The following is a 115,343-nucleotide window of genomic DNA, read 5'->3' as shown; positions in this document are numbered from 1 at the left end:
GAATATGGCAACACGATCATAGTTAGTAAATTGAATCTGCTTTTTCTTAAGGCCCCAAAAGCTGCGTAGCGTCTCGGTTTTTTGCGATTCGCCGCGACGGTAAAAGACCACTTCTGCAAAGTCATCAAACTCAACGGCTAAACGCACTTTAAATAAAGACTCTTCATTGAGCGCATCTTGTAAGTCTTGATTGGTAATGGTTTCAAAATTGGCAGCATTGAGTACGGTGGCAAAATCTTTTGCGAAGGCTGACTGGTAGCTGGCACGTTGCTCGTTAGTAATCGGTGATAGAGTGCGGGTGTCGCTATTTGGGTCAAATGGCGCATAGTTGTTTTTTAATGACTCCAGCAGCTCGTGATATTGATAATGAGTCACGCTTTGCAAAAGTGTAGCAAACTCCAAAAACGAACCTGATTGCGGCTCACCTAAATAGGCTTGGCAAAGGTTGATGATGTCGTGTTTTCGAAATGGAATAAATCGTGCGTCGCTCATTGATTCTTGCTGTGTCATTTAAATTGTCAGCGATGATAAAAAAAACACAGCAGAATTGCGACCGTTAGTGGCAAATAGCATGAACTTAGACTTTTTTACTGACTAAAACGGCTTATTTTTAGACTTTTTACTCCAGTAAAAACGCTGGTTTTTGCCCTTTAAAGCGGCTTTATCATGCACTTTTAAATTTGCTTTGCTAATGTTTAAGTCATTGCAGTATGTTGTCGTGATTAGTTATGAATAAACAGTCTTCTCCTCCAGAAATAAAGGCTGAGTTAAACTCAGTGCCACTCATAATAAAGCAGTTCTTTATTAGTTTTTTTATTGTCTTTTTGTTGCTGATAGTGATCACCTATCTGTATTACTTTAATCGACTCGAAAATGATATCTACTTAAATGGTGTGCTAAGTGATGCCATCAATTTGCTTATTTTGATTTGTATTTTTGCCTTTGTGCAAACCTCAGTGGTTGCTAAGCGCAGTTACTTATTTTTAAGTGTGGGTATCTTCCTTTGGAGCGTTGGGCTGACTTTTGATTTTTTAGACGAGCTGGTATTTCAACCAATTTGGGTTGGTATTTATATCGAAGATATTACCCGCACCTTAGGGATGCTAGTAACGGGGTTTGGTCTTTATCTTGCCCTGACTGATTTAGCGAAAACCCGCGAGCAGCTTGAAGAAGAGCTAAAAACAGATGTATTAACAAAGGCGTACAACCGTCGTTATTTTTATCATTATGTGCAGCAAAACCAAGATAAGCCGCACAGTATAGTGATTGCAGATATTGATCACTTTAAAGCGATTAATGATGAATATGGCCATGATGTTGGCGATCAGGTATTGATAGATTTTGTATATCAATGTCATCAAGCGTTAGATGAAAGCATTCTATTTGCGCGAATTGGTGGTGAAGAGTTTGCACTGTATGTTGCCACCGACGACGCTGATAAGTTACGTACTACCTGTGAGCAACTGCTAAGCCTTGCCAATAATGTGATGGTGACACCGAGTAAAACGCTCAGCGTGAGTGTTGGTTCGGCGATAAAACGCGCCACAGAGACATTTAGCAACACCATGAAACGTGCCGACCAAGCGCTTTATTTGGCAAAAAACCAAGGCCGTAGCCGTTATATTCATAAACCGTAAGGGACGGTTAAGGGTTTTTGTTGTAACCTATATCGCAACAAAAATCCAAGGGATGAATAATGGCAATTGCTAAAAAGATAAAGCAAAAAACACGGCAGTTTATCGACTCTAAACATATGCTTAAATCGATTACGGTGGCATCATTTTTAGAGTCAACCATCGTGCCCATCCCCCTTGAAGCTGTGCTTATACCGTTAATGCAAGCACGCCGCGAAAAGCTCTGGTTAATTGCATTAATGGCGACCATTGGCTGTATTATCGGTGCTATTTTTGGCTATGCCCTCGGCTATTATCTGTTTGATGTAGTGGGGGACTGGGTGATTAATACCTTCTCGAACCCTGAGCAATTCGAGCAAGTTAAACAAAACATGCAAGCACAAGGCTTTTGGTTTGTATTGACGCTCGGTATTGTGCCCATTCCATTTCAAATTGCCATGCTGGCCGCTGGGGCAACTAAGTATTCAATTTTTCTCTTTTTGCTGGCTACGGTCATTGCTCGCTCAATTCGGTACTTTGCCCTTGCTGCCGTTGTTTATTACGCGGGTAATCAGGCTGAGCGAATTATTCAAAAGCACAAAACCAAAGCCTTAGTGGCTATTTCTGTGTTAGTACTGCTTCTTTGGTGGCTCAGTACACTCATTTAATACACTCATTTAACAAATAAAAAATACTGATTATGGTTATCCTGTCTATACTTTGAATTAAGGAAAGCGCTTAATAAAAACAACAGGATGACCCATGAATACCCTAGTGGCTGCACTACCTATTTTGGTGCTGATCTGGATGATGGTAAAACGCAGCCCCATCGCTTCTTATATTGCCTTACCCATAACAGCGCTACTCGCAGCCTTATTGCAACTGTTTTACTTTCAAGCTGATTTAAGGCTGTTGCTTGCTAATTCGTTTGCTGGTGTGTTGTCAGTCATGACCCCCATTTCGATTATTGCTGGGGCTATTTTACTTAACCGCATGTTGGCAATATCAGGGGCCGAAACCACGATTAAACACTGGCTCGAATCTATTAGCAGTAATCAGGTTGCGCAATTGATGATCATAGGTTGGGCATTTGCATTTATGCTCGAAGGCGCATCGGGCTTTGGCACGCCAGCGGCTATTGCTGCGCCTATTTTAGTCGGGCTTGGTTTCTCGCCTTTTAAAGTGATTGTTTTCACTCTTATTTTAAACTCAATTCCCGTTTCTTTTGGGGCTGTTGGCACACCAACATGGTTTGGTTTTTCGGCGCTACAGTTAGATGACCAGCAAGTGCTGGCTATCTCAAAATGGACGGCACTGTGCCATGTTATTGCTGCTTTGGTTATTCCTATGATTGCGCTGTGTCTTGTGCTGCCACTAAAAAAGGTGCGTCAAAATAGCGTATTCATTTATCTAAGCGTGTTTTCATGTGTCTTGCCTTATTGGTTGTTTGCTCAGTGGAACTATGAGTTTCCATCACTGATTGGTGGGGCGGTGGGGCTATTAGTCACTATTTATTTGGCAAGCCGGGGAGTGGGTTTAGATAAATCAGCTGCAAATACACAAAGCTCGAAAAACAAGGCTGAGTTCACACCTAAAACGCTGTTTGTAGCGTTATTCCCGCTATTACTCTTGATTGTTGTGCTGGTCATAACCCGTATTCATCAGCTAGGTATTAAAGCACTGCTTAACGACGAAACGCTCTGGCTGAGTGTCAATTTGGGCTTTGCGCAATTTGAATTAAGTAAAGCGCTGATCTTATCTTTACATGAGATATTCGGCACCTCAGTGGGGTGGTCATATAAAACCTTGTTTGTTCCAGCGCTGATCCCGTTTGTATTGGTGGTGTTGATCTGCGTGCCGTTACTTAATATGAGTAAGCCACAAGTAAAGAAAATGTGCTCAGACACCTTAGGCCGTATTGCTATGCCATGTATTGCTTTAATCGGTGCATTGGTGATGGTGAATGTTTTAATGCAAGGCGGCCATAATGCGCCCATATTTTATATGGCGAGTACCTTTGCTGATTTAAGCGGTGAGCACTGGGTGTTATTTGCCTCGTACTTGGGGGCACTCGGCACTTTCTTTTCAGGCTCGGCAACGGTGTCTAATCTTACCTTTGGCGGTATTCAATATGGTATTGCAGAGCAAGTGGGCTTATCAGAAACTTTAGTGCTTGCGTTGCAATCAACGGGAGCGGCGATGGGTAATATGATCTGCATTAGCAATATTATTGCTGTAGCCAGTATTGTTGGAGTGAATAATCAAGAAGGGCCCGTGCTTAAGAAAACCTTTTTGCCGATGCTGATTTACGGTGCAATTGTAGGATGTTTTAGTTATCTATTTTACTGATTAAATATGTGCAGATAAAAAAGGTGCCCAGGTAAACCGAGCACCTTTACGGAGTAATTTATTGAATGGCTTTTTTTACTTCGCGCCAGTCAATAATCTTAAAGTTTTGCGGTGCTTGTGGCATACGGTTGTAACCATCTTGCACAATTAGCACCCCTTCAGGGTAGCCCGGTAGTGCAGCCGGCGTTACCGTTAGGCCATCGGTTTCTGATACGCCATCTATTGCTAACTCTAGGTTATTACTGATTGCAAACTTACCCGCAAACTCAAGGCTAGGGGTATTGCCATCAATAATTTTATAAAGCACATAGCTGTAATCACCTTGGCTAGAAACCACTAAATATCGAGCATCTTTTGCGTGGTAGATTTCCATGCCTTCTACATCATCAACGAGCATATCGTTCACGGTTTGTAGCATTACAGGTTTATTTCCTGCTGTTGGCTCAGCGCCAATAAACCAAATACCTTCGTCTTCTTCACCTAAAAATAGCTGTGCGCTTTTATCATCGGCACTACAACCTTCTGGTTGGCTAGGAACACTAAATTCGCGTACTAGCTGTGCTGATACGCTCTCATTATCACCAGTTAGTTTGTATTGCTGAAACAGGCCTGATTTATCATTCATAAACACATAGTTGCCTGTATTTGATGAATACATACACATACCGTAAATTTCGTTTAAAGTCGTTGGTAACTCAGCAAGATATTGCACTTGATTGTGAGTATCGACACTGTAAACACTGATACTGTTATGAGTACGATTACTTGCGGTGATCCACGTATTGCTTGCGTTGTTGATACTTGCATGTTGGCGCACATCAACATTATTTAAACGGCCTGTTTCTAGCGCTTGTAGCTCTTTGCCTGCAAGGTCATACACCATTAAACCGCGGCGTTTGTCGGTACCTAAGATCAAGCTTTTTGCTGCATTGTGAGGGTTTACCCAAATAGCAGGGTCATCGGCAGCATCACCAAAAGCACGTACCGCATCGCTTTGCGCTTGTGCATTGATATAAGTAACAGCCGCTGTTTTAGCGCTATTTTGCTGCTTGGCTTGTGCTTTAATTTGCCCCTCGATTTGACCTTTTAGGTAATGACCTGATTCATCATCGTATAGCACAATATCAGCTTGATTATTGTTAAAGCGCACTGCGGCAGATTCAATTGCTAGTTCTCCTGCAAATTGCCAGCTACTAAAACGCTTTGTGTTATTTTCGTAGCGATGTAATTGGTTATCTTCAGAGGTGGTAAACCATAAGCTGCCATCATTTGTTGTGCTTAAGCCGCCAACTTCAGGTGCTAAGCTGCCAAATGGCGACATCATAGCAAGGGGCTTTTTATCAGCGCGCGATTCAGCGTCGGCGTTAATTTGCCAAATACCCACTTCGCCTTCGCTTAGGTAAAGGGTTTTACTGTTATCATCAACCGCACAGCCCGATGTTTCACTCACACCGGCAAACTCGCGTAATTCAAGGTTTAACGCGCGCTTATTTGCCATATCAAACACCAGTGTTTCGCGGATAAGACCACGAGCGTCTGCCACAAATGCCGACACAGCCTGAGTGGTCGGGTTGGCAAATAAGCACACTGCCTCAGGCTTTGCTTTTGGTGGGCTAATACGGCTAATTTCAGTTAACTGCCATTTAGCTGCTTTTTGTAAGCTAAAAATCACCGCTTGGTCGGCTTCGTTGTCGATGCTAGCAACAAGGTAACTGTTTTTGTTGATAGCCTTAACAGATAACGCTTCGAAGTTACCTTTTTGTAATGCGTGCTGTTTACCTGTGGCATCAATAAGTTGCAGACCTTGGCTTTGTGAGCTTAAGAGCCAAGCGTCATCAGCAAGGGCTGCTGCTTGTGAGCCTTGCATATTTTCAGTTGTGCCAAAGGCTGTTAATTGGTTTTTACTTGGTGCCTCGGTTGCCGTTGTTTGGCTACACGCTGCTAGGGTGCTTAGTATCACTGCACTGGCAACAAGATTAAGTGGTTTTTTAAAATTCATGGGATCCCCAAATATACAACAAGGCAGCAATTCGCTGCCTTAATAACTCTTTTGTGTATTAAAACGCGTAGCGCAGCATTAACTGAATAACAGGGCCTGCTTCTTCAGACTCTAATTCATACTCGTCAAAGTCGCGGTTGATTTGGTCATCAACCGTGTCGAACTTGTTAAAGGTTTCGTCTTTACTTGCATCTAATAGGTTTGAGCCCACTAAACGAAGCGTGACGTCTTGCCAGCGTTTTTCTACGAATACTTCAAGGTCCGCGCCATAGTGTGTGGTCACTTCTTCACCCACGATACGGCCATAGGCATCACCTTGTTTACGGTAAGTTGCACCGAACGAAGCGCCTAAATCAGGTAGGTCTTGAATAAAACCCACGTTAAACACATAGTCAGATTGGTCGTTGAATTTACGACTACCGAAAGTGTCATCTACTTCTGAATCAAGCCATGAGTAGTTAAAGAATACCCCGGTGTTTGGCATGCTAATGGCGCTTAGCGGCGTTGATAAATCAAGCTCGATACCTTTTACATTGCCATCACCGGTGTTACGCGGTTGCAAAATGTAAGTACCATCACCTTCTGAGCCTTGTTGGCCTGTATTAGCTATTTCGATAAGGTCAGTGACATCACGGTAGAACACGTTGAGTCCTACTACGCCGCTTTTACCTAAGCGATACTCATAGCCTAAGTCCATACCCCACGATGATTCTGGTTGTAAGTCTGGGTTACCTAAAAAGTCGTTATCGCCTAATTCTTTTTCAAGTAGAGCTGGGGTGATGTAATCAAAATCAGGGCGACGTAAGCTACGTGCAACCGAGGCACTAACACGGCCATTTTCAGAGACGTTGTAGCGTAAATGTGCCGATGGTAAGAAGAAGTCATAATCGCTTTTAGCGCTCACACCTTCTACTTTGTCAGTAATGGTTGAATCAGTTGTTTCGTAGCGCACACCTAACTCCCACGAGAAGTCTTGGTCTTCGTGCTTCACTAGTGCAAATACATCTAGGCGGTCTTCTTCGAGTTTATTTACGCCACCGGCGGCTGCTTCAAACTCGTTGTTAAAGCCTGCCAGTGACATTGGTGTTTGGTTAAACTGATCCCAGCTTGTAAAGCTTTGTTCGCTTTCACCTTCGGCTTGATAAACCGCAGTATCGCGCTCTTTACCTTGTACAAAGGCACCGAATTGAATCGTTTTGTTCTCGCCTGCAAATAAGCTATGTTGCCATTGTAATGACCATTCTTTGTCATCAAGGTCTACAGTTTCTTCTTCTTCCTCAAACACCATAGGTAGCTCAGAGGTATCAATTTCTACTTCTTGCTCGTAAACAGACTCTTCAAAGCTTGCAAAACCAAGCTTAAATTTACTTGTGCCACCAAAAAGGGGTAACTCATAACCCGAGTTGATGTTGTAGTTGGTTTGATCAATGTAAGACACATTGGCGTTGTCGGTTTCAAGGTTACCGCCTTCAACAATTGAGTTATTGATTGCTGTTGGGTCGTCATATTCAAATGAACGCTCATCTTCAGTACGGTCGGTATCAACCCAAATTGCGCTGATATCAAACTTGCTGCCATTATCAAAAGCAATTTCGTAGCTGGCATTTAGTGAGGTGTCGTCACCATCGCGGGTGTCTGTTTGGTCTTCACGGTTATCGAATTCTTCGCTTTTGTAATTGGCGTTATTCTCTGGGCTGTCGCCATAGCGTAGGCTTGATTTTTGTTTTGGGTTATAACGGCCTTGTAAGTTAGCGCCAAGTAATAAACGGCCGCCAGCAAACTCAGTGCCGTAAACACCGGCAAAGCTTTCTTTTAATTCGCCATCATCATAACGCAGGCCACCCGCACGAAGGTAACCACCATCTAGGCTGTAACCGTCACGCAATACAATGTTTAGCGTACCGGCAATGGCATCGGCAGAGCGGTTTGCACTTGAAGCACGAATAATTTCTACACGCTCAATTAGCTCAGCAGGAATACGGTCAACAAAGAATGAGCGGTCAGCGCCTGCACCAGGTACTTCTTCACCGTTAATAAGAACCTTTGTGTAAGCCGGGCTTAAGCCACGCATACGCGCGCCATCAGACTCTAAAACATCCGATAAAAACGTCACACTCGGTACGCGTTTTAATGCATCACCAGCAGTAAGTGGTTCAAAACGTTGAAAGTACTCTTGTGAGTATTCAAGCGTCGGTGCCAGCTCTTGTGAGCGGTTGCGATAACCGATTTCGCCATAGACAACAAGCTCTTCAGAGACTTTTACTTTTTTCTCATCACTGTTTTGTTCGTCTTGTGCGTAAGCGGCAAATTGGCATAAGGCGAGGGCGCTTACTAACGCCTTCGTTTTAAATTGTTTCATGGGGTTGCTCCTGGTTGTCCTTGGTTTGACGAGCAAAGTACGCAGCTTAAATGACGCAAATGTGACAGAAAATCGTTAACAGCCTGTAAAAACAAGTGATTAGCGGATTTTAAAAGTACTTTTGAGCTGCAATAACCCCATCTTGTTAAGGTAAATACAGTGCTTAAGGGGTTTAACAAGGTTTGACTGTCGTTTTGCTGTCACATCATTGAGCTAATATGACCCTGCTGCTTTAAACGCTAACGAGTTAGCATGGCAGCGTGAATTATTGTTAGGTACTGAGAATGCGATATAACCCTTTTACTCATCATCGATTTTTAACCAATGCCGTTATTGCTCTGTTTGTAATTGCGTTTTTGCTAAGCGCGCAAGCAGGAGAATTAAAGCCTTTTGCTGATATCGCATGGTTAGATATTTTAGGCGAGGGTGGCATTGTGCTTATGACACTTACTTGGATAGCTGCGCTGCTTATTTCGAGGCCGCCCGGCAAAGTCACCAGCTTTTTAGTGCTTGGGCTTGGGCTTTTTATGTTTTCAGCTTCCCTTGATTTATTTGATGAGTGGTTACATCAACCAACCAATACTTGGCTTACTTGGATAGAATCATTGCCTGCGCCGATAGGCATGATTTTCACAAGCCTTGGGCTGTATCAATGGCATCAAGAGCAATACGTACTGAATAGGCAATTAAAACGCCGTGAAGCCCAGCATCGGGAGCATGAGTTAGTGTGTTCAATAACAGGACTTTACAAGGCTGATTACTTACAAGCAGTGCTAAAAGAGCAATTAAGTGAGCCACAGCCTCTGCAACTGGCCGCTATTGATATTCGTGGTTTTGCTGATTTTAACGCTGAATTTGGCTTTATCGAAGGCGACCGCTTACTAGGTGAAGTAAGCGAGCTTTTATTGATGAATTGCCGTCTTAGCGATGTGGTGTGCCGCTATGCAGGAGACTGCTTTATGGTGCTAATGCCAAACACCAGCGCAGTACAAGCGAAAGAGCTGGTGGCGCAAATTACCTCGGCGCTGAGTCATTGTGCTTTTAAGGTCGAAGGTGCAAAACACGCAAAGTTTCAAGATGTAACAGCGGCCTTAGTTGGCAGTATACAAGGCGATACACCACAAAGTTTAAGCTCGCGTTTACACGCTAAGTTACAACAACAAAAACAACAAAGAGTCAGCCATTGTGAAGCCGTATCTTAATCAAGATGACAAATACCTCACCGCACAGGGACTGATCACCACGCTGGTGGAGCTGGCCTTAAGTCGCGGCATTGCACTGCATAAGTTACTCAGAGGCACAGGGGTGTTTGAGCAAGACTTAATGAGTGTGCAGCATCAGTTTAGTATTTCGCAGCAAGTACGCTTATTGACGCAGTTTAAGCAGTTGATGAAATCTGCCGACAGCGGCTTTTTATTAGGCAGTCAGCTGGCGAACGATACCTCTGTTGCTGCTCAAGGCGTGCTACATGCAGCGCACATCGGCCAAGCTTTAAAGCAGTTACACAATTTGCGCATGCAACTAGCTCCTTTGTTATTTAGTTATAGTTATGTACATAACGAGCAGTATTACATTGTGCTGCAAAATGCAGTGGGCTTGGATGATGAAATAAGCCAGTACGTTATGGAAATTTACAGCGCTGCGTTTTATCAAGTTATTAAAAAAGTGGCGGGTGAGCGAGTCCCTTGTCAGTTTGAGTTTGCCTATAAACGCGCCAGACATAGCCAAGAATACGAGCAGCATTTGGGCCTTAAAGTCGCTTTTGAAAAACCTATAACCCGCTGGGTATTAAATAAACACGCGCTTAGGCTGACTAACCCCGCGTTTAGTAGTTTTAGGTTCTCACAAATTAACTCGCAACTAGCGGCATTAAATTCTGCAAATAGCACTTTTGTGGAAGCCGTAAGCCGATTAATTTATCAAAATCCAGCGTTAAATTTAGACCAAGTCGCCAGCCAATTTGCCATGAGCCCTGCAACCTTCAAGCGCAAACTAAAAGCTCATGGCGTACGTTTTTCTACCTTGTATGATGAGCAAAGTAAGCGCAAAGCGATTTACCTACTTGCCATGCGCGAGCAATGCAATGAGCAAGTCGCCATGCGCTTATCATTTTATGATATTGCTAATTTCAGACGAGCATTCAAACGCTGGACAGGGCTTACGCCAAGTCAATTGAAGGGGTAAGAGAGCCCATGCTATTGCATGGGCTATGCGTGTTATTCACCAATAGGTGTGATGTCATTTTCATCTAAAATGCCATCATTATCAGCATCATCATCAGCCGTTAGACCAGACTCTAAAATTGCTTGTTCAGTTACATTAGGCAAAAAGAAGTTGGGTTTGCCGTCATGATCTGTATCAATACTGGCAATTGCTTGACCAGAAAAGTCATCCCTTTGAGCTTTAAGAGTTGCATGTAACGTGAGTAAAGGTAATTTATCCGCTTCAGCATTAACTGAAAGGTTGATTAGCTGGTTTACAGATTCATCATCACCTAATTGTGCGTACACAGCCACAAGGGTTTCTAGGTTATCCTGAATTACTTTATCTGATTGAGTTAATACATAAGCTTTTGCTTTGTCGATAGATGTTGTCAGTGCTGAAATTGTATTTGTATATACTTCAGTATATTGCTGGTTATTTGCTTGAAAACGAGACAGTGCCGTTATAAGTGTATATTGTTCAAAAGCCCCAGTGGTAAGCAACTCATTACTTAAAGCAGACTCAAAAACTGACTCTAATAAAGCAGTATAGTCTTCAATATCTATATTTTCTTTTTCGCTATCAATAATGGCTAAGCTGGTCTCTAACCACGAAACAGCTGTGTCTAATAAGCCGGCTCTCACTAAATAACCAAGTACCTTCAAGCGTTTTTCTGCTTGTTCATGTTTATTACTTAATAAGCTAATTTGTGTATCCAGTTTTGAAGCGAGACTACTTATACCTTCGTTGTTTTCAATAAAACCATACGTTGCAATAAGATACGTTAAAGCACTGATACTGCTATTTGTTGAAAAGTTGTTTTGATTTTCTAAAAAGTACTCATCAAGCATTGCGGCGCAACTTGTTGCGTAAAGTTTTGCTTTTTCAGGGCTGTTTAGGTTAAGGGCTAACTGAACTAAGCCACCACATCCAAATTGACCCATAATGTAATATTCAGATACAGATAAAACATATTCAGGCGATGCTAGGATGCTTTGGGCATAATCAGTGACTTCTAATGCGAGTTCATTTTCGCCACGAGTTTGTAAAATGGCTGCAGCACCTGGCTGTGCAGATGCATTTGTTAAGGTTTGATAAAAACTTTTAGCATTGGTAGTTTCACCTTCCATAAAGTAGCTCTTAGCGTTACTGACCGCGTCAGATAAAGTTTGCCCTGCTTGCAATTTATTTGCGATTTCATACGCATAAGAGTATTCAAGCGCGTCATCTTTATCGGCCTGCTTAGTCAGCAATTGATAGGCTGGGTTATTTACCAGCTCCACATCATAGAGGGCTTTAATCGTTGCGGTAAGTGCTTCAAGTGGATAAGTATAGGTTGCGAGGGTTGCTTCTGCGTAAGGGCTTGCTGAAAAACTATAGCTATTATCAAAGCCAACTACACCATAGTATGACAATGACAAATTTGTATAATATTTAGCAGATTCAGTATCATTGAGTCTTAAATAATAGTCTGCAGCCCAACTCATGTACAATGCACGCATACGCTCTGTGCTTTGGCCTTTGTAATCTCCTGACGGTTGAGTATAAGACCCAATATTTTCGGCAAGATCTGCCATGGTTTTTATTACAGCAAGGCCTGCATTTCTAACTGCTTCGGTATGGCTCGTACTATATTGTTCTACAGAAGCGAGTGCTGTTTTTTTTACCGCTGAAACAAATCTAGCGTAAGTTGTATTGTAGTCTTCAGTCCATACCTTATTGGCGTAAAGCGAAATAGTATCTAATATGGCTTGTGCGTGTTCAGTTTGACCAGCGCTATTGTATTGATCTGAAATAGTTAGATAAAAGCTCGGATCGCTACTGCTAATGTTTTCTAACCCTTTTTCAGCAATATATTGATTGTATGTCGTAAAAGCTAATTCTCTGTACTCAATAGCTGCATCACTTTGTTGTAATTCATCTAATTTAGCTGCTGCATCAAGATATGCCGATGCTTTTTCATGAGACGTTGTGATTTTTTCAAAATGTAAATGAGCCTTGTCAGTAAAACCAGCAATTAAATAACCCACAGCTAATTGTGCATTTACTTCATTTAAGTAATTGTCGTCATTAATTTCACTACCGATTGCCTCTGCTTGCTTTAGGTGTGATTTATGTGAGCTGTAGTAAAAATTGCGTTTATCTTCATTTGTCACATATGAAGGTGTTAGTTCAATAGTAGCTGTAATCGCTTCGCTTATTTTGTTATCGGTGAAAGCGATTTCAAAACTGTCGTTTATTTCTGAGAGTGTTTCTGCCTCATAAGTAAACTGACCTGTGTCGCTATCTAGCTGCAATGTGCCATTAGCGGGTGCTGTTACTAACTCAACAGTAATTACGTCTCCATCAGCATCATTAAATACTAATGAACCTTGTGTTGTCGTTGACGTTGTCACCGTCACTGTTTGACTAACTAATACAGGAGCGTCATTTACATTATTGATTGTGAAGGTTAAAACAGCATCCGTATTTAAGTTACCATCACTGGCTGTGACCGTCACTGTGTCTTGACCAGCAAAGTCAGCGTTTGGGGTATAAGTGAAACTGCCATTGGCATTAAGAGCAAATAAACCATGGCTTGCAGCAGATGCGAGTGTGAAGCTTAATGAGTCATCGTCAGTTGCCTCAAGTTGACCTGAGAATGTTGTATCTTCCTCTAATGTAAATGCTGTGCTGCTTGTAAATTCTGGCGCTTTGTTACTCTGCGAACCGCCACAGCCTGCTAAAGCGAGCGCAATAACTAGCGGTGCGTATTTGATCTTATTATTCATCTTATATCCCGTGTTAATCATATAATATTAAAAACGGAACGGATTTTATCACTCAAACAAAAATAATAATAGATCTCATTTGCATTTGTCTGTTGTATTTTTTGGAATTACAGCTAACTAAGAATTGATAATTATGTGGATGAGAGCGTCGTCACTCTCATCCATTTTTTTAAAGTATTTCTAAGAAGGCGACAAGCGCTTCGCGCTCATGCTTTTCTAACTCTAACTTATGGAGTAAGTCAGTGGTTGTAGGGAAGTTTGGGTCGTCTTTATACTTTCCCTTAGGCGTTGGTCTTGCACCGCCAGCATTATAAAAGTTAACAACACCAGCTAGTCCTTGAAATAAGCCAGTATGCATCCAAGGGGTACTTTGCTTTAAAGCAAGCAAAGAAGGTGTTCTAAACTTGCCAATATCAGCTGGGTCATGGGTGGCATCAAAACGTCCTAAATCTTGAAGTTTTCGACCATAAAAATGCAGCCCCGTAACATGAAATTCATTGTCACTGAGTAAAGCACCTTCATGACAAGTCATACATTTTGCTTTGGTTCTAAATAAATGTAAGCCTTCAAGTTGTTGATCGTTTAAAAGTGCAACAGCTTCACTTGGATTGGTTTGCGCTTTATCGATAAACCGCGTGAATAATGACTCTGGAATATCAAACGTGCGTTCAAAGGCAACAATGGCTATTGCCATTTGCTCTTTGCTCATTGTTTGATTACCAAATGCTGCGAAAATAGGGACTCGGTAATCTGCAGCAGCGTTTACTTTGTCAAGCGATTGCTGAATAGATGAGTCCATTTCTTTGGGGTTTTCGATAGGCATTAAAGCTTGCTCTGTCGCTGTTTTAGCTCGGCCATCCCAAAAAAATGTTTGCCAATGATCAATGCCAATAATAGCTTGGGTATTACGAGTACCGACTTGGCCATCAATACCAACAGCTAGTTTACGCCGATCTGTAAACGCTAAACGAGACTCATGACAGCTTGCGCAGCTTACCGTGTTATCTCGTGACAAACGGGTATCGTTAAATAGCTTTTCACCTAACGCAATGATCTCATCACTTTGGTTAAAAGGTTTGGCTTTTAACGGTTTCAGTGGCGCAGCAGGGGTCTCTTTAGCTGTCATTATTGCTGGCCATTGACTTTGCTCCATAGAATAAAGTTCTCGCAGAATTGTGTCTGCATGAACTACGGAAGCAAAGAGAAAACAAGCGACTGAAATAAACCCTTTATTCATAGTTATAGGTCACTCCTAGCCAAAACATTCTGCCAGGTTCAACACCTGATTTTCCTTCAATAATAGAGTAGGTACGAGCATTAAATAAGTTGCTTATATCAACACGTAATTGTAATGACTGTTTTTGCGTAATTTGATACTCCCAACTGGTATTTAACGAGACCATCACGCGAGCTTTATATTCATAGTCTTTGTAAATTGGAATAGCAGTATTTATGCTTTCACAGCCACTACATTCACTTTCGACACCAATAACTCTAGAACCAGAGCCGAGCACAGCTGTGGTGTAGCTACCAGAATACGTTGCTGTTAAGCCAGTCGATAAGTTGTCTGTCCAAAAAGTATTCCAACCAAAGTTTGCAGCAACAGGACGACCAAAGTTAGCTTTAATAGTATTGAGTTCAGATAGACTAATGATTTGATCTTTATAATAAACCAATGATTCAATAGGGGTGTTGTCAGGTGTCGCTGTGTAATCAGTATTACTTTCTGAGTTTTCACTGTAGCTGATATTAGCCCACAAAGAGTGATCGCCAAATTTGGCATCCCAAGACACTGAGTAACGTTCGCTTTCACCTGTACCAGTATTTTCCATAGTAATGTATTTATAACCATCATTATGTAAGTTGGTTTCTTCATTACGGGCAAGCTGATCATGTTTAAATCTTTTCACATATTTCAGTGATAGGTTGCCAAAGTTTTCTGTGGCATGGCGAATACCCAGTGCAACTTCATCATCATAAGGGCTTTTCACGTCATCATAGATATAGCGGAAATTACCCGTGTATGAAGATGGCAGCCAAGCCTGTAAATAACCGTTTTGAATAGGGCGGTACTCACGGTAGGCAAATTTTTGTTGTTCCTTGATTTTGTATGCTAATAGCCCTGCATCATAGTAGCGATTTAAGCCCGCGGTAAGCAGTGTATTGCCATCGTTAAATACGTCATAACCCATTGATAAACGAGGTGCGATATTGTGATTTTTGAAAAAATCATCGTAGTCATATCTAACGCCTAAGTGAAAATCAAACTGCTTCCAGGTGATCACATCGGTAGCATACAGTGCTGCTTTATTTAAGCTTACGTCTATTTGCTCACTGGGTGTGACCAAACGTGAATTAAAATACTGAGCCGTACTTGCTACATTATTTGAGTAGGCAAGTAAGTGCTCTGGGTTATTAAAGTCGATACTACCGCCTAATTGCTCGGCAAGAGTGTCTAAATCCACATAAAAGCTTTCTTCAATGCAATCAATAGTATAACCGCTACAGTTTAATGAGTTTTGGCTTGAAGAGTACTGCACAGGTGAATCATATTTGTAATAGTTTTGTGCGCGATTACGTTCTACGTTTTGATGATTCAATTCAGCACCAATACGGATGGCATGCTCTGTTTTACCCCAGTTTTTGCGGTTTAGGGTTAGTGAATTACGCCAGTTAAAGGTTGTTTGAGTGTTCTCTAAGTTGCCATAGCCACCTATTTCAGAAAGCAAAATTACTGAACCGTCTTCACCACCTGTTTCTTGGTCTGCATACTGGCCCCATTCTTTGCCTTTAGCTTGTAACCATTGGTAAAAATGTGCTGGAGCGCTGCGGTTATTATCGCTTTGGCTTGCATTAAACTCACTGCGCCAAAAGCCTAAACTGGTTTCTTCACTTAGATTGGCAATAAAGCCCGTATTACCGCCATCAATTTCATAGTCACTGTCTAGTACGTCATCGAGGAAGCTTTGTGATTTGTATGGGGCGTATAAGAACGTTAGATCAAGCGCATCAACCCAACCATCACGATAACTATATTTTAGTAAGCCATTGATATTTTCTCTGTGCTCGGTTTTCATTTCTTGTAATGAAATAGAAGAGATATCACTTTTTAAGTAACTTAAATTGAACAATAGGGCGTGTTTATCATTGATACGCTTTTGCAGCATCAAATCGATATCTGTTTTTTCAAATACTGGCGGCTCAAGTGCTTCTTGCTCTGCGAGCGGATTATCATTATCGTTATCTTCACCTCTGATAATGTGATATTCCCCCCAATCACTTTGGTTAGTACGTACACCTAAGCTTATCTTTGTATCTTTAGAAAAAGGTGAAATAGTTTCGGCATCAATAACACCACCAGAAAAGTCACCATAATCAGCTGGAATGTTGTGATCATACACTGTAATTGATTCAACCAATTGGCTGTTAACATTCATGCTTTGCACACCACCATAGACATCATTTTCTGATGCACTGATCCTTGAAGAACTAGCAGGATCTAACCGATTGTTGTAGTTCATGCCATCAATCATAAAACCTGTTTGCCAAGGCTTAGCACCCGATATGCTTATTTCTGGGGCACTGACTTCTGCCAAACTATCAATTGAGAAATGACTTTCACTTAATAACACGCCAGGCAGTAAGCCAATTAGCTCGTTAATATCGCCATTTCCTTTTGGAGTTGCTTCAATAAAGTTGCGATCAAGATAGGCGCGACCAATTACTTCAGGAACCTCAATCCCTATGTACTGACCTTTTACAGTAATGCGTTCAATATCGTCGGTATTACAGTGTTGATCTTTACTTGGTTCACATAGAGGCTTAATTGTTTGCTCTTTTACTTCGTTAGCATGTAATGGGGCATTAAGTAAAAGCATCAAACACGCTGATAAATAGCGTATTTGCATTGTGACAACTCCTGATTGTTGATCTGGTAAAAAGCTTGGGTAATAACTGCAGCTGCATGATGTTTAATCACGACTAGCAGCAAGCTAGCGTGTTATGTGGGCTGATTTTACCACTAAAATACGAATGAAAATAGATCTCAATTGTATTTGTGGTTGTTATTTATGCAGAAAATTTAAATAATTAATGGGCGTTTATCAGCTAGAGGCTCGCTGTTTCTATGTTTGGGATTTTATTAGATGAAATTCATTGTCTTTTTGCAAAGAGTAGGCAAGTACATGTAAACATGTACTTGCCAATAATTTACTCACCTAATGGCGTAGTATCTAAACTATCTTCAATACCATCATTGTCAGCATCGGTATCAGCAGTGAGTCCTGAGTCGCTAATAGCGTCAGGTGTTGCCGATGATAAGAAGAAGTTTGGTTTACCATCGTTATCAGTATCAACACTTGCAACTGTGCTACCCGGAAAATCATCTTTAGTTGCTACAAGAGATGCTTGTAAAGCATACAGTGCTAATTTGTCTGCCTCTGCATTTATATCTAAGTTAATCAATTGCTCGGCTTTGCTGTATTGCCCTAAACGAGTATACAAAGATACATAGGTTTCTACGTTATCCTGAATAACTTTATCTTCTTGAGTTAATAAATACTCGGTTGACTCATCTAACATGCTAATAAGCTGGCTGTGAATCGATTGATAAATGTCAGCATACTGTTCGTTATTTGACTGGTATTTAGCTAGAGATACAAAGAATGAATCACGAATAAAATAATAATTATCTATTTCTTCTGTACTAACTAAGGTCAAATAAAGCGTTTCAAATAGGTCAGTAAAGTCGTCAAATTCAAGTAATTGTGCATTGCTTGAAACAAGGGTAATGGCTTCTTGCACCCATTCTACTGCAAGCTCAGTTAGGTTATTTTCGTTTAGGTAACCTAAGTAAGAAACTAAATGGGGGATTTTGCTTTCAGGATTTTCCAGCTTGTCAATTTCAGCCTTCATTTTAGTTGCTAATTCAGGTATTTTGTCATTAATCCCTGCCATGTTGTAGGTGCGAATTAATTCGCTATAACCTTTAATATCAAGCTCTGTAGATAGCTTTCCTGAATTTGCTTCCATCCACTGAGTACATTGCAGGGCATGGCTTTTTGCTTGCTCTTCGCTGCCCATTAATAAATCCAGTGAAATATGGCGAGCACAGCCCTGCCAACCTGTTCTACGGTGTGAGGTTATTAAGGACTGTTGATCAAAATAGGCTTCGGTAAACATAACTTTACTTGCTTCGTCTAAAAGCGCTAAACCAAGCTCAGGGTAGCCATAACTATAAACAATAGAGGCAGCACCCGATGAGGTTGTACCATCAGCCATAGCCCAATATAAGCTAGTTACGTTATTATTATCTTGTTCAATAAAGTAATTTTTAGCATCTGCAATTGCATCTGCAACGCTAAATCCAGCAATAACTTTGTTTGCAATTTGATAAGCATAAGACTTCTCTCGTGCATCAGTTTGGTCTTTTTCAGTCGAAATTAAATTAAAAGCAGGATTCTGTGCAAAATCGATATCGTACAAACTGCCAATATAGGCTGTTAATTGTTCTAAAGGTGATTGATAAGTAGCAAGTGTTACCGCAGAGTTTGTTGCTGCACTAAATGAATAGTTGCTGTCAAAATCAGTATGACCAAATAGTGATAATGCATAGTTAGCGTAATATTTAGCAGTCTCAATATCATTAACTTGCATCGACAGTTCAATAACACCTTGAACATAATAAGACTTCAATCTGTCGGTTTTTTCACCTTTATATTCACCACTGCTAACGTACTGGTAGCCTGTTTTGGTAATAGCTTCACCGTACGTTTTAATTATCTCAGAAGCGAGCGCTTTATTTGTTTCGTTTGGCTCTGCTAAATACCTTTCTACAGCAGAACTAGAAGCGTTGCTAAATGCTGTTAATAAACGACCATAAACTGTTGTGTAGTTCTCTTGTCTAACACTATCGGCGTACAACTCTAATGTTTTATAAAGCTCTGCGGCGCGAGTAAATTCACCAGAATCTTTATATTCATTAGCAATATACGAATAAAATGCGGCATCGCTAGATGTTAGGTTCTCAACACCTATGCTTGCAATATATTGATTATAAGTGGTTACTGCGAGGTCTCGGTAAGAGGTTGCTTGTTCTGCAACACCTAGAGCATCAAACTTTTGTGCGGTTAATCGGTATGCGTTTGCTTTGTCGCTTAAGGTTATGATTTTATCAAAGTATTCTATCGCTTTTTGGTCGAAACCAGCTAATAGATAACCAATGGCCAAAGATGCATTAACGTCACTCATATAAGCATCATCGTTAATGTTTTCACCGATTGTCTCAGCTTGTTTTAGATGCGATTTATTTGAGCTGTAGTAATAATTGAGTTTATCTTCGTTAGTGACATACGAAGGTTTTAATTCAATCGTCGCGCTAATAGGCGAGCTAATAATGCCATCGGTAAATTCAATGACAAAACTGTCGTTAATTTCTGACAGCGTTTCTGCGGTAAATGTAAATGCCCCCGTTTGTTCATCTAGGGTTAGGGTACCGTTGGCTGGAGGAGTCACTAAAGACACAGTTACAGTATCGCCGTCAACATCATTAAAAGTTAATGCACCTTCTGTTGTAGTCGAGGTAGTTACAGAAATTGATTGACTCACAAGTACTGGGGCATCGTTAACGTTATTAACCGTAAAAGTAAGCACTGCATCTGTGCTTAAGCTGCCGTCTGTGGCAGTAACAGTTACCGTGTCTTGGCCTGCAAAGTTTTCTTTTGGGGTATAACTAAAGCTGCCATCAGCATTTAATGAAAATAGTCCGTTACTTGCTGCAGAGCCAAGTGAATAGCTTACTGAATCGTCATCGCTAGTAGTTAGTTGACCTGTAAGACTGCTATCTTCGCTTAAGGTAAAGGCGCTACTGCTTGTAAACTCTGGAGCCTTGTTGCCATCTGAACTACCGCACCCCGTGAGTGCTAGCGCCACTGCTAATGATAAATACTTTATTTTGTTACCCATATGGAAACTCGCATTAATTATTTTTGGAAATTGGCGAGATAGTAGCATCAAAATACGAATGAGAATAGATCTTAATTGTATTTTGTTTGTTCAGCCATAGTGTACATAGAATTTTTACTTGTTTACTCGCTTTAAAAAGTTGCCTTGGTTTCATGTTAAGAAAAATATACCTTTTCAGAGCAGTTATTTTTTGCCAGCTGCGTTAGACTATTGTTATTGATGTAATTAACCGAGGTCTCAAATGATTGAGTATCCAGTTGACCAACTTCCCCAGTTAATTGATGACTTGCTTCAGTGTGACACCACAACACGCAAAAATAAGTTACTTGCTGATGCTAAAGAAAAGCTTTCTACTGAACATTTATCGTTATTGTTCGAAGCGTTACCTAAAGAGCAGCGTTTAGAAATATGGCAATTACTTGATGAAGATACACAACATGAAATCTTCATTAACCTAGGTGGCGATAGCTGTCGTTGGTTATTGCAAAGTCTAGATGAAACCGAAGGCTTTAAGTTACTTGACGAAGTGAGCGTAGAAGAGTTACTTGAACTTGAAGAAATTATTCCTGAGCGCTTTGTTGATTATGCACGCAGACAACTCGATGAAGTTCAAACAAAACAGTACGACCTTGCACAGCAATATAATCCAGAGCAGTTAGGTCACTGGCTCGATTTTGATGCGCTAAAAGTGTCAGAAAAACTCACAGTGGCAGGCGCGCGTAAAATTTTTCAAAAAGGCTTACCGCAATATACCGAGGTGATTTATCTAGTCAGCCGTAAGGGCACTCTCATTGGTGAAGTGGCTATCAATGCTTTATTTAAAGCCAATGATAACGACAGCCTGCTGGATTACGCGAACCTTGATGTATCGGCTTTACATGCTGATGACGACCTATACGAAGCCGCTGAAGTGGTTATTCACAGTGAACAAATGGCAATGCCTGTTGTGAATGCCGACAACAAACTATTAGGCCGATTGTCAGTGTCATCAGCTTATGAATTGCGTCAAGAAGTGACCGACGAAGCCGCTGCAAAAGCCGGTGGTCTACGTGAAGACGAGGATCTGTTCTCAAGCGTCACTAAATCGGCAAAAAACCGCGGTATTTGGCTTGGTATTAATCTAGCAACGGCGTTTTTGGCCTCTTGGTTTATCGGTTTGTTTGGTGCAACTATCGAGCAAGTGGTTGCGCTGGCGGTATTAATGCCGGTTGTCGCTTCTATGGGCGGTATTGCAGGTAGTCAGACGTTAACGGTTATTGTACGCGGTTTGGCACTCGGTCAGGTTACCGACTCTAACCGCAAAGCGCTGCTGAAAAAAGAGCTTAGAGTAGGGGCGTTAAACGGCTGTGTTTGGGCCTTTGTGATTGGTGTGCTTACTTATTTTTGGTTCAACGATGGCATGTTAAGTTTAACCATCACTATCGCTATCTTACTTAACTTAGTGGCTGCTTCATTATCTGGGGTGGTGATCCCATCGATTTTAGATAAGCTTAAAATCGATCCAGCCCTTTCAGGCTCAGTTATTCTGACCACAGTCACCGATATCGTCGGTTTTGTTACCTTCCTAGGTTTAGGTAGTTTACTCCTTCTTTAAGGGATCGGATGCTGGCTAAAGTAGTGTTTAGCCAGCTCAACAAATGATTTCACCCGATTTGACAGTGCATACCTATGCGGATAAACCGCAGCAATCGTTAATGGTTTTAGGGTGTGCTCTGCTAACACCTCGACTAATTCGCCTGACTTTATAAACGGGGCGACTGAATAACGAGGCGCTTGAATTATCCCATCACCCGCTGCCGCTGCTTCATTTAAAAATCGGCCATTATTAGAGGTCATTGCCCAGTTAAATTTGCGGCAAACATGCTGACCATCTAGCAAAAATATCCATTGGTCATGACGAATATGATGACTGAAAAACAGTAATCTATGTTCAGATAAAGCCGCAATATCTGTTGGCGTGCCATGTTTTTTTAAGTAGGCAGGACTGGCCCATAAAGATAATGATGAATGGCAAACCGTCTGCGCTATGTGGCTGGCATCAGGTAATGAAGGAGCAACTCTAAATGCCAGATCAATTTGGCTATCAAATAAATCAACAGGCGTATTAGACAATACAATATCTAATTTCACATCAGGGAAATCATGCTGATATTGACTAACCAAAGGTGCTAAATATTGGCAACCAAATTCAATACTGGCTGAAATAGCTAGCTTACCACTAGGCGTTTGACTAAGCCCGCTAAGCTCAGCATCAACTTCATTAAATTTATTCAGCAATGGCTTCATTTGCAGAACATAGTTTTGGCCTGCATCGGTTAAGCAAACTTTGCGGGTGTTTCGTTTTAGCAGCAAGCAGCCTAAGTTTTGCTCTAACTGTTTAACGTAGCGGCTAACCATGGTGGTAGACAGCTGCATCTGCTTAGATGCCTGAGTAAAGCTTTGATATTCAGCAACTAAGCATATTGCCCTGACGGCTTCTAGTTTGTTCATTGTTATTATTTTTAAACTATAAGTTCATACACTATAAACTTTTGTGAGATGTAAAACCAAGCAATTCAGGTGTAAGTTGGGGGTTAAAACAAGAATAAGAGGTTATTATGAAATCGGGCATCAACAGATTACTTGCTAGCATTGCATTGGCATTATCGTCGTCGGTGATGGCACAAACCATTGCATTACAAAATGTGAACCTAATCGACGTCGAAGCCTTGTCGGTTAATAAAGCACAAACCATCATCATAGAAGATGACAAAATCAAACAAATTGTTCCTGCAAACTCTCGTCGCTTTGCCGATGATGTCATTAAAATCGATTTAGCAGGAAAGTATGTCATACCCGGTTTAATCGATACTCATGTGCACCATGCTACTTCGCCTGACGATTCAGATAACGATGAAATCACACGCACTCGCTTGCGTCAGCTTTTACAGGGTGGTGTAACAAGTGTGCGCGATATGGGCGGCGATACCCGTGCTTTGAGCTCACTTAAAAGACGAGCCGATAACGATATTATTCAATCACCGGATATTTATTATTCTGTGATTATTGGTGGTAAAGCGTTCTTTTCTGACCCTCGCACAGTCGCCTCTGCAAAAGGTGAAATCCCCGGTGCTGTGGACTGGATGCGTGCCGTTGATGAACACAGTGACTTTGATGCCATTATGCTGCGTAGCAAAGGGCTGGGGGCAACCGGCATCAAAATTTATGCAAATGTGCCAGGAGCAATGGTAGCAAAGTTATCTCAAGCTGCTAAAAATCATGACCTCAAGGTGTGGTCGCATGCTTTTATTGGCCCAGCAACACCGCTTGAAGCGGTTAATGGTGGGGTTGAAACAATTTCACATGCTGCCGATTTTGCCGCGCAAGTAATTGAAAACTTCTATGATATGCGCCGTAAAAATGTCGCCTTAACAGAGCAGCAAAAAAGCGATGCAAAGCAACTAGAAGCTTATCAATCACTTATAAAACAGATGAAAAATAAGGGCACAATTCTAGACTCAACTTTAACGGTCTTTGATAAAACCAAAGCCTCTCGTGGTGAAAAAGGATTATTGCTCAATGAGTGGGGCGGGCTGTTTACGCAATTGGCTCATCAAGCCGGTGTAACTATTGCTGCAGGTACCGATGTGACCAGTGATAGGTTTAATACAGTGATGCCTATGGTACACCATGAAATGCAATTATTAGTTGAACGGGCAGGTTTAACACCTTTAGAAGCTTTACAGGCTGCAACCATTAATGGTGCAAAAGTGATTGGCATTGAGAAGCAAACTGGTTCAATAAAGGCAGGTAAAACGGCGAATCTTGTGGTACTTAACAGTGACCCAAGTATTAAAATCAGCAATAGCCAAAACATTGTTCATGTAATTAAAAATGGCCAATTTATCCACTTAGGTGATAATGAAAAATTACCGTTTGTGATGGCGCGTGAAGCGGCTGGGTTATTATTTTTATCGGGGCAATTAGGCAACTTGCCAACCACCATGGCGTTGGCAGGCAATGACATCAGCACCCAAATGACGCAGGCAATGAAAAACATTGGCTTTGTTTTGCAAGATCACAATTTAGATTTTAACGATGTTGTTAAATGCACCCTTATGTTGGCAGATATAAAAGACTGGCCTTTAGCCAATCAAGCCTACACGCCATTTTTTACTAAGTTACCCGCCAGAAGTGCTTTTGCAGCTAGCGGCTTGGCACTTGGCGCAAAGGTTGAAGTGGAGTGTATTGCTGCGTTGTAGCTAAAATTGTAAGCGAACATAAAATAAACACTTTTATTTACCTAATACACAGTTATTATGAATTGTGACTCAGTCAAACTAAAAGGACGTTAATATGGTATTAGGTAAAAAAGCAGCACTGGCTGCTTTATCGGTAATTTCAGTGTTTAGCGCATCAGCAGCACAAACCGCTTCGGGTGAACAAACTAAACTGAGTGAAGATCCCACCAAGGTCGTTACTCAGTTTGGTGCAAGTTATTCAGATGAATTAAGGATCACCGGTTCGCTAAGTTTGGGAGCAGTAAAAAAGCTTAATGCCAGTGTGAGTGCCAATGGTGATGAATGGCGTGTTGGTGGCTCGTGGCTATTTGATATTGGCATTGTTAATTTTAACTTTGGTAAGCAAAGTTATGATCAAGGAGCTGAGCGCACAACCTATAGTGTTGGCACTTTTATGCCACTGAGTTACTTTGATATTGCGCCCTATGGTTGGCAAATTTTCGCTATGGGTGGTTATAGCCATGTTGATGGTGAAATTGCGTGTTTAGCAGGGCAAGGGGCGTGTTTAACAACAGAAATACCTGGCCCTGAAGGTTGGGTGCTTATTCCAAACAGTAGTGATGGTGGTTATTTGGGGGCGTTTGCTTTAAAGCCATTATCCGAAAAATGGACATTAATGACTGCAGCAGCGTATTCGGTAGGTTCTAACGATTATTCAGGTTATTTCGCAGCCATTGGTGCAAGTTATCAATTTGATAAACAACAAAGTTTCAAGCTTTTTGCTGCAACAGAAGACAGTGATTATGGCTCAGATCAAAACTTAGTACTGGGTTACACTTATCAATTTAATTAAAAAATACTGTTACAAAGCATTAAATTTTGTTAGTTTTCTGAGTGAGTTATCACTGAGAAAATAGTGAATGAAAAAAAAGTTAGCCTTGTTATTACTAGGATTATCTTGCCTTAATGTCAGCGCCTCTGAAAACTTTAGTGATCATGAGATGTTTTGTGAGCAACAACCACAAATTAGTTGCTTAGATTACATTAATCAGAGCTTGCAAGTAGTGAGTTGGGCTCTGCGCGTTGGTATGAGATTAAATCTTATCAGTTTGATTATTTCTACGACAAAATGGAATTTCAGACCTTGAAAGATAGCACTGAGCCCTTCATTTCAAGTGAAGAATTGCCTGTTGTCTTTCAAGTGCAAGTTTACTTTTATTACGCTAAATCAATGCATTATTTAGGCGACTTTGAAACAGGTCGTAAATATGCCACTAAAGCATTTGAAAAACTGCAAGCAATCTTTGACTCTTTTGGTAACCCTATGCGCATGGTTGAATTGGCTAATTTGCAATACGTGTTTGGCAACAAAGAAACGGCACTGCATATACTTGATAGGGCAGAGCGTCGCTTTGGAAAAAGCAAAGATCCCATTTTTCACTTTGAACTGGCTTCGAATAAAGCCAGTGTTTTTCATTCATTAGGTGATGTAGATGGCGCACTTGCAAGCCGACAAATCGCCGCTGATTGGATTTTAAAAACCAACCATAATCGCAAAATCTCTGTCGCTTTAGGTAATTTAGCGCGTACCCACCAACTGCTGGCAAATTATGAGCAAGCTGACGCTGTTTATACTCAGTCTCTTAAGTACATGGACTCAGACTCAGATCGCCATGTGATTGCCATTTATACATTACGGCTAGCTGAAATTAATTGGCAAGCAGGCAAGCCAGAGCAGGCTCTAAAATGGTATAAGCAAGTGCATAAAGAAGACATTCGTCAATCACATGCGAAACTTTATGCACATCTTGGCAACGTACTTTAGATAGTGTAAAAACACCCAGGTTTTTCCTCTTCACCCGGCGCTAAAATTTGTAGATGGGTTGACTCACCTTGTTCCATCAAAGGCTTCATAGTTTTATCAAACTGCTTAGCGGCATGTTCAATTAACTTTGCTTGCTGTTCCAGTGCTTTAAAATCGGCATCATGAGCAGCCATAAGTTTATTGAGCTCTTTAGCCAACTTATCTTGCTCTTTTAATAAGCTTTTATTAATTCGCAGATGGTTTTCGTCTTCAATTACTGCTTCTTCAGTGATTGCTTCTATTTGCTTAGAGTACTCAGTAACTTGTAGCTCAATGTCACTAATAGGTTGCTCAAGTGCTTCTAGTTTTACCTGCTCACGTTCAAGCTCTAGGTATGCAGCAATCTGTTCGTTATTGAGGGTACTTTCGCTTATCTTTTTACAGTCTTTAAAAGTGATAACACGATAATCACCTTGGTTGTGTGCTGTACTGGCATTTGAGAGGCCGATACACGCTGTAGTGGCTGTGATTAAGAGTGCACTTGCGCTGATGCGTACTAAATTCATAATGATGTCCTAATGGGTTATGTTATTTAGTTAGTCGTCGCAAGTGTGAAAAAGGTTGTTTAAATTTTAAATTTATATCCCACGCCATAAATTGACTCAATGTAATGGCTATCAGGGTCGGCTTGAATCAGCTTTTTACGCAAGTTTTTAATGTGTGAATCAATACTGCGCTCGTAACTCTCAAAGTACTTCCCTTGGGTCATGGTCAGTAAATCTTGGCGTGAAAAAACTTTATTAGGTGAGGCAATTAATATTTTTAATAAACTAAATTCATTAATTGTAAGTTTCAGTTCTTCATTTTTTACCAGTACTTTGTATTCGCTCGGATCAACAATAATATTGCCTGCTGTGAATGTACTCGGTTTGTTAGTTGGCATTCGGCGTCGTTTTAAAATGGCTTTCACACGCGCCATTAACTCTTTTGGTTTGAATGGTTTAGTAACATAGTCATCGGCACCCACATCAAAACCAATTAAGTGATCAATTTCTTCGACCCGTGCTGTAAGCATAATAATAGGCACATCACTGTATTGTCTTATCTTGCTGCACAACTCGATGCCATTTGTGCCTGGCAGCATGATATCGAGAATAATCAAATCAGGGTTTAGCTCATTAACAGCATCCAGTGCGCAGTTGCCTTCGTGAATTAGGCTTGTTTTAAACCCTTCAAGATATAAATACTTTTCTATTAATTCGGCAATTTTAACTTCATCTTCAATAACGAGAATATGCTGTTTAGCTAAGGTTTCTGACATATTAGTGCGCCTCTGCAAGCGGGAGTTTTAACGTTATACACAGACCGCCTAAACGGCTTTTAGTTGCATTTATTTTTCCTTGGTGGGCTTCAACAATTGTTTGGCAAATTGCCAAGCCTAAGCCAAAACCGCCGGTTTTTCTGTTACGAGAACTATCGGTGCGATATAAACGATCAAATAGTTTTTCAAGGGCCTCATCAGGAACACCGGGGCCTGAATCTTCTATCGACAAAAATACATGATGGTTAGACACCGTTAAATCTAACCAGACTTTTTGCTGTTCATCTGTATAGCGTAAATTATTTTCTAATATGTTTTGTAATACTTGCGTAATACGATTTTGGTCAGCCAAAACCATTACCGTTTGCTCTGGTAAGGTGGCATTAAGCGTGATGTTTTTGGATTGAAATTTAAACGCATACTTATGCGCTTGTAGGGCTACCAAGGCATTAAAATCAATGGCTTCCATGTGATAGTTAAAGCTGTGTCTGTCGAGTGAGCTGACTTTATGTAAGTCGTTGACAAGTCGGCTTAACAGCGCCACTTCTTCTTGCAGTGAGATTATTGCTTTTTGATTTGGTTCAATAATGCCATCGTTAATAGCCTCTAGTTCACCCTCTAAAATAGTTAAAGGCGTGCGCAACTCATGAGAAATATCCATGAGCCATTGGCTTTGCTGCGATTCAAAGCGTCTGAGCTCTGTGGCAATACGATTAAAATCATCCGCTAAGGTCGCAAATTCATCACTACTGTTGACGGTTATTTTTGTCTCAAACTCTCGTTCTGCAAGGGCTTTTGCGCCTTTTTTCAGCTGCGAAATTGGGTTAGTAAAATGACGTGCGAGTAAGTAACTAAACAATAACGCAATTAATAAACCAATCCCTGCTGTCCACAAACTGATATTAATTTGGGTATTAAGGTAATGCTGAGTCAGTGCGCTAACATGACTGCGGTTAGCATGCAGCTGAAGCACTGCAACAACGTCACCATTGTGAGTGATTTCTTGCTCGTTCACGACCTCAGTTTCGGTATTGCCAGCAATCAGTATTTCGCCTTTTGCATCAAGTAAACTTAGGCGTTTTTCAAAGGGTATAAAGTCATCAGCCATGGGTTTATTACGAGGCGGTGGCTCACGCATGTCAGCAAAGTTTGCAAGCTCGTTAAACTCAGTTGATGGGTCAAATTCAGGTGCTTGATCGAACGATGGTGGCACACCAAAATCATCAGGGGGTGGCATAGCCTCATTTTGCATATGCTTTTCGGGAGGGCCATCTTGTGTAAAAGGGCCGGGCTCTATTGGTTTTGGGCTATTGGGAGAAAATAATAAACGGCTTGAATGAAAATTGCGGTTAATTAGCTCATACCACAGGGCTTTAGAATCGATAAACATGCCAATCGAACCCGTTTGCTGATACTGCTGGCTAATTTCAGTGGCTATACGGTTAAATGCTTCGTTATCTATATCTTCAAACACATTATTGAGCATACGCTTATTGGTAATTGCGTTCAGACCAAACATGGTCAGTACCAGCAATAACGTAATAATAAGATTAGTAATTAAGAGTTTGTGAATTAACTTCATAGATGTAATAGTAAAATGTAATAGCCAATAATGAATATACTATAAATGTCTATTTTTTGGCATGCGCATCCTAGTCACTCTATAAAAGCACCACTTTTTCTACACAAAGTCTCTACATTTGTTCTTTATACTCGATGCTAATTACTCATGTTAGCGAAGGGGCACAATATGACTTTAAAACCTGAACTTTATACTCGTAGAAAAATGCTAAAAACATTAGGTGTTTCAGTTGCTGCTGTGCCTATGTTGGCATTTTTAGGCTGTAACTCAGATACAGTCTCATCAACGGATACAACATCAGATACAGACACTTCAACAGGCACAGACACCAGCACTGATACAGGCGATACAACAACCACGAACGACAGTGATTATGTATCGGGCACAACAGCACTTATTACTGATGACTTTCCTGATGACAGTATTTTTGAAACATCAACAGCATGTGTGTTAGCACTTACTCAAGCAACAACCGAAGGCCCATGTTACTTCCAAGCTGATTCAGACGAAGATATTTCGGATGGTTTAACCTGTTTACCTATGATGCTGTGCTTACAGTTAATTGATAGCGACTGTAACCCATTAGCAAATTACGAAATCTCGGTTTGGCACTGTGATACCAGCGGTATTTACTCGGGCGATACTAGCAGTAGTTCTGATAGCTCACGTTTTGCCGGTGACTTCTGTACTGACGGCGATGCCGAAGCTGAGGCAAGTACTTGGTACCGTGGTTCATTGATCACAGATAGCAGTGGCCGTGTGAACTTTAAAACGCATTTCCCTGGTTGGTATTCTGGCCGTACTATTCATATTCACTTTAAAGTAGCAAACAACAATAACGACTATGTAATTAGCCAGTTCTGTTTTACTGATGCGTTTGCAAAAGAAATTTGTACCACTCACAGCGATTACAAATCACGCGGTGAACAAGATACAACTCTTGCTAGCATCGATAACGTGTTTGGTAGTGATTATGAGCAGTTTATTTTAAACACAGCACAAAATAGTGATGGCACTTTATTGGCGTATCACACTATTCAAATTAGTTAATTTATTCACTCATCATTGTAGGTTAGGGCGTGTTAGCAATTACTGCTTTCACGCCCTATTTTTTTAGAAGCTATAAGTGATGTTACCGTAAATAAAACGACCATCTAAGCTGTATGGTGCAAAGCCACTATAAGGGAAAATTTGGTTGAAATCGCTATAACCTATATTACTTACAGTATCTTGAGGGTACTGATCGAATAGGTTATTGGCGCCTAATGCAAACTTCCACTGCTCATCAGGGCGGTAAGCCACTTCTAAGTCAGCAATCCATTTAGCATCAAGTACTTCATCACCATCTTCACTGCTTGCAGTATCAACTACTTCACCATAACGAGTTGCTCGTAATGTTGTTTGGAAGTTTTCATAATCCCATGTTGCAGATAGGTTCCATTTATCGGCTGGAGTACCTTTTTCAAAGCGTGTGATTTCGCGACGAGAGAAATACTCGTAGCTATCGCCAAGCGCCTCTAATTCAGGTGGATTTTCTTTAACGTGTGTTACTTCAGTGTCGTTAAAGTTAACCGCTGCACTTAAGCGTAAATCACCATAGTTTTCTAAGCCTAGTGAGTAGGTCGCAACAATATCAACACCTTGCGTACGTGAATCAATGGCATTAGTAAAGTAACGAACGCGCTGCGTATTTACTTCGCCCGCTTCGGCTAAAATCGCTTCAACTTCTGAGCCACTTAAGTTTTCAGACAAAACGATACGGTCGTCAATTTCAATGCGATACGCATCTAGGGTTAAGCTAAAACCGCCTTGCGTAAAGATGAAACCCGCTGTCATATTTACTGATTCTTCTGCTTCAAGTTCACGAGCACCTAAAGCTTGCGCTGCTGGCTCATCAACTGGGAATAAGCCCACTTCATTTGGCACACCATTTTCAAAGACAGTGCTTACTGATTTATATGATGTTTGTGCAAGTGATGGCGCTCTAAAACCTGTGCTAATTGCACCACGTAGCGACAGCGACTCGTTAATGCTGTAGCGCGAAGCAAGTTTAGAGGTAAAAGTACTACCAAAATCACTGTAATCTTCAAAACGACCTGCTAAAACAAGGTTCCAATCTGTCGTTATGTAAGTATCAAACTCTGCAAACACCGCAATGTTATGACGGCTTTTATCTGTTGCACTTTCTGGTGAGAAACCAGGTAACACTTGCGCGCCACCGGCAGCAACAGGGTTACCATCGTCATCTAATACAGTGAGGTAAGAGGCTGTTTCACCTGCTTTTATTTGGTAGTTTTCGTGACGATACTCAGCACCAATCGTAACAAACACATCATCAGGTAAACCTAAATCTAGTGTGTTGCTAGCATCCATATTCACTAGGTATTGTTCATAAACAAGCGAGCCATCATCAAATTCTGTTGGGCTGCTAACACCCATCGAGGTATTTAAGCTGTTGCTTACGCCAATACCAAAGTCATTGCGACCATAATTGGTGCTTACATCCCAAGCCCAATCATTAGTTTCGCCATTTAGACCAATCGCAAATGAGTAGTCATCAACATCGGTATCAATTTGCGGTAAGAAACCATCAGGATACACTTCAGTTAAGTTACGTGAATCTTTAGCGCGACGATAAAAACCACCTGAGTTACCTTTACGGTTTGAGTAACTTGCAAATGAGTAAAGCGACAGCGAGTTATCAAACTCATAACCTAGGTTATAAAAAAGCGCGAAGTCTTCGATATCGGCTTTACCAAAACGGTGGTTATAGCGGTCAAAGTCAAATTCACGCGAATCTAAATCGCCATTCTCATCACGGCTATATTGCTCACGTGCATCAAAGCCAGAGCGATTTGTTGGCTCGTTATTACGTGACTCAATCGACACGTTAATAAAGCCATTATCGCCTAGTGCGAAACCTGCATTAGCACTTGCTGTGCGCGTAATGCCGTCGTTTACTTCACGGTCGCTGCCAGTTTCAAAGCTTAAGTTGCCTTCGCTATCTGTTGAAGTGTTTAGTAGCTGAGGAGAGCCTGCCATTTGTGTGTCGTATTCACCGTATGTGTAGCTCACACTACCGCCTTCATCGGCATCTTTTAATACAATATTGATCACACCGGCAATCGCGTCAGAACCGTATTGAGCTGCAGCGCCATCACGCAGAATTTCAACACGTTTAATCGCAGAAGTCGGAATATTATTTAAATCTACGGCCGTTGAACCACGGCCAACCGTACCATTTAAGTTTAATAATGCACCGGCATGGCGGCGTTTACCATTAATCAGCACTAATGTGTGATCAGGAGCAAGGCCACGTAAAACAGCTGGTTTTGCGTGGTCAGTACCATCAGCAATGGTGGCACTTGGGTAGTTAAAGCTTGGTAACTGTGATGCTAATACTTGGCTCATATCAAGCTGACCTGTGCTTGATAAATCGCGGCTTGTTAATAAATCGACAGGCACGGTACTTTCAGAAATACTACGAAGGCTTCGGCGAGTACCAGTAACAGAAATAACTTCAACATCTTGAGCGGCGTTGTCAGTTGTTTGCTCAGCAGCGATTGCAGTCACTGATGTAGCGAGTGTACTTGCAATTGCGAGTTGCAAAGGTACTTTTTTAAAAAATGTCATTGTTGATCCCTTCTGACGTTGATTTCGCTTCGCAGTTTATCAATAAAAAAGGAACAAACAAATAACATAAAAGTATACTATATGATTATCTAAACAAGCTATTTAGCTCACTGTGTTTACATTATATTAACTTGGTTAAGCGCTAATGCTTATTTTATTTCTACCCTCTGTTTTTGCTCGGTATAAAGCAGTATCTGCTGCACAAATTAATGCCTCTGAAGTACGATATTGATTATTAAACTCACAGGCAATTCCTTGGCTTACACTTATTCTAAAATCACTTGGTAAACCTATATCAGTAAATGGCATGTTATTTACTTTTATTTGAATATGTTTAGCAATGGCAGCGGCCGTGTCTTTTTGACAGCGGGGTAATATAATGGCAAATTCTTCACCGCCATAACGCGCTGCTAAACAATCACGAGAAGGGAGTGATTCTGCGATTATAGTTGCTACTTTTTGTAAGCATTTATCGCCTTTTACATGACCGAATCGGTCATTGAATAATTTAAAGTAATCGATGTCGATTAATATAGTGCTAATAGCTTGATTAGTTTGTACGCTTTCTTGCCAATGCTCTTTTAATGATTCTTCAAGGGTTAATCTATTTGCAAGGCCGGTTAAATGGTCAGTGGTGGCCTGTTTAATTAAGCGGTTATACTGTTCTTTGTGTGATGATAAATCATGTAATACACAAATAAATAAATTTTCTGCAACGGCAATGTTTTTTGGCAGGCTCGATATACATAAATCTGCCTCAAGGGTTTTACTGTCGGCACGGTTTATTTTAACTTCGTTTGGCCCAAGGCTTATCGGCGAGTCTTTATGGTCTAACCAGCTAAGTAGGGTATACATGTATTTATCACGGTCGGTGTCGTGTAGGTAATGTAAAATGTTTTGCCCGATTAACGCTTCTTGGTTGTCACCTAAAAGCTGTGCCGCCATCGGGTTTGCAAATTCAAACGTGCCTTGGCCATTAATGATAAACACTCCCTCAGGAATGTTCTGAAACATTTGGGCAATCAGCGCAAGTTGCTCTGAATTGATAGACTGCGGTAGTGCGTTTTTCGCTTCTGATTTATTAGTGCTTGGTTGTTCATTTTTATTAGTAGACACGTTCGTTTCCTTTTTGCCGATGCAAACGATTTTGGTGTCTATAAAGTTACTTAAAAAAGTGCAAATTAACCTTCTGGTAATCTTCTGATTTTAAGTTGTTGTTTTTGAACTTAAAAAGACTCCTTGGTGGAGCCTTGTGTTGGTGTTATTTCTAGATTTTATACTTCTTCTTTATTTTCAAACTGTGGATCTTCGCTTTGATATTCCTCACCATTGCAGCTAACCGTGAAGATCATACATGCTGTACCGCTGTTTTCATCGGTATCTGAAATATTGATTACCGTACCAGCGTTTGTAACCTCGTAACTGAAATCTTTAGCACAGTCACCCTCATGATTACTAAAAGTAGCGGCAGAAAATAAGAACCCTCTTTTTTGAGTTTCTTCATTTAGGGTGTAAATCCCAAGACTATTTCTTTCTGTAACAACCCCACCTCCAGATACTTGCTGACCATCTTGGAAGTATGTAAATACGGCTTTTTTGTTGCTATCTAATTCAATATTCACTGTGAAATTGTATACTTTACCTTCACTCATGTTTTTTCCTTTACTTTATAGTTGAAAATTAATTATTCCCAGTTCTCTTACCGGAACAATGGTCGCTTCTATTTCGTGTGATTTATTTAGGCAGGTATATGCCTGAATTAATGGGTAAGTAAATTTTATACTTTTAGTTTTTTTACTTATTTTATTTAGAGTGGTTGCTGCGTCTTCACATAAAGAATTTTTTTCTTGTTGTGATTTAGCTAAACGAGCTTTAATTAACAAGATTCTTGTATGAAGTCGTGCATTGTCTATATCCAGTGCGCTGGATAACATGTTATTTTCATCCAGGCTTTTTAAAAGATTTAAAGCCCTTTTAATATTATTTCTATTAATGAAATATTCTATCAAGCTAATTTTTGTACCAATAACTTGTCTATTCGATGACTTGTTGGTACCTAAAAACTCTATTATTTCACTAACTCTATTATCTATATTTGGGTTATCAGAGAGAGAGAGTTGATAAGCTAGAAACTGATAGTATGTTCTTTCAATAGTTTTATTTTGAACATCTTGCAATCTCGCTTTGTTAATTGTTTCTGTTGCTTGCTTTGCTTTTTCGTAAGATTTTGATTTATCAGGGAAGTAACTTAATAAGTAGCTTTGCTGGATATGTTTATATGCTAACGATGTTAATACACTAGCATCGGCCGGATACTTAGTTAACATTTTATTTGTTTCATTTTCTGCATGTTCAAAAATCTTGAGAGCTTCATTGAAATGCCCTAAGTTTTCTTCAGTACTTGCAATCCAACTGATGGTATCTGTCTTATCGCGTAATAGATTTTTGTTATTAGGTTTTAGCTCAAGGGCTTGGTTTTTAAGTTTTAAAGATTCAGTAAAGTTCTGTTTTGCGAGAGCGTAGTCAAATTGCTTTAAGTACAATGAACCTAACGAGTTATAAGAATAAGATAACTCCATAATTGAGTTAAAATCGTTGGGTGCTAATGTGTACATTTGTTTGCTGTGCTCTTGGTAGCGTTTTATCCAAGGTTCGGCGCCTGTATAGTCACTGTTATCAAAGTTTAATTGCCCAAGCCAGAAAGCATTAGCCCCTGCAAGCATTAAAACATCAAGGTTGTTGGGTTGAATTTTTAGTAATGATTCTAGGCGCGTTCGTGCATTATCAAAGGCGGTGAAGGCCTCGTCGGTTTTGCCGCGAGAGTAGGCGACTTCGCCCATGGCCTCTAAGGTTTGAGCGTATTGAAAACGGTTATTAAACTCGGCTTGTTTATCGCTAAAGTCAAACAACGAGGCTGCTTCTTCGTCTTGATTGGTAAAATACTCAAGGGCTTTGTTGCTAATACCATCCAGTAAATCCATGCGCTTAACGCTTCTGAGTTTATCGGCAAATTCACCGACCATAAAACCCAATAAACTTTCGGCCTCTTGGCGTTTTTGTTTTGCTATTTGTTCGGCGTGATAGCTGCGCACGCTCATAAATGTGGCAATAAAGGTTAAGCACACAAGTGCAGCCGCCGTTATTTGTAACATGCGTTTTTTACGTTTCGCTTTATTGTTAGAAGCTTTAATTAACGCTTGTTCGTCACTCGATAAGCTAAACATAGGGTTACTCACAAGGCTTTGTGCTTCTTGCAGCGGTTTGCCTTGCGCTAATAAAAAGTCGCTGTGTTTATGTTCTAGCAGCCATCGCTCGGTGGCAAGTTGCACACGGCTTTGAATTGCTAAGCTTTGTTGATGCTCTTGCACCCAATCTATGGCGCGTTGCCAATGGCGCAGCAGCGCTTCGTGGGCAAGGCTAAAGCAGGCTTGCTCATTTTTAAGGTGCGACACAAACAAACGGCTGTCGACCATGGCCTGAACAAGCTTGGTCGCAGCAGGGCTGGTTAATTCGCTCCAATGTGCTGCACGGCTGGTGAGCGTTTCGCCATCTGGGTTTAAGGTGATCAGTTTAGAAAGGACTGCGGCAAGTTCAGTTTGTTGGTCTTTGGGTAATTGGCAAAATACCTGTTCGGCTTTTTGGCCGATGGCTCCTTCGATGGTGCCAAGCGCTTGGTATTCAGAAAACAATAATTCGTTGTCTGGGCTGCGCTGCAAGTAAAGCTGCTGCAAGGTGTATTGCAGCATCGGCAATGCATCAGGGTTATTGGCAGTATCGTTACAAAGTTGTTCATCAAGCGGTGTGTGATGCTCTGGGTGATGTTGCCAACTTAAGCCTGCTGCAAGTGCTGGCAAACGGATCATTTGCTTAAGCTCAGAGCGAGTTGGCGCTAATAAATCAAAGTGTGCGCCATTGGCTTTGCCCGCCATTAAACTTGGTTGACTCACTACTTGCGGGTAAAAGTCATTACGACAGGCACTAAAAATGATCATGCAGCCACTTGTTGCTAAGCGCTCAATAAGAGCTAAAAGCTGGTTGCGCTCGTCATCGCTAAATAACGGCGATGACAATAGCACTTCGAGCCTGTCGATAAATAAAAATAAATAGGGCGTAGTGCGCTCTTTATTTAGCGCTGCAAGTGCTGCTTTACAGCGGGAAATAACCTGTTCTGGGTCTTTTAATAACAATTCAGCCAACGCATCGGCGCTTATATCGCTAAGTACAGGTGCGTCGTTTATTTCTAAATCGAGCAAGGTTGAGGCTAAATCAAGCAGTAAGCGCTCTTTGCTGACATCGGCAAAGTCGAGTTGGCAGTAACTGTGTACTCTAATGCCATCGTAGCCATTACTCGACATTAAAGCGGGCAATACACCTGCGTTAACTAACGACGATTTACCCGAACCACTGGCTCCCAAAATTAAGCAAAATGCGCGACCAAACTCAATTTGAGCCGATACCCGCTGTAGCAAAGTGGCAATTTGTTTGTTACGACCAAAAAATACATCGGCTTGCTCTGGTGAAAATGCACTTAAGCCAACAAAGGGCGAGTCACCTTGCCAACTGGTTTGGCTGGCTTTTTGTTCTTCGTTGAGTGGAAAGTTGATTTCGGCAATTACTCGATAACCGCGTTTACGAATGGTTTCTATGTAATGCGGATCGCTTGCTTTATCGTCAAAGGCTTTACGTAATTGGGTGATCACTTTATGCAGGGGATTGTCACCCAGCGCTACATTTGGCCAGCAATGGCTGATAATTTCTTCGCTCGTTAGTAGCTCACCTTGTTTTTCGCATAGCAGCAGTAATACATCCATCGCCTTGGGTTCAAGATGCTTTGTTTGTTCACCGCGCCTGATTGAATTAGTGGCCGGGGTAACTTGCCATTCGCCAACGAAAAACAGTGCCGTATTCATAGTGTTATCTTCATTGTTATTGTTAGAAACGCAGTCCGATTGGACCGATTTTTTATAAGACTACGCGATACTTTGATTAATACAATATTATGAGATTAACAGCAAGCGCCTTGCCTTTTCTGACATTAAAAAATCATATTGATGTCGTGTATATAAAACTTTTTGTAAAGTTTGTTTGACTTTTTGTGTTGCTAGGTTAATCTTTAGTCAAGTTTACTTTACTTTTAAGGTGAGAATAATGAATCAAACAGGATTAACCTTTAAACAACGTAATAAGCAGAACACACTAAACCTCGCTAAATGGACATCAGCATGGGTTATTACATTAGCAATTGCCTCATTTGGGCCGCATTTTTTATGGCAAGAGCAGGCTGTTTTTAGTGTTGTGGCAATCTTAATTAATGTAGTAGTTGGCATCATGATGATTTTATCTAACAAACGACAACTTCAAGGAATGGATGAGCTGCAGCAGCGTATGCACCTTAATGCAATGGCGATTACCTTGGGTGCAAGCTTAGTATTTGGTTTAGCTTATTCGGTGGTGCAATCAAGCGGTTTAATAAGCTTTAAAGAAGATATATCGCACCTCGTACTCTTTATGGGCTTAACCTATTTAGTGAGTCTTTTAATGATGAATAAGCAGTTAAACGACGAGGGCGAAGAATGAAAAACCGCTTGAAAGTGCTTCGTGCTGAGCACAATTACACCCAAGCAAAATTAGCCGAATTACTCGATGTATCAAGGCAAACCGTGAATGCTATCGAAAAAGGTAAATTTGATCCAAGTTTGCCATTAGCATTTAAAGCCGCGCGTTTATTCAACCTGAGTATCGAAGAGATATTTCAGGATGAGTAAGTCTGATAGCCTTCAGCCTTCAGCCTTCAGCCTTCAGCCTTCAGCGATCAGACTGACAGCTGAGAGCTTAAGGCTTATAGCTTTGTCTTTTCATCTGCATCGCACTTAACGACCACATTAAAAAACCACCTAAGAATAGTGCCGCAGAAACATAGCCTGTTTGACTAGGGAGTGCGCCTTCGGCAATAGCCATGCCGCCAAGCCAGGGGCCAATAGCATTGGCTGTATTAAACGCACACTGTACTAACGCACCAATCATGGCATGCCCTTGTGGTGACACATCCATTAATAGCGATTGGATCACGGTACCTAAACCAACACTAAAACCAATAAAGAAAATCACTGCGTATAACAGCCAAATATTATGACTTGCGCTTACATAACTGGCTGCAAATACTACAGCACCAATTAGCGCTGCGCCTGTGGTTTTCAGCGGTGAGTGGTCAGCGGCTTTACCTAATACATAGTTACCTAAAGTACAGCCAATACCAAACATGATCATAGCAATAGAGATAGTGTAAGCAGGGGTATGGGTGACTTCTAAAATAGTGTCGGCAATGTAAGTGTAAACACAAAATACGCCACCAAAACCAATAATGATGATACCCAGAATAGTCCATACGAGCTTGTTCTTTAATACACTTAACTCATCGAGAATCGATGTTGGCGCGGTATTTTTTACGTTAGGTACGTATTTCACAATCAATACCAAGGCAACTAATGCAAGTACAGCGGTACCTGCCAAACAATAACGCCAGCTAAAGTTTTGCCCCACTAGGGTGACCATGGGCACACCAACGATAGTAGCAATGGTTAAACCCATAAATACTTTTGACATAAAGCTTGCGCGTTTATCGGCAGGGGCAATGTCGGCAGCCAATAAAATAGCAGCGGCGAAGTAGGCACCGTGTGGTAAACCACTTAAAAAGCGAAATAAAATAAGTTGCTCAAGCGAGTTTGCAAAAGCACTTAAGCCATTGAATAAAAACATCATACTGACAAACATCAACAGTGCATTGCGCTTACGCATGTTGGCGGTTGTGATCATAAATAGCGGTGCACCGACAACTACGCCAATCGCGTAAGCACTGATTGCATAACCACTTTGCGCTGGCGTAGACGAAAATGTTTCGCTGATCAGGGGCAACATTGGCATCATAGAAAATTCTGATAGGCCTAAAATGAATGTGCCTAAAGCCAATACTATCAGAATGGTAAACGTGCTTGCGTTGCCTTGGGAGTTGGCTACGTTAGTCATGTAATTCCTTTAAAATAAATTTAAAAACAAAATAGATTTTTGATAATTGAAAGTGCCAGCAACAAATACTTTGTTCTGGAGTAGAGATGTGTGCCCAGCACTATTGTAATACAAATTAATAGGGTTGATACAGTACTTTTTGGAACGTTCTATATTTGTTTGCTATAAGAAAATAACCTGAACTTCTTAAGTCTTTGCTGTTCAAAATAAATACAGAGAAAAAGCCAACTATACTTGGTGAATTAAATTGGTTTAAAGGAGAGTGTAATGAAAAAGATATTTGCTTGTATCGACGGTTCATGCATGACCGATGCGGTGACAGAAGCGGCTATTTGGATTTCTAAGCGCTCCAGCCATCCAATTAATTTTCTGCATGCATTAGAGCCACCTTTGCCACAGGGCAGTGATGATTTAACCGCAATTATTGGTTTAGGTTCGCAAACCTCATTGTTAGAGCAATTGGCAAAACTTGAGCAAGAACGCAACAAAGTGGCGTCGCAGCATGGTCAATTATTGCTAGATGAAGCAATGAAAAAAGCCGAGCATGCAGGCCTAACCGAGATTGAGCAACAGCAGCTTTCAATGAGTCTTGTTGATGCCTTACTTGAACATGAAGACAATGCCCGTGTGATGATTATTGGCCGCTCTGGTAAAGGCCATTACGATGATTTTAAAGTACTGGGCTCGCATATTGAAACGCTGATCCGTCAGGTGCATACCCCGGTTGCGATTGTGCCGCCGCAATTTCATGAGCCTACAAACTTTATGCTGGCTTATGATGGCAGCGAAAGTACCGACAAAGCGATTACACAAATTATCAAGGGCGGGATTTTATCCGGCTTAGATTGCCACTTGGTGATGGTTGATAAACAAGACGGTCACTGCCAAGACAAACTCGATACTGCCTCAGCAAGGTTGGCTGAAAACGGCTTTAATGTGAGAGCGCGCATGCTCGATGGCGATGTTTACCAAGCGCTGTGGCGATATAAAAGTGACCACGCCGTTGACTTAATGGTGATGGGCGCATTTGGTCACTCTAAATGGCGACAATTCTTTTTAGGCAGCACGACCTTAAAAATGCTTGAAGATAGCCGTATCCCTTTAGTGGTGTTGCGCTAAGTTATTTACCTGTGACAGGGTGCGACAATATGTCACGTGTTCAGACTAATTAATGAGTTTTATAATCGACGTCATTAATTATTTGCTTTGATTTTAAAAGAGTTATGAACACGCAATTTTCTCGCCCTGGTTTTTTATTTTCTAAAATTGCTGCAGCACTTAGCTGTGTTTTAAGTATTTCGGCCTTTGCTGATGATTCTATTGAAGTGATAGAAGTACAAGGTCATGCCCAAAATAACCATCAATTAGTTGGCTCTGCAGACGCGTTACTTAAAGATTTAGGTGTTGATTTTTCAGCGGCCGGAGGGGTGTCTAACTTGCCGGTGATGAACGGCATGATGGGCGATAGAGTTAAAGTTTTAGTCGATGGTGCTGATGTTACAGCAGCGTGTGCTAATCAAATGAACCCGCCACTCTCTTATGTGTCGGCAAACCAAATTGCCTCTTACAGTGTTGTTGCTGGTGTATCACCGGTAAGCAGTGGCGGTGATAATATTGCCGGCGTTATTAGGGTAAATACGATTGCTCCTGAATTTAGTGATACAGAATCAGTGAACTGGCGCGCAGGCTATGTTACAGCAGCATACAAAAGCGTTAACGATAGCCAAGCATACGCGCTAGGTGCCAGCCTTGCGAGCAAACAGTTTAGCTTGTCTTACCAAGGCAGCTTTGAAGATGCTAACAGCTATGATGATGGGCATGGTGAGCGTGTACTTGATACCTTATATCGAGTGCAAAATCATGCCTTAACGGGCGCTGTTCGTGATGAGAAACAACAGCTTGTGGTTAAGCTGACGCATCAAAAAATTCCTTATCAAGGCTTTGCAAATCAATACATGGATATGACCGATAACACCAGCTATGGTTTCGTTGCTCAGTATCAACGTGAGCTTGAAAATGGTGATTTGCAGGTGCAAGTGAATGCGCATGATGTAAAACACGAAATGGGTTTTTTCAGTAATGAGAAAACCGGCATGATGCCAATGAATACCGATGCACAAGATTACAGTTACCAAGTTCATTGGCGCACTGATTTATCAAAACAGTCATCATTAATGCTAGGGCAAGAATATTACGGATATCGAATTGATGATTGGTGGCCGGCGGTTGCAGGGTCAATGATGATGGGCCCAAATGAATACGTAAACATTAACGATGGCAAACGTGACCGCCTCGCGGCATTTGCTGAGTACCAAAACCAAGTAAACCAAGCATGGTGGGTGTCGGCAGGTGTTCGTGTTGAGCAAGTCACCACAGATACTGGCGAAGTGCAGGCTTATAACGAAGGTGGCATGAGCGGTATGGCTAATATGGGCTCAATGATGGATATGTCAAAAACCGACGCCCAAGCTGCGATGGAATTTAACCAATTAGACCGTAAACGTGACGACACTTTAGTTGATATCAGCTTGCTTGCTCGCTATCAATTATCGAATAACGATGAGCTGCAATTTGGTTTAGCTCGTAAAAACCGCGCACCTAATTTATATGAGCGTTACAGCTGGGGTGTAGGTACGATGGCAACCACCATGATTGGTTGGTTTGGTGATGGTAATGGTTATATTGGTAACCCAGATTTAGAAGCCGAAACAGCTCATACGTTAAGCTCTAGCTACACCAAATTAGCCAAAGACGATAGCTGGCAAGTAACGGCAAATGTTTGGTACACGCAAGTAAATGATTATATTGATGCTGAAGTGACTAAAAGCTTTAATCGCACTGACATGGCGCATACCAAGCGCAATATTCTTACTTTTACGAACCTAGATGCGACACTTTACGGTGCAAAACTGGCGGGCTTGGTAGAGCTTTACAACACAAAGCAAGCAGGAAAGTGGCAGTTAAAAGGCTCACTAACCAGTACTCATGGCGAGCGTGATGATAGCAATGAAGACTTATATCAAATTATGCCACTGCACACTGAGCTGAGCCTAGAGCACGAATACAAAGGCTGGCAAAACGCACTGAGCTGGCAATGGGTTGATAGTAAAACCCATGTTGATGAGCGCCGTTTAGAAAACCAAACCGACAGCTATCAGTTACTGGCTATATCAAGTCAGAAAACGTGGCAAAATTTAACCTTTAAGTTAGCAATTACTAACTTACTTGATGAATACTACCAACAGCCACTTGGCGGTGTAAGCATTGCTAATTACAAGCAAGATATGAGCAATGGTTTTGAACAACTTGCCGGACAGGGCCGCTCGTATAATGCCAGTGTGAGTTATAGGTTTTAGAGAAAGCTATCAGCTTTCAGCTGTCAGTTTGAAGCTGAACGGTGTTGCTTACAGGCCTTTACCAAAGGCCTAGCTCGTAGGAGGTACTTTAGTGCCGAAAATATCTTCACAAAGAAAATGACGAGCTGTCAGCTTTCAGATTAAAAACCAGAGTTTCTAGTTACGAGAGTAAAGTTAGCAAGTCAGGTCACGTGTCCGATACAAATGTGAAATAAGCTGTCGTAGGCGTGAAATTTATTTCGCGCGTTATCTTTTTATATTGCGCGATGTAAAATCGCGCCTACAATCTTTGCCTCGAAACTCGCGATCATTTTATCGGCAAATATATATCCGTTTGCAGATCACATTCATCAACTTCATGGATGAGGTTGAGATAATGAAAGAAGCAGGGGAAGTCTCTGACCTCTTCGCCGCTTTGCACCAGCCATTCACGGTATAAGTAGTAAACTGTTTCGCTAATGGTGTCATGAGAGCCATTATGACGAACAACGGCGCAGCGTCCTGCTGGAATTTCACCATTTCGCACACCTTGCGGGTTTTCAGTAATCGGTGAGGTGATACTGCCTGCGAAGTCAAAACGAAACGCATCGTCTTCAGTGGTGGCCGGATCGCTATACGGGATCCCATACGTGTTACTGGTTTTAACAGGTGAGAAGCCTGATTCTTTGCGCCACTCAATAAATTGTGCAGCGGTATTCATCAGGGTATTTGCAGCGCCTTGGTGGGTTAATAAAGCCACCGGCTGTGCTTTAAAATCAACAATGTTTACATTCATAGGGCAAACCTTTTTGTCAGGTAATGAAAATTCAAACTGTGAGTGCCAATTAGGCCAGTTTGGTTTGCTTCTGAATTCGCTTGGCGACTGTGTAAAGGTGCGCTTAAAAGCACGACTAAATGCTTCTGGGCTATCAAATTGCGCTTCTAATGCAACATCAATAATTTTAAGTTGATGCTCAAATGCAAGTCGAAATGAGGCACGCTTTAAGCGCGCAAGCTGCGCATATTTGGTAACACTTAGGCCAACTCCAGCGGCAAATAAACGATGAAAATGATATTTCGAACAACATGCTACCTCACTGAGTGTCTCCAGTGATAAAGGTTCATCAAGGTGCTGGCTAATGTAATCACAGACCAGCTCAATGCGTTGTTGTTGCTTCGTTTTCATGGTTACTCGTTAATGCTTTTCAGAAGTGGGGCCAGTTTGCCATGGCCCCTAAGTCGTTACCTGATTGAAATTGCGCATTTTGCTTAACATTCACGAATTGTAGCAGCTGCTTTTAAGTCAGAGAAAGTGTTCGAAGTTTCTAGAAAAAATCAGTTTGGGATAGTTAAGTAAATACTTTTTGTTTTCCTCTAAAGCGCAGCGCCTCTTATCCTCTTTGTGAAAATAAATATCTTTGACGTAGGCGTGAAATTTATTACGCGCGTAAATACCTTCACAAAGAGAAGAGAATTACGAGCCGTCAGCTTTCAGCTGTCAGTTTGAAGCTGAACGGTGCTGTTTGCAGGCCTTTACCAAAGGCCTAGCTCGTAGGAGGTACTTTAGTGCCGAAAATAGATTCACAAAGAGAACTGAATGAGAAGACAATGAGGAAGTAATAACATAACTTTGTTGTTTTCCTCTAAAGCGCAGCGCCTCATATCCTCTTTGTGCAAATAAATGTCTTTGATGAAGCGTGAAGTTAATTAGCGTATTGCGCGACATAAAATCGCGCTTTAAATTTGACCGCTGACCGCTGACCGCTGACCGCTGACCGCTGACCGCTGACCCCTGACCGCTAGGTATTTTAACTTTCCTGCTCAGCTTCTTGCTGTGCTAATTTTTCGCGATCTGCCTTTGAGATGTATGCCGGCTTATTGCTTTTATGCAACTTGGCATTGGCGCGCTTATCTTTTTGCTTAAGTTTAGTGAAGATCTTTTTTCTGCGGTTCATGAGTCTAACAAACGAATTAATAGGGTGAGTGGCTATTGTACCTTGTTGGTATTTTTAAGCGATCTATTTTGCTTGAATTAGAGATGTTATGTCGGCGTTATAAGCGTTACAATCAAGGCGACTTTCTAAAAACCTTCTTAAACTCTGGAGCTTATCTTGAAACATTCATTACTTGCTGCATTTTTATTAAGTGCTTTCTCTAGTCAGGCAGCTGTGTCTGAGCAAAGTGAAAAGCTGGCTAACTACGCGGTAGAGCAATATCAACAAGCGCAAATTCATACCTTAGAGAATTTAGTTTCGTATCCAACGGTAAATAAAGAAGGTCTAGCGACTCCTGATAACCCAGATTTCATTGGCTTTAAGTCGTTCTTAAAAATGAAAGCGGCGCAGTTTGGTTTTGATTATCAAGATTTAGGCTACACAGTGTTAATTGGCATGGGTAACCAAGCTGACAAAGTAACCATAGTAACCCATGGTGATGTGCAACCTGCAGATGCTAGTAAATGGCAGCAAAGTCCATTTGAAATGGATAAAACCTCTGAGCCAGGAAAGCTAATTGCACGTGGTACAGAAGATGATAAAGGTGCAATTGCGACTGCACTGCATGCAATGAAGGCGATTAAAGATAACGGTATTACTTTAAATAACCGTATTGAATTAATGGTTTACCTTGCAGAAGAGTCTGACTGGGCACCACTCGAAGAGTTCATGAAAACCTATCAGCAACCTAAATATGCTGTCACTATTGATGCTTCATACCCTGTGGTTGTTGCAGAAAAAGGCTGGAGCTTAATTGCGCCGACTTTCTCTGCGACCTCAGCACAAACAGGCTTATATGTTAGTGGCTTAAAAGGCGGCGCCTTTGTTAGCCAAATCCCTGAAGATGCCAGCGTGTTAGTACATAACGCTGATGCGGCGACAGTGGCTAAATTACACGACAATGTCGCTCAGCTTAAAAACGTCAAAGTGGCGATGACAGAGCAAGACAATAGCTTGTTAGTCCAAGTGAAGGGGATTTCAGCGCATTCATCTGAGCCAGAAGCGGGTGAAAATGCCATTGCGCACCTTGCAGAAATCTTTAAAGGTATTGATCTTGAGAACAATAGCGATGGCCAAGCAATTGAGTTTATCAATCAGCTAATTGGCCTTGATTTATACGGCGCGCAATTCGGTGAAATTGGTTACAAGCATGATTTTATGGGCCCGATGACTGTATCGCCAACCTTATTAAGCCGCGACGGTAACGACATTAAACTGTCGATTAATATGCGTCGTCCGGTAGGTAAACAAGAAGCTGTGCTTAAGCAGCAAATTAATGAAGCGCTTAGCGCTTGGCAAACCACTAATAATGTCACTTTAAAAGACACTAAAGTGGTAATTGGTACGCCAATGCTGTTAGATGGTGCGCCTCATGCAGAAGCATTACTCGATATCTTTAAGCACTTTACTGGCGATAAAGACGCGGGCTTTGTGTCAATTGGTGGTGGCACAAATGCTAAACTATTTGATAATGCGGTGTCATTCGGTCCATCAATGCCAGGTAAAAAGTACACAGGCCACTCAGAGCATGAGTTTATTACTGAAGAGCAGTTAGCACTGAACTTAAAAATGTACACTGCAATGATGATGAAGCTAGGTAATATGTAATTCTATAAACTGAAAACGCCGCTTTATAGCGGCGTTTTTTTAAACTGGTGACTCATTCCTATTTAGAATTGGGCAACAAACTTAAGGTTATAAAGTTCAGCTGAGCCGCTTTCAGTGTAATTAGCGGTTAAATAATATTTATCATTAATAAAGTACTTACCTTGTAAAACGAGTTCAGAATCATCCAACCCTGCACCTATGGCATAGTGTTCGCCAAAGTAATAGCTGATCATGGCATTGCTTGCTGATTCATAAAGGCTGTCTTGGTGGCCAACATCGACGGTAATGTAATGGCTGCCGCTTAAATGATTAAAGTATCTGGCAGATACATTCCAAACGTCGAGTTCATCATCTGTTTCTGCACTAAAACCAAGGTAATCCTTATCGTTGATTTGGAGGTTATACTGCGCTTTCAAGCGGAAATAATCATCACCATATTCACGCACATCCCTATTTACAGAGACCTTTAAGGCATCGGCAAATAAGTAGCCTATTCCTAAGGTATAGTCATCAGTATCATCAACATCGTAAATTTCACCTGTAACAAACCAGTTTTTATAAAATCCTTCACCAAACATACCGAGATAATCAGTGTAATCGCTATTAAAGTAATTCACTCGAATGTTTGAATCTGTATCTAGGTAGCCATAATCATCAAGTACCCCAGAGCTTTGCTGCTCCTCAAAGTAGTAATGGCTCACTAATTGGTAAGCATTAAAACTATATCTGTGATTCTCTATGTGCGTATAGTCGATACTATTGAACCATTGTTTACTCACCTGTTGTTCTGTTGCGATAGAGCAGTTTGAATAAGCAAGTGTTGCCAGAGCAATAGGGGCTAGTTGTTTAAACATACATATCCTTGTTGTATTTGGTTTTGTTTCATAAAGATAATACAACAAGCAGCTACTTACATTGTAATAAAGTGTTGTGGGTCTGTTAGTTTGTGAAAAGGCCAAGCAGCGCTTGGCCTATAAAGCTTAATTAAGCGTTGTGGTGAGTGATATTTCGGCATTCATCAGTTTAGAAATAGGGCAGCCTTGTTTAGTTTGTTCACAAAGTTGCTCAAATTTTTCGCCCGAAATTTCTTTTATCTTTGCGCTGAGATCAAGTGCAATGTGGCTCACTTCGAAGCCGTCGTCAACCTCATCAAGGCTCACTGTTGCTTTGGTAGTTATGTCGTCAGCGACAAAGCCAGCTTCTGTTAGTGCCAGCGATAGCGCCATGCTAAAACAGCTACTGTGTGCCGCTGCAACCAGTTCTTCAGGGTTAGTGCCCGGCTTATCTTCAAAGCGAGTGTTAAAGCCAAATGGCTGTTTCTCAAGCGCGCCACTTTGACTAGAAATATAGCCTTTGCCAGATTTAATATCACCAGACCAACTCGTATGTGCAGATTTTTTAATCGTCATCGTCATCTCCTTTGTAAATTTTTTTCGACAACCGTGAAAGGCTTTCAGGGTTTTGTGCCGAAAACTGTGAGTTAACGATATAAGTGCAACTTAAACGCCAATCTGTATGAAAAAGCTTAATAGTTGCTGAATTTTGTTGTATATATAAATGAAACTTGAATAGGTGAAGTCAATTCAGTGATAATTATTTACCTATTTAAGGGTCTTGATTGGCGCTAAATAATTATAAAAATGGAATGCAGTAATATGGAATTTTTGAACCTCGCTTTTAGTTTTCCTTCGGTTATTTTATCCGCTCTACTTTTTGTTGTAGTTATATTTTGGGCTATCACACTGCTCGGATTCGCAGATATTGATATGTTTGAGTCCGATGTCGATAGTGATGTATCACAAGCAAGTTCAGGAAGCATTTGGCATACATTAGGATTTGGTGATGCACCACTTACTGTATCGGCAAGTGTGTTGGTGATGACCAGCTGGTTAATTACCATTTATGCACACAAGTTTTTTGCAAGTGTACTTGGCAATGGCATTGTTTTTTATGTGCTTGGCGGTTTGTTGTTACTTATTAGCCTTTTGGTCGCTATCCCTATTTCTGCCCTTTTATTACGCCCATTAAGACGCTTTTTTGCGAGTAAAAGTGCATCACAAAGTTCAGATCTACTCGGCTTAGAATGTGTTGTTGCCACAGGTAAAGTGACTGACTCATTTGGTCAAGCGCGCGTTAAGTACCAAGGTACAGAGCAATTGATTGAAGTTCGTGCAGAAAATAATGAGCAATTCTCTTCTGGTGACACTGCCGTGTTGCTTGAGCACATCAAAGATAAACACTGTTACATCATTACCGCAAAGCCTTGGTGATCCTAGGCTTTAAGAAGTAATAAAAAATAAAATCGATAATCACGTTAGGACATAACATGGAATATTTAGATAACTTAATACCAATATTGGTTTTTGTGGGGATAGCGATCGTCGTTATTTTCGCAATTCTATTAATCATCGGTAAGTTCTACCGAAAAGTAGAGCAAGGTCAAGCGCTTATTATCAATAAAATGAAGAACGAGCCCGATGTAACTACAACCGGTGGCATCGTTTTTCCAGTCATCCATAAAATGGAAGTAATGGACATTTCGACTAAGCGTATGGTTCTTGAGCGTAAAGATAAAGGCGGCTTAATCTGTAAAGATAACATTCGTGCTGATATCGCGATTACGTTTTATATTCGTGTAAATGAAAACAAAGAAGATATTTTACGTGTAGCTAAGCAAGTGGGGTGTGCAAGGGCATCTGAGCATGAAACATTGCAAGAGTTATTTGAAGCGAAATTTTCAGAAGCGCTTAAAACAGTGGGCAAACGAATGGATTTCGTTGAGCTTTTCACTCACCGAAATGAGTTTCGCGATAATATCAAAGAAGTCATTGGCCAAGATTTATCAGGGTATACCCTTGAAGATGTGGCTATCGACTACTTAGAACAAACCTCAATAGAAAAGCTTGATCCTCAAAACATTCTCGATGCAGAAGGTATTCGCCGTATCACTGAGATGACTGCAATACAAAATGTTTCGACCAACCAATTGAAATGTGATGAACGTGCAAAAATTGAAGTTCAGAATCAAGAAGCAACTGAAAAATCTTTAGAGATTGAACGTCAACGTGAAGATGCCGTTGCTCGTCAAAGACGCGAAATTGAAACCGTTAAAGCTCGTGAAGAGTCAGAAGCTGAAAAAGTTCGTCAAGAAGAACGCTTAAAAGCAGAACAAGCACGTTTACTAACCGATGAAGCAATTGGTATCAGCGAACAAAACAAACAGCGTGAGCTTGATATTGCAGAGCAAAATCGTCTTCGTGTGCTTGCTATTGAAGAAGAAAAAGTTTCACGAGCTCGTGAAATCGAGGTTATTGAGCGCGAACGAGAGACTGAAATCTTACGGATCAACAAAGAAAAAGCACTGGAAGTCGAGCGCAAAGAAATTGCCGATGTTATTCGTGACCGTGTGATTGTTGAAAAGTCAGTTGCTGAAGAAGAAGAGCGTATTAAAGACGTTAAAGTGCTTGCCGATGCGGAGCGTTCAAAAGAAGCCATCATAATTCGTGCGAAAGCAGAAGCAGAAGAAGCCTTGGTGAAAGATATTGAAGCAGCAAAAGCGCAGGAGCAAGCGGCTGAGTTTAAAGCAAAAGAGCTAGAAACAATGGCCAATGCAGAGCTTCGTATTGCTAATCAACAAGCCGAGTCGAAGAAAATTCTCGCTCAAGCCCAGCAAGTTGAAGCTGCTGCGAAAGGGCTTGCTGAAGCTGATGTTATAAAAGCAAAAGCTGAAGCGAATGCACTGCAAGGTGAGGCAGACGCTAAAGTTCTTCGTCAAAAACTTGAAGCTGAAGCACAGGGTAACCGTGAAGTTGGCTTAGCACAGGCACAGGTTCAAAGTGCAATGGCTGAGGCTAATGAGAAGCAAGGTGAAGTTGAAGCAATTAACCTTGAACGTAAGATGCAAGCAGAAGCGAAAGGTCTTGAAGAGAAACTACAAGCACTTAACTCGATGAATCAAGATGCACGTGATTATGAGAGCTTTACATTACAGCTAAATCAACAAAAAGAATTAGTGTTAGCAAAACTATCAGCAAGCAAAGACATTGCAGAGCACCAAGCTCATGTAATGGCTAAAGCGTTAGGTGATGCTGATATTAATATCATGGGTGGTGATGGTCAGTTCTTTAATCAGTTCATGAGTGCGATAAGTTTAGGTAAATCAATCGATGGTATCGTTGATGAAAGCAAAACGGTACAAACTATCTTTAAAGATCATTTAAATGGTGACCGCAATTTAATTGAGGATTTAAAAGGGGTGTTAGCGGGGGCAAATGGTTCGGCAGAAACACTAAAGAACTACAACATGAGTAAATTGCTTAAACAATTGAGCAATACAACAGCTGCAGAAAAAAGTCAGCTATTAAGCATGTTAGGTAATTTAGGCTCCAAAGCAGAACTCGAGTCTAAAGACTAGCCTATTTTAGCCGTAGCATGCATTTGCTGCGGCTAACTTCTTTTAAACATCAGGACTGATTGCATGACGGATCAAACACAACAAGCATTAGAGCAGGGCTCGTACGATTTAATTAAACGCCGTTTAAATAATTTTGGTAGTAGCTTAAAAACACAAGTCGATAACGTTAATAAACAACGAATTGTGGAGTTTGGTAGCACCGAGTTACAAGTTAAAGGGCGGGTAAGAGTTCGCACCGAACAAAACTGTACACCACGCGATATTGCGATTGTTGGCGATAAAGTTATTTTTGCTTACAACGTTTCACTTGGTCTGAAAAAAGAAACGTCTATCAGTGATGTTTTCAGTGTCCATAAGTTAATTGAGCAGGATGAACATTATGAAGTTGAACCTTATCCTGAGCACACTCGCTTTTTAACGGATAAGCGATTTATTCGCGATTTTGAGGAACTCTATACTTATTACAAGCAAACAAGTCTTCAGCACCTTTACCAGCAAAATGGTAAGTTGTTTGCACTATTCCAAATTGGTGACAAGTTAACGGATGTAAGGGTATTTCGTTGGGAAATTCACCCAGATAACACAATTAATTACATCGATAACCGTGGCGAACGAGATATACAAAATGCCCATGACTACGATTTTGAATGGTTAAAAACAGACCGAAGTCATCACGTTGAAGGACGACATGCCCACGTTAATATCAATGATCAAGTATTCGTAGAAACGCTAGGTGGCACATTAACCATCAAAGTTGAAAACAGTACGGATACGGGAGAAGGCATCTACTTTGAGCCCGTTGATGATAAAAATCAGTCACTCGCTGATAGTGATATTGAATACGCGCAAGTCGGTGAGCTAATTTTATTAAAGATACTTCCGTATCGTGAAAAGCAATGGCGATACTTTATTTTTAACACGCGCACTCAGCAAGTGATAAGACAAGATGCAATTGGCAGTGCCTGCGTTAGTTTACCTGAAGATCATGGCATTATCTTTCCTGGCGGTTATTACTTACAGTCAGGCCAAGCTCGTTCATTTGAAGAGCAAATTAAGGACTTAGATTTTCATCGTCAAGTTAAAGCGCCCAATGGTGAAGACGTTTTATATGTGTTTTATGAACCAAGCGAAGGGCGCTATGCGCTATTTGCCTATAACATTATTGAGAAAAACCTACAAAATCCAATCTACTGTCACGGCTATGGTATCTATGGTAACGGTTTAACACTAACTTTTAAGGCTGATAAAGACGAAGCCGAACGTGTTCATCCAATTCAAATTTGGCAAAGTCCTTTTGTTTCATCGGAATTTGCAGCAAATGCACCGCCTGCAACCAGCTTATTCGGCAAAATAGGTAACCCAGAATTAGTTCGAGGTATTTCTGATTTATACAGTGTCTGTAAGTCTATAAACGAGCAGAATCCTAATGTTTATCATTATGAGGATCTTATTGCATTAAGCCGCAATATCTTCGACCGCTACCATTGGTTGAATGAAACTGATTTTGCAGACATTGCTACTTCTTTACATTCAATTTTTGAAACGGCTGAACAAGTTTTAGACGAATTTGAAAAGGTGACTGAAATTCAAAATAAGGCCAAGCAAGCCTTAGTTGAAATTAATTCGCAATTTACAGAAGTAAGCCGTGAAATTAGGCCCGATAGTTTCAAGTTAGCACCTGAATTTGTCCAAGGTATTGATGCGCTTAAGGTTCTAAAGGGACAAATAATCAGCCTTGAAGATGTTAAATACATTGATGTTGAGGCGTTGTCTCAGCTACAGCAGCAAACGGATGAAAAGCTAGAACAGCTAAGCCAAGCAACTGCTGAATTTTTACAAAAAGATACGGCTCTTGAGCCTTACCATAAAACACTGGCTGAACTTGAAGCGTTAAGTAATAAAAGTGAGAGTGTTACAGAGTTAAAATCGTATGTTGAGCAATTAGATACTCAAAGTAGCGAACTTGATTTACTTAACCACACCATGCTTGATCTTGATATCGCTGATAGTCGCGTTCGTACACAAATACTTGAAGATATCAGTGCGGTATATGCGCTAGTTAACCGTGCAAAAGCAAGTATTGAAATTCGCCAGAAGAGTTTGGGCAGTGTGGAAGCTAAAGCGGAGTTTGCGGCTCGATTTAAATTGTTCTCACAAAGCATAACGAATGCCCTAAACAATGCGAAAACGCCAGATGCGTGTGATGAACAGCTTTCTCGTTTGCTTATCCAGCTTGAAGAATTGGAATCACAATTTAGTGACTTTGATGAGTACCTTGCGGAAATTATTGCTAAGCGAGACGATGTCTACGAAAGCTTTGAGGCCCACAAGCAAAGCCTTATTGATGCAAGACAGCGACGGGCACTAAATTTAGCCAATGCGGCTGAGCGGATTTTACAAGGTGTGAATCGCCGTGCGCTGAGCTTTTCTGAGTTAGATAAACTGAATACTTATTTTGCATCAGATCCTATGATCAGCAAACTAAGAGCGTTGTGTAATGAGCTTAAAGACATTGGTGATGAAGTTCGTGCTGATGATATTCAAGCAAAACTTAAAGCGAGTAAAGATCAAGGGATACGTGCACTGCGCGATAAACAAGATATTTACAGTGACGGTGGTAGCACAGTAAGTATTGGTAAGCATGCATTTAGTGTTAATAAACAACAGTTAGATTTAACCTTATTGCCCCGTGATGAGCAGCTGATGTTGCACTTAACTGGGACTGACTATTTTGAACCAATTAGTGATGAGCAATCACTTAACGTTTTAGCTAAAACACAGCACCTGTGGCAGCAAACGCTCGTATCTGAAAGTGATCTTGTCTATCGAGGTGAATACCTTGCTGCGCAAATGATTCTAGCCTGTGAAAACGCTGAACATCCATTGAGTTTTGATGAGCTTCAACAAGCTGAACAAAATGGCTCTTTACTTAAACTGATACAAAAGTTTGCTGAGCCTCGTTATCAAGAAGGTTATGAAAAAGGTATTCATGACCACGACGCGCATGCAATTATTAAATCACTTTTGCAGCAAAAAACATCCCTCGATTTACTTATCTATCCGGCTAGCTGTCGGGTGATGGCGCAACTATTTTGTGCGCAGTTATCAACACAGGATGTAAATACTTTTTACCATCAAGCAAGTAATGCAATGCTGATGGAGAAGCATTTTAATGCGGGACATTTTGCTGAAACCTTGATGATGCAAATAAGTCAACTTATCGATGCATTTAGTCAACAAATGTTAGGCTTTTGCCAACAATTAACGGATTTCTCATGTGAACTAAGTGCTGAGTATTTAGTTAAGCAATTAGGGCAACAACAAAGCGCAGAGCAGCTTCAATTTGTACTAACGCAGCAAGCTTTAAACTTAGCTAAACAGTTTGCAAGTGATGCAAAAGCGAAGGGGTACTTTGCCGATTTAAATCAAGCATCTGAGAATGTTAGTAATCTAAATGACCGTGCGCAGTTATTTTTTAGCTGGATAAGTGCTTACTGCCAACATCAACCGAGTATGCCATTGGCTGTGCAGTTAGAAGCCGCTAACTATTTACACTTAAGTGATAATACGCCAATCAAGCACAGGGTTTTGGATATTCAGGTTAATACAGCTGTTACGGATTTAATGGGACAACATAAGCGTGTTGTTGAGCAAGCAATGGACGTTAATTATGCGGAGTTTTATGCACGAACTCGGCACTATATAACCAGCCAAGTTCCAGCATTTGAACAGTATCACCAGTTGAGAAATACTATTTTAAATCAGCAAAAAGAGCGTCTTCAGCTAGACGAGTTTAAAGCTCGTCCATTAAGCTCATTTGTTCGAAATCAACTGATCAATAAAGTGTACTTTCCAATTATTGGCGATAATTTAGCGAAGCAAATTGGCTCTGCAGGTAAAGATAAGCGTAGTGATTTAATGGGGATGCTATTACTCATTTCGCCGCCAGGATATGGTAAAACAACCCTGATTGAATATGTTGCGAACCGTCTTGGCTTGACGTTTGTAAAAGTGAATTGCCCATCAATTGGACACGATCAAGTATCGCTCGATCCTGCCCAAGCTATAAATGCAACCGCTGAAAAAGAAATAGCAAAAATCAATCAAAGCTTTGAAATGGGTAATAACGTCATGCTTTATCTTGATGATATTCAGCATACAAACCCTGAGTTTTTACAAAAGTTTATTTCGTTATGTGATGGTTCACGCCGAATTGATGGTGTTTGGAATGGTAAAAGTAAAACCTATGATTTAAGAGGTAAAAAGTTTGCTGTTGTGATGGCAGGTAACCCATATACAGAATCAGGTGAAAGCTTCAAAATCCCAGATATGTTAGCTAACCGTGCTGATATTTATAACTTAGGCGACACGCTAGCAGGTTGCGAGCAAGAGTTTGCCATGAGTTTTATTGAGAATGCGTTAACATCGAATGCCGTTCTTGCTCCGTTAGCAAATCGTAATATGGACGATTTGTATAAGTTGGTTCGTATCTGCCAAGGTGAAGACATAGCTTTAAATGAACTTGAGTACGGCTATTCACAAGCTGAAGCGAATGAAATAAAGGCCGTATTAACTCGCTTGATGACCGTTCGCGACACCGTATTGAAAGTGAATGCTCAGTACATCGCTTCGGCTGCACAAGACAATAACTACCGTACAGAACCGCCATTTAAACTACAGGGTAGTTATCGGAACATGAATAAAATGGCTGAAAAAGTCGTTGCAGCCATGAATGAAGAAGAGCTTGAGAATCTGATCCGAGATCATTACCGTGGTGAAGCTCAGACCTTAAGTAAGGGCTCTGAGGAGAACCTGCTTAAATTAGGAGAATTACGAGGTACATTAACTAAGCAGGAGCAGACTCGTTTTACTCAAATCAAAACAGATTTTTGTCGTCTGAATAAGTTAGATGGCGCTGGTAGTCCGGCCATGATGGCTGTCGAGCAAATGGGATTCTTAAACGAGTCTTTAGAGACCATTGCGAGCAAGTTAAGTAAGACTAATTTGAGTCATGATTATAGTGAATTACTAAGTAGCCTAGGTATCAATTTAAAAGGATTAGATACCAAACCAGCTCTACATTCATTGCAAAGTACGATTCAACAGGGCTTTGTGCAAGCGCCATATCAAGATAGTTTTGAGCAGTTAAACCAGCTGTTAGCAACAAGCAATACGACTGAGCAGCTTAATGAATTAATTGCGATATTAAAAAACCACAATTATCAACAGCCTTTAGCCGTTTTGGCTGAACAATTCGGCCAGCTTGATAACCGTAAAGAACTACAAGAGCTAATTGAAACGCTGAAGCAAACCCAGTGTCAATCACAGCTAGGAGAGTTAACGTCAGCAGTCAAAGACACCGATAATCGGGCTGTATTAAATGCAATTTTACAGCAGCTAGCCAAGCTTGATAGCCGCAATGAGTTAACGGAGTTAACCGAGGTGGTAAAACAATCAAACCCGCAGAGTCAGCTTGCTGATTTGGCTGAGCAGCTTACTAAAGCGATTAATGGAAATAACACTAAGCAAAGTTTTGCTGGGTTACAAGATGCCTTGAATTTGCATACTCAACAAGTAAGCCATCAAGACCAGTTAGCTCATATCGCGCAACTTTTAGAAGTTCATTCACCTAAAGTCGCAATTGAAGAGTTAAAAATGAGTCTATTGGCAGCGTCACAGCAACAACTTCAGCATTTCACAGCGCAATTGGAAAAGCTCATTACTGATAATCAGCAAGATGATTCGCTGCATGCAATTTTAGCTGCACTCAAAGCGTCTGCAGATAACTGCTCTCAATCGGAGTTATTAGGGCAGTTGTCTGAACAATTAGCCGCATCAAATAATCGCGATTTACTTTCGTTAATAGTCGAACAAAATAAAGTGCAGGCTGAATTTAATTCAGACTATGCTGCACGTCTTGAGGCTTTGTTGAATGAACTTAAAAATCAACCAGCCCGCGTTATTGAAAAAGAAACGGTTACAAGTTCATTGCCTAGACAAACTTTGTTGTAATAACTTCGCTTCACGCTTGCAACGCTCTGAGCAGTATTTAACATGCTGCCAGTCGCGTTGCCACTTCTTACGCCACATAAATGGCCTGTCGCAAACAGGGCAGGTTTTACTAGGTAAATTAAGCTTTTTATGAGCCATGGTGTTGCTTTTTAAGGCTTGTAACATGCTGGTGCAGCACGACCTTGGCACCTTGCTTTACATCATCACGTTCTCGAAATGACCATAATCGCTCACGTGCTTGCTTGGCTGCATGTTCAATATCGACCATGGGCTCAGGGTAGCCTTCGCCGAGTTTAAAGTTATTAAATAAGGCCTCCATTGGCGGCTGTTGCCATGGCTGGTGGAGATCTTCTATAGGTAAATTTTTAAGTTCAGGGCACCATGTTTTAATAAACATGCCATCTGCGTCTTTGTCTTCAGATTGCTTGATTGGGTTGTATAAGCGAATCGTGTTGGTTCCTGTGACCGATGCTTGCATTTGAATTTGTGGGTAATGAATTCCCGGTTCAAAATCTAAAAAATAACGCGATAAAATTAAACTAACAGGATGCCAATGAATGTTCATATGATGGGTCATAAAGCTGACTAACATAGCGCGCATTCGAAAATTAATGTAACCCGTTGCTGCGAGGCAGCGCATACACGCATCAATTAAAGGAATACCTGTTTGACCTTGTTCAAAGCGTTTTAAGTGCTCTGCAACGAGTTCATCATCGCGATAAGGATAGTGTAGGTAGCCAGCATTTTGCGGTGCAAACTCCATGCTGCACTGAGTTTCGAACTTTTGCATAAAATGACAATGCCAGTGAAGCCTAGATTCAAAAGCATGTAATGAACGACGCCAGCTTAAAGGCTGCTTAGCTAAATAGTATTTTAGGGTTTGATAAACCTGCCTAAGGCTCAGGTTACCAAAGGCTAAGTAAGGCGAAAGCCTAGAGCATGAATCTCTACTTTTTGATGGGCTTGAAATGCCACTTTGGTAGTTCATTGCTCGTTCTTCTACAAAGCTCTGTAGGCAAGCTCTGGCTGCATGAGGGCCACCATATTGAAACTGCGGGTCGTGCTCTAGAAAATCATCAACACAGTCGCTGCTTGGTAATTATTAGGCAAAATTGCATTAAATGCTTGCCAATTTGGCGTTACAAGACGTTGGTTCATCACGCCATGCCAATAAGTTTGCCAGTCAAAGTGTTTAGGTCGCGCGCGCTTAACGCCCCCAAGTGGTGTTTCATACCATGGAATCGCTTTGTTGTTTAGCCAACTCTTCACCAACCTGTCTCGCTCAAAGGTATTGTATAGACCTATTTCTTGATGACTATAAACCCCTGCAATATCAAAATCTTCACTAAGGGTTTCTAACAAGGTAATCATTTCTTGATTATAAATGGCGATTTCAGCGTTGTATTTTTCAAGTTGTTGGTTGATGTCTTTAAGTGACTGAGCAACAAAACGCCAGTGCCTTAAGCTGTAATGGGGATCTTCGAGTAATAGTGGCTCAAAGTTATAAATCAGTATGCAGGGCAGGTCTGATGCAATCGCATTGGCAAGTGGTTGATGATCAGAGAGTCTTAGGTCACGTTTGAACCAAACAAGATTCACTTTTTGCTTTTTTGAGCCTGCCATAATCGTCGTGTTGGAAAATTGTTTTGCTCTTCATACGTAACAAGTCACAACTTCGATTAATTGCTAACGTAATCCACAAAGTTTCCACATTTGTTGCATATTGCCCACACACTTTTGGATGGTATTCAGATTATGCTTACGGTCAATTGAATGACATAAGAGGTTCGCTATGAAGCATTTATCTGCACTTTCTGTTTTAGCTATTTCGTTGTTAGCCACAGCGCCCGCTTGCTTTGCTCGCGACCATCAAGGCGGTCCACCTCCACGACCTGACTTTACGACTATTGATATTGATGGCAATGGGGTGATTGATTTTACTGAGTTTAGTGAACAGCCTATGCCTGAAGATATGCTGCAAACCATTTTTAATGACATGGATGCTGATCAAAATGGTGAAGTAACTGAAGACGAGTTCAACAACCATAAACCACCAAAACGTAAGGAAAATCAACGATGATCAACAGTGTTTCATCGGGTGCGAATTTTCAGCCCATGCAACGACCTCAAGCAGAGCCGTTAACCAGTGAACAAACAGAGTTAATGAATGAAACCTTAGCTCAGTTTGATCCTGAAAACTTAACTGCAGAAGATGCACAATCTATTATGCAAACATTTATGGACGCAGGTATTCAACCGGGTCAAGAGATGGAAGCAATTATGGCTGAAGCTGGCTTTGATGCCGCTGAAGTCGGTGAATTAGGTCGCCCTGAAGGTGAACGCCCGCCTGGTCCACCACCGCCGCCGCCAAGTGGTAACTCACTCGAGCAGGTTGATACTGAAGAAGTTGTCAGTTATTTAGATGAGTTGTTAGCGCAATATTCTGATCAACTGGGAGAAGAAGATAAAGAAGCGATTCTAGCCTCTGTGCAAGAAAAGTTTGGTTTATCTGAAGGTGATTCGCTGTTATCGGTCACAGCGTAAATCACAAAGCGGTCATGATGACCGCTTTTTTATATCTAGCTTTATTAATCACTTATTAAAGCGACGCGGTAAAAGCCTTTATTTTGTTTTGTGCTGCTTCTAAGCTTTGCTCTGCACCCGGCATCGCAAGGCCTTCTGCATAGATAAAGTTAACGTCAGTCATACCCACAAAACCAAGTACATCTTTTAAGTATTTAGTTTGTGTATCCATCTCTGTGCCTTGATACATACCGCCACGTGCAGCAAGTACCACTACTTTTTTGTCTGTAATTAAACCTACTGGGCCTTGCTCAGTGTATTTAAACGTAATACCAGCACGAGCAATACGATCAATCCAAGCTTTAAATGTTGATGGAATACCAAAGTTGTACATTGGCATGCCAATAACAATCAGGTCGTTATCGTTAAGTTCAGCAATTAAATCGTCAGAAATTGCAGCAAGTGCTTTTTGCTCATCGCTGCGCTCGTTTGCATCAGTTATCCAAGCAGCCATTTCTGTCTGCGTTAAGTGAGCAATCGCATTGTCGCTTAAATCGCGAGTTGTTACTGAAATTTGTTGGTTGTTAGCAAGCTGCTCAACAAAATGTTGGCTAAGTTTGCTTGAATTACCTTGTTCACCATTTAAAGATGAATTTAACACAAGTACTTTTTTCATCATGTCACCTAAGAAAACTGAAGTTATGCAGCCATTATAATTAGCAAAAAATAAATTAATAATGCTATTAATCGAGTGTTATGTTCGCTTTAAACGAATGAATGGTGTGCCTAAATTTGTGAACTGGTCTTTTTTTATAATTTAATGTTATTATTGCCGGTACAATAAAAATAGAAATGGACTTTATTATGAAGTACTTACTGCTTACACTTTTGGCAGTGCTCAGCTTAATGCCCCGTGCTGCTGAAAACACCCAACTCCCTGTAGAATCTTTCGCCTCTTTACGGGCTTTTAGCCAAGTAAAATTTTCGCCAAATGGTAAAAATTTATCGTTTATTCGAAATGTAAATGGTGAGTTAGTTTTAATGGTTTATAACCGTGAAACTAAACAAGCTGATTCTATTATCCGTTCAGATAACCACACTATTTTCTTCGATTGGTATGAATGGGCAAATGATGAAGTGCTACTTTTAGGTGCGCGCTATATTCAACGTCAATTTGGCGGTCCTAAATATTCATCGACTCGCATGTATGCCTACAATATTAACGATAAAGGCAAGGCGAAACTAGCCAATGAACCAAACTATAACCGTGATGAACGCCAACCTCAATTTGGCGATCAGGTCATCAGTTTTTTACCTAATGATAAAGATAAAATCTTAGTGCAAGGTGACTTTGATGTTGCCAATGCGCCTGGTGTGTATGAACTTGATTTAAATACACTTCGTAAAAAGAAAGTGCAGCGTTCACGTAACAAAGTCATTGCTTGGAAAGCAGACCGCCAAGGTAATGTACGAATTGCTCTTAAAATGGATGAAGATGAATTTGAATATATTCTTTACGATGAAGATAGAGATAATCGTAAAACGTTATTTAAATATAAAGCATTTAGCCCTGATGTCGTGACAATTTTAGGCTTTGATAAAGACCCTAATATTCTTTATTTCAAAGCACTTAAAGATGGCTATGATGCGCTTTATAAAATGGACCTAGCAACCATGAAAAAAGAGTTAGTGTTCAGCGATGACAACTATGATTTTGACGGCTCTATTTTTTATTCGCCACTTACCGGTGAGGTAGCTGGTTTTACTCATTCGCATCTAGAAGATGGCATTCGTTATTGGAACGATGACTTAAATAAATTATACACTGCATTACGTGGTGTATTACCAGCAGATAAGTTTGATATTGATATTATTGATACCAGTAAAGATCAGCGTCAATATGTGGTTTATTTGACAAGCGACGACAGCACAGGAACTTACCTGCTTGGGAATCGTGATACTAACGAGTTAACCGTATTTGCATCGGCATTCCCGGATATTGATGACACAGTTTATACTGGTAAAAAGAAAATCAGTTATAAAGCCCGTGATGGCTTAACTATTGAAGGGTATTTAACTTTACCTGTGGGTTACAAAGAAGGGGATAAATTACCCACTATTGTGTTCCCGCATGGTGGCCCTATGGCTCGTGATTATGCTGGTTTTGACTATTGGACAGCATTACTTGCCTACAATGGTTATGCAGTACTGCAACCAAACTTCCGTGGTTCGAGTGGCTATGGTCATGAATTTGAGATGGCCGCAGTTCAAGGTTTTGGTAAAGAAATGCAAGATGACTTGCAAGATGCTGCTAATTGGCTTGTTAAGGAAGGTATCGCTAATGGAGATAAAATCTGTATTGGTGGGGCAAGTTATGGTGGTTATGCCGCATTAATGGCGGTGGTTAAGCACCCAGAAACATTCAAATGTGCAGCAAGCTTTGCTGGCGTTACTGACCTTGAGCGTATTGTTAGTAAGGCGCGACATTTCACTAATAAAGAAATTGTGCGTAAGCAATTTGGTACTGATAGCGATAAACTAGAAAAGGTGTCGCCTGTTAATTTTGCGAAGCAAATCAATCGCCCGGTGCTATTGGTTCATGGCTCAGATGATAACGTGGTGCCTGTTTATCATAGTCGTGAAATGGATGATGAACTTAAAGACGAAGGCAAAGATGTTACTTACATTGAGCTCGAAGATGGCGACCATTACTTATCGCACCAGCCGTATAGAATTAAAACGTTGAAAGCGTTTTTAGAGTTCTTCGATAAGAACCTGAAAAACTAGCAAAGAAAAAGGCGACCTAGGTCGCCTTTTTTAATACCTGATTCTGCGTCAATTTTATTTATAGGCTAATTCAGCATCAATATTGCGCATTAAGTTGGTAACCCAGTTAATGTATTGGCGGTGGATTTTTTTGCCATTGTAATCAAGGTTTATCGAATCTTTGTAATCAATCGAGTATTCTTGTTCGTTAAACGTAATATCAACGCGTAATTGATGTTTACGAATATCAAGTTTACCTAAGATTTGACCTTCAGCGTTTGAACGACACGTCCAACCTAGTTTCATACATGCTTTTAAAATATTGGTTTTGATACTTTCAAGGTCATGTTTACCAGATGCCATTTGCGGTACAGGGTTTGCGTCAAAGTTACGAATAGGCACACTGGTGCTACAAGCAGAAAGTGTAAGTAGCGTTAAAAGTGCAAAAGCTGCCTTTTTCATAGTAAGTCCTTTTTTGGGAATAAAAAACAGCAAGATTATGCGCTTTTTTTAAGGTAGGGTCTAGGTATCAGGTAAAAACCAAGCACTTATAGCACCGACTAAGCCTAAGATACTGTAGAAAAAAATTAATTCTGCCGTTGTTAAAAAACTATTCAATAAGCCAACACTACCTAGCAGTAATAAAATAACCCCGATCACCGTATTACTGACAGAGACGTAGTCAGTGCGCTTGTTTCCTTCAGCCATATCAACAAGGTAGGTTTTACGACCAAGGCGAACCCCTTGATGAGCTACGGTGAGTAAAAAATAACAGAGCGGTAATAGCCAAAACTCATTGAGCGTTTGTGGGCTAAGATAAGCTACTAAATAAACGGCGAAACCGTTGAGGGTGACGAGCATTGCAGCAAACACTAATACTTTGCGGCTCGATAAGTCACTTAATCGACCCCAGATAGGCGCAGAGACTAAGCTGGCAAGCCCAGAAAGCGCCATAAACGTAGCAAGTAGTGAAAAGTCGAAAGCCTGTTCACTGGCAAGAACGATATAAAACGGTGCGCTTAAAGCAGAGCATAACAACAATGCTCGAGTGACAATAAAATGAGCAAATTGCTTATCTTGGTAAAGCAGTTTTAATTTTGATAAAGCATGTAAAAAGCCGTTTTCAGCGCCTTCGGTTGCGCCTTTGTATTCTTGAATGCGGCTATAACTGAGTGCTGCAAACAGCCACATTAAAGCGGCCAGCATTAATGCAACATACACCCCATTTTCATAGCCAAGGCTTTGTAGATACCATAAACCAAGACCAAAAGTGAGCGTTGCAAATCCGGCAAAACTCGCAGCAAGACCGCTAATGCTACCACGCTGCTGTTTTGGAATAACCTTGCCTAATACATCTTTTGCAGCGATGGAATTAAAGCCACGGGCTAGGCTAAAGACAATTAAAATAGCGATGATAGCAAACCCAGCAGTTGCACCTTGGAGTGTTAAAGCACAAATCAGCATACCAACAATACATAAAGCCTGCACAATTGCGCCAATCACCCAAACCCACTTTCTGACTGGGAGCTTGCGAATAGCACTGGCGATGGCCAGTTGTGGCAGCATTGAGCCTGACTCACGAATAGGCACAAGCCAAGCAATAAAGCTACTTGGTACATTAATGCTTTGTAATAGCCAAGGCAGGGTCACTTTAGGGTTTAACAAGGCATCTGCAAATTTACTGAATAGCTGACTTACTAATAGAGTAATAAAATTGCCGGGTACCACTTTACAAGCGGCTTCATCAATTGCTTTACAGGCACGGGCGTCTTCGGTGTTACTAAGGCGTTGGTAGATGTCTTCTTTACTGAGCTTTTTCATAGGGTTCAGAGGTTATGAAAAAGGGCAATTAAGCCCTTAAAAATCTTCCTTAGAGTGGCGCTCCGCTAACTGCTCAGCTTCATCACCCCATGTTTTGTTAACTCTGCGACCTCGTTTTACTGCAGGGCGGCGCTCAATTTGTTTTGCCCAGCGCATCACATGACTATATGACTCAACATCTAAGAACTCAGCTGCATCATATAAATTGCCAAGTACTAAGCTGCCATACCACGGCCAGATTGCGATATCGGCGATTGAATATTCGCTGCCAGCCATGTAGTCATGGTCGCTTAAATGACGGTTTAGTACGTCTAACTGGCGTTTTACTTCCATGGTGAAGCGGTCAATTGGGTACTGCATTTTAAATGGTGCATAACTATAAAAGTGACCGAAGCCTCCGCCTAAGTAGGGGGCAGAGCCCATTTGCCAAAATAGCCAATTACGACATTCTGTTTTACTGGCGTGATCGCTTGGGATCAGCGCATCAAATTTCTCAGCCAAGTATTGTAAAATTGCACCTGACTCAAACACGCGAGTAACGGGCGTTGTACTGTGATCCATTAAGGCTGGGATTTTTGAATTAGGATTAACACTTACAAACCCTGAAGAGAACTGGTCACCATCGCCAATTTTAATTAAAAATGCATCGTAGTCAGCTTCATCAATACCAAGCTCTAATAGTTCTTCGAGCATGATAGTCACTTTTTGGCCGTTTGGTGTCGCAAGCGAGTAGAGTTGAAGATCGTGTTTACCAACGGGCAAGTCTTGCTCGTGGGTTGCACCTGAGACCGGGCGATTTGTCTTCGCCCATTCACCACCGTTTTCTGCATCCCATTGCCACACTTTAGGTGGTGTATAACTGTCGGTATTACTCATTGAAACTCCTAAATTGTGCTTTAATGAATGTCATTACGAAACTACCATCCTAGTTGATCAGATAAAGCAAGGGAAGTACAGTTATTAATTATGAATAACAAGGAGGATGACATGAAAAAGCATGGTTTAGCCATTGGCCTTGAGCGCACTGGCACGACTTTTTATCTCACAATGAAAATTGTGGGGAAGCTCACGCATGACGATTACAAAACTCTTACCCCTCTTATCGATAATGCAGTAGCGGCAGTTCCGAGTGCAAAAATAAGAGCCTATGTTGATATTACTGAGTTAGAAGGCTGGGAGTTACAAGCCGCGTGGGATGATTTTAAGCTAGGCCTTAAACACAACAAAGAGTTTTGCCGTATAGCAGTAGTTGGTAACAAACACTGGCAACAAGTGGCAAGCAAAGTGGGTAACTGGTTTATCAGTAGCGAAGTGAAATACTTTGAAGACCCGATTATTGCCACTGAGTGGTTGCACGAATAAGGAATTAAGTGATAGAAAACAGCCAATTAAAGGTGGCGACATTTAATTTATATAATTATTTAGCGCCACCTGACGCATTTTATGATTTTCAGCGCATTTATAGCGCTGAGCAATGGGCCAAAAAGCAGCGCTGGTTGGCCGATTATCTTAAAAATCAGCAGCCAGACATTATTGGCTTTCAAGAAGTGTTCAGTATCAATGAACTGAAACAACAAGTTAACGCAGAGGGTTACCTCTATTTTGCAGTCGTTGATGAGCCAACGGTGATTGATGACTTTATTTATCGCGATCCGGTTGTGGCTATTGCCTCACGCTATAAAATTGTTGATGTCAGTCAGGTTGAGGCAGAGCAAGATGATATTTTAGCGATGGGCTTGAGCGATAATTTTAACTTTAGCCGCAGTATTATTCGCGCGACACTTGAAGTACCTCACTTAGGACACGTCGATTGCTATGTAGTGCACTTTAAATCAAAACGTAGCATGCTCTATCACCAAGATGATGAAAGCCACAGCGAACAGCAAAACTTAGTTATGCAGTTAAAATCGCAAGCCCTTGGGCGCTGGGCATCAAGCATACAACGTGGCAGTGAAGCAGCACTGTTACTCGTTGAAATTATTAAACGCAGAGCGCATAGCAATAACCCTGTGATTGTGATGGGGGACTTTAATAATGAGTTACACGATGGCGTTCTTAACCATTTAATCGCTGACCACCTTCGTTTTAGCGGTCATAGGCAAAATAGCCCATCTCGTTCAGAGTTCAAACTACAAGATAGTTGGCAACTCTATCAGCGCCATGTTGTCACCGAGAACGACAGAGAAGCCACCCACTATTTTGGTAGTAGCAGCTCAGTATTTGATTATATTTTGTTATCCCGTGAGTTTGATGCCGGGTTTCAGGGTAGCTTTTTTGAGGTGGTTGATTATCACACCTATGATCAGCACTTGATCAACCCCCAGTTTGCCTATGATGATCAAAGTACCGACCATGGCGTTGTGATGGTGACAATGAAGTTAAGAGACTAGAAGCCAATAGCTTTCAGCTTTCAGCTGTCAGTTTAAAGCTTAGGGCTCTTTTGCTTATCACGCTTTGCCATTATATAGCCGATTAGTGCGCCGCTAATTGCGCCGAATAAATGGCTTTCGAATGAAATATGAATGCGCTGCGGGAAGACACCCCAAATCAGGCCGCTGTATAACACAACAACCGCAATACTGATTAAAATGGCTTTGAATGAGCGGTGCATAATGCCGTAGCTAATTAAATAGCCCCATAAACCGTAGATAACACCACTGAGCCCTACATGAATATTGCTGCGGCCAAATAGCCATACTAGTAATCCACCAATGAGCGCAGTGCCTGCAAACACCAGCCAAAAGCGTTTTACGCTAAATTGGCAAACTAGCCAGCTGAGAATAGCAAATGGCACTAGGTTACTAAAAAGGTGTGCCCAGCCACCATGTAAAAATGGCGCAAAAAACACCCCTGATAAACCAGACATTTGCCTTGGCAAAATACCTAAACCGTTTAAGTTTATGCCGGGTAGGGTATTAATTATTTGCAGTACCAAGCACATCAGCATAATGCCTAAAATTGCGAATCGCTTACTACTGATAGGAGGAATTTTGACAGCTTTTTTTTCAGTCATGATGAGAAGCTCTTAAATCAATGTGACCGAATGAGTATAACTTATTAAAAGTGAAGGTAAACACCTTGATATGCAAGGTGTTTACTAAAGGTCTAGGTCATGTTGAGCTAGTTTAACCTAATTTGGTTAATAGTTTTTTCGCAGCAAGTTCAGAACTTGCAGGGTTTTGCCCTGTGATTAGTAGGCCATCTTCAATCGCAAGCTCGCCCCAATCATCGGTTTTTTGATACTGACCACCTTGTTTGATTAGCTCATCTTCAACAAGTAATGGCACAACATTGGTAAGTTGTACGGCATCCTCTTCTGAGTTACTAAAGCCGGTTACTTTTTTATCAAATACCACAGATTTACCAGCTGCACTTTTCGCATTCAGTAATACGGCACTGGCGTGACATACTGCACCCACTGGTTTCTCTGAGTTAAGAAATTGCTCTATCAAGCTAATTGAATCTTGGTTATCAACTAAGTCCCATAACGGACCATGGCCGCCAGGGTAAAATACCGCATCAAAATCATCAGCTTTAACTTCAGCAAGTGGTTTAGTATTGGCCATTAAGGTTTTTGCTGCGCTGTCTTGCTCAAATCGTTTTGTGGCATCGGTTGCTGCATCAGGGGCTGCACTGTTTGGATCAACCGGAGGTTGGCCACCTTTAACAGAAGCTAACGTTACCTCTGCACCGGCATCAATAAAGGCGTAGTAGGGTGCTGCAAATTCTTCAACCCAAAAGCCTGTTTTATGGCCTGTATCGCCAAGTTCATCGTGTGAAGTAAGTACCATTAAAATTTTCTTAGCTGACATAGTGAACCCTCTTTGTGTATTAAACATCGTTGATAACACTATAGGGATGAAAATTGAGTTAAACAACGCAGATAAATTTGACTTCATTGGTTTAATAATTGATACAATTATTCAGGTTAGATTAGGAGTTTGTATGAAAGTATCGTTTGAGCAATTAAAAAGTATGGTGGTGTTTGCCCACATTGTGCAGCAAGGCAGCTTAACTAAAGCGGCTCAACAACTTGGTTTATCAAGGGCTGTAGTTAGTTATCACTTAAAGAAATTAGAACAGCAATTAAAGCTCACGTTACTTAACCGCTCAACGCGTACCATGACCCTTACCGAAGCTGGTATGGCTTATTATGAACGTTGTCAGGCTATCACCGAGCACGCTGAAGCTGCTAATTTACACCTTGAGAACTTAAAGAGTGAACCGGTTGGGGTTATTAAATTGAGTTGTCCGGTGAATGTAGGCTTGCAACTTGTGGTGCCGGCACTTGCTCAGTTTAAGCGTTTGTATCCGAAAATTGATATTGATTTACAGCTTAGTGATGATGTGGTTGATATCATCAAAGAAGGCTACGACTTAGCGATTAGAGGCGTGGCCCTTGAAAGCTCAAACTTACAAGCGACTAAACTTGCAAGTATGGCGACTTGCTTATGTGGTTCAGTCGATTACTTTACAAAATACCCTATACCTAAGAGCATCGCCGATTTAGCGGAGCATACATGGGTGGTGTATCAACTAAGTAGTGCTGTTGTCACGCTCGAAAAAGATAAACGCCGCTTTGAGGTGGCAGTTAGTGGTGGCATAAGTACCAATAATGCCGCTGCGCGAACTGCCTTTGTTGAAGCTGGGCATGGCTTAGCGAAAATCCCAGTTTATGATGCATTGCCAAGGATCAAAGCAGGATTGTTACGCACAATCTTAGATGATTACAAAACTGCTGATATTGAACTTTATGGCGTATTCCCGCCAGGGGCGGCGGGAAGCAAAAAACTGCGGGTTTTACTTGATTACTTGAAGGATTATTTTACTAATCAAGTAGCCACTATGACGATTTAAACAAGCGTGCGATTAAATAAAGCGACTGCTTGTTGATACATGCTGATGGCAAGGACAGGATCGTATCGGTCGCCTTCGTCGCGCATAAACGCATGTTGCGCGTTCACTTCTTGCCACTGGTAATTAATGCCTGTTGCCACCGCTTGTTGGTAAATTTTAAGGCGGCCTTCTTTTGGTACATGTGGGTCTTGTTTACCCCAAACAAAGTGGATCTCACCTTTAATATCTGCCATGCGCTCAAATGAGTTATTCCCTGCTTGTGCTGGTAAAGTATCACTGTGTATATCTGTCGCGTATAAACAAAAAGCGGCTTTGATACTTGGGTTTAATGCGGCACGGTATGCAAGGTGACCACCAATACATACGCCCATCGCACCTACATTTCCTGTGCAGTAATCTTGCTGACGTGCAAATGCAATTAAGGCGTCAGTATCTGAGTCATGGCTCTCAAGCGGTTTTGCCCATTTGTCGGCATTGCCTTTGTCTTTTCCAGCATCATCATAAGCAAGTACCGTCCCAATAGGATTTAACTCATGAAAAACTTCTGGCACTAACACGACAAAACCATGACCAGCAAGTATTGCCGCAGAGCGTGCAATAGGGGCTGTTTCTTGGAAAATTTCAGAATAGAAAATAACACACGGGTATTTACCTTCTTCTACAGGGCGATAAATACTGGTGCGCATTGTGCCTGTGTTGGTCGCTATGTCGTGGCTATGGTGCTGAATAATCATGTTAATCCTTGTAAAAAACGGTTTAGCTAATAATACCTCAGCCCCACCTTTTGGACGAGTCAAAGCCCTTGAAATTTATTGATGCTCAGCTATTTTATTGAGGCAGGGTACTGCATACAGCTTGCGTAATAGGTAAGAGTCGCAGGCCAGTCAGAGAAAATAGCCATCACACCCACTTGCTTAGCAAGGACGTCTACTACTTTCATCATTTGCCCATCTTGTTTAATCACGCTGGCAATCGACTGGTAATAATAACCACCACCATTATTTAATGGACCTGAGCGCTCTAAACTCCAAGTAATGATGTTCAGCCCTGCTTGTTTAGCTTTAATAGCATAAAGCGATGGCACGATTTTACCTGACTCATCAAGGCTTAAAAGCATCCATATTGGCGGTGCGATAATGCGTACTCCATCGTCATACAGAGCCTGCATTGATGGCTGCCAGGTGGTGTCATCCATGGCATCAAAGTCTGCTTGCTCATCTCGGCCATCAAGATAAATACTGTTGTTTGCAAATTCAGGGTGATTGTTTAGCCAATACTTCACATCTTCAAGATTAAATGATTGCGGATACACATCATCGCTATTCACACCTGTAGCTCGGTACTCATCAAGCATTTTTTGCGCATAATCTTGCTGGCTAAAACCGTTAAATGGCATGTTAACTTCTGGGCTTTTTAGCTCGGGTGTCATTTTTACACCCAGTGATTTGAATAACTTAATGCTTTGCTGGTGGGTCATAACAGTGCCACTGTTTGCGTATAAGTCAGTGCGCCAGCTTGGTGTGCCTTGCATATACTCTGCGACGGTTTTGGCGTTTGGGTTGGCGCCATCCATTTTAGCTTTTAGGGTTAAAAACTCAGCTTGGGTGATATCGCTGGTGCAGCATTTAGCCTGAGCTGGTTGACCGTCTTTGGCCGGGGTAAAAGGTTGGCTGCATTTTGCAGCCAACTCAGGAATCGCTAAAATGTTGGTAGTGGTGTGTAAATCGCACTGTGAATGGCGACACACGAGTTGTTTGTCTTTAGTAAAGGCAACGTCACATTCAAGTACGCCAGCGCCCATTCTTACAGCAGCCAAATATGACTCTTTGCTGTGCTCAGGAAACTGCATAGGGGCACCGCGATGACCAATTACAAAATCAGTTTTATAGAAAGGGCCATTACCGCATGCCGCAAGTTGCTGCTTTAAAGGCCCATCAGTCATCTTGTCGATTAAATAGTAAGGCCTAGCACCCACTTGCACTGCCTGCTCCTTGGGCAGACTCTTACAGCCTTGAATAACGAAAACTAAACAACATAAAACCAGTGCGCGCATAACAGCATTCCTCTAATCTAATAGAGTTTAGCCTATCATTGCTCCATGGCAGTTTTATTAAGTTTCTGATTTATAATAAGTGCTAATAAGATAATCGCTGCGCCGATGGCAAGCTTGATGATATCGGCATCACGATTCCATATCACAATGTTAACGATGATCCCGGCTGGGATCAGGAGGTTATTCATGACAGCCAAGGCACCTACATTGACGATGGTCGCGCCCTTATTCCAAGCAAAATAACCAAGCCCTGAAGCAATTGTGCCTAAGTAAATTAGCACGCCCCATTGTGTCGTTGTGGTGGGTAGCTTACTGGTATCACCAAATAAACCGTAACAAATCAGTGCGACTATTAAAGCACCAATAAAGAACCAAGCAAACACCCGAGAGTGGGGGAGTTGCTCATCTTGCATTAAACGTTTGTAGGTGACTTGCCCAGTGGCAAAGCAAATATTAGCAGCCTGCACCATTAACATACCAATGAGATAGTTTTCATCGACGCCTTCATAGCGAATAGCAACGGCGCCTAAAATAGCCAGTAATGCGGCGAATAAAAACTTGGCATTAAAACGCTTTTCAAGCAAATCGTTTAACAAAGTGATGTAAAGTGGCGTCATTACCGTGAATAGCAGTACCTCGGGCACGCTAAGGTACAAAAACGAATGGTAATAGAAGCTGTACATCACACCAAGTTGTACTGCGCCTATCGCCATGAGCTTTAGTGCTAAGGCTTTAGGGGTTTTACGCCAGTGTAAAAAGGGCAAAAACACGCAAGTTGCCAAGCCAATGCGCATTAACACACTAAACCATGCATCCACTTGGCCTGCTAAATAAACACCAATAAGACTAAACGAAAAGGCCCAAAGCAGGGTTACAGCAAATAAGTAGGTCATGTTATTCGAGTTATGTGCAAAAAAGGGCAGTGTATATGAGATGGCTGAAAATTAAAATTGCCCATGACGGATAATACGCGGTCATGGGCAATGGGGGGGTTAGGGTTGGCTTGCAACAAAGGCTTTGGCTTGTTGCTTTAATCGCTCAAGTGCGTTGCTATCGTAAAACGTGCTGTGCGAGACAACACCCTTTAGTGTTTGTGTGTTACGAATATCAATAAGCGGGTTTTTTGAAAGCAAAATGAGATCGGCTACTTTGCCTTCACTAAGTGCACCGTATTGCTGTTGTTTATTTAAAAATTTAGGTCCCGCGAGTGTTGCAGCTTGCAGCGTTTGCAGTGGTGTTAGGCCATATTCAGTAAAAATACTCAGTTCTTGGTGTAAAGAAAGCCCCGGATAAATATACGAATTTAAAAAACCTGCATCTGTGCCTGCAATAATGCTCACACCTGCTTGTTGGGCGATAGGGAGTAACTGTGCGGTTTTAATAAAACGCTCTTTGCGCTGTTTGATTTGTGCAGGGGTGTCTTTGTTCGCTCTATCAACTCGCCATTGATACGTCGCTTTTAAACCCTTACCTAAATAATCTAAATAGGCATCGTCTTGATGATTGTCTTCATCAATGTAAGCCGTTATTTTGCCACCGATCAAGGTTGGCACCACGGCGGTGTCGTTGTTAGCAAGAACCGTAAACTTCTCAATGGCTGTTGGTTCATCAAACTGCGCGGTGATAATGGGCAGCGCAGTGCGATAGCTCAGCTCTTTTGAGGCAACCTTTGCGGAAATATCCGCTTCGTTTTTAGCCGCAGCTTTAAGCATATAGGTCATATGCTCAATAGCATCAAGCCCCGCCTTGGAGACATCAGTCACAGACAATGAAAATGGAATATGACCCGAAATTTGGTAACCCCGTTTTTTAACCTCTTTTACTGCCTTTAGATAAAGCTCAGGCGTTAAAGCGCTGTCGGTAATTTTGATAAAATCAACGTCCATGCTGTCTAACAGATCCATTGCAGCATGCATTTCTTCAGTCGTTTCTACTTCTAAATCACCAGGCCAAATAGACCCTTTACCTTCTAATTTCGGGCCTGAGGTGAAAATAGTTGGGCCCACTAACTGACCTTGTTTTACTTGTTCTCGCCAGCTAAGTACAGATTCACTTAAATCAGCCGCAGCATCACGAACGGTCGTTACGCCGTAAGCTAAATATAGTGGCAAGAGCTGTTTATTCTCTTCAATAAGTTCATCACCACCGCCAAAATGAACATGCATATCCCATAGACCAGGCATTACATACTGACCTTTTGCATCAATCAATGTTGAGCTTTGATAGTGGTTACTTAAAGGTTTATCGCTACGTTTGATGATAATTCCATCGCGAATGGCAAGAGATTGCTTTGCTGCGATAGCCCCAGTTTGCATATCAATAATTTGGGCGTTTTCTATCACGATGTCAGCGCGCTGATCTGGGGGTGATGAACATGCAGCTAAAGCTGAGCAAAGTCCTAAAAGTAAAGCGTTTTTCATGTGTGAACTCGTGTTTTTCTTTGAGATTAGCAAAAACGAGTTAACTGACAATGGCTTTGAGGTGAATAGGAATAAAAGTGGGGTGAAAATTTAATTGATACTTAAAAAGTATGAGGGTTACCCCTCATACTCTAAACAACAGTGTGATTATTCAACTAAACCACGACGCTTTAATAGTGCGTCTGTTGTTGGTTTTTGACCACGGAACTCAATGTAACTTTGCATTAAGTCGCGGCTGTTACCTTTTGATAATATCTCTTTGCGGAAATTATCACCGTTTTCACGTGTTAAACCACCTTCTTCAGTCATATGTGCAAACGCATCTGCTGCGAAAACTTCAGTCCAAAGGTAAGCGTAATAACCCGCTGAGTAACCACCGGCAAAGGTATGGCTGAAGTAGCAAGACTTATAACGCGGTGGTACTGGGTAATATGCAATACCATGCTTGTCTAATGCATCATGTTCAAACTTTTGTACGTCAGTGATATCAGCATCAACACCAAATGAATGCCATTCCATATCAAGCAGTGCCGCCGCTAAGTACTCAGTTGTATCGAAGCCTTGGTTGAACTTTTGTGACTCAAGTACTTTCGCAAGTAACGCTTTTGGAATTGGTTCACCTGTTTTGTAGTGCTTGGCGTAGTTTGCAAGTACTGTCGGTTCAATATTCCAGTCTTCGTTTGCTTGTGAAGGAAATTCAACAAAGTCACGAGCAGTGGCTGTACCTGCTAAGCTTGGGTATTTAACATCAGAGAATAAACCGTGCGCAGCATGACCAAATTCATGGAACATCGTTGTTACTTCAGAGAAAGTCATGAGTGTAGGTTGACCTTCAGCTGGCTTAGGAATGTTCTGCGCGTTGTAGATCACAGGCATCGTGTCTTTAAGACCGCTTTGGCTAACATAGGCACTCATCCACGCACCACCACGTTTACCTTCACGTGCATAAGGGTCCATGTAGAATAGGCCGATAGCGCTACCGTCTTCGTTAAATACTTCAAATACCATGACATCTTCGTGATAAACCGGTAGGTCTTTACGCTCTTTAAACGTAATACCGTAAAGTTTATTCATCGCAAAGAATAGACCGTCGTGGATCACTGACTGCATTTCAAAGTAAGGCTTAACTAAAGCAGGGTCTAAGTCGTACTTTTCTTGACGAACTTTTTCAGCGTAAAACGCCCAGTCCCAAGGTTGAAGCGCAAACGTTTTACCTGATTTTTTGATTACTTGTTGAATTTGCTCTGCTTCTGCTTCTGCTTTAGCAACCGCTTTCGGCGCTAAGTCATCAAGAATACCGTAAACGTTATCAGTTGTTTGCGCCATACGTGTAGTCATTACATATGAAGCCCAATCTTTGTAGCCAAGTAATGCTGCTTTTTCTGCGCGTAACTTGGTTTCTTTGATGATGATAGGGCCGTTTGTCGCTTGCGCACGTGTTGCCGATGTAGTCCAAATCTTTTCACGTAACTTACGGTTTTCAAGGCTTTGTAAGATAGGTTGGCGAGTCGTGTTCACGAGTGTGATCATGTAACCTTCTTTACCTGCTTTTTCAGCAGCGGCCGCAAGGCTTGCGATTTCGCCTTCAGATAAACCCGCTAGCTCGCTTTTATCTTTAACTAAAATCACATCTTCTTTGAATGACTTTAAGATGTTTTGTGAAAACATCGTTGAAAGCTTGGCAAGCTCTGCGTTGATTTCACGCATTTTTGCTTTTTCAGCTTCAGTTAGTTTTGCACCCGCATTAACAAACTTTTTGTAGTAATAATCAACAAGGCGTTGATCTTCAGCATTTAATGAGGCTTTGTTGTCGTAAATGCTTTGTACGCGAGCAAATAATGCTTTGTTTAAGTAAATATCATCTGTGTGAGCAGACATAACGGGTGCCATTTTTGCGGCGATACGTTGGTACTCACTGTCAGAGATTAAACCCGATAAATTAAAAAATGCTGCAGAAGTACGGTCTAGTAACTCACCCGATAATTCCATTGCAACAAGGGTATTTTCGAATGTTGCTGGTTCTGGGTTGTTTGCAATCTTTGCAATTTCAGCTTTTTGCTGAGCGATCCCTGCTTCAAACGCTGGCTCGTAGTCTTTGGTCGAAATTTTATCAAACTCAGGAGCCATATATTGTAAAGGGCTTGGCTTGAAAAGAACGTTTTCAACATTGGCTGTTTGTGTTTCAGCGGCAGTTTCAACTTGAGTTTGAGTGTCGGCTTGTTGCGAACTACAAGCAGATAATAAAAGCACACTAGCAATTGTAGTTGCTACTAAGGTCTTACGCATGAGAGCTCCAAAAAAGTGGATAAATCTTTTTTAACTTACCAAATTTTTGGCTAGAAACAATCAAGTTTGTCGTCTGAATGGGGAATTTGAACGCAAATAAAGCTGTTGAGGGATAAAAATGTGTAAAAAGCCATCAATTGTGTATCAATGGCTTGCTTAGTAATAAAGTGGCGCACACTGCCAATTTAAATCCTGCTGGTAATAAATCACCATAGGTTAGTTATAACCCAATACAAATTTTTTCTCTGAGCCAAAGTTTTCTGGCATGGCGTTACCAAACTCTTTGTTAATTAAAGTCAGTGAGTGCTCTTGCTCAGCAAGTAAATTTAGGATTCGGTTACGATACTCTAAGCTTGATTCAAATAAGTTAAGATCAACCAAAGGTTGTAAAGTTGCAAGTTTTTGTGTGAGTGTCATTTGTGACATTGTGTTCTCCTCGTGCTATTCAAAGCCTGTGAAACCTCAAGCTCTCTCTATGTATATAGCAGTTATGGTCTAAAACAGTTAATAATTAGCGCATATTGCGCATAAAGAACTTAGTATTTACCAAGTTTTCACCTATTATGCCGTGCTAAACTTAGTCACAACTGAATCAAACTCATTTTTTACTAGGAATGTTAATTTATGACCCTTGCTGATCTGCAATCTGCATTATCGTTTGTATTGTTCACCTATAACGATGTGCAAATTACCGTACTTAAAGTAATTCAAGTGCCTTTGGTGCTGTTTTTAATGTGGTTTGTGGTCACCTGGATTGGTCGATTAATAAAAAAAGCATTACTGGCAAAAAACCTAGGCCCTGATACGGTTCATCTATTCACGCGTATTTACCTTGTTGTGACCATCGCTGTGCTTGTGTTTACTTCGCTTGAGGTACTCAACATTCCGCTAACAGCGTTTGCATTTGTCTCAGGTGCCATTGCAATCGGTGTTGGTTTTGGTGCGCAAAACATTATCAATAACTTTATTAGTGGTTGGATATTAATGTGGGAGCGTCCAATTCGAATCGGTGACTTTTTAGAAGTAGGTACAGCTAAAGGGGTGGTTGAGACAATTAATACCCGTTCAACGCGTATCCGTCGTAACGATGGTGTGCATATGCTGGTACCAAATAGCCAATTATTAGAAAATACCGTCACTAACTGGACCTTAATTGACCGTAATGCCCGCTCGTTTGTAAATGTTGGTGTTGCGTATGGCTCAGACGTTGTGCTTGTTGAGAAGCTGATGAAGCAAATTCTAGATGAGCATCCTGCTATTTTAAAAACACCTGCATCATCTGTGTTATTTGATGACTTTGCTGATAGCTCTTTAACTTTTAGCGCTATTTTCTGGGTGTGCGCTGAATCAGAAGCACCGCTTCGTCAAGTACGCAGTGAGCTGCGCTTTAGCATTTATAAGGTATTTGCCGAAAATAACATTACTATTGCATTCCCGCAGCGCGATATTCATATCGATGGTGAGATAGCTTTAACAAGGCGTAACAGCCAAAAATAAAAAAAGCGGCTTAGCCGCTTTTTTTATGCTTGTTCATTGAGCTTTTTCAGCTTTAAGGCAAGCAACACCATCATTATGCCAAATACGACGGCATAGGTTGCAACCAGCCACAGTAGGGTAATGATACCCGCGCCAGGGTTAAATATCAGATAACCACCAAAAATAATCGATATAATACCGCTGCCAATCAATAGCCACTCATTCGTGATTTCTTTTCGTAGTTTACTGGCAATAACAATTTCAATAACCCCAATAGCAATGGCCCATGCGGCTATAAAGTAAAGCATTAATATGGCCGTTACATTTGGGGCGAATAGCGTTACAAAGGCTGCGGCAATCGAGATTAAACCACCCACTAATAGCATCCACCAAAGCGGATTTTCGTTTTTTGAAGCAATAGCTAACCATGTTCTAATGGCACCATCGACAAAAAAGTAAGCGGCAAATATAAACATTAGAATCGCTAATGAGGCTTCAGGGGCAAACCAACCACACAAGCCAAAAACGATGGCGATGGCACCGTGGATCATTAATGATGACCAATGGGGGATCAGTGAACTTGAGATTTGCATAATAGTATCCTTTGCTTAAGTCTCTCTATAACTAACATTTCAGCGCTTACTTGCAAAGATTTTTAATTATTTTTTGTACAGTTACACAAACCATGCTCTAATTTAATTAGATGATTTTTTCAGCGTTAAAAAGTTTTTGCGGACAAGGAATTAAGTGTGAACAGTAGTACGACTAAGTTTTCATTGCAATTTAGCACGTTAGTAGTGTGTTTTTTACTGTTGTTTAATGCGCCTTTATGGGCAACAACCACCCCAGAAGTGACCGTTAAATCCTTAATTGATAAAGACAACAAGGAAGAGCAAGCCGAACAAAAGCCGGCCAAGCAAGAGCCTGAAGCGAATACACCTGCTACAACGGAAAAGGTGCAGGAGCCTCTTGAAGATGACTTACCCTATGATGCCTTTGATCGAACTACGCCTCGCAGCTCCATGCAAGGCTACTTAAAAGCAACCCGCGCTCGCGATTTTGAACGTGCTAGCCAATATCTTGATTACCGTAACTTACCGAAAGAAGTTGAGGCGCTTGGCAAAATTCAGCTTGCAGAAAACTTATCGGTGGTGCTGGATCGTACCTTATGGGTTGATGTTGATAGCTTGAGTAACAAGCCTAAAGGTAAACAAAAAGAAAGCGTACCTAGTTATCGTGATCTGATTGGAGAAATCAGTACATCACAAGGCAAGGTGCAAATTTTATTGCAAATAGTGCCGGATGATAAAACAGGTAATCGGATCTGGAAGATATCGAATGCAACGGTGAGTCAAATTCCTCTGCTCACTAAAGAGTATGGCTATAACCGAGTCGGTGAGTGGTTGTACGATAATCTGCCTGATATTGAGTTTTTAGGTGTGATGCTTTGGCAGTGGATATATTTTGCCTTCTCTTTTGTGTTGTTTTTGGCAATCGCGATTATTATTACCCGTTTAATTACGTTTATTCTTGCACACTTAAAAGTACCTGTAGAAAAAGATGTCATTGGTTTCATTAATGGCCCGATCAGCCTGTTGCTTGCAGTACTTATGGCGCGCTCACTGAACGACCAATCTAATGTCACCATAGCAGTGATGGCGCTATTTCATGGTGCAACTGTATTATTAATTGCATGGGGTTGGATTTGTTTAAGGGCTGTCGATCTCGCCAAGCACAGGTTAAGTCAGCGTTTTATCAAGCAAGACAAGCCACAAGCGGTATTCTTATTACGACCAATTAGTAATGTAGCTAAAACACTGATTGTTATTTCGTTGTTATTTATGTGGTTTGAAAACTTAGGGTTTAATGCCACTACATTATTAGCGGGGTTAGGGATTGGTGGCCTTGCTATCGCCCTTGCTGCGCAAAAAACAGTTGAGAATATCATTGCTGCAATCACACTTTATATTTCTGCACCGGTGAAAATAGGCAGCTTATGTAAGTTTGGCAGCCACCTGGGCACCGTTGAAGAAATAGGCTTAAGGGCTACGCGAATTCGAACCCTTGATCGCTCGGTTATCTATGTGGCGAATGCAAAGTTTGTAGATATGCAGCTTGAGAACGTCTCTGAAAGAGAGCGTATTTCTTATCGACCAAAATTGATGCTCAACGCCAATACCAAACAACAAAACTTAATCTCGTTTATGCAAGCTGTAAGAGAGCTTTTGGAGCAACATAAACATATTGCCTTTGAACCATGTCGTGTTCGCTTTAAAGGCTTCACACCTTGGGCTTTACAAGTGGATGTACTAAGCTACGTAGAGACCGTCGACTTTGCTTTTTATATGGAAGTAATTGAAGAGTTAAATTTAGCAATCTTAGGCTTATTGAATGAGCACGAATGTGAATTAGCTAATCCAGAATTCGCACGTGTGACTGATTAGTTGCTAAAAAAGGGGTAAATGAAAGGGACTCTCATTTGTACATAATGTCTACACATTGTTGCATGCGGATGAACAGGACATATGTCCGCTCAAGTGAAAAATAATTGCATAAAATCTTCTAAATGCGGCGATGTTGCCGCTAATTGTTGTAAAAAATTTGTATATTTCTAATTTTTAATGCAGTAAAAGTGTCATAAAGTGTTATAATCGTCAGCGTTCGTTCAGCCTCTTTATCTCGTTTTGCACTCTCGAACTAGAGGTCCGCGCAGCTTATTACAAGGCGCGAAAAATTGGCCGAGCCCGTCAAATGAATTGACGCAACATCATCACCGTTGAATAAGAGTGCATAAAAAAGGTTAAAACCCGACATGAAAGCAATGAAAAGATCTACGTTAGCAACACTTATCAATGCAACGTTGTTCTCTGCCGTAGCAGGTACTTCATTTTCAACTCTTGCTGCAGACGAAGCGCCAGCAGCAAAAAGCAACCAACTAGAAGTTATTCAAATCACCGCTCGTAAACGTGTAGAAAACGCACAGGAAGTACCTGTAGCTGTATCTGCATTACAAGGTGACAGCTTAGATGCTTACAGCTCAGCTGGTATGGATATTCGTTTCATGAACGCGAAAATCCCTAGCTTATCAATCGAATCTTCGTTTGGTCGTTCTTTCCCACGCTTTTATGTTCGTGGTCTAGGTAACACTGACTTTGACCTAAATGCTTCTCAACCAGTTTCGCTAGTTGTAGACGAAGTTGTTCAAGAGAACGCAATCTTAAAAGGTTTCCCTGTATTTGACGTTGCACGTGTAGAAGTTCTACGTGGTCCACAAGGTACTTTATTCGGTCGTAACACACCAGCTGGCCTTGTTAAATTTGATACAGTAAAACCATCACAAGAATTTGAAGGCTATGGTTCAGTATCTTACGGTAGCCGTGGCGCAGTTGATTTTGAAGGTGCTGTTGGCGGTGGCTTAACAGACCGTTTATCAACGCGTGTTTCTGTACTTTGGCAAGAAAAAGACGATTACATCGATAACCGTGCTCCTGGTTTTGAACAAGATGACGTATTAGGTGGTTACACTGAAAAAGCGGCACGTGTTCAGTTCTTATATGAAGGTGACGATTTCACAGGTCTTTTCAACTATCACGTACGTGATATGGACGGTACGCCAATCGCATTCCGTGGTAACGCTATCAAAGCAGGCACAAACGATTTAGCTGATAACTATGAGCACGATGTGGTTTACCACGATGCTGCTTCTCGTGCGACACAGCAAGTTGAATCTCAAGGCGCAAGCTTAAAGCTTGAGTGGGATATCAACGATTTAACTCTTACCTCAATCTCTGCATGGGAAAGTGCTGAAATCTATTCTCGCGCTGACATTGACGGTGGTTACGGTGCAAGCTACTTACCAGATATGGGCCCAGGTTTTATCCCGTTCTACTCTGAAAGTGCTGACGGTATTCCAGATCAAGACCAATACACGCAAGAACTTCGTTTATCTAGCAACTATGCTGGCGACGTTAACTTCCAAGTAGGTGTTTTCTACTTTGACGAAGCGCTAACAATCGAAAACTTCAGCTACGACACTTATGGTTCAACGCCAGGTGAGTTAAACGGCTATGTTATCCAGCAACAAGATACTAAAGCGTGGGCGGTATTCGGTTCATTAGATTACACAATCACTGATGATCTAAAAATCACTGCGGGTCTTCGTTACTCAGATGATGAGAAAGAGTTCTCAGCAGACCGTACTTTAAGCCCAATTGGTGGTAGTGCGTTATACCTTACAGAAAACCCAAGTGACGACCACGTTAGCTGGGATTTATCTGCTAACTACAAGATCAACGATGACGTAAACTGGTACGCACGTGTTGCTAACAGCTTCCGTGCACCAAGTATTCAAGGTCGTATCTTATTCGGTGACGAAGTAACTGTTGCTGAGTCTGAAACTGTGACGTCATTCGAAACAGGTATCAAATCAGACGTACTTGACGGCCAAGGTCGTGTAAATGCAACTGTGTTCTACTACACAATGGATGACCAACAATTAACAGCTGTAGGTGGTGGTGCAAACTTCAACCGTTTAGTTAATGCTGATAAGACAACTGGTTACGGTTTTGAGTTAGACACTGAGTGGGTATTAACTGACAACCTAAACGCTACATTTAACTTAAGCTACAACAACACTGAGCTTAAAGATAAAGACTTAGCCGTTGACGTATGTGCACAGTGTACTGTTACAAACTCATTAAACAGCGCAGGTCAAGCTGTTCTTGATGGTAACAGCCTACCGCACGCACCTGAGTGGATCTCAAACTTAACTTTACGTTATAGCCGCGAAGTTGCTGACGGTGAATTCTTCACTTACGCTGACGTGTCTTATCGTAGCGAAATCAACTACTTCTTATATGAGTCAGTTGAGTTTGAAGGCAAGCCATTAACTGAAGTTGGTCTACGTGCAGGTTATGCTTGGGCAGAAGGCGACTACGAATATGAAGTGTCAGCATTCGTACGTAACATGTTCGACGAGCAGCAATCAATCGGTGCTATCGACTTCAATAACAACACAGCTATGGTGAACGAAGAGCGTTACATCGGTGCTGAGTTCAAAGTAAGCTTCTTCTAAGCTGAAAGATAAGTACTATTAAAACCCGCTGTATAGCGGGTTTTTTCGTTTATAATCGCGTTGGTAACTGCTAAAGTGGCAGGATTAATTTAAGAGAAAGAGAATAGCTATGGCTGGATTTTGGAACTACCGTGTAATTTTTTGTGAAGCAACAAAAGATGAAGCAGCACAATATCAAATTCACGAAGTTGAATATAACTTAAATGGTAAAGTGACTAATTGGTCAGAAACCGGTGCTGCACCATTTGGTAATACAGTCGAAGAACTTGAAGCAGATGCAGATCGTTTAAAAACAGCGTTTTCTAAGCCGATTTTAAAAGTGGTAAGAAAGCAACGTGGCTACGAGCTGGTTGATGTTGAAACCGGCGAAGAAGCATTTGCTGAGCCACCTGCGGGTTTAACAGAATAATCATAATTAAAGGTGCCTTTGGCACCTTTTTACTTTGAAGGAATGAGGATGACTTTAAAAGCAGTATTGTTTGATATGGATGGCACCTTGGTGGATTCTGAAAGTGTGCATTTTAATATTTGGAATGATTTATTAGCCCCTTTTGGCGTGCAATATGATGAAGCCACGTTTTGCCAACGCTTTTCTGGTAGACCCACCCTTGAAGCCGCTAAAGAGGTCGTTACAAATTATGGGCTTACTATCAGCCCAGAGCAGTTAACGGATGAAAAGTACGCTGCGTTTGGGCGTTTTGTTAGCAGTAATTTACCCACTTACATGCCTCACGCAAAAGCAGTGCTAGAGCAAGTAAAAGCCAGTGGTTTAAAAATGGCATTAGTAACAGGCAGTGCAAAAGATGAAGCCTATCCTATTTTAAAGGGCTATGGCATTTTTGATTGGTTTGATTGTGTCGTTACCAAAGATGATGTTAACAATCCCAAACCTGCTGGCGATCCATACCAATTAGCGCTTGATACATTAAATATCATGGCCAATGAAGCCGTCGCAGTCGAAGATACTTTCACCGGCGTCACTGCTGCGAGTAATGCTGGAGTTGCTGTGTATGCGGTGCCGAATCATTTCACGTTAGAGCATGATTTTAGTAAAGCCGCGGGTGTGTTTGCTGATTTGAGCGAGTTTTTCAAATGGCTACAAACTAAACTATAATTAAGTGGCAATTCTAAGCAGCTATTATTAAGTAGCTATTTTTAACTAGTAATAGCCAACTAATACTCACACATTTGCAAGGAAGCAATGATGGTTATACTCACTCGCGCGCTGCTGTGCGCAATCACGTTATTTATCGGCATTTCAGCCGAAGCACAACAAGCTCCTTCAGTCCTCTTAGCGAACGTTTATGAAGCCGAAAAGGTTAATGTAAGCGATTATTTAGTTAGTGAAAAATATGATGGTGTTCGGGCCATTTGGACGGGGAGTCAATTAGTAACCCGGAACGGTAACCCAATTTATGCTCCCAAGTGGTTTACTGCGCCGCTGCCAGATGTTTGGCTTGATGGAGAGCTTTGGACTAAGCGTCAAGACTTTGCCAACCTAAGCGGTATCGTTCGCAAAGTCACACCTGTAGAGTCTGAATGGCAAACCGTCAGTTATATGATATTTGATATGCCGGATGCGACAACGCCATTTAGTCAGCGCTTTGAAAATTACGCACGGTTAGTCAGTCAGCTGAACAGCGAGCATATTAAAGCTGTTGAGCAAAAGCACTTTAACGAGAACACGCAACTGAGCTTATTTATGGATGAGCTAATCGCACAAGGTGCTGAGGGTGTGATGCTGCATCTAGCCAGTGCTAAGCATAGTGCAGGGCGCAGTGATGCTCTTTTAAAATTAAAGCCCTACCTTGATGCCGAAGCGGTTGTGGTAGGTTACATCGCAGGAAAAGGAAAGTACAAAAATATGCTTGGTGCACTCAAAGTTCGAAACAGTGACGGGCTAGAATTTAAAATTGGTTCGGGATTTACCGATCAGCAAAGAACATCACCTCCCGCAATTGGAAGTACCATTACCTATAAATATCATGGTTTTACTAAAAATGGTTTGCCACGCTTTGCAAGCTTTTTACATGAAAGGCCATAGTGTCATTCAAAAATGGCTGCGACTGTGGTAAATTTCGCGGCCTTTTTATTGATGTATAGGTGTTAGAATGTTTGCAGGCTTTGATTACGGTAGCTCAAATTGTGCAATTGGTGTAATGGATAATGAGCAACAAGTGTCTTTAGTGCCCCTTGAGCAAGGCAAACAATATTTACCATCAACACTCTATACTCATCACAGTGCTTTAGTGGTTGATTTTGTAGCAAAACACCTTGCTGGCAGCCCATTTGAGCAGGATTTTAAAACTGAGCGTCAAGCGCTTTTAAATACCATCCCTCGCATTAAATCCGATTTAGATATTCAAGCTGGTGATGACACCTTATTTATTGGGCGAGAAGCGATCAGTGAATACGTGCAATTTCCTGAAGAAGGTTACTTTGTAAAATCACCTAAATCATTTTTTGGCGCCGTGGGCTTAAAGCAAGGACAAATTAACTTCTTTGAAGACATTGCTACGGCGATGATCTTAAAAATAAAACAACGCGCCGAGCAATCACTGCAAGAGTCATTAACCGAAACGGTCATTGGGCGACCGGTAAACTTTCAATCAGTTGGTGGTGAAGAGTCTAATCAACAAGCGCTCGGCATATTAGAGCGAGCGGCAAAACGTGCAGGCTTTAAAGAGGTCTCATTTTTGTATGAGCCATTAGCTGCGGGAATTGATTATGAAACCTCATTACAGCAAGACCAAAAAGTGTTAGTTGTCGATATTGGCGGGGGTACTAGCGATTGCTCATTTGTACAAATGGGGCCGAGCTTCCGTGCAAATCAGTGCCGTGACAATGACTTTTTAGCCCACAGTGGTAAGCGTGTGGGGGGGAATGATTTAGATATTGCGCTGAGCTTTCATGGTTTAATGCCATTGCTTGGTTTAGGCACAGAGTTTAAATCGGGTCTTCCGCTTCCGAATCAACCGTTTTGGCAAGCGTGTAAAATCAATGATGTGAACCTACAAAGCCAGTTTTATAGTGATGCTCATCATCGAGAGTTATTGACCCAGCTGCGTGAAGTTAAAGAGCCAGGACTATTTAAACGCTTAATTCAATTGCAGCAAAATAAGCAAGGTCACCAATTAGTGCAGCAAGGTGAAGCGGCAAAAATTGCATTGTCGTCAGCGAATGAATTTACTACTGATTTGCATTTCTTAGATTCAGAACTAACACAGTGTTTAACGTTGAAAGATTTAGCCTTAGCTGTTGATGACTCGATAAGCCAGATAGTGGGCTTAGCGAAACAAGCGATCAAAGAGGCAGGCACAACGCCTGATGTCATTTACTTAACGGGTGGTAGTGCGCAATCACCGCTTATCAAGGCTGCGTTACAGGCCCATTTAGGTGACATTACTATGCTGAACGGGGACCACTTTGGAAGTGTAACTGCTGGCTTAACTAAGTGGGCGCATAAGCTTTATAGCTAATCGCCCCCACTTTGAGATATCGACTTTAAGAATTAAAGAGTCACTTGGCGCGTTGCGAGATATTTTTCATAATCTGGTAACGTGCGGCACAGCTCAGTTTCCATCATAGGTGAGCTTAATAGCATATCAGCACTGACTTCATTACAAGCAACAGGAATATTCCAAACCGCAGCTAAACGTAGTAATGCCTTTACATCAGGGTCGTGTGGCTGCGATGCAAGTGGATCCCAGAAAAACACTAACATGTGCACTTCATGTTCAGCAATTTTAGCACCGAGTTGCTGATCGCCACCCATAGGGCCGCTTAGCAGCTTAATCACTTCAAGCCCTGTAGTACGCTCGATTAAATGACCGGTTGTACCCGTACCATACAGCGTGTGCTTGCTTAAAATAGCTTGATGCTTTTCACACCACGCCTGAAGAGCTGCTTTTTTGCCATCATGGGCTACGAGGGCAATATTCTTTTTGGCTGGTAAGGCTTGTTGTTTTTGTTCCATAAGTGCTCTTATATCAATAGGTTAATTGCTAATGCAATAAACACCAGTCCCGTGATCCGATCAATCCAAATTTGGGTTTGTGGGTGATCACGAAAATAACTGGCTATCTTATCGCCGAAATAAATATACGTGCAGTCGATTGGAAAAGCAAAAAGCGGGTAAAGTAAGCCAAAAAAAGCGAGCTGAAAGGTCGTTGAAGACAAGCTCGGATCGACGAACTGTGGAATAAATGCAATAAAGAATAGCGCGACTTTTGGATTAAGTACCTCGGTCATCATTGCTTGAAACATCACATTTTGCTTTTTACTGGTACTTACATGAGGCTTTTCATCACAGTCAGGTTCAGGCTGTGTGAAGGTGTCTTTTAAGGTCATTATGCCTAAATAGCACAGGTACGCTGCACCTAAATACTGAACTGTGGTATACGCGACTGTAGATGCTTTTAAAATAGCAGTTAAACCCACCACCGCAAAAAAAGTATGGACCACACCACCTAGGGCAAAACCGAATGCACTTTGCATTCCTGCTTTACGGCCATTGGCAAAGGTTTGTGCCATTAAAAATGCATTAGAAGGGCCGGGAGCCACGGCGATTAAAAAACTGGCGCCTAAAAACGACAGTAACGATTCTGGATTGATCATCGGCACAAAGATAAAAAGCTAGGTAATTGATTTTAACAAGCTTCTAGAAAAAGAAAAAGCGGGCAATCAATGCCCGCTGATTTGGGTTGGGGAAAGTATTAGAATGTCACTGAGCTGTTGTTTGAACAAACAGTTGTGCTTTGTGCTTCACATACTTGGTAAGTGTAAGTGCCGCCACCTTTCGTTGTAATAGTGTCAGTATAGCTGTTAGTGTTTGCCACTGAGCCTACTTTGCTACCATTACGGTACACATCAACAGTGCTTGTAGCAGCACCACTCCAGCTTAAATCAACATACGCAGTGCCTTTTGATTTATAACCTGAAGTAGAAAGGCTAATGTCATCGCTACCCGGTGTTGTGCCGCCGCCATTATCGCCACCACCTGCACAGCCATTGGCTGTTAGGTATGCATCTGCATCAGCTGCTTTAACAATACCGTGACCGAAGTAAACATCGTGACCAGAAGCACCTTGGTCTTGTGCTGTCGCTTTTAACGCATCACGAATTTCTGTACCTGTACACTCAGGATGGTTTGACCAAACTAGCGCTGCGATACCTGAAACAGCAGGCGTTGCCATTGATGTACCGCTCATGAAACCATAATCACTGGTACCAATTGCGATATCAATTGTTGTACTTGAAAGTAGAGCTGAGCGGTCTTCAAGTGCCGCACCGACAGCAGGAATTGTTGTATCGTTAGTATCGCCTAATGTAGCGTATAGCATACCTGCTTCGTTATTGATGATAACAGCGCCGATACCGCCTGAGTTCTCGCAGTTATTTACTTTGTCGTAGAACGAGATATTACCACGGTCAATCATACAAATTTTGCCCGCTGCGCCAGAATCAACACTTTCAGCAGTACCCATGTAATACGCCGTGCCTGATGCATTACCCGCGTTTTCCATTGATGAAGTAGCAAAGCCTGCGCCATCAGCTGCTAAGCTAGCTGACGTTGCCATACCTGCTGGGTAAGTTGAAAGTGTATCAACACCGCCTGCTGTTACTTCAACACAGATAGTTTCATCGGTAGTTACACGTTTACCACGACCTGTTGTACAGCTAGGGAATTGCGAAAAATCTGCAATTTGGTTGTTCGCATCATTTGCACCAACCATCATGACTGAAGAATAACCTGCAGGGTATGAGCGCACGCTGTTACCATCGTTACCCGCTGCAGCAACCACTAAACCGCCGGCGTTAGTAAAATTAGCAAACGCGTTAGATTCGGTGCTATTTGAACCACCGCCACCAAGGCTCATGCTGATAATATTTGCACCAGCTTGAGAGCATAAGTCCGCTGCGTGTGCTAAATCTGAAGAATAACCCCAGCCTTCAGCATTAAATACTTTGATGATGTGCATTGCCACACCCGGTGCCATACCAACCACACCAACATTGTTGTCTGCCGCACCAATTGTACCTGCTACGTGAGTACCGTGTGGGCCACCATTGTCGTACCAGTTGCCAGTGCCACTGTCGTTATCACCTGTGATATTACCCCAAACGAAATCAGGGTTTGTTGCATCTAGACCTGAGTCAATTACACAGACTTTCATGCCAGCATTCGCATCGAAGGTAACTTGATCAGCTTGTGATTGATAAACTGCATACGGCGTTAATTGTTGCTGCATTGCATTACCGGCGTCATCGTTATACAGCGCCATTGGTACACGCTTTTGATCTTCTTCAATTAGTTTAATATGAGGGTTGTTCAGTAAGCCTTTTACACTTGCAAGATCATGACCTGTAAATTGCGCTGCAATAAAGCCATTACCATCAACTTTAATATCACCACCGAGCTTTTTAGCGAGTGCTTTAACTACGCCTTTATTGTTGTTGTCTACTTGGATGATGTAACGATCGTTTGCTGCATTTGCAGTTCCTGCAGCACATAGTCCACTGATGATAAGTGCTAATGCTAATTTATTCTTTTTCATAATTCGTATCCCAAACATGTTGTTGAGTTAACTAAATGTTAACGTGAGTAAACAATAGTTTAATGGCGCTATAGGTACAAGAAAAATAATCCACAAAACTGGAACAAATTATTCTAGAAAGATACTTTTTATAACGGTAGGAAATAACAGGATGTCTAAACGGGTAAATAGAGTATAACGATTCTCATTTACCCGTCATGACGAAAAGTATGATAAAACTTTTTTATGACAAGTGCTTATGCTTGAACAATAAGTAGGTAAATGGAATGAGCATTAAAAAGTGCACGCCAATTAATACCGGGGTAGTCAAATTTAAGAATTGCGTTATAAACACTAATAAGCTTGCACCACTCATTTGCATCAAACCAATAAGTGCGGAAGCGGTGCCTGCTTGTTTAGGAAATAAACTTAATGCACGGCCTGCTGATGAGCCAAGTGTCAGTGCAAAACCAAACGCAGCAATAAACATCGGAAACATCAACGCAAGCGCAGTACGTTGTTGGCTAAAGGCCAACATTAAGGCACCTGCGATTACAAGTAACAAGAGTCCTGCTTTTAACGCGCGTTTTGGTTGGCGCTTGATGTACAGTGGCATAATAAAGCTAGCAACAATGCTCAATACTGCATTACAGGTAAACCAGAAAGTAAAGTCGGTCACACTGCCACCTAATTCAGTAATAAGCCAGCCTGGTGCTAGCGTAACGAAGACTAAAATAGCCGACATAGTTACCAAGCAAATTAAGCTATGGAATAAAAACAATGGCGTGCTGATGATTGGCATAAAACGGCGTAGGTCAAGAATATGACCACTATAGACGCTATCGGCAGGGCGGGTTTCTTTGTACATTAACAAGGTTATGAATAAACCGATAAGTGCAAATGCTGCCATGAATAAAAAGTTCATGCGCCAACCAAACTGCACTGTGAGCCAAGCACCTAAAATTGGCGCTAGGGCAGGGATAAAGCAGACGATACCATTGAGATAAGTAATGATTTGACCGCTGCGTTCACTACCAAATCGATCTCTTACAATCGCAAACGCCACGACAAACGTGGCACAGGCGCCCAAACCTTGCAGTGCTCTTGCCATCATCAGGCTTGCAAAATCAGGTGCTAAATACGCCCCAAAAGCCGCTAAACCATAAATTGTCACACCGGTAATTGCCACAGGCTTACGACCAAACTTATCTGCTAATGGCCCTGCAATGAGCTGTCCAAGCCCAACGGTAAGCATAAAAATAGCGACGGTTTGCTGAATTTGCTTTTCTGAAGCGTTGAATTGTTCAGCAATGGTCGGAAATGCGGGTAAGTAAATATCAATTGCTAACGGGCTAAAAATAACCAGAAGGCCAAGAATAAATAGTAAGCTGAGGTTTTTGTGCTGGCGTGACTGCATTCGCTCTCCTTTAAAACGGTATTTTATGTGCCCCTAAAGGAAAAGAAAAGCGTTCAGGTAGCTAAATGTGTAATCATTAAAACTGCTTACAAAAACTTTCCATTTCGCTATCTGGTCTGATGTGTTAGTTTTTTATCTCACATCATAAAAATAATGGATAAACGTCGTGAGCTCACCATCATCATTATTAAAAATTTGGACGAAATGTCAGTCACTGCCAAAGGGTAACTGGTTGTTTAGTAAAGCCGTGTGTTTTAAAGCCCCTTACTTTGGGTCAATAAAGCCATTGATCACACATTTAACTGCTGGGCATTGCAGTGCAACCGTTAAAAACCGCCGAGCAATCCACAATCATATAGGGACTATTCATGCAATTGCACAGTGTAATGTCGCTGAGTTATGTGCAGGTTTAATGGTTGATGCCACTGTGCCGGCAAAAACGCACCGTTGGATCCCAAAAGGCATGACTGTGAATTATTTAGCGAAAATTGACACAGATATGCGTGCTGTTGCCCAGATAGACGTGCCGAGTGAGTGGTTAGAAAAGCAGGACTTGCTAGTACCCGTGAAGGTTTATAATAGCCGCGATGAACTTGTTTTCACCGCGGATATCACATGTATGTAACCGCTAAAAAGCGTTAAGACTTATCAGCGGCTTGTTTGTTAACAAACGACAAGTCGTTGTCGTCATCAGCCAATAATGAAGAACTTGTTTGTTCTTCAGGCTTGATTGGCGCCACATTATCTTCTTCGTGACGATGTTTTAAACTACCTTCAATGATTGCGCCGGCTTCGATGCTCAGTGTGTCATGAAAAACATCACCATGAACTTGTGCTGTGCTTTCAATCGTCACTTTGTTGGCAATCAGTGAACCGATAATTTTACCTTTGACGATAACACTATCAGCCTCAATGACACCTTCAATCATGCCAGTGTGACCAATCACTAAATGTTTAACACGTAAATCGCCTTCGATGCGTCCATCAAGCTGAACTTCACCTTGGCTGCTGAGGCCGCCAGTTAAACGAACGTCTTCAGAAATAATAGAAGGAGTGTGGTTGGTTCTTTTTAAAGATGAGCCAGACGAGCTAGCTGCTGATTGTTTTTTTTTACCGAACACGAGAAAGCGCCTTTGTTATTTTAACCGGGTTGACATGTTTGCCATTCACTAAAACTTCGTAATGTAGGTGAGTGCTGGTACTACGGCCAGTACTACCCATTAAACCAATGACATCGTCTTTAGTCACTGTTTGGCCTTTTTTAACCTTAATTTTATTAAGGTGACCAAAGCGAGTAACGAAGCCATTTTTGTGTTGTAGTTCGATAAAGTTGCCATAGCCGCCATTACGACCAGCACGTAAAACGGTGCCATCAGCGGGAGCAAAAATCTCGGTTTTATGCCAACCTGCTAAATCAACGCCTTTGTGAAAAGCACGGCGGCCATTCATAGGATCTTTTCGAAGACCATAACTACTTGAAATGTAGTAATCGGCAGCAGGAAGTGTTTGTGGTAATTCGCTGAGTAAGTTTTCAAGGTTATTTAATGCCAGCAATTTGTCGGCAATCGCTAAAAACTCAGCGGGAATTTTTGATTCGTCAAATAAATCTAATGGACCACCTTGTGCCGTTTCGCTACCGTCTAAAACAGAACCGTCAGCAAGGCTACTATCAAGGCCTGCACCTTCTAACATGGCAACAATTTCTTGGTGACGAAGCTTAATTTGCTCATCTAATACAATAAAACTGCTGTTATAAGCAGCATCAAGACGCGCTAAGCGCTCAGAAATACTCTCTAAGCGTTTTACTTGTTTAGGTTGCTGTTCATCTTCTAAAGGCGCGTGAAACTCTTCAGCGTGCTCCTGAACAGGCAAAAGTAATGGCTCTGCGTCGGTTGGCAGTGCAGGTTTGTTCATTGATTCTGGAAGCGATTCAATCATGCTTTGCAATAGCGCTTGTTTTTGTTCAAGGACTGCCAATTGCTCTAGCTGTTTTTCATAAACAGCTTGTTGCTGATAATGCTGTTTTTGCCATTCTTGTTGTTTTGTTAGCTGAGTTTGTTCGATGCTAGTGATCTTGTCAGCTTGAGAAATGATTTGCAGTGTTGAAATACTTAACCAAACAAGAGCGGTTAAAATGACTAGTAAGGTCGTTAATTGCACCCAAGGGGCTAATACTAAGTGTTTTACTTCGCCATTTTGACGGATCAACAGCTGACGAGCTGGAAAAAACGTGCGATAAAAAGACTTAAGTTTAACTAACATGGCGTACAAAATTTGACTAATAACCGAGCTAAGATAGCAATCTCATTTAAAAAAGCCAGCAAAAAATTGTAACTCAACTGAAAAAAATGCAAAAAAAAGGGCAAAAAATGCCCTTAATCGTTGTTCTGGAAATAAAAATAGCGAGTTATTTTTATTTGGCAGGTAATACTGTACCTTCGACTGAACCAAAACCAATGCGTGCAAAACCGTCTTTTTCACACCAACCACGCATGATTACGTTGTCGCCGTCTTCTAAGAAAGTACGTTGTTCGCCATTAGCTAGCGTGATCTTTTCTTTACCACCGCGAGAAAGTTCTAATAATGAACCTGCTTCTTCGTGCTCAGGGCCCGATTGCGTACCTGAACCTAACATGTCGCCTGGTTGGAAGTTACAGCCATTTACAGTGTGGTGAGTGACCATTTGCGCAACGGTCCAGTAAGAGTGCTTGAAGCTTGATTTAGATACTTGTGTTGGTGCTTCGCCAGCTGCACGCATCTTTTCTGTTTCGATTTGTACATCCATTTTGATATCGAATGCACCAAACTCACGGTTATGAGCTGACTCTAAATAGTCCATTGGTTGTGGATCGTTTTCGTCACGTGTCCAGTTTGTTCTAAATGGTGCCAGAGCTTCAGTTGTAACAATCCAAGGAGATACAGTCGAAGCGAAGTTCTTCGCAAGGAATGGACCAAGCGGTTGGTATTCCCATGCTTGTAAGTCACGTGCAGACCAGTCATTAAATACACAGAAACCAAATACGTGGTTTTCAGCATTTTCAATGGCAATCGCATCGCCTAATTCATTCCCTTTACCAAGGTAAATACCTAACTCAAGTTCGTAGTCTAGGCGTTTACAAGGGCCGAATGAAGGGACTTCTGCATCTGGTGCTTTAGTTTGACCGTTAGGGCGGTGGAACGTTTGACCAGAAACATCAATTGACGATGAGCGGCCGTGATAACCGATTGGTACCCATTTGTAGTTAGGTAGAAGTGGGTTATCAGGGCGGAACAAACTACCTACCGCTGTTGCGTGGTAAATAGACGTATAAAAGTCAGTGTAATCACCAATGCGACATGGCAGCGCAAATTCGATGTCTGCTTGAGCGATAAGCGCTTCGCTTAATTGTGCTTGCTCACTGGCACCTTCACGGAGTGCTTTTGATAGAGCAAGACGAAGTGCAGACCAATACTGCTGACCAAGACCCATAAATTCATTGAGTGTAGCTTGGCTTGCGGCTTTAACGGCAACCTGTGCATCACCAGAGAATAAACCAAGCTCATTTACTTTTGCTAAATCGATAACTTGATCACCAATTGCGACAGCGCCACGGAACGCTTCGTCTGAATTTTTACGACGTACTTCTGCAAAAGGAAGGTTTTGAATTGGGAAGTCACAGTTCGCTTCGTTAGCAGATGCAACCCAGCTTTTTAGATTAATATCGTGGGTTTCGTTAATTAGGCTCATACTCTTTCCTTATTTGTTCGCGCTGATTTATTAGTTATCTATATGGAGGCAATCAACGCAATTTAAACAGTTAGTTTAAAACAGAATTTAAAACGACAAAAAGCAGCGTGTGAATTTACCCAAACCACACGCTGCTTTTTATTCATCATGATGAACTAGATTACACCACGACGCTCTTGATCACGTTCGATTGACTCGAAAAGGGCTTGGAAGTTACCTTCACCGAAACCGCCGTCATCTACACGTTGGATCATCTCGATGAAGATAGGACCAAATAGGTTCTTCGAGAAGATTTGCAGTAAGTAACAGTTTTCGCTTTGGCTATCTACAAGGATTTGATGCTTACGGATCTTCTCTTTGTCTTCTTTAACCCAAGGTACACGGTCGAAAATGGTGTCGTAGTACTCAGGGATGATATCAAGCGTGGCAATCGTTGATTGGTCAAGCTTATCAAGTGAGCTTACTAGGTCATTCGTTAGGAATGCTAAATGCTGTACACCCGGACCATTGTACTCGTTTAAGTACTCATCGATTTGGTTGTTGTTATTATCTTTACCTTCGTTGATTGGAATCGAGAAAGTACCGCACGGAGATTTAAGTGCGTAAGATAATAACGCTGTTTTTTGACCTTTAATGTCGAAGTAACGAACTTCAGTAAAACCAAATACGTCTTTATAGAAGTTAGCCCATGTTTCCATCGTGCCTTTATAAACGTTATTGGTTAAATGGTCGATACGGATGAAGCCTTTGTCTTCAACAATGTGTTGCTCGCTTAAATCTTCAAAATCTGACTCATAGATAGAACCTTTGTCGCCAAATTGCTCGATGAAATAGATTAAGCTGTCGCCAATACCGTAAATAGCTGGGTAAGGTAAATCTTTATGTGTTGAATCTGTCGCAGGTTTTGCACCGCGCTCAACAGCAACCTCGAATGCTTTTTGCGCATTCTCTACACGCCAACCCATAGAACAAATTGCTGGGCCGTGGCTTTTAGCAAATTCAGCAGAGAAACCATCACGCTCATTGTTTAGTAAAAAATGAATGTCATGTTGGTTATAGTAAACGATGTCTTTACCTTTGAATTTTTTTAGCTTTGAGAAGCCAAAATCAGTAAACACTTTGTCCATGTAATCTGCATCTGGTGTTGCGTATTCAGTGAATTCAATGCCCACTAGGCCTAACGGATTATTTACTTCGCTCATTGTCATTACTCCCGCAATTATAAGCACTGCGCTAAAAAAGAATTATTGTTCTGCAATGAGCGGATGATTAACCAGAATCTCAATAAGGGGAAGATCCCCGCATTATTTAGCCAAAGCCTCTTTTGTAAATTAAATGGGACAATGATTTTAATTTCAGCAATTGCACTATCAAAGGCAGTGAGTAAGCCACTATATTGACTAACAGAGGGTATCCTTTTTTATATCTATCCATATGTATTTAATGGTAAATTTTTGTATTTTTCAGGCAGTAAAAAAGGCCTTGCACGGCCTTTTTTATTAAGTCGCTTGTATTGATTAGTTTACAGTTTGACGTGCTTTGTTAAAAAACTTGCTGCGCTGTTGTAACCAAGGGTTATCTAAAACTTGTGGTGCTGCTTGATAATGGCGTTCAACCACTTGGTTTAGGGTACGGGTTGATTGCGTAAAACTAAGTTGCTGCTGTGCAGCACCCATATTGGCAATCTCGGCATCAGTCATCGCACGACCAGCAAATAACAAGGCGTTTAAGTATCCCGGCTTAGTTTCGTAGTCATTATCGGTTAAAAGTAAGGCCGCATTGTTGATTGCCCAGCGCTCATTGATTTCACCTTCGTCTTTAATACCAATCAGCTTACCATCAAGATAAATTTTCAGTGCGCCATTGTTTGGAGCAGCGTAAAACACAAAGGCAATACGATGCCAGCTGTTTGCCAAAAGCTCGCCAAAGTAACCACTGTCACTGGTGGCAATACCAATGGCGTTATCTCGGCTAACGTACAAGTCTGCGTCATCACTGTTAGTGATATCGGTTTGTAGTAGTGAGCGCCACTCATTGGTGCTTTGTTCTGGCCACATAATATCCATCACTAAGGTGTAATCAGCGATAAGGCCTTCTGTTTGGTAATCACCGTTTGCGGCACTATTAGCCGTTAAGGTTAAGCCTTGCGTTGGGCTATGGCGAGCAAAGGCGAGCACGCCTGAGGCACCCGTTGGTAAATCAGCAATTTCAAGCTCTGTAGTGGTGGCAAATTGACTATCTTCTGGCCCCCAGTTTTTGTCTTCAGGGTCGAAAAAGCTGAGTGTTGCAGGGCCAACGTCACTGCTAAAGCCTTGCTCAGGATTGTTAAAATTCCATACCGTGACTGCATCATCTGTTTTACACGCATTCAGTGTGTTATCGGTATCAAGATATAAACATTGGCTGGTGCGTGCTCGCGCGTAATTATCAAGTAGCCACCAACTTTCTGCGACCAATTGGGCTTCTAAGCTTGGCAGAGCAGGGAAGAACAACCCGCTATTTAGTGCTGGGCCTTTAAATAAAGCAACCTGGTAAGTGCTTGCGTCATCAAGGTTATCTGGCACTAACGAGACCCATTCAGGCTGGCTTTCGCGCATGCTTTTCAACTGGCTGCCAGTCACCTCAACTTGATAAATTGAATTAAAGCCTGGGGTGTTTGATGGTTGGCGTTCAACCTTAAATGCGGCATGGAAGTCTTCTTGGGTTAACGTACCCGGTAGCCAGCGATCTTGTACTTGGCTTGCATCAAGCAAGGCAGCATCAATCTCGGGGAACTGCTGCATAGCAGCTTTGGCAGTAATCGTCGTGAGCTCTTCTGCAGAAGGGTAATTTTCTGAAACCGCAATTTCGGTGTTTGCATCTGGGGCATAGCGACCCATGATTTCATCGATGGCGTTTTTAGTGCTTTCATCTTGGGTCGTAATGCTGGTGGTTGCGACGGTATTGTAATCAACATCCGCAAGTGTTTTGTCTTCAAGGTTAAAAGTTAAGGTAAGATCAGTCAGACCTTGTGCAAAAAAGTTTGGCTGAATAACAATACTGCCGTTATCTAAGGTTTGATAACTTTCACCGCCATGAGTATGCCCACCAAGCACTAAATCAATTCCCGCCACATTTTGTGCAATGCGGGTGTCAGTGCCTTCACCTAAGTGACTGACCATGACCATGTAATCAACATCTTGACGGTATTGGTTTACAATCTGCTCAGCCACGTCTTGCCACTGCCAATTCATTTTAAAATTAGCGATAAAATCAGGAATTGGCTCGTCTTCAACTGGTTCATCAAGTTCATTCCAAGGCACTGAAGTCATGCCAAAAAAGCCGATACGAAGGCAACCAACTTGGACAACAGAAAAATCGACACCGGCAAACGACGTCTCGCTGCTACCATCATATTCGGTGTTACTTGAAAGTACGATGGCATTATCGTCATCGGCAAAGTCCAGCAATTGCTCAGGTCCCCATGCATAATCGTGGTTACCTATGACACGTACGTCAAAGGCCATGGCTTTTATAGCTTCGACAGTGGCTAACCCTTGTGATGTTTGTTCCGCTACGGTGCCTTTTTCATAATCGTCACCACCATTGGTGAATAAAGTATTAGGGTTTTCAACTTTAGCCTTGTCGTAGTAACTGCGAATACGGCTGAATAACTGCTCTTTAAAGCCAAAGCGCGCGTGTAAATCTGCAACATGAATAAAGCGTACCGTTTGGTTACTGGCTGTGTCATTACATTGCTCGCCAATGGTTTTACTGGCCGCAGGAACGGTGCGAGACATTAAAGCAAAACTACCAAATTCTGTAATAGCACTGACAGCAAATCCATCATCGCTTTGTTCAGTACTGAGAGTTTGCCACTGCTCATCAACTAACTGCACTATGCTAAAGGCAAGGTTGGTTTGTTCATCTGGTAACTTAATCGCTAAACTTAATGGCTCAGCAAATATCAGGTTATTTGGGCGAAAGGTATGAATACTTGATACAATACCTTGCTCGATATCCGTGCTTGAAGCGCTTGTCTCTGTATAAGTAAATGTGGTGTCTGTCGTAACCGTGTTACTTATTGCATTAAGTATGACATCGCCCTGTGCAAATTCAGCCGATAAACCATTTTCAACGGAAATTATTAAACCAGACTGATCAGGAACAGTTGCGACTTCTTTTGTTGTTTTATCGCCACCACATGCTGTCAGTAATAAGCTAGTCAGAATAATGACCAGTAGTTGAGTGTTAAAGCGCACTTACTCAGTTCCTTTGCCAAACCAAATTAATATCAGAATATAGTATCAGTTTTAAGGACACAGAGGGAATAGGGGAGAGAGAAATTCCCCGCAGCGGGCGCTACGGGGAATAAGTATTATTGCTTTTCAGCAGACACTTCTAGCTCTTCAGCTAGGATGTGTTCAGTCGTTTGTGGCTCGTGTTGGCCTTCAGCACCGTGCATCCAAGCGACTAGTTTGTCGCTTAGTAAGTACATGATCACTGCAGAAAGAACCGCAGTTGCGCCTAAACCAATGAAGATACCCATCGCGTTGTCTAACGCTTCTTCACCTTCACCTAGGAATGAACCTACGAAACCTGCAATTTTGTTTGCAACCGCTGTACATAGGAACCAGATACCCATAAGCATTGAAGCTAAACGTAGAGGTGCAAGTTTACTCACCATAGATAAACCAATCGGCGATAAACATAACTCACCTAATGTGTGGAATAAGTAGAATAAAACTAACCACATCATGCTGATTTGTAGGTGCTCACCTTGACCTTGTGTCATTAGCGCTAGGATCATCGTGATGAAACCAAGTGCTAAGAAAATAAGTGCAATAGCAAACTTAACCGGAGAGTTTGGTTCACGTTTATCAAGTTTCAACCAAATGATGGCAACTAAAGGTGCAAATACAATGATGAAAATTGAGTTTAAAGATTGGAACCAAGAAGCAGGTACTTCAAAGTTAAATAGCATACGGTCAGTGTAATCGTTAGCGAAAAGGTTCATTAAACCGCCCGCTTGTTCAAAGCCCATCCAGAAGATGATACTGAATACACTCATAGTGAAAATAACTTTAATACGGTCAGTTTCAACTTTCGTTAAAGGCTCTTTAGTATTTGATTCAGATTGTGCTTGAGAAAGCTTAGCCGAAGGAACAACACCGATTTCGCCTAAGTATTTATTACTTAGTGCAAGTTGAAGAAGAACTGAGATCACCATACCTACACCAGCTACGATGAAACCCCATTGCCAGCCCATTGCTGCAGCAGCATAACCCGCAACTAGAGGACCTAATGCACCACCTAGGTTGATACCCATGTAGAAGATAGTGAACGCACCATCACGACGTTGGTCACCTTCTTTATAAAGGTCACCTACCATGGTTGAGATATTTGGTTTAAATAAACCGTTACCTAAACAAAGTAGTGTTAAACCAATATAGAAAACGTTTTCTTCTTGGCCAGCTAAATAGCTGTGAGGAACACCCATAGTGAAATGGCCTGCAGCCATTAATAAACCACCAAGTATAATCGCTTTACGTTGTCCTAAGACGTTATCGGCTAACCAACCACCGAATAGTGGTGTGATATATACAGCCATAGTGAAGGTACCATAAAGGCTTAATGCGTCTGCATTTGACCAACCAAAACCACCTTCTTGTACAAGCGCTACTAAATATAAAACTAAAATGGCGCGCATGCCGTAGTAACCGAATCGTTCCCACATTTCTGTGCCGAACAACAGGAATAACCCTTTAGGATGCCCTAAAAAGTCACCTGCTTTAGGTAATGAACTCATATTTACTTCCTAACTCTAAGTTTTTATTTGAGGCCTTATTGTTTTTGCTTTGGTCGTTCTATGTATTTATTTAGTGAACGGGCGGCCATGTTTATTGATGCAGCTAAGATAATGGTTTGTTGCTCAAGTTTTATACTTGAAGGTAAGAGACACACCCTTATCCTAGCTACAAGTGCGCTACAGTATACATAGACCTTATGGTGAGGGGAAGATCTTGCGACACTTGCCCCTTGTGATGCGATGGTTAGTAGCTTGCATAAGGCACAACAGGTTTACCCCGGAATGCCAGCTCGCTATACACCGGATTAAAGTAATAACGGAAGTACAGCTGAGCGTAATTCGGTTCATAAAAATCGGCTCTATCTAGGTTGAAGTAACCACCAAAGAACCAATGAGGCGTGAATCGATACTCAAAACTTGCCCCTAAGTTATACGATAAGCCACTGCTGGTATCGCCCTCAAAGTAAGGCACAACACCCGTTACAGCTGTTTGAGCTTCTGCTTGGCCTTGCAAAATAGGGTCGTTCGGGAAAAATGCGATGTCGTCAGTGGTGGTGGTAGACCAAGACACCCCAGCCCGAAGCCTATATACAAAATTATGACCAATTCGTTTATCAAAAATCACAGGTAAAGACGCGCCCAAGTAGTTTTGTGGGCTGTAATAGCCACCATGCCCCCAGGTTTCTTCACTTAAATTATACTTATATGACCAGTGTAATAAGTTAAGACCTAGGCTTAATTCGGTGTTTCTTTCGCGAATATAGCGATAGTAACTCCCCCCCATTAGGCTGTAGCTTTGGTTGTCTTTGACATTTTTACCTTGCAAGAGTTGATAGTTGGTACTGCCCCAAAACCCCCAATCTAGGCCTAGGTCATGAGATAGACTAAGTTGTAATTGCGTAGCTCTAACACCGCCCCATACTTGGTTGGTAAAGACATCTTCAAGTCCGGCGTAAGATAATACAGAGCTAGTGACTGGGCGTTTATTAAACGTGACGCCATAACCAAAGTCGCCTAAATCACCTTTGTAATTAACGCCCCACACGATATCTTCGACTAAAAAGCCAAGTGGAGTGGTACCAACATCAATGCGCCATTGCTCGTTTTGCCAAGCAAGGCCAATATCCATACCTTGTTGCTTTGGTTTTATGCTTAAAAGTGGGCAGTCAAAAATACAGAGGGCCCCTTGACCATAGCGGCTACCTGCAAAGGTTTCATCAAAGCGGGTTTCTTGGCTCGATATCGTCATTGGGTCTAATTTCACAATCCCAGTGCCACCCCACAGTGGAAAACCGGCTTCGATAGGCGTTGCACCAGCGCCGAGGGTTGACTCATTTTGCGTGCTTGTTTGGCTACTTAAGTTGATAGCGGCTGTGATATAGGCTTGTTCATTGCGCTCGATGCTTTGTAATTGGCGCTTGGCATTATTGACATACCATGCTTCATTTTCATCAAGGGCATACAGCTCATAGTGCTGCTCATCGCTTAAGTTGCTCGTTGCCGTATCTGGATCAACTGCCGCGCGGTACCAGTTTTGAGCAAGCGTAGTTTGTTGCTTAGCTTGTGCAACCGCTGCCGCTTGATAATAAAGTTCTTGGTTATTGTTTGATTTAGCCAGCAATTTTTCAGCTAGATTAATGGCACTTTGTGTATCTTCAAATTGTTCAAGTGCGGTCATTAATTGCTGCTGACGATAGCTTTGTTCACTTGAAACCTGATTAATTTGTCCAGCAATGATGCGATCAGCTAAATCATCTCTTTGCTGCTGACGAGCGAGTGTCGCAATAGCTAAAGCAGTATCCGTTGAGACAGTTTGCCCATTTGCGATGTGTTGCTCAAAGCGGATAATGGCCTGATTACTATTGCCTTGCTCGATATGAGCATTGATCAGCGCCTCTGACAGTTCTGGGTTCTCAGGGTAGCGTGTTGCAAGCTCTGAGAGCTTAGCAACTCTAAGATTACTATCACTAAAGCGATTAACGTAATTAACTTGAAGTGCTAACCATTGTGATTGCTCTGCATCGGTTGCGTTACTCGGCAGGTGATAGTCTGCAAACCAGCTATCAGCAGTGTTTTTATCGTTGCTTTCAATTAGCCAATTAGCATAAGTCATATGCCAATAAGGGCTCAAGCTTGGGTCACGATTGAGGGCTTTTTTCAGTTGTCTAATCGCATACTGCTGCTCATTAATTTGTTGCCATTGGCTGGCAAGCTCAGCTTGCATTAAAGGTGTCAATGGCTGTGCTTCTAACTCGGTAAGCTTATAAATCACCGTGGCTTTATTGCTAGCTGTGTTGTTAGCAGACAATCTTTCTAGCTTAGTATTAATACTCAATTGTTCTGTGAGTACATTGATTTGTTCGGTGCGTGCGTTATTAGGAATGTAATCTAAGGTTGCCAATGCTCCTTGATAGTCATTCAACGAACGTAAAAATAGGGCATGGCTATAACGTAAATCTGCATCTAGCGGAAATTGCCACAAGGTTTTTTTATACAGCGCTTTCGCATGATCAACTAAACCCTGTTGCTGGTATAAATTTGCAAGGTCGTAATATAGCCAGCTTTGACGAGGGCTTTGTTTAATTGCCATAAGTAGCACATCAACCGCTTCATCAAGCTTACCTTGTGAAGTTAGTTCGTCTGCTCTAACTCGTAGTTGCTGTGTTTGTAATAGGGTGTAATCTTCAGTCAGTAGCGCTTGTTGCTGACGAGTTAAGCTATTATAAAATTGATGACTACGAGCATAATTGCCATCTGAGGCCGTTAATTCGAGCATGGCACGCAAAGTAGGCTGTTGCAGAGGATCGTCTTTTAGCACTTGCTTATAGAGATTCATCGCGTTTTGGTATTGCCCAGCTTGTTTGGCAAGTTCAGCGCGGTAAAACAACACGGTATTAGGGTCTTCATTTAACGTATCTGCTAAATCAAGCTTAAGTGCAGCCTGTTTTAACTCATTGCTACTAATGGCCGATTTAGCTTCATCAATGTATTGCCAAAAACGTGCGGTATTGGCGAGACCTTTTAATACCGTTATGCGGTTTGCATCTATGCTGTATTGTTGTGCTTTTTTAAAGTACTGGTAGGCATTGGCATTCCTGCCTTGTCTTAAGTTTAATAAACCTAGGCTATTGTATATTTCAGGATCTTGAGGACGCCCTCGCAGAGCTTTATTGAAGAGCTTTTCTGCCGTATCAAAGTGACGTTTTTCAAGTTCGACACTGCCTTTGAGCCATGCCTGATAAGCAGGATCCGCTTGCTTTTTTTGTTCAGCCAAATGTGCTTTTTTAAAGTCACTAAATTGCAGCTGACCTTTACTGCTTTTAGGGTAGGCAGCAAAGTAGTCTTGATAAGCAAGCTTAGTGTGTTTATTAAGCGGCATGTTTTCAAGCGCTGCAAGCCAAGCAAATTCGGCTTCTACACCATATTGATTGCTGTGTGCATAGTGGCTAAGTAGCTTAATGGCTTCTTTATTCGTTGGGTTCTGTGTTAATAGATGCCTCGCATAGGCAAGCTCAAAACGGCCACTATGAGGGTAGCGTTTCATTAAAGAACGATAACCGCGCAGTGCTTGTTGATACTGACTTGAATCTTGAGCAAGCCAGTTGATGTGCTCAAGCTCATATTCAATATTCGGGTAAGCAGATTTAAATAGGCGGTTGTACATTTGCACTGCTTCGCTGTACTGACCAGCTCTGGCACGAAGCCTGGCTTTTTGAACCACTTCTTTGTCTTGATTATTGACTCGTGCGAGCATAGTTAAGCTTGTTATACACGGATGCGACATCTTACTGAGCTCTGCTAAACGTGCATTGGCTTTATCGACTTCTTTTAGGCTATATAAAACACGCACCTCTGCGCATTGCACTTGGGTGTTTTTAGGTGCAATGCTTTGCAGCTTTTCTAAGCTGTCGCTCATCAATTGATTATCACGCTCAATTTCACCTAGTTGCACTTGGCTAATTAACCAATCAATTGATTGACTATCAAGGTCCTTGTTAACTGCTGCGGATGCACTGGAGCTTGCTAAAACTGCAGCAAGTAGCCACTTTATCGGCATTCATTGCTCCAGTTAGTTGTTAAGGCGCCGTTTTTATCAATACTAAAGCGTTTGTTCAATGCGCTATTACCAAATAAATACAACACGCTGTCGTAATAGCGGCTGGTGGTAAAGCGGGTGTCCATCATAATTTGCTGCTGTAACGCAGTGACAGCTTGTGATGCATTCTCTTCAGCAAGCAGTGGTAATAAAGCAGCAACAAAACCACTTGGGGCATTGCCAGCTGTACTGCCCGTGACGGCATTGGTTTCTAATGGCACTTTGCCTGAAGAGACTATGCTATCAATAAAGGGTTTAAACTGCTTAGCAAGGGCATTTTTATAAGGTGCATCTTCTGCCATCATGCTGGCCCAAAGATAAACGCGGATTGCATTGTAACTACCTGTGGCTGGCGTGCTTTTATCATGATAAAAGCCTTTTTCAACGCTGTAATTAACCCAGTCAGGGCTCATGCCTTTTGGTGCTGTATCTATTAATAACTGCGCCGAGTTATCGTGTAATGTTTGCCAAGGCGAGTGAGGGTATAAATGTGCAAATTGCGCAAATATAAATAGCGGTGCATAGCTTGGATTTAATTTCCAGCTACTGTCTTTTTCAAAGCCTGATGGCCCAGGTAACAAGGTCAGGCCAAGGTTTGGTATCTGCGCGGTTTCTTCACGAATAATGCGCTCAGCAAGCACTGAGCTTAGCACTGCGTAGCGTCTTTCATTCCATAAGATAGCCGCTTGTGACAGGGTATAAGCAATCCATAAATCTGAATCAGAAGCTGGATTAGAATCAATAATTTGTCCTTGGCTTTGTTTAATGCCCCATTGCCATGCTGGTAAACGGGTACTTAAATCACCTTCAGAAAGGTGTACTTCAGTCCACTCAAGTAATTTATCGAAGCTGGCTTTATCATTGGCAAGTAATGCAAAGAATAACGCATAAGATTGCCCTTCAGAGGTGGTGATGTCGTATTCACTGCCTAAATCAATTACACGTCCTTCTGGTGTAATGAAGTGAGTTTTAAAGTTATTCCACTGCGGCCAAGCGCTACAGCTTAATTGGGCTAAGGCACTGCTTGAAAAAACAAAAACGAATAGTAAAGAAGCGATAGTTTTCATTATGCCTGATCTCCTTCAGATAAACGTTTTTTGGTCAGTAGCGCAAGCACTCGCCACAACATAAATGAAATAAGTAGTAGTGTAAGTAGCGACAGAATCGCTAACAGGACTGGGCGGTCTGAAAAGTGGAACCAAATAAGTGTATGAATAGGCACATGACCAACAAAATACTGCTCATCGGTTTTAATCGTTTTGATGCCTTGGCTATTGATAATGGCGGAGCTTCCCATTATTTGAGCAGTTTTATCTTCATTTAATAAGGCATCAGTGAGTAGCGCATATGCACTTTCATTACTGGCAATTAAAGATACCACTGAACGGTCTGAATCGAATGGTGACTGAAATCCTGACATCACAGCTAAACGACCAATGCTGCTGATGTTTACTTTAATTTTTTCAGCGCCTTTTGTGTCGTATGCACCATTGTAGATAGCTTGATCAACAATGCGTTGGTTGTTGTTGATAAGCACACTTAGGGCGCTATCTTTGGCAAGGGATGTTAAGAATGAATCAGCCTTACCAATGATAATAATGTCCTTATCGTTTAGCGCTAATTGGTTACTTGGGAATTGAATTTCTAAACGGTGCGCAGGGTAGCCGGTAATAGCGCCTAAATGACCCGCAAAATTAAGCAATAAGCTAATCGCGTTAACTGAGGCGTTAGCTTCCATCACCAAAGTACTTTGGTGTAAATCGGCATATTTGGTAAATGGAAAACCACCACTTGCAAAGGCACGTAAGTTTGGCATGGCAATATAGTGATGGAAGTCACTCACATCAATCGTAGAGCTGCCGTCAATAGCGCCAAATTCACCACCGGCTGGAATGGCACTACACTCACCGGTTTTTACAACAGCAAAGTTAAAGTCATAAGTCAGCTGGTTATTTGTTGTTAAATCTAACCCTGTTAATTCAAAGTCTTGACGAGTTTGAGTTGGATTAAAATCTGATAGAAGCGGCAACAACGTATTGGTTGTTATTGTTTTACCGCCTTCGTTATCAAGAATAAAACCATCCACAAACTTACCGTTGATCAGCATGTTCAAACGCGACAACATGTTTTGTTCAACAGGTGTGTTGCGATAATTCAATGTAATCGGAATACCATTTTCACGCCAAGTAAATAAATCGGGTGCAAAGCGTAAATCTAAACGAACTGGCAGACCGCGATAACCTTCTGACTGCAGTTGAGTAGGGTATTCAATAAACTCATCAAAGCTCACTGGGCGATCAGAGCGCACCCACAGTGGGGCATCGTAGGCTTTTCTAAGTGGTAAATTGCTAATTGCATCAATGGTTGCGCTGCGACCTGTCATCACTTTATAACCAAAGACTAAACCAACAACGGCTTCTTTTAATTGCGCCGTGTCTTTACCTAAAACAAGCAGTACCTTGGCGTAACGGTGAGTTGGGCTGCTGATTATTTCGACTGTTGGTTTATCAACATTAGGGTAATTTAATAAAAAGTCAGGCTTGTTGTCATTGGTGGCAAAAACCACACTATGCTCTGTTGGGGTGGCATTGATTTGCACTGGGAACTGCGCTTTGCGCCATTTTGCTTGCGCGCCAAAAAAGCTTGATAAGGTTGTGGCAGCTTCTAACGTATTTTCATCGGGTTGTGATGCAAAAACGAATGGCAAAGTGACCTTATTGTAGTCGCGAGAGTCAAAAAATGGTGCAGGGAAATACTCTAACAAGCTTTCAAGTGCCAGTGCTTGACGGTCAATAGAAATACGGCTGCTTTTACTCAGCTCAGCCCAAATTGCATTACTATAATCATCCTGACAAACCATGTCGTAATAACCCACTAACTCAAAACGAATTTGGTTAAAGTCTTTAATTAATTTAGGGTTAAGCACGATGCTACGCTCAGCGACAGTGCCGATAGGCGTGTTCTTATCATCGATAGGCAACACAGTAACAAGATTTTCATTTAAGAAAATTTTTAAATGTGACACACGACCTATCAGGGATGGTGACGTGGTATATGAAAAATCGAGGGTTAGTTTTTTACCTAACTTATCAAGACGGTTCGTAAAATCAACGCGGGTACTATTGCTCACACCATCAAGTTTAAACTTGCTTAATCCAAGCTTTTCAAAGCTTAGCGTCATGCTTTCAATTGGCGCTTGTTCAGGATAACCATGATCAAAAATCGCTTTATTAGAAAGAGGCTCAGCACTTATCGCCCAGCCAGATAAGCTGAGTGTGATAACAGCGAATAACAAGGTTAAAAAAGTTCTTATCATGATGTTTTTAGTACTTTTGTTGGTTTTTTGGGTAATAACGACGCCACAAAGTACAAGACTCTTGATGCAAACGCAATCGCGGGTCTTAATTCATTTGGGGCATGGAAAATCAAGTTCTTAAAGCCTTTAATACTGGTATAAAAAACGTGAGAAAAGCTATACGAAGGCTTGTCGTGTTTAAAGTTTTCTTGCCAATCAAGCCAAGCATCAGCACGTGAGAAAGTGCATTGAATAAAGGCTGTTTGTTTTTCTAAATCTAAATCTCTGAGGGTCAGACCCAACTGCTTATCGCGGGTGTTACAAATATAGGTCGGGAATGAAAACTGTTTCAAGCCACGACTCATTAGCAGCTCTACCTTATCATTTACACGGCACAGATGATTGTGTTCAGTTTCAAGACCAACGCCATTATTTGAGTAGTCCGTAATTTTCACTTTAATGGTGCGGCCATTGGCTAGGCGAATAGCCGCAGGGAAATTTGCTTTGATACGGTGTGAGCTACGTACTTGTTTCGCTTCAGCGGCAACAGCCACAGCAGCACCCAAAATTATCACGTTATAGCTTGCCCACAGCATACTAATGACGAGTACGCCTGTTTGTGAACTATCGCCGAAAAGCAATCTAAATACGCCGTAGGTCATACCTAACACGTTAACCAGTAACAAGATTATATAAGGCTTCGAAATCGTCCAGTCGTAGTGATCTTGCTTGTTTAAGCCACCTTTTTCGGTCACGTTAAACTTGCCCTTATTCGGGTTGATAAGCGCAACTGTAGTGGGTTTTAAAATATACCAAGCAAGTACTGATTCATAAACTTCGCCCCAAAATGAATAGCGGTACTTTCCTTGAATTCGGGAATTGGTGATTTTTACCTGTAACAGCGTTGGCACAATATAAAGAAAGATAGCAACAAACGGTGCATAGATAATTTGCGCATTGAAATAAATTAATGCCAGCGGCGCGGTTAAAAACACAATGCGCGGGATACCCGATAAAAAGTGCAACATAGCGTTTAAGTAACACAGTCGCTGTGCAATATTTAAGCCCTTACCAAACAGTGGGTTATCTAATCGGAATATTTGCGCCATGCCGCGTGCCCAACGAATACGCTGGCCAACGTGGGCAGATAAGCTGTCAGTGGCAAGGCCTGCAGCTTGCGGAATATTAATGTACGTTGTTTTGTAGCCTGCGCGCTGCATTCTAAGCGCGGTATGGGCGTCTTCTGTGACGGTTTCTACCGCAAAACCACCAATTTCTTCAAGGGCACTACGCCTTAACACAGCACACGAACCACAGAAGAAGGTTGCATCCCACATATCATTACCATCTTGGATTAAACCATAAAACAGCATGTTTTCATTAGGGATTTTTCGATGGTTCTTTAGATTGCGCTCAAATGGATCGGCAGAGAAAAAGTGGTGAGGTGTTTGTACTAAACACACTTTACTATCATTGATGAACTGCCCCATTGTCATCTGTAAAAATGAGCGAGCAGGGATGTGATCACAGTCAAAAATAGCGATGTAGTCACCATTCGTTACTTTCATCGCATGATTCATGTTACCGGCTTTGGCATGTTTGTTATCAGGACGAGTTAAATAACCAACACCAATTTGCTTTGCAAATTCTGCAAATTCAGGGCGCTTACCATCATCTAAAATATAAATATTTAGCTTATCTGCAGGCCAATCAATACTTTGCGCAGCAATCGTGGTGGGTTTTACTACCTCTAATGGCTCATTATAAGTCGGAATATAAATATCAACTGTTGGCCAGTTTGCTGTGTCTTTTCCTAATGCAATGGGCTTGCGGTGCAGTGGATTGATGGTTTGGAAGAAACCTAAGATCAGAACTAACCAAGCGTAACTTTCAGCAAGCAATAAACCAATCCCGAGTGCAAGGGCTAACGGGTCCCCCCAGTTCAGGGTATCTGTGTAGCGCCACCATAGATAACGTGTTGACGTTGTCACAGATAGGGTGATCATCACAATGGTCGCTATTTGACCTTCAACACGTCTGAGTGAATAAGCAACCACCAAAATTAAACTAATGAACACTGCTTGTGCTTCAATACTAAATGGTACGGTGATAAAAACAGCTACAGCAAAAATAAGTAGGGTTAAAAACGCGACTTTTAAGGTGCTATTTTGCCAAATGGATGAGCGACTCACCGCTTTATATGATTTAGTTTTGGTTTGTTTTTTTGCGACTAACCAAAGTACTTTAAATGAGCGTACAAGCTTGCTGTCTGCCAGTCTTAATAAGCGTGCAGAGCGTGTTATTTTGCGCCAAGTTTTACGCTGTTCAATGGTTATGTGCTGCTGTGAGGTTGTGGTGGTGTTGAATAGCGCAAGATAAATACTTTGCAATACAATTCGAACACAGTTACTCGGTGTCAAAACAGGTTGAGATACATGGGGGTATAAACGCTGTAATTTATGTTTAATTTCTCGTTTTTTGTTGTTATCTAATTTAATAAATAATGACAAAAAAAGCACAAAGAAAGGCAGTAAAAATGCACCCAACAAGCTCATTTTATGTTGATTGTAATAACCATGAAACTTAATGAATACAAACCGTACAAGCGGCTTGGTTAAAACTAAGCTTAATAGCACTTTTAATAAGCGTTGCGATACACTTACAGAACTTATTTTATTGCTCATTCTGACTCGCACGGCTTACAAGCCAACCTGCTAGCGTTTCAAAATCGTCATTAGCAACGCTATACGGTGCACAGTTAATCGCCACATTGCGAAACGCGGTGGCTTCTTTGATCACTTCATCTTTGTTGATATATAAAGGCGCAATTAACGGCAGTTCACTTTGCCAAAGCTGCAATAGATCTGATTCAAGCTCAGAGGCAGAGTTATATTTATTAGTTAAAAAGTAATGCTGCCATGATGACTCTGCCTGTTTAAGTGTGTTTAAACGCTTGAAAGCAAAGCTGTGACAAATAGCATCACAATTAATAATCTCAAGGAATATATCGTCTTCATTTAGCGGGTAGCGATGCACATCGACATGGGCAGGGCAGTCAAATAAAAACCAGCTGTCATCGCTGTCATTAAGTTGCTGACAGCTCTCGATAATGCTCGAAAAGTCTAAGCCTAAGTTCGAGCGGCTACCATAAGGTAAAAACCTTACACCATCGTTATCTTGGTGGAACTGCTCACATGCTGAAGCGAAGTCTGGGTAATCGCTCCAGCCAAGCAGATGCTCCCAGGCAAGTCCAAGGTGTAGGCCTAAGTCGCCTTTAGGGTCTAAATCGATGGCATACACAGGCACATTTGATTTTCTTAAGGCGCAAGCAAGATTGGCCACAATCGATGTTGTACCTGTCCCGCCTTTAATTCCTTTTAAAAAAATCCGCTTCATTTATGAGTCTTTATTGCGCTTTTGTTAATTTTTTTAGTGCTCTGTGTTTGTGTCGTTGCTAATGCAATATCGTTAAGCAAAGGGTATTTTTCAATCGTTTTGCGATTTTTTTCGACATCAACAATTTCAACATAATCTGTTTCCTTGCCACCAAATTGACGTAACAACTTCTCAATATCATATTGAGTTAAGGTGTGTGAATTTTTTACTGCAAAGTCATTCATCTAAAAAACCGTAATGAGAAAAATTAGCTTAAAAATGTTCACGATCCATGGACATAATTTGCATTATATATAGAATAGCGTTTAAAACTAGTACTAAAGTATCTTTTTTAAGGGTTTGTTAGTGCCTCATTTAAATATTACAGGACTAAACGGAGCTTTCTCTGAGCTTAAGCGAGGCGCAAATTATGCTTTACTTGCCCCGCTAGATAATCAGCTATTAGAGTTAACAAGGCATCTTTTAACCAATCATAAAGACTCGGTTTTTTTGCTCTCTGAACAAGTCGAACTATTTTTCGAAGGAGAGGGAAGCGAGTTATTGTTCACTTTGTTCGAACAAGGGGTACTACGTCCTTTCCATTTACATCATAATGAGAATGTATCAAAAAGTTTGCATTTTTCCCGTGGTGTTATTAACGAAATAAAACAGTATGAGCAACTAAAAAACAGTACGGTTATCGTGCATGTCGATTCAGAGCAGTTAGTTTCCTTGAATGAGCAACAGCTTGGTGAAAAACTCAAGCTTTATCTGGCTTTGTCACAGTCAAAAAATGTCACTTTAGTGTTTTTAATGTCAGGAGCCCATGTCAGTGAATTGAGGCGCCAGTTGTTAGCTTTAAACCGTTTCTTTGACGGCTTAATTTACATGACTCAAGAAGCATCTATCCGTACCCTTGAGTATGATTATTGGTGCCACAAAGAAGGTGTCATTGCTGGACGCTCAGTCAATTTGCAGCTTTATGATGGTCAGCTTGCATTAATTGAAGAAGAGCAAGAAGCCGATGAAAAGTCGCAGCCAACGGCTCAAGATTTTGATGAAGACGAGGTATGGCTAACTCGCAGTGCTGTGCCTGAGGGGACAAAGCTCCCTGTTTTTTATAAAATTATTGATGACAATGATGCTCTTTTTTCTAAAGGGCTAACTAAAAAGTCAGCGACCTTAGTATTTGCCGTTAGCCGCTACACTGATTTAAAAGTATTAGCCAAAGATTGCTTCTCTCTTCGTAAAAAATGTGGTCGTCGGTTGAAATTGGTTATTCAAAATGTTGATGGCATTATTCGCCATCAAGATGAGTGCCTATTTTTAACCTTAGGGGTTAATCTTATTTTATATAGTTATTCTGAGCCTTCGCGATTACTGTCACAAATTCAGTCAATTCAAGGGTTTCAGTTTTCAAGACCCCTACCAAAATCGATTGATGATGTTCTAAAATACAGTGAAAATGTATTGGCTAAAGGGTATTTACCTCCTGTTAAATTCGCAGAGCAGGTTGCGAAGCATAGTGATTCTGCTGCCAACCTTGGCGTAAGCGGCGTACTTGTTTTGATGCAGCTTTTGCCTCGTATTGATGCGATACACCCATTGCATTTATTCCATGTAAAGCGCGAAGGGGATATTTTTAGTTTTGCTGATGGTACGGTTTATCTTTACCTACATGCTTGTCGAGAACACGATGTTGAAAGCGCAATTAAGCATTTATTTAAATTACAGGTGAGTGACTTCTTTATGTCAAAAAATGTCATTGCTGATCATTTTTATATTCAGCAAGAATGTCGCCGCATGCAACGTCATTTTGCTAATACTGAAATAACAGACTTTACTCAGCAATTACAAGAAAATGTAAGCTATATTTTTGACGCAAAAGCATCAGATATAGCAAGTTTAAACACTGAAACACCGGAATTTAAAAAAGTGATTCGACCTATATCCGAGCCAGTAAAAGTGACCTTAAAAGGTGAACTATCATGAGCTTAAATCAGTTTTTTATAACTTTTATCATCGCAATGTTAATCGGCATTCTGCTGAGTAATACAGGTAAGTTATTGTTTAAAAAAGCAGTCGTGCTATACCGAAAACTAACATTTAGGCATGTATTATTAACGCCTTATACGCCAAGACGACTCAAAAAGGATAACAAGTGAGGCTTTCAGGATTAGGTTTTTGGAATTTATATTTTTTAGTTAAGTTTGTTCTGTATAGCCGAGGTGATATTTCGTTTGATTTATTTGCAAACTTAGCTTTTTTTGCATTTCTTGCTATCTCTTTTCAACATATTTGGTTGGCTCGCATTAAACAGATTCTGAGTGTGGTAATTGGTGTTGCCTTGTTGTATCACGATTCATGGTTGCCCCCGATTTCTCGGCTCACCAAGCAAGCTGGCAATGTACAAGATTTTAGCATCGGCTATTTTTTTGAGATCACGTCGCGCGTTATTAGTTTTGATTTGATTTTTGCGCTTTTCGCTTTGGTGGTTTTTTATTGGTTTACTGTAAAGTGGTTACGTTATACCAGTATTTCTATTATTGGTTTTCTTTATGCGTATTGGCTCGGTGGGTCAGCTGCAGATAATGAGGTTCCACCTCAGGTTGCAACCAATAGCCACGTTGTACAAAAACAAGTTCCCGTTTTAGTCTCTGACACTGCAGCGCAAAAGACGCCAGATCAACAGTTACAAGACTTTTACCAGCAGCAAAATTTATTACAAAGTCAGTTCCCAAATGCATTTAATGGCCAACCATTTGATGTCGTTGTATTGAATATTTGCTCTTTAGCGACAGCAGATTTAAACGCCATCGGTGTCGAACCCCGTAATCTGTTTGCTGATTTTGATATTTTGTTTAGCCAATTTAACTCAGCAACGTCGTACAGTGGTCCTGCTGCAATTCGTTTATTACGAGCAAGTTGTGGGCAGACAAGTCAAGAGCAACTATTCAAACCGGTTGACGAGCAATGCCAACTATTTACTAATCTTGCTGAACTTGGCTATAAAACCAGTGTGGCGCTAAACCACGATGGTCATTTTGATGACTTTATAGGTTTGATCAGGCAGTACGGCGGTGTGTCTGTGCCGAAACTGGATTTTAGTCAATTTAGTGCCGCGCAATATGGTTTTGACGGCAAACCGATTTATTCTGATGCAGATATCCTTACTAATTGGTTGAAAAAGCAAGGTTCTAGTGAGCAACCTAGAGCTCTTTATTACAACACCATTAGCTTACACGATGGCAACCAAATTGCGGGTCGTGAACGGATGAATAGCTTGGCAAGTTATCCGCTTAGACAGCAGCGCTTATTTAGCGATATTGATAAGTTTATAACTGAGTTAGAAGCGCAAGGTCGCAATGTGCTGTTGGTGGTTGTGCCAGAGCATGGTGCGGCACTGCAAGGCGATAAACTACAATTTTCTGGATTACGTGAAATCCCGAGTCCATCGATAGTGTCGGTGCCTACGGCAGTAAAATTCATCGGGCCTGATATTAAACATAATGGGCTTAATGTTGTTGATGAGACAATGAGCTATTTTTCTCTTTCAGAATTAATCAATAACACGATGAAGCTCGATTTGTTCACAGGGACGGTACCCATTAATCGCGTGCTTGATAATTTACCGACCTCAGCCAAGGTCGCCGAGAATCAAGATACGGTTATGATGTACATAAAAGGGCAGCCTTACATTCAGCTGGATGGGGGAGAATGGACCAAGTATCCGACTAATTAACTTCTTTTGTCCAAAATTGTTTACAATAGACTACCCAGTTGCAGGGAGTTAGCGTATTATTCTCATACTATAGGTTCCCGTTTTTTGAGGATGTAATGCGTTTAGATATCCACTGTGCTGACCGAATTGGTATCGCACAAGAGATTCTCAATATCTTGGTGAGTTACCAGGTTGATTTAAAAGGCATCGAGGTAGATTCGGTTAATTGTCGAATGTACGTCAGCTTTCCGCCTATTGAATTTGAACAATTCCAAAAAATCATGCCATCTATCCGTTTGATAGATGGTGTGAAAGACGTTCGTACGACTGCATTCTTACCTTCTGAGCGAGAGCATAATGAGTTAAATACATTACTGCGTGCCTTACCTGATGGTGTTATATCTATCGATGCTAAGGGCTGGGTGCGTTTATGTAATGATGCTGCGTGTCGTGATCTGCAATTATCTGAAAGCGAAGTGATTGGCGCTAACATCAATAACTTGCTTAAAGGTTTTAACTTTACGCGTTGGCTTGAAGGCAAAGAAGTGCTTGGCCAAACTACCCGAGTTGAAGTCGCAGGTGAGGACTTTATTGCTGATATTCTGCCTATTTCAGTACCACAAGGTGCTGAAGGGGATGTGTTAGCCGGCGCTGTAATCAACATCAAATCACAAAGTCGCCTAGGTCAACAAGTCAGTGCGTTTCGTCGTTATGGCCAAGAAAGCTTTGCAACCATCCATAATTTTAGTACTGCAATGCGCCGTGTGGTTCGTGAAGCGCGTAAAATGGCACAGCTTGAAGCACCAATCCTGATTACTGGCGAAACCGGTACTGGTAAAGAGTTACTTGCTCGTGCTTGTCATTACGCCTCAAACCGCTCAGTAAAACCATTTATCGCTCTGTCGTGTGC

The 115,343-nt window shown here is 41.5% G+C and carries 84 protein-coding genes and 2 pseudogenes (2 of these 86 cut by a window edge); 35 read left to right on the top strand and 51 right to left on the bottom strand.

All coding sequences use genetic code 11. From position 1 onward, the window contains the following. Window positions 1-492 carry the 5' portion of a TMEM143 family protein gene (locus C2M33_RS13930; protein WP_105174701.1) on the bottom strand. 741 nt of this gene lie to the left of the window's left edge, so only the first 492 of its 1,233 coding nucleotides appear in the window; its start codon is at window positions 490-492; the stop codon falls past the left edge of the window. Between the two features lie 236 nt (window positions 493-728). On the opposite strand from C2M33_RS13930, the gene C2M33_RS13925 reads away from it, so the two are divergent. From C2M33_RS13925 to C2M33_RS13915, 3 genes are all read left to right on the top strand, one after another. Then, a complete protein-coding gene (locus C2M33_RS13925; protein ID WP_105174700.1) occupies window positions 729-1,637 on the top strand; it encodes a GGDEF domain-containing protein in 909 nt (302 codons plus the stop codon). A 59-nt stretch (window positions 1,638-1,696) separates the two neighbouring features. Next, a complete protein-coding gene (locus C2M33_RS13920; RefSeq protein ID WP_063700373.1) occupies window positions 1,697-2,281 on the top strand; it encodes a YqaA family protein in 585 nt (194 codons plus the stop codon). Window positions 2,282-2,375: 94 nt separating this feature from the next. Next, the gene (locus tag C2M33_RS13915) at window positions 2,376-3,962 is read left to right on the top strand and encodes an L-lactate permease (RefSeq protein WP_063700371.1); all 1,587 of its coding nucleotides are present in this window, start codon (window positions 2,376-2,378) and stop codon (window positions 3,960-3,962) included. A gap of 58 nt (window positions 3,963-4,020) precedes the next feature. Here the strand turns inward: C2M33_RS13915 and C2M33_RS13910 are convergent, their stop codons facing one another. Then, window positions 4,021-5,961, bottom strand: coding sequence for a phytase (locus tag C2M33_RS13910; RefSeq protein ID WP_063700370.1), 1,941 nt, complete (start codon window positions 5,959-5,961; stop codon window positions 4,021-4,023). 58 nt (window positions 5,962-6,019) lie between these two features. Next, window positions 6,020-8,320 (bottom strand): TonB-dependent receptor plug domain-containing protein, encoded by a 2,301-nt coding sequence (locus C2M33_RS13905; protein WP_105174699.1) that lies wholly within the window; start codon window positions 8,318-8,320, stop codon window positions 6,020-6,022. A gap of 284 nt (window positions 8,321-8,604) precedes the next feature. Here C2M33_RS13905 and C2M33_RS13900 point away from each other — a divergent pair, with 284 nt between their 5' ends. Both C2M33_RS13900 and C2M33_RS13895 read left to right on the top strand, forming a co-directional pair. Further along, window positions 8,605-9,522: a GGDEF domain-containing protein gene (locus C2M33_RS13900; RefSeq protein WP_105174698.1), complete on the top strand. Its 918-nt coding sequence runs from the start codon at window positions 8,605-8,607 to the stop codon at window positions 9,520-9,522. Then, window positions 9,506-10,504 (top strand): AraC family transcriptional regulator, encoded by a 999-nt coding sequence (locus C2M33_RS13895; protein WP_105174697.1) that lies wholly within the window; start codon window positions 9,506-9,508, stop codon window positions 10,502-10,504. The genes C2M33_RS13900 and C2M33_RS13895 overlap by 17 nt, the downstream gene beginning before the upstream one ends. Before the next feature lie 32 nt (window positions 10,505-10,536). On the opposite strand, the gene C2M33_RS13890 is transcribed toward C2M33_RS13895, so the two are convergent. The 4 genes from C2M33_RS13890 to C2M33_RS13875 all read right to left on the bottom strand — a co-directional run bounded on the left by C2M33_RS13890 (window position 10,537) and on the right by C2M33_RS13875 (window position 20,256). Then, complete coding sequence (locus C2M33_RS13890) at window positions 10,537-13,293, bottom strand: cadherin-like domain-containing protein (protein ID WP_158685590.1); 2,757 nt, start codon at window positions 13,291-13,293, stop codon at window positions 10,537-10,539. Window positions 13,294-13,462: 169 nt separating this feature from the next. Beyond that, the gene (locus tag C2M33_RS13885; RefSeq protein ID WP_233999216.1) at window positions 13,463-14,419 is read right to left on the bottom strand and encodes a cytochrome-c peroxidase; all 957 of its coding nucleotides are present in this window, start codon (window positions 14,417-14,419) and stop codon (window positions 13,463-13,465) included. A gap of 103 nt (window positions 14,420-14,522) precedes the next feature. Then, a complete protein-coding gene (locus tag C2M33_RS13880) occupies window positions 14,523-17,201 on the bottom strand; it encodes a TonB-dependent receptor plug domain-containing protein (protein WP_105174694.1) in 2,679 nt (892 codons plus the stop codon). A 301-nt stretch (window positions 17,202-17,502) separates the two neighbouring features. Further along, window positions 17,503-20,256 (bottom strand): cadherin-like domain-containing protein, encoded by a 2,754-nt coding sequence (locus tag C2M33_RS13875; RefSeq protein ID WP_158685589.1) that lies wholly within the window; start codon window positions 20,254-20,256, stop codon window positions 17,503-17,505. A 241-nt stretch (window positions 20,257-20,497) separates the two neighbouring features. Here C2M33_RS13875 and C2M33_RS13870 point away from each other — a divergent pair, with 241 nt between their 5' ends. Beyond that, a complete protein-coding gene (locus tag C2M33_RS13870; RefSeq protein WP_063700356.1) occupies window positions 20,498-21,850 on the top strand; it encodes a magnesium transporter in 1,353 nt (450 codons plus the stop codon). Here the strand turns inward: C2M33_RS13870 and C2M33_RS13865 are convergent. Further along, window positions 21,847-22,746: a LysR family transcriptional regulator gene (locus C2M33_RS13865; protein ID WP_105174692.1), complete on the bottom strand. Its 900-nt coding sequence runs from the start codon at window positions 22,744-22,746 to the stop codon at window positions 21,847-21,849. The genes C2M33_RS13870 and C2M33_RS13865 overlap by 4 nt on opposite strands. A gap of 107 nt (window positions 22,747-22,853) precedes the next feature. Here C2M33_RS13865 and C2M33_RS13860 point away from each other — a divergent pair, with 107 nt between their 5' ends. The 3 genes from C2M33_RS13860 to C2M33_RS13850 all read left to right on the top strand — a co-directional run bounded on the left by C2M33_RS13860 (window position 22,854) and on the right by C2M33_RS13850 (window position 26,301). Next, a complete protein-coding gene (locus tag C2M33_RS13860; RefSeq protein WP_105174691.1) occupies window positions 22,854-24,497 on the top strand; it encodes an amidohydrolase family protein in 1,644 nt (547 codons plus the stop codon). A gap of 94 nt (window positions 24,498-24,591) precedes the next feature. Beyond that, a complete protein-coding gene (locus tag C2M33_RS13855) occupies window positions 24,592-25,329 on the top strand; it encodes a hypothetical protein (RefSeq protein ID WP_199775176.1) in 738 nt (245 codons plus the stop codon). 276 nt (window positions 25,330-25,605) lie between these two features. After that, on the top strand, window positions 25,606-26,301 hold the full coding sequence (locus C2M33_RS13850) for a tetratricopeptide repeat protein (RefSeq protein WP_158685588.1): 696 nt from the start codon (window positions 25,606-25,608) through the stop codon (window positions 26,299-26,301). Here the strand turns inward: C2M33_RS13850 and C2M33_RS13845 are convergent. Genes C2M33_RS13845 through C2M33_RS13835 form a run of 3 tightly spaced genes read right to left on the bottom strand, consistent with a single transcriptional unit; the run spans window position 26,298 to window position 29,120 of the window. Beyond that, window positions 26,298-26,846, bottom strand: a complete 549-nt coding sequence (locus C2M33_RS13845; protein ID WP_105174689.1) for a hypothetical protein — start codon at window positions 26,844-26,846, stop codon at window positions 26,298-26,300. The two genes, C2M33_RS13850 and C2M33_RS13845, sit on opposite strands and share 4 nt — an antisense overlap. A 59-nt stretch (window positions 26,847-26,905) precedes the next feature. Further along, the gene (locus C2M33_RS13840) at window positions 26,906-27,601 is read right to left on the bottom strand and encodes a response regulator (protein ID WP_105174688.1); all 696 of its coding nucleotides are present in this window, start codon (window positions 27,599-27,601) and stop codon (window positions 26,906-26,908) included. Window position 27,602: 1 nt separating this feature from the next. Further along, window positions 27,603-29,120, bottom strand: a complete 1,518-nt coding sequence (locus C2M33_RS13835; RefSeq protein WP_158685587.1) for an ATP-binding protein — start codon at window positions 29,118-29,120, stop codon at window positions 27,603-27,605. A gap of 231 nt (window positions 29,121-29,351) precedes the next feature. Between C2M33_RS13835 and C2M33_RS13830 the strand changes: the two genes are divergently transcribed. After that, window positions 29,352-30,233: a dioxygenase family protein gene (locus tag C2M33_RS13830; RefSeq protein ID WP_105174686.1), complete on the top strand. Its 882-nt coding sequence runs from the start codon at window positions 29,352-29,354 to the stop codon at window positions 30,231-30,233. Window positions 30,234-30,296: 63 nt separating this feature from the next. On the opposite strand, the gene C2M33_RS13825 is transcribed toward C2M33_RS13830, so the two are convergent. The 4 genes from C2M33_RS13825 to C2M33_RS13810 form a co-directional block, all read right to left on the bottom strand. After that, entirely contained in the window at window positions 30,297-32,816 is a 2,520-nt protein-coding gene (locus C2M33_RS13825) for a TonB-dependent receptor plug domain-containing protein (RefSeq protein ID WP_105174685.1), read from the bottom strand. Between the two features lie 135 nt (window positions 32,817-32,951). Beyond that, window positions 32,952-33,932, bottom strand: coding sequence for a GGDEF domain-containing protein (locus tag C2M33_RS13820; protein ID WP_233999214.1), 981 nt, complete (start codon window positions 33,930-33,932; stop codon window positions 32,952-32,954). A gap of 158 nt (window positions 33,933-34,090) precedes the next feature. Further along, window positions 34,091-34,468 (bottom strand): DP-EP family protein, encoded by a 378-nt coding sequence (locus C2M33_RS13815; RefSeq protein WP_063700337.1) that lies wholly within the window; start codon window positions 34,466-34,468, stop codon window positions 34,091-34,093. Window positions 34,469-34,483: 15 nt separating this feature from the next. Next, window positions 34,484-37,726: an nSTAND1 domain-containing NTPase gene (locus tag C2M33_RS13810; protein ID WP_105174684.1), complete on the bottom strand. Its 3,243-nt coding sequence runs from the start codon at window positions 37,724-37,726 to the stop codon at window positions 34,484-34,486. Window positions 37,727-37,964: 238 nt separating this feature from the next. Between C2M33_RS13810 and C2M33_RS13805 the strand changes: the two genes are divergently transcribed. Both C2M33_RS13805 and C2M33_RS13800 read left to right on the top strand, forming a co-directional pair. Further along, window positions 37,965-38,393 carry a hypothetical protein gene (locus C2M33_RS13805; RefSeq protein ID WP_105174683.1) on the top strand — a complete coding sequence of 143 codons (429 nt, stop codon included), beginning with the start codon at window positions 37,965-37,967 and terminating at the stop codon, window positions 38,391-38,393. Next, window positions 38,390-38,581, top strand: coding sequence for a helix-turn-helix transcriptional regulator (locus tag C2M33_RS13800; RefSeq protein WP_062570454.1), 192 nt, complete (start codon window positions 38,390-38,392; stop codon window positions 38,579-38,581). Before C2M33_RS13805 ends, C2M33_RS13800 begins: the two co-directional genes overlap by 4 nt. Window positions 38,582-38,648: 67 nt before the next feature. On the opposite strand, the gene C2M33_RS13795 is transcribed toward C2M33_RS13800, so the two are convergent. Then, window positions 38,649-39,839 (bottom strand): MFS transporter, encoded by a 1,191-nt coding sequence (locus tag C2M33_RS13795; protein ID WP_063528937.1) that lies wholly within the window; start codon window positions 39,837-39,839, stop codon window positions 38,649-38,651. Window positions 39,840-40,106: 267 nt separating this feature from the next. Between C2M33_RS13795 and C2M33_RS13790 the strand changes: the two genes are divergently transcribed. Then, window positions 40,107-40,958, top strand: coding sequence for a universal stress protein (locus C2M33_RS13790; RefSeq protein WP_105174682.1), 852 nt, complete (start codon window positions 40,107-40,109; stop codon window positions 40,956-40,958). A 104-nt stretch (window positions 40,959-41,062) separates the two neighbouring features. Further along, window positions 41,063-43,195 carry a TonB-dependent receptor gene (locus C2M33_RS13785; RefSeq protein ID WP_105174681.1) on the top strand — a complete coding sequence of 711 codons (2,133 nt, stop codon included), beginning with the start codon at window positions 41,063-41,065 and terminating at the stop codon, window positions 43,193-43,195. 307 nt (window positions 43,196-43,502) lie between these two features. Here C2M33_RS13785 and C2M33_RS13780 read toward each other — a convergent pair whose 3' ends face one another. Both C2M33_RS13780 and C2M33_RS13775 read right to left on the bottom strand, forming a co-directional pair. Continuing rightward, window positions 43,503-44,360, bottom strand: a complete 858-nt coding sequence (locus C2M33_RS13780; protein WP_105174680.1) for an AraC family transcriptional regulator — start codon at window positions 44,358-44,360, stop codon at window positions 43,503-43,505. A 622-nt stretch (window positions 44,361-44,982) separates the two neighbouring features. Continuing rightward, on the bottom strand, window positions 44,983-45,129 hold the full coding sequence (locus C2M33_RS13775) for a DUF2986 domain-containing protein (RefSeq protein ID WP_105174679.1): 147 nt from the start codon (window positions 45,127-45,129) through the stop codon (window positions 44,983-44,985). 156 nt (window positions 45,130-45,285) lie between these two features. On the opposite strand from C2M33_RS13775, the gene C2M33_RS13770 reads away from it, so the two are divergent. Then, on the top strand, window positions 45,286-46,776 hold the full coding sequence (locus C2M33_RS13770; protein ID WP_105174678.1) for a dipeptidase: 1,491 nt from the start codon (window positions 45,286-45,288) through the stop codon (window positions 46,774-46,776). Between the two features lie 62 nt (window positions 46,777-46,838). Here C2M33_RS13770 and C2M33_RS13765 read toward each other — a convergent pair whose 3' ends face one another. Then, window positions 46,839-47,630 carry a putative porin gene (locus tag C2M33_RS13765; protein WP_105174677.1) on the bottom strand — a complete coding sequence of 264 codons (792 nt, stop codon included), beginning with the start codon at window positions 47,628-47,630 and terminating at the stop codon, window positions 46,839-46,841. Between the two features lie 126 nt (window positions 47,631-47,756). Further along, entirely contained in the window at window positions 47,757-48,185 is a 429-nt protein-coding gene (locus C2M33_RS13760) for an OsmC family protein (RefSeq protein WP_105174676.1), read from the bottom strand. Between the two features lie 246 nt (window positions 48,186-48,431). On the opposite strand from C2M33_RS13760, the gene C2M33_RS13755 reads away from it, so the two are divergent. From C2M33_RS13755 to C2M33_RS13745, 3 genes are all read left to right on the top strand, one after another. Next, window positions 48,432-49,046 carry a hypothetical protein gene (locus tag C2M33_RS13755; protein WP_063700321.1) on the top strand — a complete coding sequence of 205 codons (615 nt, stop codon included), beginning with the start codon at window positions 48,432-48,434 and terminating at the stop codon, window positions 49,044-49,046. 56 nt (window positions 49,047-49,102) lie between these two features. Beyond that, entirely contained in the window at window positions 49,103-51,190 is a 2,088-nt protein-coding gene (locus C2M33_RS13750; protein WP_105174675.1) for an SPFH domain-containing protein, read from the top strand. Window positions 51,191-51,253: 63 nt separating this feature from the next. Beyond that, entirely contained in the window at window positions 51,254-57,202 is a 5,949-nt protein-coding gene (locus C2M33_RS13745) for a DNA repair ATPase (RefSeq protein ID WP_105174674.1), read from the top strand. Here the strand turns inward: C2M33_RS13745 and C2M33_RS13740 are convergent. Further along, the gene (locus tag C2M33_RS13740) at window positions 57,176-57,340 is read right to left on the bottom strand and encodes a DUF2256 domain-containing protein (RefSeq protein ID WP_082873955.1); all 165 of its coding nucleotides are present in this window, start codon (window positions 57,338-57,340) and stop codon (window positions 57,176-57,178) included. The genes C2M33_RS13745 and C2M33_RS13740 overlap by 27 nt on opposite strands. Beyond that, a pseudogene (locus C2M33_RS21550) lies at window positions 57,330-58,825 on the bottom strand (deoxyribodipyrimidine photo-lyase/cryptochrome family protein). Before C2M33_RS21550 ends, C2M33_RS13740 begins: the two are co-directional and overlap by 11 nt. Before the next feature lie 169 nt (window positions 58,826-58,994). Here C2M33_RS21550 and C2M33_RS13730 point away from each other — a divergent pair. Continuing rightward, on the top strand, window positions 58,995-59,282 hold the full coding sequence (locus C2M33_RS13730) for an EF-hand domain-containing protein (RefSeq protein ID WP_063700317.1): 288 nt from the start codon (window positions 58,995-58,997) through the stop codon (window positions 59,280-59,282). Then, window positions 59,279-59,746, top strand: a complete 468-nt coding sequence (locus C2M33_RS13725; RefSeq protein ID WP_063700315.1) for a hypothetical protein — start codon at window positions 59,279-59,281, stop codon at window positions 59,744-59,746. The genes C2M33_RS13730 and C2M33_RS13725 overlap by 4 nt, the downstream gene beginning before the upstream one ends. A 55-nt stretch (window positions 59,747-59,801) precedes the next feature. On the opposite strand, the gene C2M33_RS13720 is transcribed toward C2M33_RS13725, so the two are convergent. Continuing rightward, window positions 59,802-60,401 carry an FMN-dependent NADH-azoreductase gene (locus tag C2M33_RS13720; protein WP_105174673.1) on the bottom strand — a complete coding sequence of 200 codons (600 nt, stop codon included), beginning with the start codon at window positions 60,399-60,401 and terminating at the stop codon, window positions 59,802-59,804. A 188-nt stretch (window positions 60,402-60,589) separates the two neighbouring features. Between C2M33_RS13720 and C2M33_RS13715 the strand changes: the two genes are divergently transcribed. Continuing rightward, a complete protein-coding gene (locus C2M33_RS13715; protein ID WP_063700311.1) occupies window positions 60,590-62,512 on the top strand; it encodes an alpha/beta hydrolase family protein in 1,923 nt (640 codons plus the stop codon). Window positions 62,513-62,566: 54 nt separating this feature from the next. Here C2M33_RS13715 and C2M33_RS13710 read toward each other — a convergent pair whose 3' ends face one another. From C2M33_RS13710 to yghU, 3 genes are read right to left on the bottom strand one after another with little or no spacing between them, the layout of a single operon-like run. After that, entirely contained in the window at window positions 62,567-62,953 is a 387-nt protein-coding gene (locus C2M33_RS13710; protein ID WP_105174672.1) for a hypothetical protein, read from the bottom strand. 60 nt (window positions 62,954-63,013) lie between these two features. Then, window positions 63,014-64,312, bottom strand: a complete 1,299-nt coding sequence (locus tag C2M33_RS13705; RefSeq protein WP_105174671.1) for an MFS transporter — start codon at window positions 64,310-64,312, stop codon at window positions 63,014-63,016. Between the two features lie 36 nt (window positions 64,313-64,348). Continuing rightward, window positions 64,349-65,188, bottom strand: coding sequence for a glutathione-dependent disulfide-bond oxidoreductase (gene yghU / locus C2M33_RS13700; protein WP_055021453.1), 840 nt, complete (start codon window positions 65,186-65,188; stop codon window positions 64,349-64,351). 111 nt (window positions 65,189-65,299) lie between these two features. Here yghU and C2M33_RS13695 point away from each other — a divergent pair, with 111 nt between their 5' ends. Both C2M33_RS13695 and C2M33_RS13690 read left to right on the top strand, forming a co-directional pair. Beyond that, window positions 65,300-65,674, top strand: a complete 375-nt coding sequence (locus C2M33_RS13695) for an STAS/SEC14 domain-containing protein (RefSeq protein WP_105174670.1) — start codon at window positions 65,300-65,302, stop codon at window positions 65,672-65,674. Between the two features lie 8 nt (window positions 65,675-65,682). Continuing rightward, complete coding sequence (locus C2M33_RS13690; protein ID WP_233999209.1) at window positions 65,683-66,702, top strand: endonuclease/exonuclease/phosphatase family protein; 1,020 nt, start codon at window positions 65,683-65,685, stop codon at window positions 66,700-66,702. A gap of 32 nt (window positions 66,703-66,734) precedes the next feature. Here the strand turns inward: C2M33_RS13690 and C2M33_RS13685 are convergent, their stop codons facing one another. Then, window positions 66,735-67,325: a rhomboid family intramembrane serine protease gene (locus tag C2M33_RS13685; RefSeq protein ID WP_063700297.1), complete on the bottom strand. Its 591-nt coding sequence runs from the start codon at window positions 67,323-67,325 to the stop codon at window positions 66,735-66,737. Between the two features lie 112 nt (window positions 67,326-67,437). Beyond that, the gene (locus C2M33_RS13680) at window positions 67,438-68,124 is read right to left on the bottom strand and encodes a type 1 glutamine amidotransferase domain-containing protein (RefSeq protein WP_105174669.1); all 687 of its coding nucleotides are present in this window, start codon (window positions 68,122-68,124) and stop codon (window positions 67,438-67,440) included. A gap of 133 nt (window positions 68,125-68,257) precedes the next feature. Between C2M33_RS13680 and C2M33_RS13675 the strand changes: the two genes are divergently transcribed. Beyond that, the gene (locus C2M33_RS13675) at window positions 68,258-69,169 is read left to right on the top strand and encodes a LysR family transcriptional regulator (protein WP_063700294.1); all 912 of its coding nucleotides are present in this window, start codon (window positions 68,258-68,260) and stop codon (window positions 69,167-69,169) included. Here C2M33_RS13675 and C2M33_RS13670 read toward each other — a convergent pair. From C2M33_RS13670 to C2M33_RS13645, 6 genes are all read right to left on the bottom strand, one after another. Beyond that, the gene (locus C2M33_RS13670) at window positions 69,166-69,903 is read right to left on the bottom strand and encodes a dienelactone hydrolase family protein (RefSeq protein ID WP_063700291.1); all 738 of its coding nucleotides are present in this window, start codon (window positions 69,901-69,903) and stop codon (window positions 69,166-69,168) included. The genes C2M33_RS13675 and C2M33_RS13670 overlap by 4 nt on opposite strands. Before the next feature lie 89 nt (window positions 69,904-69,992). Continuing rightward, window positions 69,993-71,222, bottom strand: coding sequence for a glycerophosphodiester phosphodiesterase family protein (locus C2M33_RS13665; RefSeq protein WP_105174668.1), 1,230 nt, complete (start codon window positions 71,220-71,222; stop codon window positions 69,993-69,995). A 35-nt stretch (window positions 71,223-71,257) separates the two neighbouring features. Continuing rightward, entirely contained in the window at window positions 71,258-72,115 is an 858-nt protein-coding gene (locus tag C2M33_RS13660) for a carboxylate/amino acid/amine transporter (protein ID WP_063700288.1), read from the bottom strand. A 99-nt stretch (window positions 72,116-72,214) separates the two neighbouring features. Continuing rightward, complete coding sequence (locus tag C2M33_RS13655) at window positions 72,215-73,642, bottom strand: amidohydrolase family protein (protein ID WP_063700286.1); 1,428 nt, start codon at window positions 73,640-73,642, stop codon at window positions 72,215-72,217. 147 nt (window positions 73,643-73,789) lie between these two features. Then, complete coding sequence (locus C2M33_RS13650) at window positions 73,790-75,928, bottom strand: M3 family metallopeptidase (protein ID WP_063700285.1); 2,139 nt, start codon at window positions 75,926-75,928, stop codon at window positions 73,790-73,792. Window positions 75,929-76,144: 216 nt separating this feature from the next. Further along, window positions 76,145-76,354 carry a hypothetical protein gene (locus C2M33_RS13645; protein WP_063700283.1) on the bottom strand — a complete coding sequence of 70 codons (210 nt, stop codon included), beginning with the start codon at window positions 76,352-76,354 and terminating at the stop codon, window positions 76,145-76,147. A 198-nt stretch (window positions 76,355-76,552) separates the two neighbouring features. On the opposite strand from C2M33_RS13645, the gene C2M33_RS13640 reads away from it, so the two are divergent. Next, window positions 76,553-77,425, top strand: a complete 873-nt coding sequence (locus C2M33_RS13640; RefSeq protein ID WP_063700282.1) for a mechanosensitive ion channel family protein — start codon at window positions 76,553-76,555, stop codon at window positions 77,423-77,425. 23 nt (window positions 77,426-77,448) lie between these two features. Here C2M33_RS13640 and C2M33_RS13635 read toward each other — a convergent pair whose 3' ends face one another. Continuing rightward, on the bottom strand, window positions 77,449-77,997 hold the full coding sequence (locus C2M33_RS13635; RefSeq protein WP_105174667.1) for an HdeD family acid-resistance protein: 549 nt from the start codon (window positions 77,995-77,997) through the stop codon (window positions 77,449-77,451). Between the two features lie 156 nt (window positions 77,998-78,153). On the opposite strand from C2M33_RS13635, the gene C2M33_RS13630 reads away from it, so the two are divergent. The 6 genes from C2M33_RS13630 (at window position 78,154) to yegD (ending at window position 85,957) form a co-directional block, all read left to right on the top strand. Further along, window positions 78,154-79,848, top strand: a complete 1,695-nt coding sequence (locus tag C2M33_RS13630; protein ID WP_233999203.1) for a mechanosensitive ion channel family protein — start codon at window positions 78,154-78,156, stop codon at window positions 79,846-79,848. Window positions 79,849-80,216: 368 nt separating this feature from the next. After that, window positions 80,217-82,478: a TonB-dependent receptor gene (locus tag C2M33_RS13625; RefSeq protein ID WP_063700278.1), complete on the top strand. Its 2,262-nt coding sequence runs from the start codon at window positions 80,217-80,219 to the stop codon at window positions 82,476-82,478. A gap of 109 nt (window positions 82,479-82,587) precedes the next feature. Then, window positions 82,588-82,887, top strand: coding sequence for a hypothetical protein (locus C2M33_RS13620; RefSeq protein ID WP_054551791.1), 300 nt, complete (start codon window positions 82,588-82,590; stop codon window positions 82,885-82,887). A 48-nt stretch (window positions 82,888-82,935) separates the two neighbouring features. Continuing rightward, window positions 82,936-83,592, top strand: coding sequence for an HAD family hydrolase (locus C2M33_RS13615; RefSeq protein WP_063700276.1), 657 nt, complete (start codon window positions 82,936-82,938; stop codon window positions 83,590-83,592). Between the two features lie 90 nt (window positions 83,593-83,682). Further along, entirely contained in the window at window positions 83,683-84,522 is an 840-nt protein-coding gene (locus tag C2M33_RS13610; RefSeq protein WP_105174666.1) for a DNA ligase, read from the top strand. A 67-nt stretch (window positions 84,523-84,589) separates the two neighbouring features. Next, the gene (gene yegD / locus C2M33_RS13605; RefSeq protein ID WP_063700273.1) at window positions 84,590-85,957 is read left to right on the top strand and encodes a molecular chaperone; all 1,368 of its coding nucleotides are present in this window, start codon (window positions 84,590-84,592) and stop codon (window positions 85,955-85,957) included. A 32-nt stretch (window positions 85,958-85,989) separates the two neighbouring features. Here the strand turns inward: yegD and C2M33_RS13600 are convergent, their stop codons facing one another. From C2M33_RS13600 to C2M33_RS13585, 4 genes are all read right to left on the bottom strand, one after another. After that, window positions 85,990-86,454, bottom strand: a complete 465-nt coding sequence (locus C2M33_RS13600) for a methylglyoxal synthase (RefSeq protein WP_063700272.1) — start codon at window positions 86,452-86,454, stop codon at window positions 85,990-85,992. An 8-nt stretch (window positions 86,455-86,462) separates the two neighbouring features. Next, window positions 86,463-87,095, bottom strand: coding sequence for a LysE family translocator (locus tag C2M33_RS13595; RefSeq protein ID WP_063700271.1), 633 nt, complete (start codon window positions 87,093-87,095; stop codon window positions 86,463-86,465). 98 nt (window positions 87,096-87,193) lie between these two features. After that, window positions 87,194-89,035, bottom strand: coding sequence for a S8 family serine peptidase (locus C2M33_RS13590; protein WP_105174665.1), 1,842 nt, complete (start codon window positions 89,033-89,035; stop codon window positions 87,194-87,196). Between the two features lie 223 nt (window positions 89,036-89,258). Next, a complete protein-coding gene (locus tag C2M33_RS13585; protein ID WP_105174664.1) occupies window positions 89,259-90,431 on the bottom strand; it encodes a multidrug effflux MFS transporter in 1,173 nt (390 codons plus the stop codon). 166 nt (window positions 90,432-90,597) lie between these two features. Between C2M33_RS13585 and C2M33_RS13580 the strand changes: the two are divergent. Continuing rightward, a pseudogene (locus C2M33_RS13580) lies at window positions 90,598-91,073 on the top strand (hotdog fold domain-containing protein). Here C2M33_RS13580 and C2M33_RS13575 read toward each other — a convergent pair. The 12 genes from C2M33_RS13575 to bcsR all read right to left on the bottom strand — a co-directional run bounded on the left by C2M33_RS13575 (window position 91,070) and on the right by bcsR (window position 110,957). Further along, window positions 91,070-91,552: a bactofilin family protein gene (locus C2M33_RS13575; protein ID WP_063700263.1), complete on the bottom strand. Its 483-nt coding sequence runs from the start codon at window positions 91,550-91,552 to the stop codon at window positions 91,070-91,072. The pseudogene C2M33_RS13580 and the gene C2M33_RS13575 sit on opposite strands and share 4 nt — an antisense overlap. Further along, a complete protein-coding gene (locus tag C2M33_RS13570) occupies window positions 91,542-92,693 on the bottom strand; it encodes a M23 family metallopeptidase (RefSeq protein ID WP_063700262.1) in 1,152 nt (383 codons plus the stop codon). Before C2M33_RS13570 ends, C2M33_RS13575 begins: the two co-directional genes overlap by 11 nt. A gap of 151 nt (window positions 92,694-92,844) precedes the next feature. After that, window positions 92,845-94,158, bottom strand: a complete 1,314-nt coding sequence (gene fahA / locus C2M33_RS13565) for a fumarylacetoacetase (RefSeq protein ID WP_063700260.1) — start codon at window positions 94,156-94,158, stop codon at window positions 92,845-92,847. 155 nt (window positions 94,159-94,313) lie between these two features. Next, a complete protein-coding gene (gene hppD / locus C2M33_RS13560; protein ID WP_063700542.1) occupies window positions 94,314-95,360 on the bottom strand; it encodes a 4-hydroxyphenylpyruvate dioxygenase in 1,047 nt (348 codons plus the stop codon). Window positions 95,361-95,675: 315 nt separating this feature from the next. After that, window positions 95,676-98,399 carry a metallophosphoesterase gene (locus C2M33_RS13555; RefSeq protein ID WP_105174662.1) on the bottom strand — a complete coding sequence of 908 codons (2,724 nt, stop codon included), beginning with the start codon at window positions 98,397-98,399 and terminating at the stop codon, window positions 95,676-95,678. A gap of 116 nt (window positions 98,400-98,515) precedes the next feature. After that, window positions 98,516-99,946, bottom strand: a complete 1,431-nt coding sequence (locus C2M33_RS13550) for a peptide MFS transporter (protein WP_063700256.1) — start codon at window positions 99,944-99,946, stop codon at window positions 98,516-98,518. Between the two features lie 244 nt (window positions 99,947-100,190). Continuing rightward, on the bottom strand, window positions 100,191-104,003 hold the full coding sequence (locus tag C2M33_RS13545; RefSeq protein ID WP_105174661.1) for a cellulose synthase subunit BcsC-related outer membrane protein: 3,813 nt from the start codon (window positions 104,001-104,003) through the stop codon (window positions 100,191-100,193). Beyond that, window positions 103,994-105,109 (bottom strand): cellulose synthase complex periplasmic endoglucanase BcsZ, encoded by a 1,116-nt coding sequence (gene bcsZ / locus C2M33_RS13540; protein ID WP_105174660.1) that lies wholly within the window; start codon window positions 105,107-105,109, stop codon window positions 103,994-103,996. Before bcsZ ends, C2M33_RS13545 begins: the two co-directional genes overlap by 10 nt. Then, complete coding sequence (bcsB, locus tag C2M33_RS13535; RefSeq protein WP_105174659.1) at window positions 105,109-107,358, bottom strand: cellulose biosynthesis cyclic di-GMP-binding regulatory protein BcsB; 2,250 nt, start codon at window positions 107,356-107,358, stop codon at window positions 105,109-105,111. The genes bcsZ and bcsB overlap by 1 nt, the downstream gene beginning before the upstream one ends. Then, window positions 107,355-110,021, bottom strand: coding sequence for a UDP-forming cellulose synthase catalytic subunit (gene bcsA / locus C2M33_RS13530; protein ID WP_105174658.1), 2,667 nt, complete (start codon window positions 110,019-110,021; stop codon window positions 107,355-107,357). The genes bcsB and bcsA overlap by 4 nt, the downstream gene beginning before the upstream one ends. Continuing rightward, window positions 110,011-110,733, bottom strand: coding sequence for a cellulose biosynthesis protein BcsQ (bcsQ, locus tag C2M33_RS13525; RefSeq protein ID WP_063700246.1), 723 nt, complete (start codon window positions 110,731-110,733; stop codon window positions 110,011-110,013). The genes bcsA and bcsQ overlap by 11 nt, the downstream gene beginning before the upstream one ends. After that, window positions 110,730-110,957, bottom strand: coding sequence for a BcsR/BcsP family cellulose biosynthesis protein (gene bcsR, locus C2M33_RS13520; protein ID WP_063700244.1), 228 nt, complete (start codon window positions 110,955-110,957; stop codon window positions 110,730-110,732). Before bcsR ends, bcsQ begins: the two co-directional genes overlap by 4 nt. Before the next feature lie 121 nt (window positions 110,958-111,078). On the opposite strand from bcsR, the gene bcsE reads away from it, so the two are divergent. The 3 genes from bcsE to tyrR all read left to right on the top strand — a co-directional run. Then, a complete protein-coding gene (gene bcsE, locus C2M33_RS13515; protein ID WP_105174657.1) occupies window positions 111,079-112,704 on the top strand; it encodes a cellulose biosynthesis protein BcsE in 1,626 nt (541 codons plus the stop codon). Between the two features lie 169 nt (window positions 112,705-112,873). Continuing rightward, a complete protein-coding gene (gene bcsG / locus C2M33_RS13510) occupies window positions 112,874-114,454 on the top strand; it encodes a cellulose biosynthesis protein BcsG (protein ID WP_063700240.1) in 1,581 nt (526 codons plus the stop codon). Between the two features lie 95 nt (window positions 114,455-114,549). Then, a protein-coding gene (gene tyrR, locus C2M33_RS13505; protein ID WP_054561931.1) for a transcriptional regulator TyrR crosses the window boundary here: on the top strand, window positions 114,550-115,343 show its 5' portion. It continues 763 nt past the right edge of the window; only the first 794 of its 1,557 coding nucleotides appear in the window; it begins with the start codon at window positions 114,550-114,552; its stop codon lies beyond the right edge, outside the window.

Source organism: Pseudoalteromonas sp. T1lg122, assembly GCF_002964825.1.
In the GTDB taxonomy this organism is placed as follows: domain Bacteria; phylum Pseudomonadota; class Gammaproteobacteria; order Enterobacterales; family Alteromonadaceae; genus Pseudoalteromonas; species Pseudoalteromonas gelatinilytica.
The sequence above is the reverse complement of the archived record's forward strand: the minus strand, read 5'-3'. Positions and strand labels throughout refer to the sequence as shown.

Bases quoted from the DNA above. Each gene is read 5' to 3' on its own strand.
- C2M33_RS13925 (WP_105174700.1), top strand. From the start codon at position 729: ATGAATAAACAGTCTTCTCCTCCAGAAATAAAGGCTGAGTTAAACTCA.
- C2M33_RS13920 (WP_063700373.1), top strand. From the start codon at position 1,697: ATGGCAATTGCTAAAAAGATAAAGCAAAAAACACGGCAGTTTATCGAC.
- C2M33_RS13915 (WP_063700371.1), top strand. From the start codon at position 2,376: ATGAATACCCTAGTGGCTGCACTACCTATTTTGGTGCTGATCTGGATG.
- C2M33_RS13910 (WP_063700370.1), bottom strand. From the start codon at position 5,961: ATGAATTTTAAAAAACCACTTAATCTTGTTGCCAGTGCAGTGATACTA.
- C2M33_RS13905 (WP_105174699.1), bottom strand. From the start codon at position 8,320: ATGAAACAATTTAAAACGAAGGCGTTAGTAAGCGCCCTCGCCTTATGC.
- C2M33_RS13900 (WP_105174698.1), top strand. From the start codon at position 8,605: ATGCGATATAACCCTTTTACTCATCATCGATTTTTAACCAATGCCGTT.
- C2M33_RS13890 (WP_158685590.1), bottom strand. From the start codon at position 13,293: ATGAATAATAAGATCAAATACGCACCGCTAGTTATTGCGCTCGCTTTA.
- C2M33_RS13885 (WP_233999216.1), bottom strand. From the start codon at position 14,419: ATGACAGCTAAAGAGACCCCTGCTGCGCCACTGAAACCGTTAAAAGCC.
- C2M33_RS13880 (WP_105174694.1), bottom strand. From the start codon at position 17,201: ATGCAAATACGCTATTTATCAGCGTGTTTGATGCTTTTACTTAATGCC.
- C2M33_RS13875 (WP_158685589.1), bottom strand. From the start codon at position 20,256: ATGGGTAACAAAATAAAGTATTTATCATTAGCAGTGGCGCTAGCACTC.
- C2M33_RS13870 (WP_063700356.1), top strand. From the start codon at position 20,498: ATGATTGAGTATCCAGTTGACCAACTTCCCCAGTTAATTGATGACTTG.
- C2M33_RS13865 (WP_105174692.1), bottom strand. From the start codon at position 22,746: ATGAACAAACTAGAAGCCGTCAGGGCAATATGCTTAGTTGCTGAATAT.
- C2M33_RS13860 (WP_105174691.1), top strand. From the start codon at position 22,854: ATGAAATCGGGCATCAACAGATTACTTGCTAGCATTGCATTGGCATTA.
- C2M33_RS13855 (WP_199775176.1), top strand. From the start codon at position 24,592: ATGGTATTAGGTAAAAAAGCAGCACTGGCTGCTTTATCGGTAATTTCA.
- C2M33_RS13850 (WP_158685588.1), top strand. From the start codon at position 25,606: ATGGAATTTCAGACCTTGAAAGATAGCACTGAGCCCTTCATTTCAAGT.
- C2M33_RS13845 (WP_105174689.1), bottom strand. From the start codon at position 26,846: ATGAATTTAGTACGCATCAGCGCAAGTGCACTCTTAATCACAGCCACT.
- C2M33_RS13840 (WP_105174688.1), bottom strand. From the start codon at position 27,601: ATGTCAGAAACCTTAGCTAAACAGCATATTCTCGTTATTGAAGATGAA.
- C2M33_RS13835 (WP_158685587.1), bottom strand. From the start codon at position 29,120: ATGTTTGGTCTGAACGCAATTACCAATAAGCGTATGCTCAATAATGTG.
- C2M33_RS13830 (WP_105174686.1), top strand. From the start codon at position 29,352: ATGACTTTAAAACCTGAACTTTATACTCGTAGAAAAATGCTAAAAACA.
- C2M33_RS13825 (WP_105174685.1), bottom strand. From the start codon at position 32,816: ATGACATTTTTTAAAAAAGTACCTTTGCAACTCGCAATTGCAAGTACA.
- C2M33_RS13815 (WP_063700337.1), bottom strand. From the start codon at position 34,468: ATGAGTGAAGGTAAAGTATACAATTTCACAGTGAATATTGAATTAGAT.
- C2M33_RS13810 (WP_105174684.1), bottom strand. From the start codon at position 37,726: ATGAATACGGCACTGTTTTTCGTTGGCGAATGGCAAGTTACCCCGGCC.
- C2M33_RS13805 (WP_105174683.1), top strand. From the start codon at position 37,965: ATGAATCAAACAGGATTAACCTTTAAACAACGTAATAAGCAGAACACA.
- C2M33_RS13800 (WP_062570454.1), top strand. From the start codon at position 38,390: ATGAAAAACCGCTTGAAAGTGCTTCGTGCTGAGCACAATTACACCCAA.
- C2M33_RS13795 (WP_063528937.1), bottom strand. From the start codon at position 39,839: ATGACTAACGTAGCCAACTCCCAAGGCAACGCAAGCACGTTTACCATT.
- C2M33_RS13790 (WP_105174682.1), top strand. From the start codon at position 40,107: ATGAAAAAGATATTTGCTTGTATCGACGGTTCATGCATGACCGATGCG.
- C2M33_RS13785 (WP_105174681.1), top strand. From the start codon at position 41,063: ATGAACACGCAATTTTCTCGCCCTGGTTTTTTATTTTCTAAAATTGCT.
- C2M33_RS13780 (WP_105174680.1), bottom strand. From the start codon at position 44,360: ATGAAAACGAAGCAACAACAACGCATTGAGCTGGTCTGTGATTACATT.
- C2M33_RS13775 (WP_105174679.1), bottom strand. From the start codon at position 45,129: ATGAACCGCAGAAAAAAGATCTTCACTAAACTTAAGCAAAAAGATAAG.
- C2M33_RS13765 (WP_105174677.1), bottom strand. From the start codon at position 47,630: ATGTTTAAACAACTAGCCCCTATTGCTCTGGCAACACTTGCTTATTCA.
- C2M33_RS13760 (WP_105174676.1), bottom strand. From the start codon at position 48,185: ATGACGATTAAAAAATCTGCACATACGAGTTGGTCTGGTGATATTAAA.
- C2M33_RS13755 (WP_063700321.1), top strand. From the start codon at position 48,432: ATGGAATTTTTGAACCTCGCTTTTAGTTTTCCTTCGGTTATTTTATCC.
- C2M33_RS13750 (WP_105174675.1), top strand. From the start codon at position 49,103: ATGGAATATTTAGATAACTTAATACCAATATTGGTTTTTGTGGGGATA.
- C2M33_RS13745 (WP_105174674.1), top strand. From the start codon at position 51,254: ATGACGGATCAAACACAACAAGCATTAGAGCAGGGCTCGTACGATTTA.
- C2M33_RS13740 (WP_082873955.1), bottom strand. From the start codon at position 57,340: ATGGCTCATAAAAAGCTTAATTTACCTAGTAAAACCTGCCCTGTTTGC.
- C2M33_RS13730 (WP_063700317.1), top strand. From the start codon at position 58,995: ATGAAGCATTTATCTGCACTTTCTGTTTTAGCTATTTCGTTGTTAGCC.
- C2M33_RS13725 (WP_063700315.1), top strand. From the start codon at position 59,279: ATGATCAACAGTGTTTCATCGGGTGCGAATTTTCAGCCCATGCAACGA.
- C2M33_RS13720 (WP_105174673.1), bottom strand. From the start codon at position 60,401: ATGAAAAAAGTACTTGTGTTAAATTCATCTTTAAATGGTGAACAAGGT.
- C2M33_RS13715 (WP_063700311.1), top strand. From the start codon at position 60,590: ATGAAGTACTTACTGCTTACACTTTTGGCAGTGCTCAGCTTAATGCCC.
- C2M33_RS13710 (WP_105174672.1), bottom strand. From the start codon at position 62,953: ATGAAAAAGGCAGCTTTTGCACTTTTAACGCTACTTACACTTTCTGCT.
- C2M33_RS13705 (WP_105174671.1), bottom strand. From the start codon at position 64,312: ATGAAAAAGCTCAGTAAAGAAGACATCTACCAACGCCTTAGTAACACC.
- yghU (WP_055021453.1), bottom strand. From the start codon at position 65,188: ATGAGTAATACCGACAGTTATACACCACCTAAAGTGTGGCAATGGGAT.
- C2M33_RS13695 (WP_105174670.1), top strand. From the start codon at position 65,300: ATGAAAAAGCATGGTTTAGCCATTGGCCTTGAGCGCACTGGCACGACT.
- C2M33_RS13685 (WP_063700297.1), bottom strand. From the start codon at position 67,325: ATGACTGAAAAAAAAGCTGTCAAAATTCCTCCTATCAGTAGTAAGCGA.
- C2M33_RS13680 (WP_105174669.1), bottom strand. From the start codon at position 68,124: ATGTCAGCTAAGAAAATTTTAATGGTACTTACTTCACACGATGAACTT.
- C2M33_RS13675 (WP_063700294.1), top strand. From the start codon at position 68,258: ATGAAAGTATCGTTTGAGCAATTAAAAAGTATGGTGGTGTTTGCCCAC.
- C2M33_RS13670 (WP_063700291.1), bottom strand. From the start codon at position 69,903: ATGATTATTCAGCACCATAGCCACGACATAGCGACCAACACAGGCACA.
- C2M33_RS13665 (WP_105174668.1), bottom strand. From the start codon at position 71,222: ATGCGCGCACTGGTTTTATGTTGTTTAGTTTTCGTTATTCAAGGCTGT.
- C2M33_RS13660 (WP_063700288.1), bottom strand. From the start codon at position 72,115: ATGACCTACTTATTTGCTGTAACCCTGCTTTGGGCCTTTTCGTTTAGT.
- C2M33_RS13655 (WP_063700286.1), bottom strand. From the start codon at position 73,642: ATGAAAAACGCTTTACTTTTAGGACTTTGCTCAGCTTTAGCTGCATGT.
- C2M33_RS13650 (WP_063700285.1), bottom strand. From the start codon at position 75,928: ATGCGTAAGACCTTAGTAGCAACTACAATTGCTAGTGTGCTTTTATTA.
- C2M33_RS13645 (WP_063700283.1), bottom strand. From the start codon at position 76,354: ATGTCACAAATGACACTCACACAAAAACTTGCAACTTTACAACCTTTG.
- C2M33_RS13640 (WP_063700282.1), top strand. From the start codon at position 76,553: ATGACCCTTGCTGATCTGCAATCTGCATTATCGTTTGTATTGTTCACC.
- C2M33_RS13635 (WP_105174667.1), bottom strand. From the start codon at position 77,997: ATGCAAATCTCAAGTTCACTGATCCCCCATTGGTCATCATTAATGATC.
- C2M33_RS13625 (WP_063700278.1), top strand. From the start codon at position 80,217: ATGAAAGCAATGAAAAGATCTACGTTAGCAACACTTATCAATGCAACG.
- C2M33_RS13620 (WP_054551791.1), top strand. From the start codon at position 82,588: ATGGCTGGATTTTGGAACTACCGTGTAATTTTTTGTGAAGCAACAAAA.
- C2M33_RS13615 (WP_063700276.1), top strand. From the start codon at position 82,936: ATGACTTTAAAAGCAGTATTGTTTGATATGGATGGCACCTTGGTGGAT.
- C2M33_RS13610 (WP_105174666.1), top strand. From the start codon at position 83,683: ATGGTTATACTCACTCGCGCGCTGCTGTGCGCAATCACGTTATTTATC.
- yegD (WP_063700273.1), top strand. From the start codon at position 84,590: ATGTTTGCAGGCTTTGATTACGGTAGCTCAAATTGTGCAATTGGTGTA.
- C2M33_RS13600 (WP_063700272.1), bottom strand. From the start codon at position 86,454: ATGGAACAAAAACAACAAGCCTTACCAGCCAAAAAGAATATTGCCCTC.
- C2M33_RS13595 (WP_063700271.1), bottom strand. From the start codon at position 87,095: ATGATCAATCCAGAATCGTTACTGTCGTTTTTAGGCGCCAGTTTTTTA.
- C2M33_RS13590 (WP_105174665.1), bottom strand. From the start codon at position 89,035: ATGAAAAAGAATAAATTAGCATTAGCACTTATCATCAGTGGACTATGT.
- C2M33_RS13585 (WP_105174664.1), bottom strand. From the start codon at position 90,431: ATGCAGTCACGCCAGCACAAAAACCTCAGCTTACTATTTATTCTTGGC.
- C2M33_RS13570 (WP_063700262.1), bottom strand. From the start codon at position 92,693: ATGTTAGTTAAACTTAAGTCTTTTTATCGCACGTTTTTTCCAGCTCGT.
- fahA (WP_063700260.1), bottom strand. From the start codon at position 94,158: ATGAGCCTAATTAACGAAACCCACGATATTAATCTAAAAAGCTGGGTT.
- hppD (WP_063700542.1), bottom strand. From the start codon at position 95,360: ATGAGCGAAGTAAATAATCCGTTAGGCCTAGTGGGCATTGAATTCACT.
- C2M33_RS13550 (WP_063700256.1), bottom strand. From the start codon at position 99,946: ATGAGTTCATTACCTAAAGCAGGTGACTTTTTAGGGCATCCTAAAGGG.
- C2M33_RS13545 (WP_105174661.1), bottom strand. From the start codon at position 104,003: ATGCCGATAAAGTGGCTACTTGCTGCAGTTTTAGCAAGCTCCAGTGCA.
- bcsZ (WP_105174660.1), bottom strand. From the start codon at position 105,109: ATGAAAACTATCGCTTCTTTACTATTCGTTTTTGTTTTTTCAAGCAGT.
- bcsB (WP_105174659.1), bottom strand. From the start codon at position 107,358: ATGATAAGAACTTTTTTAACCTTGTTATTCGCTGTTATCACACTCAGC.
- bcsA (WP_105174658.1), bottom strand. From the start codon at position 110,021: ATGAGCAATAAAATAAGTTCTGTAAGTGTATCGCAACGCTTATTAAAA.
- bcsQ (WP_063700246.1), bottom strand. From the start codon at position 110,733: ATGAAGCGGATTTTTTTAAAAGGAATTAAAGGCGGGACAGGTACAACA.
- bcsR (WP_063700244.1), bottom strand. From the start codon at position 110,957: ATGAATGACTTTGCAGTAAAAAATTCACACACCTTAACTCAATATGAT.